General features: G+C 69.3%; 111 protein-coding genes (2 of these 111 only partly in view). 38 read left to right on the top strand and 73 right to left on the bottom strand.

All coding sequences use genetic code 11. From position 1 onward, the window contains the following. Positions 1-105 carry the beginning of a TetR/AcrR family transcriptional regulator gene (locus tag ACWIGI_RS17020; protein ID WP_454203333.1) on the bottom strand. Its footprint begins 585 nt before the window's first position, so only the first 105 of its 690 coding nucleotides appear in the window; its start codon is at positions 103-105; the stop codon falls past the left edge of the window. Positions 106-217: 112 nt separating this feature from the next. Between ACWIGI_RS17020 and ACWIGI_RS17015 the strand changes: the two genes are divergently transcribed. Further along, a complete protein-coding gene (locus tag ACWIGI_RS17015) occupies positions 218-922 on the top strand; it encodes an SDR family NAD(P)-dependent oxidoreductase (RefSeq protein ID WP_454203332.1) in 705 nt (234 codons plus the stop codon). A gap of 77 nt (positions 923-999) precedes the next feature. On the opposite strand, the gene ACWIGI_RS17010 is transcribed toward ACWIGI_RS17015, so the two are convergent. Beyond that, the gene (locus tag ACWIGI_RS17010; RefSeq protein ID WP_454203331.1) at positions 1000-2292 is read right to left on the bottom strand and encodes an NAD(P)/FAD-dependent oxidoreductase; all 1293 of its coding nucleotides are present in this window, start codon (positions 2290-2292) and stop codon (positions 1000-1002) included. Between the two features lie 113 nt (positions 2293-2405). Between ACWIGI_RS17010 and ACWIGI_RS17005 the strand changes: the two genes are divergently transcribed. Then, the gene (locus tag ACWIGI_RS17005; RefSeq protein WP_454203330.1) at positions 2406-3263 is read left to right on the top strand and encodes a LysR family transcriptional regulator; all 858 of its coding nucleotides are present in this window, start codon (positions 2406-2408) and stop codon (positions 3261-3263) included. 68 nt (positions 3264-3331) lie between these two features. Next, on the top strand, positions 3332-3751 hold the full coding sequence (locus ACWIGI_RS17000) for a DUF1707 SHOCT-like domain-containing protein (protein ID WP_454203329.1): 420 nt from the start codon (positions 3332-3334) through the stop codon (positions 3749-3751). A gap of 28 nt (positions 3752-3779) precedes the next feature. On the opposite strand, the gene ACWIGI_RS16995 is transcribed toward ACWIGI_RS17000, so the two are convergent. After that, positions 3780-4724 carry an aminoglycoside phosphotransferase family protein gene (locus ACWIGI_RS16995; RefSeq protein ID WP_454203328.1) on the bottom strand — a complete coding sequence of 315 codons (945 nt, stop codon included), beginning with the start codon at positions 4722-4724 and terminating at the stop codon, positions 3780-3782. Positions 4725-4840: 116 nt separating this feature from the next. Here ACWIGI_RS16995 and ACWIGI_RS16990 point away from each other — a divergent pair, with 116 nt between their 5' ends. Next, entirely contained in the window at positions 4841-5884 is a 1044-nt protein-coding gene (locus tag ACWIGI_RS16990; RefSeq protein ID WP_454203327.1) for a hypothetical protein, read from the top strand. Here the strand turns inward: ACWIGI_RS16990 and ACWIGI_RS16985 are convergent, their stop codons facing one another. From ACWIGI_RS16985 to ACWIGI_RS16970, 4 genes are all read right to left on the bottom strand, one after another. Further along, complete coding sequence (locus tag ACWIGI_RS16985) at positions 5885-6298, bottom strand: hypothetical protein (RefSeq protein WP_454203326.1); 414 nt, start codon at positions 6296-6298, stop codon at positions 5885-5887. Positions 6299-6520: 222 nt separating this feature from the next. Further along, the gene (locus tag ACWIGI_RS16980) at positions 6521-6754 is read right to left on the bottom strand and encodes a hypothetical protein (RefSeq protein WP_454203325.1); all 234 of its coding nucleotides are present in this window, start codon (positions 6752-6754) and stop codon (positions 6521-6523) included. 318 nt (positions 6755-7072) lie between these two features. Further along, positions 7073-8032: an electron transfer flavoprotein subunit alpha/FixB family protein gene (locus tag ACWIGI_RS16975; RefSeq protein WP_454203324.1), complete on the bottom strand. Its 960-nt coding sequence runs from the start codon at positions 8030-8032 to the stop codon at positions 7073-7075. Positions 8033-8069: 37 nt separating this feature from the next. Further along, positions 8070-8855, bottom strand: coding sequence for an electron transfer flavoprotein subunit beta/FixA family protein (locus ACWIGI_RS16970; protein WP_454203323.1), 786 nt, complete (start codon positions 8853-8855; stop codon positions 8070-8072). A 194-nt stretch (positions 8856-9049) separates the two neighbouring features. Here ACWIGI_RS16970 and ACWIGI_RS16965 point away from each other — a divergent pair, with 194 nt between their 5' ends. From ACWIGI_RS16965 to ACWIGI_RS16950, 4 genes are all read left to right on the top strand, one after another. Next, entirely contained in the window at positions 9050-9832 is a 783-nt protein-coding gene (locus tag ACWIGI_RS16965) for a class I SAM-dependent methyltransferase (RefSeq protein ID WP_454203322.1), read from the top strand. 47 nt (positions 9833-9879) lie between these two features. Next, complete coding sequence (locus ACWIGI_RS16960) at positions 9880-11427, top strand: 1,4-alpha-glucan branching protein domain-containing protein (RefSeq protein WP_454203321.1); 1548 nt, start codon at positions 9880-9882, stop codon at positions 11425-11427. Beyond that, on the top strand, positions 11424-12686 hold the full coding sequence (locus ACWIGI_RS16955; protein WP_454203320.1) for a glycosyltransferase family 4 protein: 1263 nt from the start codon (positions 11424-11426) through the stop codon (positions 12684-12686). The genes ACWIGI_RS16960 and ACWIGI_RS16955 overlap by 4 nt, the downstream gene beginning before the upstream one ends. Before the next feature lie 69 nt (positions 12687-12755). Beyond that, a complete protein-coding gene (locus ACWIGI_RS16950) occupies positions 12756-13907 on the top strand; it encodes a serine hydrolase domain-containing protein (protein WP_454203319.1) in 1152 nt (383 codons plus the stop codon). A gap of 150 nt (positions 13908-14057) precedes the next feature. Here ACWIGI_RS16950 and ACWIGI_RS16945 read toward each other — a convergent pair whose 3' ends face one another. The 4 genes from ACWIGI_RS16945 to ACWIGI_RS16930 all read right to left on the bottom strand — a co-directional run bounded on the left by ACWIGI_RS16945 (position 14058) and on the right by ACWIGI_RS16930 (position 19573). After that, a complete protein-coding gene (locus ACWIGI_RS16945; RefSeq protein ID WP_454203318.1) occupies positions 14058-16460 on the bottom strand; it encodes an NACHT domain-containing protein in 2403 nt (800 codons plus the stop codon). A gap of 95 nt (positions 16461-16555) precedes the next feature. Continuing rightward, positions 16556-17101 carry a DUF1697 domain-containing protein gene (locus ACWIGI_RS16940; protein ID WP_454203317.1) on the bottom strand — a complete coding sequence of 182 codons (546 nt, stop codon included), beginning with the start codon at positions 17099-17101 and terminating at the stop codon, positions 16556-16558. Positions 17102-17181: 80 nt separating this feature from the next. Beyond that, on the bottom strand, positions 17182-17928 hold the full coding sequence (locus ACWIGI_RS16935; protein ID WP_454203316.1) for an acyltransferase: 747 nt from the start codon (positions 17926-17928) through the stop codon (positions 17182-17184). 100 nt (positions 17929-18028) lie between these two features. Beyond that, positions 18029-19573, bottom strand: coding sequence for a multicopper oxidase domain-containing protein (locus ACWIGI_RS16930; protein WP_454203315.1), 1545 nt, complete (start codon positions 19571-19573; stop codon positions 18029-18031). A 229-nt stretch (positions 19574-19802) separates the two neighbouring features. Here ACWIGI_RS16930 and ACWIGI_RS16925 point away from each other — a divergent pair, with 229 nt between their 5' ends. The 3 genes from ACWIGI_RS16925 (at position 19803) to ACWIGI_RS16915 (ending at position 23392) form a co-directional block, all read left to right on the top strand. Further along, the gene (locus tag ACWIGI_RS16925; protein WP_454203412.1) at positions 19803-21158 is read left to right on the top strand and encodes a sensor histidine kinase; all 1356 of its coding nucleotides are present in this window, start codon (positions 19803-19805) and stop codon (positions 21156-21158) included. A gap of 91 nt (positions 21159-21249) precedes the next feature. Continuing rightward, positions 21250-21900: a response regulator gene (locus ACWIGI_RS16920; RefSeq protein ID WP_454203314.1), complete on the top strand. Its 651-nt coding sequence runs from the start codon at positions 21250-21252 to the stop codon at positions 21898-21900. A 115-nt stretch (positions 21901-22015) separates the two neighbouring features. Continuing rightward, positions 22016-23392, top strand: coding sequence for an outer membrane protein assembly factor BamB family protein (locus tag ACWIGI_RS16915; protein ID WP_454203313.1), 1377 nt, complete (start codon positions 22016-22018; stop codon positions 23390-23392). Positions 23393-23532: 140 nt separating this feature from the next. On the opposite strand, the gene ACWIGI_RS16910 is transcribed toward ACWIGI_RS16915, so the two are convergent. Further along, on the bottom strand, positions 23533-23967 hold the full coding sequence (locus ACWIGI_RS16910; protein ID WP_454203411.1) for a MarR family winged helix-turn-helix transcriptional regulator: 435 nt from the start codon (positions 23965-23967) through the stop codon (positions 23533-23535). Positions 23968-24082: 115 nt separating this feature from the next. On the opposite strand from ACWIGI_RS16910, the gene ACWIGI_RS16905 reads away from it, so the two are divergent. Then, positions 24083-25087, top strand: a complete 1005-nt coding sequence (locus ACWIGI_RS16905) for an SMP-30/gluconolactonase/LRE family protein (RefSeq protein WP_454203312.1) — start codon at positions 24083-24085, stop codon at positions 25085-25087. Positions 25088-25153: 66 nt separating this feature from the next. Here ACWIGI_RS16905 and ACWIGI_RS16900 read toward each other — a convergent pair whose 3' ends face one another. The 11 genes from ACWIGI_RS16900 to ctaD form a co-directional block, all read right to left on the bottom strand. Then, positions 25154-26458: a THUMP-like domain-containing protein gene (locus ACWIGI_RS16900; protein ID WP_454203311.1), complete on the bottom strand. Its 1305-nt coding sequence runs from the start codon at positions 26456-26458 to the stop codon at positions 25154-25156. Between the two features lie 13 nt (positions 26459-26471). Beyond that, the gene (locus ACWIGI_RS16895; RefSeq protein WP_454203310.1) at positions 26472-27449 is read right to left on the bottom strand and encodes a class I SAM-dependent methyltransferase; all 978 of its coding nucleotides are present in this window, start codon (positions 27447-27449) and stop codon (positions 26472-26474) included. Between the two features lie 36 nt (positions 27450-27485). Continuing rightward, on the bottom strand, positions 27486-28253 hold the full coding sequence (locus ACWIGI_RS16890) for an enoyl-CoA hydratase-related protein (protein ID WP_454203309.1): 768 nt from the start codon (positions 28251-28253) through the stop codon (positions 27486-27488). Between the two features lie 123 nt (positions 28254-28376). Beyond that, entirely contained in the window at positions 28377-29219 is an 843-nt protein-coding gene (locus tag ACWIGI_RS16885) for an NUDIX hydrolase (protein WP_454203410.1), read from the bottom strand. Positions 29220-29309: 90 nt separating this feature from the next. Beyond that, positions 29310-29741 carry a MoaF-related domain-containing protein gene (locus ACWIGI_RS16880; RefSeq protein WP_454203308.1) on the bottom strand — a complete coding sequence of 144 codons (432 nt, stop codon included), beginning with the start codon at positions 29739-29741 and terminating at the stop codon, positions 29310-29312. Between the two features lie 245 nt (positions 29742-29986). Continuing rightward, positions 29987-30820 carry an ABC transporter ATP-binding protein gene (locus tag ACWIGI_RS16875; RefSeq protein ID WP_454203307.1) on the bottom strand — a complete coding sequence of 278 codons (834 nt, stop codon included), beginning with the start codon at positions 30818-30820 and terminating at the stop codon, positions 29987-29989. 6 nt (positions 30821-30826) lie between these two features. Then, on the bottom strand, positions 30827-30979 hold the full coding sequence (locus ACWIGI_RS16870; protein WP_454203306.1) for a hypothetical protein: 153 nt from the start codon (positions 30977-30979) through the stop codon (positions 30827-30829). A gap of 118 nt (positions 30980-31097) precedes the next feature. After that, complete coding sequence (locus ACWIGI_RS16865; protein WP_454203305.1) at positions 31098-31850, bottom strand: peptidyl-tRNA hydrolase; 753 nt, start codon at positions 31848-31850, stop codon at positions 31098-31100. A gap of 66 nt (positions 31851-31916) precedes the next feature. Next, positions 31917-32435: a protease inhibitor I42 family protein gene (locus tag ACWIGI_RS16860; protein WP_454203304.1), complete on the bottom strand. Its 519-nt coding sequence runs from the start codon at positions 32433-32435 to the stop codon at positions 31917-31919. 163 nt (positions 32436-32598) lie between these two features. Then, the gene (serB, locus tag ACWIGI_RS16855) at positions 32599-33825 is read right to left on the bottom strand and encodes a phosphoserine phosphatase SerB (RefSeq protein ID WP_354985078.1); all 1227 of its coding nucleotides are present in this window, start codon (positions 33823-33825) and stop codon (positions 32599-32601) included. Positions 33826-34039: 214 nt separating this feature from the next. Continuing rightward, positions 34040-35776, bottom strand: a complete 1737-nt coding sequence (gene ctaD / locus ACWIGI_RS16850) for an aa3-type cytochrome oxidase subunit I (protein ID WP_454203303.1) — start codon at positions 35774-35776, stop codon at positions 34040-34042. A gap of 187 nt (positions 35777-35963) precedes the next feature. On the opposite strand from ctaD, the gene ACWIGI_RS16845 reads away from it, so the two are divergent. Then, positions 35964-37076, top strand: coding sequence for an ABC transporter substrate-binding protein (locus ACWIGI_RS16845; RefSeq protein WP_454203302.1), 1113 nt, complete (start codon positions 35964-35966; stop codon positions 37074-37076). A gap of 97 nt (positions 37077-37173) precedes the next feature. Here ACWIGI_RS16845 and nrdF read toward each other — a convergent pair whose 3' ends face one another. Further along, entirely contained in the window at positions 37174-38136 is a 963-nt protein-coding gene (gene nrdF / locus ACWIGI_RS16840; RefSeq protein ID WP_354985075.1) for a class 1b ribonucleoside-diphosphate reductase subunit beta, read from the bottom strand. Positions 38137-38371: 235 nt separating this feature from the next. After that, positions 38372-39895, bottom strand: coding sequence for a magnesium transporter (gene mgtE, locus ACWIGI_RS16835; RefSeq protein ID WP_454203301.1), 1524 nt, complete (start codon positions 39893-39895; stop codon positions 38372-38374). A 478-nt stretch (positions 39896-40373) separates the two neighbouring features. Between mgtE and ACWIGI_RS16830 the strand changes: the two genes are divergently transcribed. Both ACWIGI_RS16830 and ACWIGI_RS16825 read left to right on the top strand, forming a co-directional pair. Further along, on the top strand, positions 40374-41030 hold the full coding sequence (locus ACWIGI_RS16830; protein WP_454203300.1) for a histidine phosphatase family protein: 657 nt from the start codon (positions 40374-40376) through the stop codon (positions 41028-41030). 137 nt (positions 41031-41167) lie between these two features. Further along, the gene (locus ACWIGI_RS16825; protein ID WP_454203299.1) at positions 41168-42439 is read left to right on the top strand and encodes a PucR family transcriptional regulator; all 1272 of its coding nucleotides are present in this window, start codon (positions 41168-41170) and stop codon (positions 42437-42439) included. Between the two features lie 195 nt (positions 42440-42634). Here ACWIGI_RS16825 and ACWIGI_RS16820 read toward each other — a convergent pair whose 3' ends face one another. After that, complete coding sequence (locus ACWIGI_RS16820; protein ID WP_454203298.1) at positions 42635-43882, bottom strand: lipase family protein; 1248 nt, start codon at positions 43880-43882, stop codon at positions 42635-42637. Between the two features lie 324 nt (positions 43883-44206). Between ACWIGI_RS16820 and ACWIGI_RS16815 the strand changes: the two genes are divergently transcribed. Continuing rightward, entirely contained in the window at positions 44207-44449 is a 243-nt protein-coding gene (locus ACWIGI_RS16815; protein ID WP_454203297.1) for a hypothetical protein, read from the top strand. A gap of 20 nt (positions 44450-44469) precedes the next feature. On the opposite strand, the gene ACWIGI_RS16810 is transcribed toward ACWIGI_RS16815, so the two are convergent. From ACWIGI_RS16810 to ACWIGI_RS16785, 6 genes are all read right to left on the bottom strand, one after another. Beyond that, positions 44470-45474 (bottom strand): alpha/beta hydrolase, encoded by a 1005-nt coding sequence (locus ACWIGI_RS16810; protein WP_454203296.1) that lies wholly within the window; start codon positions 45472-45474, stop codon positions 44470-44472. 111 nt (positions 45475-45585) lie between these two features. Continuing rightward, the gene (locus ACWIGI_RS16805) at positions 45586-46545 is read right to left on the bottom strand and encodes a DUF2332 domain-containing protein (protein ID WP_454203295.1); all 960 of its coding nucleotides are present in this window, start codon (positions 46543-46545) and stop codon (positions 45586-45588) included. A gap of 148 nt (positions 46546-46693) precedes the next feature. After that, positions 46694-48799 carry a class 1b ribonucleoside-diphosphate reductase subunit alpha gene (gene nrdE, locus ACWIGI_RS16800; RefSeq protein WP_454203409.1) on the bottom strand — a complete coding sequence of 702 codons (2106 nt, stop codon included), beginning with the start codon at positions 48797-48799 and terminating at the stop codon, positions 46694-46696. A 32-nt stretch (positions 48800-48831) separates the two neighbouring features. Then, entirely contained in the window at positions 48832-49302 is a 471-nt protein-coding gene (gene nrdI, locus ACWIGI_RS16795) for a class Ib ribonucleoside-diphosphate reductase assembly flavoprotein NrdI (RefSeq protein ID WP_379001163.1), read from the bottom strand. Positions 49303-49360: 58 nt separating this feature from the next. Further along, positions 49361-49600, bottom strand: a complete 240-nt coding sequence (locus ACWIGI_RS16790) for a redoxin NrdH (protein WP_454203294.1) — start codon at positions 49598-49600, stop codon at positions 49361-49363. A gap of 771 nt (positions 49601-50371) precedes the next feature. Then, positions 50372-50938 (bottom strand): NAD(P)H-dependent oxidoreductase, encoded by a 567-nt coding sequence (locus tag ACWIGI_RS16785; RefSeq protein ID WP_454203293.1) that lies wholly within the window; start codon positions 50936-50938, stop codon positions 50372-50374. A gap of 283 nt (positions 50939-51221) precedes the next feature. Between ACWIGI_RS16785 and ACWIGI_RS16780 the strand changes: the two genes are divergently transcribed. Further along, positions 51222-51836, top strand: coding sequence for a TetR/AcrR family transcriptional regulator (locus tag ACWIGI_RS16780; RefSeq protein WP_454203292.1), 615 nt, complete (start codon positions 51222-51224; stop codon positions 51834-51836). A 10-nt stretch (positions 51837-51846) separates the two neighbouring features. Beyond that, the gene (gene nadE, locus ACWIGI_RS16775; protein WP_454203291.1) at positions 51847-52686 is read left to right on the top strand and encodes an ammonia-dependent NAD(+) synthetase; all 840 of its coding nucleotides are present in this window, start codon (positions 51847-51849) and stop codon (positions 52684-52686) included. Positions 52687-52886: 200 nt separating this feature from the next. Here the strand turns inward: nadE and ACWIGI_RS16770 are convergent, their stop codons facing one another. The 3 genes from ACWIGI_RS16770 to moaA form a co-directional block, all read right to left on the bottom strand. Continuing rightward, complete coding sequence (locus tag ACWIGI_RS16770) at positions 52887-53048, bottom strand: hypothetical protein (RefSeq protein ID WP_454203290.1); 162 nt, start codon at positions 53046-53048, stop codon at positions 52887-52889. 344 nt (positions 53049-53392) lie between these two features. Further along, positions 53393-53635 (bottom strand): MoaD/ThiS family protein, encoded by a 243-nt coding sequence (locus ACWIGI_RS16765; protein ID WP_454203289.1) that lies wholly within the window; start codon positions 53633-53635, stop codon positions 53393-53395. Then, complete coding sequence (moaA, locus tag ACWIGI_RS16760) at positions 53628-54686, bottom strand: GTP 3',8-cyclase MoaA (RefSeq protein ID WP_454203288.1); 1059 nt, start codon at positions 54684-54686, stop codon at positions 53628-53630. Before moaA ends, ACWIGI_RS16765 begins: the two co-directional genes overlap by 8 nt. A gap of 108 nt (positions 54687-54794) precedes the next feature. Here moaA and ACWIGI_RS16755 point away from each other — a divergent pair, with 108 nt between their 5' ends. The 4 genes from ACWIGI_RS16755 (at position 54795) to ACWIGI_RS16740 (ending at position 58198) form a co-directional block, all read left to right on the top strand. Continuing rightward, positions 54795-56000: a molybdopterin molybdotransferase MoeA gene (locus tag ACWIGI_RS16755; RefSeq protein WP_454203287.1), complete on the top strand. Its 1206-nt coding sequence runs from the start codon at positions 54795-54797 to the stop codon at positions 55998-56000. Positions 56001-56002: 2 nt separating this feature from the next. Beyond that, positions 56003-56389: a nuclear transport factor 2 family protein gene (locus ACWIGI_RS16750; RefSeq protein WP_454203286.1), complete on the top strand. Its 387-nt coding sequence runs from the start codon at positions 56003-56005 to the stop codon at positions 56387-56389. Between the two features lie 209 nt (positions 56390-56598). Beyond that, complete coding sequence (moaCB, locus tag ACWIGI_RS16745) at positions 56599-57777, top strand: bifunctional molybdenum cofactor biosynthesis protein MoaC/MoaB (RefSeq protein WP_454203285.1); 1179 nt, start codon at positions 56599-56601, stop codon at positions 57775-57777. Beyond that, entirely contained in the window at positions 57770-58198 is a 429-nt protein-coding gene (locus ACWIGI_RS16740) for a molybdenum cofactor biosynthesis protein MoaE (protein WP_454203284.1), read from the top strand. Before moaCB ends, ACWIGI_RS16740 begins: the two co-directional genes overlap by 8 nt. A 124-nt stretch (positions 58199-58322) precedes the next feature. Here the strand turns inward: ACWIGI_RS16740 and ACWIGI_RS16735 are convergent, their stop codons facing one another. Beyond that, on the bottom strand, positions 58323-59687 hold the full coding sequence (locus tag ACWIGI_RS16735; protein WP_454203283.1) for a uracil-xanthine permease family protein: 1365 nt from the start codon (positions 59685-59687) through the stop codon (positions 58323-58325). A 181-nt stretch (positions 59688-59868) separates the two neighbouring features. On the opposite strand from ACWIGI_RS16735, the gene pucL reads away from it, so the two are divergent. After that, complete coding sequence (pucL, locus tag ACWIGI_RS16730) at positions 59869-60789, top strand: factor-independent urate hydroxylase (protein ID WP_454203282.1); 921 nt, start codon at positions 59869-59871, stop codon at positions 60787-60789. A gap of 212 nt (positions 60790-61001) precedes the next feature. On the opposite strand, the gene ACWIGI_RS16725 is transcribed toward pucL, so the two are convergent. Further along, the gene (locus tag ACWIGI_RS16725; protein WP_454203281.1) at positions 61002-62705 is read right to left on the bottom strand and encodes a PucR family transcriptional regulator ligand-binding domain-containing protein; all 1704 of its coding nucleotides are present in this window, start codon (positions 62703-62705) and stop codon (positions 61002-61004) included. A 113-nt stretch (positions 62706-62818) separates the two neighbouring features. On the opposite strand from ACWIGI_RS16725, the gene ACWIGI_RS16720 reads away from it, so the two are divergent. Beyond that, positions 62819-63985: a CobW family GTP-binding protein gene (locus ACWIGI_RS16720; RefSeq protein ID WP_454203280.1), complete on the top strand. Its 1167-nt coding sequence runs from the start codon at positions 62819-62821 to the stop codon at positions 63983-63985. Between the two features lie 576 nt (positions 63986-64561). Here the strand turns inward: ACWIGI_RS16720 and ACWIGI_RS16715 are convergent. The 5 genes from ACWIGI_RS16715 to ACWIGI_RS16695 form a co-directional block, all read right to left on the bottom strand. Continuing rightward, positions 64562-65557 (bottom strand): sulfate/molybdate ABC transporter ATP-binding protein, encoded by a 996-nt coding sequence (locus ACWIGI_RS16715; RefSeq protein WP_354985049.1) that lies wholly within the window; start codon positions 65555-65557, stop codon positions 64562-64564. Next, positions 65554-66363 (bottom strand): sulfate ABC transporter permease subunit CysW, encoded by an 810-nt coding sequence (gene cysW, locus ACWIGI_RS16710; protein WP_354985048.1) that lies wholly within the window; start codon positions 66361-66363, stop codon positions 65554-65556. Before cysW ends, ACWIGI_RS16715 begins: the two co-directional genes overlap by 4 nt. Further along, positions 66360-67256 carry a sulfate ABC transporter permease subunit CysT gene (cysT, locus tag ACWIGI_RS16705; RefSeq protein ID WP_454203279.1) on the bottom strand — a complete coding sequence of 299 codons (897 nt, stop codon included), beginning with the start codon at positions 67254-67256 and terminating at the stop codon, positions 66360-66362. Before cysT ends, cysW begins: the two co-directional genes overlap by 4 nt. Positions 67257-67291: 35 nt before the next feature. Then, on the bottom strand, positions 67292-68332 hold the full coding sequence (locus tag ACWIGI_RS16700) for a sulfate ABC transporter substrate-binding protein (protein ID WP_454203278.1): 1041 nt from the start codon (positions 68330-68332) through the stop codon (positions 67292-67294). A gap of 194 nt (positions 68333-68526) precedes the next feature. Beyond that, positions 68527-68616 carry an Ms4533A family Cys-rich leader peptide gene (locus ACWIGI_RS16695; RefSeq protein ID WP_324192512.1) on the bottom strand — a complete coding sequence of 30 codons (90 nt, stop codon included), beginning with the start codon at positions 68614-68616 and terminating at the stop codon, positions 68527-68529. A 65-nt stretch (positions 68617-68681) separates the two neighbouring features. Between ACWIGI_RS16695 and ACWIGI_RS16690 the strand changes: the two genes are divergently transcribed. After that, positions 68682-69737 carry a M48 family metallopeptidase gene (locus ACWIGI_RS16690; RefSeq protein ID WP_454203408.1) on the top strand — a complete coding sequence of 352 codons (1056 nt, stop codon included), beginning with the start codon at positions 68682-68684 and terminating at the stop codon, positions 69735-69737. Positions 69738-69761: 24 nt separating this feature from the next. On the opposite strand, the gene ACWIGI_RS16685 is transcribed toward ACWIGI_RS16690, so the two are convergent. After that, on the bottom strand, positions 69762-70016 hold the full coding sequence (locus tag ACWIGI_RS16685; protein WP_454203277.1) for a hypothetical protein: 255 nt from the start codon (positions 70014-70016) through the stop codon (positions 69762-69764). 151 nt (positions 70017-70167) lie between these two features. Next, the gene (locus ACWIGI_RS16680; RefSeq protein ID WP_454203276.1) at positions 70168-70404 is read right to left on the bottom strand and encodes a hypothetical protein; all 237 of its coding nucleotides are present in this window, start codon (positions 70402-70404) and stop codon (positions 70168-70170) included. A 65-nt stretch (positions 70405-70469) separates the two neighbouring features. Here ACWIGI_RS16680 and ACWIGI_RS16675 point away from each other — a divergent pair, with 65 nt between their 5' ends. Further along, entirely contained in the window at positions 70470-72524 is a 2055-nt protein-coding gene (locus tag ACWIGI_RS16675) for a glycoside hydrolase family 15 protein (RefSeq protein ID WP_454203275.1), read from the top strand. Between the two features lie 65 nt (positions 72525-72589). Here ACWIGI_RS16675 and ACWIGI_RS16670 read toward each other — a convergent pair whose 3' ends face one another. From ACWIGI_RS16670 to lepA, 3 genes are all read right to left on the bottom strand, one after another. Beyond that, a complete protein-coding gene (locus tag ACWIGI_RS16670) occupies positions 72590-74374 on the bottom strand; it encodes a hypothetical protein (protein ID WP_454203274.1) in 1785 nt (594 codons plus the stop codon). A 23-nt stretch (positions 74375-74397) separates the two neighbouring features. After that, positions 74398-76563, bottom strand: coding sequence for a hypothetical protein (locus ACWIGI_RS16665; RefSeq protein WP_454203273.1), 2166 nt, complete (start codon positions 76561-76563; stop codon positions 74398-74400). 365 nt (positions 76564-76928) lie between these two features. Next, positions 76929-78920, bottom strand: a complete 1992-nt coding sequence (gene lepA / locus ACWIGI_RS16660) for a translation elongation factor 4 (RefSeq protein ID WP_454203272.1) — start codon at positions 78918-78920, stop codon at positions 76929-76931. 134 nt (positions 78921-79054) lie between these two features. Here lepA and ACWIGI_RS16655 point away from each other — a divergent pair, with 134 nt between their 5' ends. Then, complete coding sequence (locus ACWIGI_RS16655; RefSeq protein ID WP_454203271.1) at positions 79055-80092, top strand: alpha/beta hydrolase family esterase; 1038 nt, start codon at positions 79055-79057, stop codon at positions 80090-80092. Here the strand turns inward: ACWIGI_RS16655 and ACWIGI_RS16650 are convergent, their stop codons facing one another. Then, positions 80093-80944: a lysophospholipid acyltransferase family protein gene (locus ACWIGI_RS16650; protein ID WP_454203270.1), complete on the bottom strand. Its 852-nt coding sequence runs from the start codon at positions 80942-80944 to the stop codon at positions 80093-80095. Positions 80945-81009: 65 nt separating this feature from the next. Between ACWIGI_RS16650 and ACWIGI_RS16645 the strand changes: the two genes are divergently transcribed. Both ACWIGI_RS16645 and ACWIGI_RS16640 read left to right on the top strand, forming a co-directional pair. Beyond that, entirely contained in the window at positions 81010-81180 is a 171-nt protein-coding gene (locus ACWIGI_RS16645) for a hypothetical protein (RefSeq protein ID WP_454203269.1), read from the top strand. A gap of 173 nt (positions 81181-81353) precedes the next feature. After that, positions 81354-81929, top strand: coding sequence for a type II toxin-antitoxin system PemK/MazF family toxin (locus tag ACWIGI_RS16640; RefSeq protein ID WP_454203268.1), 576 nt, complete (start codon positions 81354-81356; stop codon positions 81927-81929). Between the two features lie 165 nt (positions 81930-82094). Here the strand turns inward: ACWIGI_RS16640 and ACWIGI_RS16635 are convergent, their stop codons facing one another. From ACWIGI_RS16635 to ACWIGI_RS16620, 4 genes are all read right to left on the bottom strand, one after another. After that, positions 82095-82874, bottom strand: coding sequence for an aquaporin (locus tag ACWIGI_RS16635; protein WP_454203267.1), 780 nt, complete (start codon positions 82872-82874; stop codon positions 82095-82097). 64 nt (positions 82875-82938) lie between these two features. Then, on the bottom strand, positions 82939-83781 hold the full coding sequence (locus ACWIGI_RS16630; RefSeq protein WP_454203266.1) for a transglutaminase family protein: 843 nt from the start codon (positions 83779-83781) through the stop codon (positions 82939-82941). Continuing rightward, on the bottom strand, positions 83778-84746 hold the full coding sequence (locus ACWIGI_RS16625; RefSeq protein ID WP_454203265.1) for an alpha-E domain-containing protein: 969 nt from the start codon (positions 84744-84746) through the stop codon (positions 83778-83780). Before ACWIGI_RS16625 ends, ACWIGI_RS16630 begins: the two co-directional genes overlap by 4 nt. Positions 84747-84800: 54 nt before the next feature. After that, on the bottom strand, positions 84801-86441 hold the full coding sequence (locus ACWIGI_RS16620; protein WP_454203264.1) for a circularly permuted type 2 ATP-grasp protein: 1641 nt from the start codon (positions 86439-86441) through the stop codon (positions 84801-84803). A 213-nt stretch (positions 86442-86654) separates the two neighbouring features. Here ACWIGI_RS16620 and rpsT point away from each other — a divergent pair, with 213 nt between their 5' ends. Further along, positions 86655-86918 (top strand): 30S ribosomal protein S20, encoded by a 264-nt coding sequence (rpsT, locus tag ACWIGI_RS16615; RefSeq protein WP_454203263.1) that lies wholly within the window; start codon positions 86655-86657, stop codon positions 86916-86918. Positions 86919-87092: 174 nt separating this feature from the next. Then, positions 87093-87836 (top strand): LGFP repeat-containing protein, encoded by a 744-nt coding sequence (locus ACWIGI_RS16610; protein ID WP_454203262.1) that lies wholly within the window; start codon positions 87093-87095, stop codon positions 87834-87836. 63 nt (positions 87837-87899) lie between these two features. On the opposite strand, the gene holA is transcribed toward ACWIGI_RS16610, so the two are convergent. The 9 genes from holA to ACWIGI_RS16565 all read right to left on the bottom strand — a co-directional run bounded on the left by holA (position 87900) and on the right by ACWIGI_RS16565 (position 96836). Continuing rightward, positions 87900-88871, bottom strand: a complete 972-nt coding sequence (gene holA / locus ACWIGI_RS16605) for a DNA polymerase III subunit delta (RefSeq protein WP_454203261.1) — start codon at positions 88869-88871, stop codon at positions 87900-87902. Positions 88872-88881: 10 nt separating this feature from the next. Continuing rightward, positions 88882-90201 (bottom strand): ComEC/Rec2 family competence protein, encoded by a 1320-nt coding sequence (locus ACWIGI_RS16600; protein ID WP_454203260.1) that lies wholly within the window; start codon positions 90199-90201, stop codon positions 88882-88884. Between the two features lie 1096 nt (positions 90202-91297). Further along, on the bottom strand, positions 91298-92137 hold the full coding sequence (locus ACWIGI_RS16595) for a ComEA family DNA-binding protein (protein WP_454203259.1): 840 nt from the start codon (positions 92135-92137) through the stop codon (positions 91298-91300). Positions 92138-92645: 508 nt separating this feature from the next. Further along, positions 92646-93488, bottom strand: a complete 843-nt coding sequence (locus tag ACWIGI_RS16590; protein WP_454203258.1) for a DegV family protein — start codon at positions 93486-93488, stop codon at positions 92646-92648. A 17-nt stretch (positions 93489-93505) separates the two neighbouring features. Next, positions 93506-94363 (bottom strand): diglucosylglycerate octanoyltransferase, encoded by an 858-nt coding sequence (octT, locus tag ACWIGI_RS16585; RefSeq protein WP_454203257.1) that lies wholly within the window; start codon positions 94361-94363, stop codon positions 93506-93508. Then, positions 94353-95015, bottom strand: coding sequence for a histidine phosphatase family protein (locus ACWIGI_RS16580; RefSeq protein ID WP_454203256.1), 663 nt, complete (start codon positions 95013-95015; stop codon positions 94353-94355). Before ACWIGI_RS16580 ends, octT begins: the two co-directional genes overlap by 11 nt. Further along, positions 95015-95428 (bottom strand): ribosome silencing factor, encoded by a 414-nt coding sequence (rsfS, locus tag ACWIGI_RS16575; RefSeq protein ID WP_454203255.1) that lies wholly within the window; start codon positions 95426-95428, stop codon positions 95015-95017. Before rsfS ends, ACWIGI_RS16580 begins: the two co-directional genes overlap by 1 nt. Then, the gene (gene nadD / locus ACWIGI_RS16570; RefSeq protein ID WP_454203254.1) at positions 95425-96069 is read right to left on the bottom strand and encodes a nicotinate-nucleotide adenylyltransferase; all 645 of its coding nucleotides are present in this window, start codon (positions 96067-96069) and stop codon (positions 95425-95427) included. The genes rsfS and nadD overlap by 4 nt, the downstream gene beginning before the upstream one ends. A gap of 71 nt (positions 96070-96140) precedes the next feature. Continuing rightward, a complete protein-coding gene (locus ACWIGI_RS16565; RefSeq protein ID WP_454203253.1) occupies positions 96141-96836 on the bottom strand; it encodes an RsiV family protein in 696 nt (231 codons plus the stop codon). A 208-nt stretch (positions 96837-97044) separates the two neighbouring features. Here ACWIGI_RS16565 and ACWIGI_RS16560 point away from each other — a divergent pair, with 208 nt between their 5' ends. Together ACWIGI_RS16560 and ACWIGI_RS16555 are read left to right on the top strand one after the other, a co-directional pair. Then, on the top strand, positions 97045-97695 hold the full coding sequence (locus tag ACWIGI_RS16560; RefSeq protein WP_454203252.1) for a Uma2 family endonuclease: 651 nt from the start codon (positions 97045-97047) through the stop codon (positions 97693-97695). A gap of 365 nt (positions 97696-98060) precedes the next feature. Further along, the gene (locus ACWIGI_RS16555; RefSeq protein ID WP_454203251.1) at positions 98061-98498 is read left to right on the top strand and encodes a hypothetical protein; all 438 of its coding nucleotides are present in this window, start codon (positions 98061-98063) and stop codon (positions 98496-98498) included. A gap of 62 nt (positions 98499-98560) precedes the next feature. On the opposite strand, the gene ACWIGI_RS16550 is transcribed toward ACWIGI_RS16555, so the two are convergent. After that, positions 98561-99124, bottom strand: coding sequence for a hypothetical protein (locus ACWIGI_RS16550; protein WP_454203250.1), 564 nt, complete (start codon positions 99122-99124; stop codon positions 98561-98563). Between the two features lie 100 nt (positions 99125-99224). Next, positions 99225-100007 (bottom strand): SDR family NAD(P)-dependent oxidoreductase, encoded by a 783-nt coding sequence (locus tag ACWIGI_RS16545; RefSeq protein ID WP_454203249.1) that lies wholly within the window; start codon positions 100005-100007, stop codon positions 99225-99227. 96 nt (positions 100008-100103) lie between these two features. On the opposite strand from ACWIGI_RS16545, the gene ACWIGI_RS16540 reads away from it, so the two are divergent. Next, the gene (locus ACWIGI_RS16540) at positions 100104-100739 is read left to right on the top strand and encodes a TetR family transcriptional regulator (RefSeq protein ID WP_454203248.1); all 636 of its coding nucleotides are present in this window, start codon (positions 100104-100106) and stop codon (positions 100737-100739) included. A gap of 19 nt (positions 100740-100758) precedes the next feature. Here ACWIGI_RS16540 and ACWIGI_RS16535 read toward each other — a convergent pair whose 3' ends face one another. From ACWIGI_RS16535 to ACWIGI_RS16525, 3 genes are all read right to left on the bottom strand, one after another. Further along, entirely contained in the window at positions 100759-101124 is a 366-nt protein-coding gene (locus ACWIGI_RS16535; protein WP_454203247.1) for a hypothetical protein, read from the bottom strand. A gap of 220 nt (positions 101125-101344) precedes the next feature. Continuing rightward, complete coding sequence (locus ACWIGI_RS16530) at positions 101345-101614, bottom strand: DUF6959 family protein (protein ID WP_454203246.1); 270 nt, start codon at positions 101612-101614, stop codon at positions 101345-101347. A 958-nt stretch (positions 101615-102572) separates the two neighbouring features. Further along, a complete protein-coding gene (locus ACWIGI_RS16525; RefSeq protein WP_454203245.1) occupies positions 102573-103259 on the bottom strand; it encodes a hypothetical protein in 687 nt (228 codons plus the stop codon). A gap of 125 nt (positions 103260-103384) precedes the next feature. On the opposite strand from ACWIGI_RS16525, the gene ACWIGI_RS16520 reads away from it, so the two are divergent. Then, positions 103385-104170, top strand: coding sequence for an RNA ligase family protein (locus ACWIGI_RS16520; RefSeq protein ID WP_454203244.1), 786 nt, complete (start codon positions 103385-103387; stop codon positions 104168-104170). A 57-nt stretch (positions 104171-104227) separates the two neighbouring features. Here the strand turns inward: ACWIGI_RS16520 and ACWIGI_RS16515 are convergent, their stop codons facing one another. The 5 genes from ACWIGI_RS16515 to ACWIGI_RS16495 all read right to left on the bottom strand — a co-directional run bounded on the left by ACWIGI_RS16515 (position 104228) and on the right by ACWIGI_RS16495 (position 109012). Continuing rightward, a complete protein-coding gene (locus tag ACWIGI_RS16515) occupies positions 104228-104560 on the bottom strand; it encodes an MmcQ/YjbR family DNA-binding protein (RefSeq protein ID WP_454203243.1) in 333 nt (110 codons plus the stop codon). Between the two features lie 15 nt (positions 104561-104575). Continuing rightward, positions 104576-106078 carry a vWA domain-containing protein gene (locus ACWIGI_RS16510; protein WP_454203242.1) on the bottom strand — a complete coding sequence of 501 codons (1503 nt, stop codon included), beginning with the start codon at positions 106076-106078 and terminating at the stop codon, positions 104576-104578. A 4-nt stretch (positions 106079-106082) separates the two neighbouring features. Further along, complete coding sequence (locus ACWIGI_RS16505) at positions 106083-106967, bottom strand: AAA family ATPase (RefSeq protein WP_454203241.1); 885 nt, start codon at positions 106965-106967, stop codon at positions 106083-106085. 26 nt (positions 106968-106993) lie between these two features. Then, a complete protein-coding gene (locus tag ACWIGI_RS16500; protein ID WP_454203240.1) occupies positions 106994-108262 on the bottom strand; it encodes a glutamate-5-semialdehyde dehydrogenase in 1269 nt (422 codons plus the stop codon). Positions 108263-108355: 93 nt separating this feature from the next. Beyond that, positions 108356-109012: a TetR/AcrR family transcriptional regulator gene (locus ACWIGI_RS16495; protein ID WP_454203239.1), complete on the bottom strand. Its 657-nt coding sequence runs from the start codon at positions 109010-109012 to the stop codon at positions 108356-108358. 137 nt (positions 109013-109149) lie between these two features. Between ACWIGI_RS16495 and ACWIGI_RS16490 the strand changes: the two genes are divergently transcribed. Together ACWIGI_RS16490 and ACWIGI_RS16485 are read left to right on the top strand one after the other, a co-directional pair. Further along, positions 109150-111189, top strand: a complete 2040-nt coding sequence (locus ACWIGI_RS16490) for a CocE/NonD family hydrolase (RefSeq protein ID WP_454203238.1) — start codon at positions 109150-109152, stop codon at positions 111187-111189. Positions 111190-111435: 246 nt separating this feature from the next. Beyond that, on the top strand, positions 111436-112971 hold the full coding sequence (locus ACWIGI_RS16485; RefSeq protein WP_454203237.1) for an MFS transporter: 1536 nt from the start codon (positions 111436-111438) through the stop codon (positions 112969-112971). 14 nt (positions 112972-112985) lie between these two features. Here ACWIGI_RS16485 and ACWIGI_RS16480 read toward each other — a convergent pair whose 3' ends face one another. Next, positions 112986-113396, bottom strand: a complete 411-nt coding sequence (locus tag ACWIGI_RS16480) for a hypothetical protein (RefSeq protein WP_454203236.1) — start codon at positions 113394-113396, stop codon at positions 112986-112988. Between the two features lie 54 nt (positions 113397-113450). After that, positions 113451-114167: a helix-turn-helix transcriptional regulator gene (locus ACWIGI_RS16475; RefSeq protein WP_454203235.1), complete on the bottom strand. Its 717-nt coding sequence runs from the start codon at positions 114165-114167 to the stop codon at positions 113451-113453. 326 nt (positions 114168-114493) lie between these two features. On the opposite strand from ACWIGI_RS16475, the gene ACWIGI_RS16470 reads away from it, so the two are divergent. Next, positions 114494-114640: the beginning of a ribokinase gene (locus ACWIGI_RS16470; RefSeq protein WP_454203234.1), read on the top strand. Its footprint extends 714 nt past the window's final position; 147 of the gene's 861 nt are visible here — the first part of the coding sequence; it begins with the start codon at positions 114494-114496; its stop codon lies off the right edge, out of view.

Raw genomic sequence — 114640 nt, 5'->3', positions numbered from 1 at the left:
TCCTTCGGCCGCGAAGTGCCGCCGGGCCGCGGTGAGCACGCGATCGCGATTGTCGCGGGCGTCGCGCCGCCGCTGCCGGTCCGCCACCGCCCGTACCTCGCTCATACGGCCGATCCTAACAACTCGAGCACCCCCTCGATTTATGCGCTAAGTTGAGAGGGCACTCAAATTTGAGTGCCCTCTCAACTTAGAGTCAATCGATTCCAAGGAGTCAGCAATGCCGCATCTGGCCCTCTTCGGCGCGGGTCCCGCGCTCGGACTCTCCACGGCGCAGCGCTTCGGCCGCGCCGGATACTCGGTCACCCTCATCGCGCGCAACACCGAGGTACTCGGGGAACTGGGTAAGCAACTCACCGCGGACGGCGTCGCCGCCGATCACCTGGTCGCGGACCTCACCGACATCGATGCCGTCACCACCGCCCTCGACCACCTCCGCGCCCGGCACGGCGTCCCCGACGTGGTCGTCTACAGCCCCGGCGACGTCACCCGCCTGCCCGTCGCCGCGTCCGACCTGGACCTGCCCACCCTGCGCACCTGGCTCCCCCTGCACCTGCTGACCCCCGTCCACCTGCTGCACACCTTGCTCCCCGCGATGACCGAACGCGGCTCCGGCGCCGCGCTGATCGCCCTGGGTTCCGGTGCGCGCCAACCCCAGTCGGCCCTCGCGAGCGTGAACGTCCCCCAGTCGGGCCTGCTCACCTACCTGCACACGGTGAGCGAGGAGGTCCGCCCCCGCGGCGTCCGCGTGGGCGGCCTCCTGATCGGCCGCCTGATCGAGCGCAGCGCCGCCGCCCGCCTGGTCGAGTCCGGTCACTTCGACGAGATCACCCGCGAACAGTTCCCCCGCGTGCACCCCGACGAACTGGCCGATGAGCTGTACCTGATGGCCACCACCGACACGGAGGTGGAACGAGCCGCCTGACCACGCCCGACCCGTGCACGACAGAGCCGCCCGGGGTAAACCCTGGGCGGCTCGTCCGATCTCTCACGCCGCGCGCGTCACGCGGCCCGCGGCGGCTCCAAACCCTTAGTGGCGGAAGTCTTCTCGACCTCGGCGAACCCGGGCCGCCCGGTGCCTATGAACGCCACGAGCCACGAGAACACCGCGGCGAACCGGTTCCGGAAGCCGACCAGGTAGAACAGGTGCACGGCCAACCAGGTGAACCAGGCGATCGTGCCGGTGAACTTGATCGAGTCGTTCAGCTTGGTGACCGCGCTGAAGCGGCTGATCACCGCCATGCTGCCCTTGTCCCAGTAGGTGAACTCGGTGGCCGTCTGCTTCTTGCCGCGAATGATGTCCGCGACGTGACGGCCCTCCTGCATCGCGACCGGCGACTGCCCCGGGTAGCCCTTGAGCGAGGTCATGTCGCCGATGGCGTAGATGTCGGCGTGCCCGCCCACCGTGCAGTCCGGGTTGATCAGCAGTCGCCCGGCGCGGTCGGTCTCGCAGCCCGTGGCCTCGGCCAGGATCTCGGCGAACCCGCCCGCCTGCACGCCCGCCGACCACACCACGGTCTCCGCGGCGATCCGGCGCTCGACCCCGTCCTTGCTCTTGACGGTCACCTTGCCCTCGTCGATATCGGTCACGAAGGTATCGGTCAGCACCTCGATACCGCTCTTGACCAGCGAGTCCTTCGCGTATTCGGAGAGCCCGCCGCCGAACGGCGGCAGCACCACGCCCGCGCCCTCGACCAGGGTCACCGAGTCCTCGGTGTTGTAGTACCGCTTGGCCAGTTCCTTGAGTTGGCCGGCCACCTCGACGCCGGTCGCGCCCGCGCCGACCACCACGAAGCTGAGCAGCCGGCGGCGGGTCTCGGGGTCGGCGTCCTTGGCCTCGGTGAACACGCGATCGATCTGCGCGCGCAGCGCCTTGGCGTCGTCGATCGTCTTGAGCGAGTAGGTCTTGTGCGCGAAATCGTCACGGCCGAAATAGGACTGGCTCGCGCCGGTGGCGGCGATCAGCGATCCGTAGCGGATCTTGCGCGGGCCCTCGGGGGTCTCGTAGGTCAGGATCGCGTTCGGGGCGTCCAGGGCGACGACCCTGCCGACCCGCGTCTCGCCGTTGCGGTGGTGCCGCAGGATGTTCTTGATGGGCGGGGCGATCTCATCGGAGGCCAGCACACCCGTCGCAACTTGATAGAGCAGGGGCTGGAAGAGGTGCTCGGGTGTGCTCGAGATCAGCACGTAGGGCACTCCCGACTTATTGAGCTGCTTGGCGGCACTGAGCCCGCCGAAGCCCGAACCAACGATGACAACCTCTACGGACTCGACACCCGCACCCGCGATCTGCATGACAGCCTCCTTCTCTCATGACTAACCGTGATTCGAAGTGCGAATGTTCCAGGGGTCAGGGCGCATAATCAATATGACTCTTATCTAGATTGATCATGAATTGGAGAAGTGCCGTGGAACTGCGACAGCTGGCCTACTTTGTCGCCGTTTGCGAAGAACTCAGCTTCAGCCGGGCGGCGACCCGGTGCTTCATTTCGCAATCGGCCATCAGCCACCAGATCGCACGGCTCGAACGGGACCTCGGGGTGCCGCTGTTCGAACGCTCGACAAGATCGGTCGTACCCACCGACGCGACCACTCGGCTACTTCCTCTTGCGAAGCAAATGCTGAGCCTGGAATCCGCCATTCGTGCAGCTGTAAGGGCATCCGGCCCGCGCATTCGCCTCGCGGCGAATATGAGCTTCGCAACAAGATCGCTCTCGGCCATTGCCGGAGCACGCGAAGCGCATCCCGGCGCCGAGATCGAATTCGTCATCAAACCGTTCCGCCAGCGCATCCAGGCGGTGGCCGACGGGGACTGCGATCTGGCCCTGATCCGGGGCAGCGTCGATCAGCCCGGACTGACCGTCGAGAAGCTCTGGGTCGAGGATCTGGTCATCGCCACCTCCACCGCGCACCCCCTGGCGGGCCGCCGCGACGTGACCCTCACCGAACTCGGGGCCTACCCGCTACTGCTGCCGCCGGAACTCGATCAGGTGCTGTTACACAACGTGGTGCGTGCGGCCTTCGCCGATCTGCCCACCGGTCCGGCCTACGGCCCGCCCATTCCGCCGGACCACACCGCCACCATGGAGCTCATCAATCGGCCCGACGCCTGGACGATCCTCTACGCGGACTCGCAGACCGAGGGCATCGCGACCCTGCGGCTCAACGGCCATCCGCTGCGGGTGCCGGTATCGGCGGTGGTGCGCAGCGATATTCGCCAATCGCCCATCCTGACCACGCTGCTCGCGGCCCTGCACTGCGCGTGATTCCCGCCCCGCTCGGCGGGTGCACCGATTCGTAGCGCGGGAGACCGCGACCGACCTAGTCTGTGGTCGTGACCCAGGAGAACATGCGGGCCTCCGACGCCGACCGCGAACAGATTGTCGACCGGCTCCAGGCAGCGATGGACGAAGGCCGGCTCACCATCTACGAATACGACGCCCGGCTCAAGGACGTGTACGCGGCCAAGACCTACGGTGAGCTGGAACCGATCCTGGCCGACCTGCCCGCCCAACGGAATTCGCGCGCGGGCAAGCTCGGCGGGGACGCGGTGCCGCAGTGGGTGGTGATCATGTGGATCCCGTGGGTCGCGGTCGGACTGCTGGTGATCGGGATCTGGCTGGCGACCGGACTCGGGTACTTCTGGCCGGGGTGGGTGATCGGGCCGTGGGGCGCGGCCTATCTGATTCCGACCTTCATCGGGATCCTCACCAACCGCGACAACGGGCAGGCCAAGGGTCCGCACAAGCGCTGAGCGCCCGCACATCCCGCGCCCGCGGGCGCTAGCGGCGCAGCGCGGTCGCCACCGCCAGATGCAGGCGCAGATCCTCGGGTTCCTCGTCCTCGTCCGCCCAGACGATCTCCTCCATCGCCCGCATGAACGCCCACCCCCGCGCCCGCTCCGCGTCGATCTCCAGCGCCGCCGCGGTCCGATCCACCACCGCGCGTGCGTGTTCCGGGGTCGGCGCGCTCTGCACCTGGATCATGACCAGGAATCCGGCATCGAACGCCGCCTCACCGACATAGGGCTTGGGGTCGATCATGAGCCACGGTTCCCGCTGCGCGGCAACGATATTGCCCAGATGGGTATCGCGATTGACGATGAGCAGCGGGCCGTCCGGTACCGAAAGTTTCTCGCACCATCCCGCGGCGTGCTCGAGCAGCGGGGCCGGAATCAATTGCGCGATATCGGGCTCGGGGTCCAGGAACAGTTCTTTCCACTCCGCCACCATGTCGGCCGCCGCCGGAATGGCCGGGTAATCGTCCGGAATCGCCACGGCGGGGCGGCGCAAACGCCGATACAGACCGCACGCCAGCTCCACCCTGCCGATGTTCTCCGGCAGGCCCTCGTTACTCGGAAATCCGGGCTGGAACACCAATTCCGTTCCGGGCCGGGCCCATTCGAGCAACATGGCCCCCGTGACGGGATCGAATTCGTACAGCCGCACCGCACCGTCGCCCGCGTACGCGAACAATCCCGCCGGCTCGCCCACATTCTCCTCGTCCACCACCGGGATCTTCAGCACCGCCTCGGAACCGTCCGCCCGTTTCACCGGGGCCACGAAGGAATGCGTGCCACCGCCGAAGGCCGCGCCCGTGATCTCCAGATCCCACGCCGCGCACCGCGCCGCGACCGCGTCCGGCAACTCCGCCAGCCACCGCCGCCCGCGCTCGTCGAAGACCTCGGCGATGTTCTCGGCGACATCGGGCGGCAGCGTGATCGGCATGGCGCCAGCCTCTCAGATCCCACCCTGCGCGGCCATCGGTTAACCGCCCGGCCCGCCGCGCGGGCGGGTGTGCCCGGGCCGGGAAACGGGACCGGTAGCGTCGCGGTGTGCAAGGGATGACTGAGGAACAGTTTCGCGCCGCGCTCACCGCGCTGGCCGGGGATTTCGGGAGCTGGAGCCGGGCGGAGGTGACCGCGGCGTGCGCCGGCGCGGGCTGGGTCGTGACGGCCGACGGCATCGACATCCCGGGGCTCGACCACCCCGGCTGGATCGCGGAGAACTCGATTCCGGGGCGCTCGGGCGCGCCCGAGATGGAGGCGATCGGGGTGCAGGTCACCAAGGCCGATCCCGAGGAGTTCCACGAATTCCTCGATACCGCGATCGACGTGTGGGGCGAGCCGTCCTGGTTCGGCGGCTGCCGGAACGTGTTCGCGCGCTGGCGCGACGCGCGGACCTTCCGCGAGCTGTCGCTGGACCGCGCCGGCAAGCTCGGCGTGCGCGCGGGCTCCACGCTCGCCTTCGAGCGGTGGTACGAGCGCGCCTGGGAGCTCGAGGACGACCTGAACGAAGTGCCGTTCACCTGGATGGCCGACATGGACGGCCCGGGCATGGACGATTTCACCTACGGCGAGAAGGTGCTCTCGCAGTGGGACGACGTCACCGACGCGCTGGCGGACACCCTGCAGGACGTGCACCTGGCCATGCTGGCCCTGGGCACCGAGGACGACGATTCGGTCGCCGGACCGGATCGCCTCGTGATCACCCTGCAGGGCAACCCGGACGCGTACCGGGGTCCGGACGATCAGGACGATCCCGACGACGAGGACTGGACCACGGTCGATCCGGAACTGAAGGTGCAGATCGCGCTGTACCCGGACTCGGTGACCCTCGCCGTCAGCGAACGCCCGGAATGGCGAGCCGAGCTCAAGGCCAAGGCGTTCAACCCCGGCCAGGACGGCGTCCAGGTGCGCCAGCTCCCCGACGACCGGGCCTCCCTGATCGAGGTCGCCGAGCTGACCGTGCACTTCCTGCGCCGCTTCGGCTTCACCTCGCCCGAGCACGTCGCGCACGACTCCTGGCGCTTCCCCAGCCCGTTCGACTTCTTCACCCTGACCTGCGTGGGCTTCTTCGAGGCCGAATCCGCCGAGGCGGAGGACTAGTCACTCGGTGACGGGCGTACTCGTCTCGTGGACCGACCTCCACAGATGCGTGCGCCCGTCGGTCACCAGAACCGCGGTCGCCACCCGCCGCGTCCGCACCTCGCCGATCCGGTTCGCCGCCGCGAACCGCACGATCACGAGATTGCCGCTGCGCGCGATCTCCCGCACGTCGGAAACCTCGATCGCCATGCCCGGCTGGGTGTTTCGCGCGGACCACACCCCCGCCAGCAGGGTTTCCCGGTCCACGGTCTGGCCGGTGGTCACCACGGAGGTGAACTGCTCGTCGAGCGCCGCCGCGATGCGGTCGAAAACCTTGGGCGCGCAATCGGTTCCGAGCACCTCGGCCAGATCCCAGTGCAGCGCGGCCACGACCCGCGTGAGTTCGTCCCCGTCGCCGCCGGCATGCTCTGGCACACCGGATGGCTCGGGCTCCCTCGATCGTCTCCCCATATCCTGATCCCCCCCGCCCGACTCGAAGACCTCCGATCCTCACACGGCTCCGCCTCGCGCACCATACGGGCTGCGACACATGACGGCCTCGCCCGCCTCGAAAGCCGATGGTTCCCGGCCGTTTCCGGCCGGGAACCATCGAATCCGCCCGCGCGCCGGCTCCTGCCCGCACCCGCGCGCGGCGGGTCAGTTGGTTCCGGGAATACCGCAGCCGCTGATCACGGCGCACGCGGTGACGGCGGACGAGCCCAGCAGGAACAGCACCGCGTAGGCGGTGCTCGCCGAGCCGGACAGCTCCGGCTGGTCCTGGGCGACCTGCGTCGTCGACGGTTCGGTCAGGGTCAGGGGCTCAGCCGCGGCCTGCCCCACCCCGGCGACGAGGAGACCGGACACACCGACGGCGGCAATGAGAGAACGCATGGCAGAACACCTTTCGAGCACGGAAACAACAGGGCCGCGAACCCGCGACAACTTACAAATGCAGCTATTTCAATATGCTGTAGCATTCTCCGCGCCTCGCGCCCCCAATTCCTGGGGCACCGCCGCCCCGGAAGCGCCTGGCGCGCAACGGCCTCCGCCGGCCGAGACACATCCCTCCCCCGCCGCCCAGTCGACGGCGGCTTCCACGCCCTTTGCCCGGGGCAGCCTCCCCTTCAACGACGATGACCCCCGACCGTTTCCGGCCGGGGGTCATCGAATCAGCTTGTGCCCGAAGGGGCATCAGCTACCGCGTCAGCGTCAGCCCTTGTGAGCCTTCACAGCCTCGGTGAGCTGCGGCGCCACGTTGAACAGGTCGCCGACGATGCCGTAGTCGCTGATCTCGAAGATCGGAGCTTCCTCGTCCTTGTTGACAGCGACGATGGTCTTCGAGGTCTGCATGCCCGCGCGGTGCTGGATCGCGCCGGAGATACCCAGGGCGATGTACAGCTGCGGGGAGACCGTCTTACCGGTCTGACCGACCTGGAACTGGCCCGGGTAGTAGCCGGAGTCGACCGCGGCGCGGGAAGCGCCGACGGCGGCACCGAGGGAATCGGCCAGCGGCTCGACGACCTTGCCGAAGTTGTCGGCCGAGCCGACGCCACGACCACCGGAGACCACGATCGCGGCCTCGGTCAGCTCGGGACGATCGCCACCGGCGACCGGCTCCCGCGAGACGACCTTGGTGACGCCCTCTTCCTGGGCGGGGATCTCGACGGCGACCTTCTCGCCGGCGCCGGCCTGCGGAGCGGCCTCGACGGCGCCCGGGCGGATCGAGATGACCGGGACGTCACCGGTGGCCTTGGCGGTCACGGTGAACGCGCCACCGAAGATCGAGTGCACGGCGGTGCCGTCGGCGTCGACCGAGATGACGTCCACGAGCAGGCCGGAGCCGATGCGCGCGGCCAGACGGCCCGAGATCTCCTTGCCGTCCGCGGTGGCGGCGACCAGGATCGCGGCCGGGGCGGCCGACTCGGACAGACCGGCGAGCACGTCGACCTTCGGGGTCACCAGGAAGCCGTCGGCATCCTCGGACTCGGCGACGTAGATCTTCTCGGCGCCCGCGGCAATCAGGGCGTCGGCCAGCTTGTCGGCGGTGCCGGGGGCGGCGACGACGACGGCGGCCGGGGTGCCCAGGGTGCGGGCGGCGGTGATGAGCTCGGAGGTGACCTTCTTGGGCGCACCTTCGGCGTGCTCCACGAGCACGAGTACTTCTGCCATTTGTCTTTCTCCTGAAGTTGGTTCGGCTCGGGGGGCTTTAGATGATCTTCTGACCAACGAGGTAGGTGGCGATCTGCTGGCCGCCCTCACCCTCGTCGACGATCTTCTCGCCCGCCGTGCGCGCCGGCTTCGGGGTCACACCGGTCACCTGGGTGCCGGCGTTCGCAACGCCCACGGTCTCCGGGTCAACGCCCAGATCGGCCAGGGTGAAGGTCTGAACTTCCTTCTTCTTCGCGGCCATGATGCCCTTGAAGGAGGGGAAGCGGGGCTCGTTGATCTTCTCGGTGACCGAGACGATGGCCGGGAGACCGGCCTCGAGCTTGAACACGCCCTCGTCGGTCTCGCGCTCGCCGGAGATGCGGTCGCCGTCGACGGTGAGCTTGCGCAGGTGGGTCAGCTGCGGCAGGCCGAGGTACTCGGCGATGATCGCGGGGACCGCACCGGCGCGGCCGTCGGTCGCCTCGTTGCCGGCGATGACCAGCTCGACGCCCTCGATCTGGCCGAGAGCGGCGGCCAGGACGTAGGAGGTCTGCACGGCGTCCGAGCCGTGGATGGCGTCATCCTGAATATGGATGGCCTTGTCGGCGCCCATGGACAGCGCCTTGCGGATGGCATCGGTGGCACGGGCCGGGCCCATGGCCAGCACGGTGACCTCGCCGCCCTGGGCCTCCTTGATCAGCAGCGCCTCTTCGACGGCGCGCTCGTTGATCTCATCGAGGATGGCGTCGGCGGCTTCGCGATCGAGGGTGTAGTCACCGTCGGTCAGCTTGCGCTCGGACCAGGTGTCAGGAACCTGCTTGATCAGTACGACGATGTTTGGCATGGGTCTTCGTCGACCTCCTGTTCTGGGTGGCACGGGTGTGGCGGTCGCACGATCTGGTTGTCCGTACGTCCACAGGTAGCTCGGCCAGGAGATTACCCTACGTTAAGTTACTCGCGGGTAACTTAGGCTGTGATGTTTCTCCACCACCGGATCCGGGTGCCGCTGTGATATGGACAACCGCTAACGTCGGACCCATGAGCGAGGCCGTGATACCCACCGAAAACCACACCGATCCCCTGCCTTTGACCGGTGAGCGGACGGTGCCCGGCATCGCCGAGGAAAACTACTGGTTCCGCCGCCACGAGATCGCCTACGTGCGTTTGCTCGAGCGTTGCGCGGGCAAGACCGTGCTCGAGGCCGGCTCGGGAGAAGGCTACGGCGCCAATATGATCGCCGGGGTTGCCGAGCGTGTGATCGGCCTCGACTACGACGACCAGGCGGTCGCGCACGTGCGCGCCAAGTACCCGGCGGTGGAGATGATCCAGGGCAACCTGGCCGACCTGCCGCTCGAGGACGAGTCGGTCGACATCGTGGTGAATTTTCAAGTCATCGAACATCTTTGGGATCAGTCACAATTCGTTCGCGAATGCCTGCGGGTGCTCAAGCCCGGCGGCAAGCTGCTGATCAGCACGCCCAACCGGATCACCTTCTCCCCCGGCCGCGACACCCCGCTCAACCCCTTCCACACCCGCGAACTCAACGCCGCCGAACTCACCGAACTCTGCGTCGAGGCCGGTTTCCGGCTCGAGCTGATGGCGGGCGTCTTCCACGGCGCGCCGCTGGTCGCCCTCGACGAGAAGTGGGGCGGGTCGATCATCGACGCGCAGATCGAGCGCGCCCTCGCCGGCGAGCCCTGGCCCGCCGACCTGACCGCGGATGTCGCGGCCGTGCGCACCGACGACTTCGACCTGCTCGCCGATACCGAAAGTGATATCGATGCCAGCCTCGACCTGGTCGCCATCGCGGTGAAGCCGTGAGTTCAACGGAAGGCCGGGCCGTGTCGAACGGGCACTCCGCAAGCTCCGTGCCAGGCCAGTTCACCCTGGTCCTGCACTCGCATCTGCCGTGGCTGGCGCACCACGGGCGCTGGCCCGTCGGCGAGGAGTGGCTGTACCAGTCCTGGGCGGCTTCCTACCTGCCCGTGGCCGAGGTGCTGGGAAAGCTTGCGGCCGAGGGCCGTTCGCATCTGCTGAGCCTGGGCATCACCCCGGTGCTCGCCGCGCAGCTCGACGACCCGCATTCGCTGCTGGGCATGCATCACTGGCTGGGCAACTGGCGGCTGCGTGCCGACGAGGCGTCCATGTCGGGCAACGTCGCGCTCGGCGCGCACGAACATCGCCTGGCCACCGCCGCGCTGGCCGACTTCGAAACCCGCTGGCGGCACGGCGCCTCGCCGGTGTGGCGCGAGCTGATCGACGCCGAGGCCATCGAGTTGCTGGGCGGACCGCTGGCCCACCCGTTCCAGCCGCTGCTGGACGAGCGGCTGCGGGCGTACCAGCTCTCCGAAGGGCTCGCCGACGCGCGACAGCGCTGGGGTCACACGCCCGCGGGCATCTGGGCGCCCGAGTGCGGATTCACCCCCGGCATGGAACGCGGATACGACCGCGCCGGTGTGACGCACTTCATGGTGGACGGGCCCGCGCTGCGCGGCGACACCACCCTCGGCCGCCCGGTGTGGGACTCGGACGTGGTCGCCTTCGGACGCGATCTGCACGTCAGCTATCGCGTCTGGTCGCCGAAATCCGGCTACCCGGGCCACGCCGCCTACCGTGATTTCCATCACTACGATCACGCCACCGGTCTCAAACCGTCCCGCGTCACCGGCAAGACGGTCGCGGGTGCGGACAAGGCTCCCTACGATCCCGAACTCGCCGCCGCGGCGGTCCGCGAACACGTCGCGGACTTCGTGGAAACGGTGCGTGAACGATTGATCTCCGAGTCCGCGCGCATCGGCCGCCCGGCGCTCGTGGTGGCCGCCTTCGACACCGAACTCTTCGGCCACTGGTGGCACGAGGGACCGCAGTGGCTCGAGCAGGTCCTGCGCGCGCTGCCCGAGGCCGGCATCGAGGTCGGCACCCTCGCCGACGCCCGGGCCAAGGGTTTCGTCGGAGAATCGGTGCAGCTCAGCGACTCCTCGTGGGGTTCGGGCAAGGACTGGCGGGTGTGGGCCGGGGATCAGGTCCAGGATCTGGTCGACCTCAACGCGGAGGTGGTGCAGCTGGCGCTGGACACCCTCGACAAGATGCGGGTGGAAACCGGCGCGAGCGCCCCGGAAACGGGCGAAACCGGCCTGCAGGGACTGCGGAACCCGGTCGCCGATCAACTCCTGCGGGAGGCGATCCTGGCGGTCTCGAGCGACTGGGCGTTCATGGTGTCCAAGGACTCCGCCGCGGGGTACGCGCGTGACCGAGCCCATGAACACGCACACGCGGTGCGCGAGATCGCGGCCGCAGTTTCCGGCGGGCAACTCGCCAAAGCGGAGCAATTGGCGGCAGGATGGTACGCGGCCGACGGATTCTTCCCAGCGCTGGACGCGCGCCGGCTCGGCCCCTCCTCAGAAGGACCCCAATGAAGATTTTGATGGTGTCGTGGGAGTACCCACCCGTCGTTGTCGGCGGGCTGGGCCGTCACGTCCATCACCTGGCCACCGAGCTGGCCGCCGCCGGGCACGAGGTCGTGGTGCTGGCTCGTCGCCCGATGGGCACCGACGCCTCCACCCACCCCACCCACACGTTCATCGAGGACGGCGTGCTGGTGGTGGCCGTGGCCGAGGACCCGCCCTGCTTCGACTTCGGCGACGACATGCTGGCCTGGACCCTGGCCATGGGACACGCCATGGTGCGGGCCGGGATCGCGCTCAACAAGCCCGGCATCGGCGAGGGCTGGACCCCCGATGTGGTGCACGCGCACGACTGGCTCGTCGCGCACCCGGGCATCACGCTGGCCGAACACTACGACGTGCCACTGGTTTCCACGATTCACGCCACCGAGGCGGGCCGGCACAGCGGCTGGGTCTCGGGCCGGGTCAACAAGCAGGTGCACTCGGTCGAGTGGTGGCTCGCGCACGACTCCGACGCGCTCATCACCTGTTCGGAATCGATGAAGGACGAGGTCGAGCGGCTGTACCGGCCCGAGCGCGCACCGGTCACGGTGATCCGCAACGGCATCGACGTGAGCTCCTGGACCTTCCGCGAACGCGCGCCGCGGTCGGGACCGCCGCGCCTGCTGTACGTGGGCCGGCTCGAATACGAGAAGGGCGTGCAGGACGCGATCGCGGCGCTGCCGCGCATCCGCAAGCAGTACCCGGGCACCACCCTGACCATCGCCGGCATCGGCACCCAGTTCGACTGGCTGCGTGAGCGCGCCCGCGCCGCGCGGGTCGCGCGCGCGGTGAACTTTGTCGGCCGCCTCGATCACGCGGATCTGCTGGGCTGGCTGCACGGGGCCGACGCCATCGTGCTGCCCAGCCGCTACGAGCCGTTCGGCATCGTGGCGCTCGAGGCCGCCGCCGCGGGCACCCCGCTGGTGACCTCGACCGCCGGTGGACTCGGCGATCTGGTGACCGACGGCGTCACCGGCGCGTCCTTCGAGCCCGCAGATGTCAACGGCGTCGTGGACGCGGTGTGCTCGGTGCTGGACGACCCTGCCGCCGCGCAGGATCGGGCCTGGGCCGCGCGCGAACGCCTCACCGCCGATTTCGCGTGGGACGTGGTCGCGCAGGAGACCGCGCTGGTGTACCAGTCGGCCAAGCGCGGCGTCCGCAACCCGCTCGGGCGGCCGGAGATCTCCGAACGGCCACTGCCGGAACGGGATCCGAACCAGCCGTACTGAGCGCGGCTGGTTCGTGCGGGTTCGCGGGAGACCCTTCTGCCGTGAACTAGAACGTGTTCTAATTCACTCATGGGTGGAAACGTCAGCGGCTTCGCGGATCCGAGATTCCGGGCCGTGCGCGAGATCTTCGAGGAGAGTTTCGCGGACGGGCAGAACCTGGGCGCGGGCCTCACGGTGTACGCGGACGCGCGGCTGGTGGTGGATCTTTGGGGCGGCGTCGCCGATTCGCGCACGGGACGCGCGTGGGAGCAGCACACCCCGTGCCCGACCTTCTCGTGCACGAAGGCCGTGACCGCGACCGCCGCACTGCAGGTCGCGGCGCAGCACGGGGTCGATCTGTACGCGCCGGTGACGAGCTGGTGGCCCGAATACGGCTGTGCCGGAAAGGAAGCCACCACCACGGCGGACCTGCTCTCGCACCGGGCGGGGCTGCCCGCGTTCGACCGCCCGATCTCGGCGGCGGAGGCGGCCGACCCCGTCCACATGGCGGGGTTGCTCGCCGCGCAGACCCCGGAGTGGGAGCCGGGCACCCGGCACGGTTACCACGCGCAGACCTTCGGCTGGCTCGCGGGCGAACTGGTTCGGCGGCATACGGGTTCGACGGTCGGCGACTACGCTCTGCGCCGTCTGAAGGCCGGGCTGTACATCGGCGCGGACGAAGCCGTCCGCACCGCGGCGGCCCGCACCGAGTTCCCGCCCGCCGACGAGATGGCCTGGAACGACCCCTATCCCATCGACGCGGGCACCGCGGCCCGCATGGCCGCCGCCTTCCGCGATCCCGCCTCGCTGACCGTGCGCGCCACCACCAATCCCCTCGGCCGCTTCAATGATCCCGAGGTCCTGGCGGGCGGATGGCCCGGTGCGGGCCTGGTGACCACCTCCGACACCCTGGCCAGGTTCTATCGAACCCTGGTGCAGGGCAGATATCTGAGCCCGTCCTACCGCCGCGAGGTGACCGCCGAGCAGGTGCGCGGCCCGGACGCGGTGCTGCTGTCGGAGAGCGCTTTCGCCCTGGGTTACATGCTCCCCTGCGAGAACCTCATCCTCCCGAACTCGGTGCCCGAGGGCATATTCGGCCATCCCGGGGCGGGTGGTGGGCTGGCCTTCGCCGATCCCGGCAACCGGCTGAGCTTCGCCTTCATCCCCAATCTCCGCCGCGACTGGATGGCGGGCGACCGCCGCGCGTACAACCTCGTCGAGGCGGTGTACGCGGCACTGTGACGGGCACACGCGGCCACCCGGGCGAGGTGTGCGCCGCCTCCCGAAGCTGTTGATACGCATGGCATCCCACCAGCTTCCGGGATAGGTCGGCGGGTTCCCGGCGCGTGGCAGGGCCGGAGATTCGACCGGCCTGCCGAATGGTCCCGGGCGTCATCCACGATCGGACGGCGGCGGGGCATCCAGGAGCCGGCGGCGAAAGGAATCCTGGCGAAACGTGAAGGTAGTGCCGGTGACTCGGAGCAGGCCCGTTCGGCGGCACCAATCCAGGAACGCGGCGGGATGGGCGGTGAACTCGGAGCCGCGGGCGAATATCAGCCGCGCGCAGCCGTAACGCAGCAGCGCCGCGGTCCAGGGACCGCCGCCGGTGACGACCCACGCGACGAGCAGGAACCAGCCCACCTCGAGGACGGCCAGCGCGCCGGGGTCGGTATGCGTCGGAACGGTTGCGACGAGCCACAATCCGACCGCGAGGAACGGGGTCCAGTACCGAATTCCCGAACGGCGCAGGCGCAGTTCGTCGGGCCGGTGACCGGGTGCCCACTTCCCCAGCGCGACCACCAGCAGGGTCAGGGCTGCGCACAGGAACGCTGTGGGACACCAGATTCGAGCACCTTGCAACGGAGCCCAGAGCAGAGCGCGGCGTTCGTTGACATCGACGATCTGCAGTATCGGCAGCAGCCGTTCGCAGAGCACGAACGCACCGAACACCAGCCCCGCTGCCGCCACCTGCGCCGATATTGTCTGCGCGGCGGAAGGTCCCGGTGCACGGCGCGCGACGGCCTGCCAGCAGGCGAGGACGCTGGCGATCACCAGCGTGAGCACGAACGGCAGCTCGAAACCCTGCGCCCCCGCGGCGGCCGACGGCGGAATCAAGGCCAGCAGACCGAGGGACACCGTCGCGCCCACCAGACCAGCCGCCAGGCCGATCTCGGCCCAGCGGGCCGGTAGCACGGTGCGGTAGCGCGGCTCGGCCGACCACGGCCGCACGGCCGCGATCATGCCGCCCACCGCGGCGATACCCCACCACGCTCCGATGGACCATGGTTCCTGCGCCCGCAGGAACATCGTGGTGGCGGCGTAGCTCTCCCCGCCCAGGACCACCCGCACCAGCGGGCCGGTGAGCAGCGAATAGCCCTGGAGCACAAGCACACCCAGCATCGCGAACACGATCGCGTGCAGCACCCGGCACCGTGCGCCCGCCATGCGCCAGATCTCCCCCAGCGCGATGGTCCCGGCGGCGTGTCCCGGTGTACCGTGCCGCGCGAGGGTGCGCAGCCAGGCGTGCACCTGCGCTGAGGAATACCTGGGCTTGCCCGCCCTGCGGGTCGGCGGCTCACCCGCCACCGCCGTGTCGATGAGCGACGCGAACAACAGCGCGTCCACCGCGTCGGCGTCCGCGCACCCGGCCAGCAGCTCGGCCGCGGCGCGCCCGCCCACGCGCAGCAGGTGCACCGCCGGCGTGAGCCGCCCGGGTGAACCCAGCGCCCCGGCGAGCACGCCGCGCGGCCGCCCCGCCAGCTGCTCGAAGACCGGATCCCACTGCGCCGGATCACCGTTGGTCAGCGCACAGCACCGCCGCAGTTGCGCCTCGATCTCGACGACTCGCAATTCCCGCAGCTCCGCCACCGGCATGGCGAACGCCGATCCGCCGCCGGCCCGATACTCCGCGCGCCGGCACAACACCACCAGTGGCCTTCCCCGCCACCGCGGTTCGTTGATCCGCTCCAGCGCCCGCGCCGGCCCGCCTCGGACCCGCCCCGGATCGTCCAAGCGCCCCGCACCGCCCGCGGCGTCGAGGGCACCCGCACCGCCCATATGGTCCGCCGCGCCTGGAGTTCCCGCCGCGTCCGACGCCCCCGTGGCGGCAACGGATTCCGGCCCGCCCGCCGCGCTCTCCGCGCTTACGGCGCCCGCACCTCCCTCGGCGTCGGGATCGGTGGCGATGGATCCGGCGGATTTCGGCGCGGCGAAAGGTGTTGGCGCGGCCGGGATCTCGTCCAACCCGTCGAGGACGGGCAGGATCAGGTCGGCGGCCAGCAGCTCGGCGGCGACCCGGCCGTGCAGCCGGTGATCGGCGACCAGGCGGCGGACCAGGAACCAGGTGAGCGACTCATGCTCGGGATCCCAGCTCGAGGCGTCCACCCGCACCGGCACGGGGGCGGTCCGGTCGGCGTCGGCGGTCCGCCGGGCCAGGAGCTGCAGGACCAGATGGGCCGCGGCGACCGTCTTTCCGGAACCGGGATCACCCAGGACCAGCAGCCGCCCCGCCGGCGACTCCGCGAGATATCCGCCCAGGTCGGTGATCCGGTCCGGGCCGGAGAGGTCGCCGTGCCGGGCGGTGATTCGCAGGGTGCGGGGAATCTCCTCGCCCGCTGTCACGCCCAGGTGGTCGAGGCGGGAACGTTCCCGGCGCCGCACCCCTTCGGCGAGTTCTTCCGCGTGCGCCCGCAGCGCCGGTAGCGAGACGTCGGGACGGATACGGAGGTACACGCCGCGGACGCCCGCGCCCAGAGCCGGTGCGGCGGCGCGGGCCAATGCTGTCTCGACTGTCACCGAACGAACCCCCTCGTGTCGGAATCGATCTCCCTACACGCATCGTCCGAGGTGAGTGCCGTGCAACGGGTCGCGGCGAACCCGGCGCGGCGCGCTCAGGATTCGAGTTTCTTCAGGGTGCGCTCGACCGTCAGGAAGGTGCGGGTGGTGATGTCCTTGCCGTAGGTCTTCTCCAGCCACGCCATGAAGGTGGTGGTGCGGGGGTCGCTGTTGTCGACGATCGTGAGGATCGCGGCGGCGGGCCTGTCGTAGCGGACCACGGTCACGGCCTCGGCCAGGGTGTCCGACGGCTGCGCGGGCGGGCCCGCCTCGGGGTCCTTGACGAAGGTGACCGTCAGATACGTTTCGCGGCAGTGGGTCAGGCCGGGGAAGGGATCGGTGTCCACCAGCTCGCGGAGTTGTTCGCGACTGCGGATCAGCGTGCCGCCGCCGATCCCGAGCTGGGCCTGCAGCGCGTGCTGGATGCGGTCCTCGAGGGCCGGAACATCGGTCTCGGGGCTGTCGAAGTACACGTTGCCGCTGGTCAGCAGCGAGCCCACCCGCTCGAAACCCAGGCCCTCGAATACGCCGCGCAGCCTCTCGTTCTTCATGTTCGGGTTGGTGGGCATGATCCCGCGCAGGAACGCGGCGTAGCGATTCATGGCCCGAACCTACCCACTGGATACGACAGTGGCCGGGCCACCGGGCCCGGCCACCGCCGCGTGTTCGTCGCGAGTCGCGGTCAGGACGCGGTGACGCCGTTCTTCTTGCGCTCGATGTCGGCCAGCGCGGCCATGTGCGCCGCGCGCGCCTCGGCGGCCGCGTCCCAGGCGTCCTTGCGGTTCTTCACGACCCGGGCGGGTGCGCCGACGGCGATGCCGAAGTCCGGGATGTCGCCTTTGACCACCGCGTGCGCGCCGAGCACACAGCCGCGGCCGACGCGCGTACTGCGCAGCACGGTCACCTTGGCGGCGATCCAGGTGTCGGGGCCGATGCGCACCGGGGACTTCACGATGCCCTGATCCTTGATCGGCATGTTGATGTCGTCGACGACATGGTCGAAGTCGCAGATGTAGCACCAGTCCGCGACGAGGGTGGATTCGCCGATCTCGATATCGAGGTAGGTGTTGACGACATTGTCCTTGCCGAACACCACCTTGTCGCCGATGCGCAGCGAACCCTCGTGGCAGCGAATGGCGTTGCCGTCACCGATGTGCACCCATTTGCCGATTTCCAGGCGGGCGAGTTCGGGGGTGGCGTGCACCTCGATATTGCGGCCCAGGAACACCATGCCGCGCAGGATGATGTGCGGGTTGGCGGCCTTGAACTTGAAGAGCCGGTAGTACCGCACCAGGTACCAGGGGGTGTAGGCGCGATTGGCGAGCATCCACTTGAACGAGGCCACCGTCAGGAATCGGGCCTGCTCGGGATCGCGCCGCCGCGACCCGGCCCAACGCGTGCGCAACGGTGCGCCCCACATGCTCGTCACGAACTGCTCCCTGTGTCTCTGGGCGGGTCCACGGCTTGGCCGGGCATTCTGACCTCACACCTTACAAGCCGCCGGACGGCTGTCTCGCGGGTCGTCCGGATCAGCCGTGACCGCCGTGGCCCGCGCCCGGCGCGCCCATGCCGGGCATATCCGCCATTCCAGGCATGTCGTCCATTACCAGGGGTGCGGGTCGCTGCCCCGGGGCCAGGACCAGGAATTGGCCCATCATGCCTTTGTCCTCGTGCATGAGCAGGTGGCAGTGGAACATGTACGGATAGACGGGGTCGCTGTGGCCGGTGAAGCGCATGGCCAGGGTGTAGGTGACGCCGGGGGTGGTGTAGACGGTGTCCTTCCAGCCGGACAGTTCCGGCGGCGGGGTGCGGCCGTCGATATCGGTGATCTGGAATTGCACGTCGTGGACGTGGAAATTGTGCGGCCAATTGTCATTGTTGACCACGGTCCAGACTTCGGTGGAGTCCACCGGGATGGTCATATCGATGCGGTTCATGTCCATCCGCTGGTTGTTGATCATGAACCATTTCAGTTCGAAATGGCGGGTGGCCGCGCTGCCCGCGGGAACGAGCGGCGCGATCACGGCCAGCGAATCGGGCAGCGCCGGTACGGACTTCGGCACACCGATCGGGCGCAGGCGCAGGATGTCGAAGGTGTCGTCGAAGCCGAAGGCGGCGGGACGGTCCACCCCGGCGCGCTGCTGGATCGGGAGCGAGCGCAGGGTGACCGGATCGCCGCCGGTGAACTCGACGAGCAACTCCACGCGTTCGCCCGGACTGATCTGCACCGAGCGCAGCGGCACCGGCGCGGCGAGCAGGCCGCCGTCGGTGGCGACGAGCCGGAACTCACGATCATCGGACAGGGCGAGGCGATAGATCCGCCCCGACGAACCGTTCAGCACGCGCAGGCGCAGGCGCCGGGTGGTCACGTCCAGGTGCGCTCCCGCGATGCCGTTGGTGACGATGACGTTCCCGAGCAGACCCGCGTCACCGGAATCGGATTCGTCCAGCGCGCCGTCGGCGGTGAAGCGACGATCCTGGATGACCAGCGGAATATCGTCCACCCCATAGTCTTTCGGCAGTCCGGGAATCTCGGCCGCGTCGTCGAGGAAGAAGAACCCGGACAACCCGCGATAGACGTGCTTCTCGGTGGAGCCGTGCGGATGCGGGTGGTACCAGAGCGTGGCGGCCGGCTGATCCACGGTCCAGCTCGGCTGCCAGGTACCGCCCGCGGCGATCGTCTGGTGCGGCCCGCCGTCGCAGCTCGCCGGGACGTGCATACCGTGCCAGTGCACGGTGGTCGGCTCCGGCAGCTCGTTGCGGATATCGAAGGCGACGGTCTCCCCGCGGCGCGCACGCAGCGTCGGCCCCAGCACCGAGCCGTTGTATCCCCAGGTGGGCGTGGACTTTCCGGGCAGCATCTCGGTCGTGCCCGGCGCGGCGCGCAGGGTGAAGCGGCGGACTCCGTCGGGGCCGACGGCCGAATCCGCCAGCGGCGGGACGGGCAGCGGGCGGGTCGAACCCGCCGGGCCCGCCGCACCGGACGATCCATCGCGACCGGCGCACCCGGCCGTCAGGGCCATCGAGGCCACGGCGAATCCGGTGAGAAAGCCTCGTCTCGAGACCACGACCAACTCCTACTCGTCCACCGGCGATCGACTGTCGCCGAGCTGCCTCCAGCATCGATTGCCCGGGGGTAACCGCGACTCCTGCGCGAGGCCGGATCCCTCCCGCGCACGCCTCCTCCCCACGACCCTTGTGGCGGTCGCGCAAACGTGCTAACCAGCGCTTTCGACGGCGTTTCCCCCGAGCCTCGGCCGCATGCCACCGCACCCGGTCCCCTACGGTGGGGGCGTGAGCGAGATGTGGTCCCGATGGCACCCGGAGACAGCCGTGCGCTGGCTGCCGGTGGTGCTGGTCCCACTGCTGCTGGCGGCGAGCACGTTCCCCGGGCAGTACCGGGTGCCGTGGGTTTACTGGGTGTTGTCCATGGCCGCGAGCGTGCTATTCGCGCTCGGCGCGCGGTGGCCCTTGGCGGTGTCGCTGCTGCTGGCGGCGCTGGCCGTGCCGATGTTCCGGATTCCGGCGTGGGGGCTGTCGGGACTGGTGCCGTTCCTGGGCGCGGTCGCGCTGGTCGACGTGATTCGCCGGACCCCGCGCAACGGCCCGGTGCTGCTCGCGATCGCGGGCTGGACGACGGCGGTGGTGATCGGGCGCGGCGCCACCCATGATCCGGGCGTCTCGCGCGCCACCCTCCTGCTCGAGGTCGGCACCTACGTCGGGCTGCCGGTGCTGCTCGGGCTTTATCTGCGCGGGCAACGAGAGTTGGCCGCCACCCTGCGATTACGCGCCGCCGAGGCCGAGATGCGCCGCGCCGACGCCGAGCAGCGCACGCGCTCGGCCGAACGCGAGGCCCTCGCCCGCGAACTGCACGACCTCGTCGCCCATCACATGGCCTCGATCGTGCTGCGCATCGGAGTCGCGCGGCACGTGCTCGCCGACGCGGGGGCGAACACGCCGGATTCGCGGACGCACCCGGACGGCTCCACGCAAGCCCATGGCGCGGCCGAGCTCGTGATGCCCGAATCCGAAGCGGTCGAACCGCATTCGAGCGCGGGGCCGAGCGCCTCCGACCGGAGTCGCCCCGGGTCCGGATTGCCCGCCGTGCTCGACGATGTGCACGGCACCGCCGCCGCCGCGCTCGCCGACATCCGCCGGCTGCTGACCGCCCTGCGCGATCCGGCGCTGGGCGAGGTCGCGCTGGTGGATGCCGAGGCGGTGCGGACCGAGGTCGAGGCCGCGGCCGAGCGGGTGCGAGCCGCCGGCTTCGACGTGCGCGCCGAGATCCGCGCGAACGTGGCGGGATTGGACGCCATCGGGCGGCTCACCCTGCTGCGGCTGGTCCAGGAATCTCTCACCAACGTCATGAAGCACGCCGATCCCGCTCGGCCGGTGCTGCTCACGGTCGACGACGCCGACGGGGGTATCGCGCTCACCGTGCGCAGCGGCCGTCCCGAGCGCCAGGTGAATACCGCCGCCGGGCACGGCATCATCGGCATGCGCGAACGGGTGGAACTCGCGGGCGGGCGGCTCGCCATCGACGACGTGGACTCGGCGAAGGCCGACCACGGTGGACGCGAGCACCGATTCCCCGTCGAGGCCGAATGGACAGTCCGCGCGTGGCTGCCGAACATTCCGACACAGGAGGCGGGCCGATGACGACCGTGCCGCAGCTGAACGACCCGCGAGGCCGGCCGATGATCACCGTGGCTCTCGCGAACGGCCGGCTCCCGGTGCGCGAGGCGAGCCGATGATCACCGTGCTGCTGGTGGACGACCAGCGCCTGGTGCGCGCCGGGCTGCGCATGCTCATCGAATCCACCGTAGATCTGCGCGTGGTCGGCGAGGCGGCCAACGGCGTGGAGGCGATTCGGCTCACGGCCGAGCTCTCCCCCGATCTCGTCCTCATGGATCTGCGCATGCCCGGACTCGACGGCGTGGCCGCCACCGAACGCATCACCGCGAGTGGCGCGCGGGCGAAGATCCTGGTGCTCACCACCTTCGACGACGACGAGCACCTGTACCCGGCGCTCGCCGCCGGGGCCACCGGATACCTGGTGAAGGACACCGAACCCGGCGACCTGCTGGCCGCCATCCGCCGCACCGCCGAGGGCGACATGCTGTTCTCCCCGCCGCTGCTGCGCCGCCTGGTCGAGCGGGTGGTCACCGCCCGCGAGCCCGCCGAACCCGTTCCCGCGCAGGCGGATCTGACCCCGCGCGAACGCGAGGTGCTGACCCTGGTCGGGGCGGGGCACAGCAATCAGGAGATAGCGGACGCGCTGCATCTGGGTGTGACCACCGTCAAGACCCATGTCGCCAATCTGATGGACAAGACCGGCTGCGACAATCGCGTGCGACTGGCGGTGTACGCCTTCCGAACCGCCCGCACACCACCGCGCTAGGCCCTCCGCAAGGGGTATCGATCCCGGCGGTCGGTACCGAAAGTAGGCTGTGCTCCGGTTGCATCAGCCCCACGAGAAACCAGAGACCCCGTACTGGCAGAAGGGACACCAGCAGGTGCGAAACGGCAGGCGGCAGACCGGGCGTGACGAGCGGCGATCGTATTCCGGACTTCGCGTCCCCGATCGCGGCACACCGACCTGGCGCCGGACGGGTCCGCTCGCGCTGGCGGCGGTGAGCGTGCTGACGCTCGGCGCCTGCGGCAGTACGACGGTCGACGACATCCGGGTCGGTCCGGGTGACGGCTGGCCGCTGGCGTTCCACGACGCGCGCAACAGCGCGGCGAGTCCGGTCACCGGTTCGCGGGCACTGACACTGAGCTGGGCGCGGCCCGTGGGCGGGCCGATCGGGGCGCCGGTGACGATCGGGCCGGAGGGGCAGATCTTCGTCACCACCCGCACCTCCTCCTGCAACATCTTCTCCTTCCTCATGCCGACCGGGCGCAAGCGGTTCTGCAATCCCATGGGCCCCAGCGCGATCTACGGCGGCACCGCCGTGGACGGCACCACCAACATCTACGTCGGCGACGACGGCGGGACCTACTCGTTCAACGCGCTGGGCCAGCCGCGCTGGCGCACACCGCAGGCCGGGGTGCCGATCTCGGTGCAGTTCACCGGGGACGGAAATGTGCTGTCGGTGACCCAGTCCGGGCAGATCGACGTGCTCAGCCGGCAGACCGGCGAGCGCCGGGTATCCACCACGCAGTTGCTCGGCGAGCCCGATTTCATGAAGTACCCCAACCTGAATCGGCCGCCGGACGGCGAAGGTCTCGAGGATTGCGCGACCGGCGGCCCGGCCTGCCCGGTCGCCAATGTGTCCGCGGTGGACGAGGAGTCGGGCCGGTTCTTCGTCACGGTGTGGCGGCCCGGCGCGGGTACCGCCGATCTGGTCGCGATGACCTACGACGGCAAGCAGATTCGCCAGGACTGGAGCGCGCAGATGCTGGCCGGCGGCAGCGCCACCAGCCCGACCCTGTCCGCCGACGGCTCCACGGTGTACGTGGGCGACAACAACAATCGCCTGCTCGCGGTGGACACCGCCGACGGTCGCACCAAATGGGCGCAGGATCTCGGCTTCCCGGCCCGCGGCGCCATCTCGGCCGCGGACGGCCTGCTCATCCCCGCCGGTGACGAAGGCCATCTGCTGGCCATTCGCGACAAGGGCGACAGCGCCGAGATCGCCTGGGAGCGTAAGGATCTGGCCCTACGCGGTCGGCCCGTCCAGACCGACGGCGGCACCGGCTACACCGTGGCCCCCATCGGCGACGGACTCACCCTGGTGACCTTCGACAGCCGCACCGGCGAGACCGTCGACTCCGACGATCTGCCCGGCGCGCAGGGCGGCACGTCCGGCACGTCGATCGGCGCGGAGGGCGAGGTCGTGGTGGCCACCCGGATCGGCGAGCTGTTCGTCTACAAGCCGGAAGAGAACTAGCGGATCCGCGGCGGACCCGGCGCCGATCCGGCGGACCGGGCCCCGCGACAAGCGCTGTCGATGAATCGATTCGGCCGCCCCCAAAAACTCGGGGCGGCCGACTTCGTTCCGTAGCGCAGGCGAAGCCCTTGCGGCGGTGACTATTCCGGGCGGATCGAATCCAGGCGAGCGGAGGCTCGGTCCAGCAGCGCCATCAGGGTTTCCCGTTCCTCGGCGGTGAATTCCGTTGCGAGGGTGCGTTCGACGTGGATGGCGCGGGCGTCGGCGTCCGCGAGGACTGCCGCACCGGCGGGGGTCAGGCTGGTTTCGAGGATGTTCCGGTGCCAGGCGTGCGGGGTGCGCTCGATCAGGCCGCGCTCGCGCAGGTTGGCCAGGACGGTGTTCATGGTCGGCGGGGTGACACCGCACTCGCGGGCCAGGGCCGCCGCGGAGATCCCCGGGTTGCCGTTCAGCACGAGCAGGGCCGCGTACTGGGGCACGGTCACCCCGGCGGGTTTCACTGCCGGGTTCTTCGCGCCCTGCAGGGCTTGTTCGGCGCGCTTGATGTACGAACCCAGGCGCTCCCCGGCAGGCATCGACGTCACGGGAGCCATCCTATTAGACCCTTCCGAGCATTCGTGTCTTGACGATCATTAGAACTCTAATCTAGGTTCGTCCACGAATAAGTGCGGCTCCACCGGAAGGTCTCCCATGTCCCGCTCGCATCATCTACGCCTTGCTCTTCCCGCCGCAGCGCTGTTGCTGACCCTGGCGGCCTGTTCGAATACCGCGGACTCCGCTTCGGACTCCGGGCCGAGCCCCGCGCCGGTGATCAGCACCGCCTACGAGCTGCCCGGCGAACGCGTGTACCCCGAGGGCATCGCGGTCGACGCCCGCACCGGGGACGTCTACGTCGGCTCCTTCACCACCGGCGCGGTCTACCGGGGAACGCCGGGCACTCCGCGGGCCGAGGTATTCCTGCCCGCCGGCGCCGACGGGCGGCAGACCGCCAACGGCCTGCGCGTGGACGCCGCCGGCCGGCTCTGGGTCACCGATCACACGACGGGCGTCACGGTCTACGACCTCGAAACCCGCGCGCCGATAGCACGTTTCGACGCCGCCACGAACGAGCCGTTCATCAACGATCTGACCGTCACGCCCGACGGCGCGGTCTACCTGACCGACAGCGTGCGGCCGGTGATCTACCGGGTGACCCCCGCCGAGCTCGAGGCCGCGGTCGCCGCGGGCGGGCGCGCCGCCCTCACGGTCTTCACCGACCTGAGCGCCGCCGCGGATCCCGCCACCACCCCGCTGCTCAACGGCATCGTCTCCGATCCGGCGGGCCGGTACCTGCTCACGGTCTGCATGGCCACCGGCAACCTGTACCGGGTCGCGCTGCAGGGCGAGCCCCGCGTCGGCAAGGTCGCGCTGCACGGGGGCGCCATGGTGAACGGCGACGGCCTCGAACTGCGCGGCGACACCCTGTGGGCCGTGCACAACAAGGACGATTCGGTGAGCCGCTGGCAGCTGTCGGCCGACGGCACGAGCGCCGACCTGCGGAATCGGTTCACCGACGAATCCCTGAGCATTCCCACCACGATCGCGCACGCCGGCGACCGCGCGCTGGTGGTCGTCTCCCAATTCGATCGCGGTGGCCCGATGGGCGAAGGCACCCCCGTGGGCCCGTTCCGCGTCGTCGCCGTCGACGGGCTCTGATCACCCGCCGGCATGGCGGGCGGCACGGGCCACCGTGCCGTTCGAAAGGTACTTGCGCGGTGCCGTTTACGACGTGGCGCAGAGGAATACCGTGGCGGTCTTACCGATACGGGTGACGACCAGCGTATGCGGCTGGGAGCCTTTGGGTTTGATGCGGGCACGCAGCTGATCCGGATCGATGTCCACCCCGCGGGTGAGGATCTCGAGCGGGCCGCAGTCCCGCCGGTGCAGTTCGGCGCGCAGCGGCTTCTCCCGGAAGTCCATGCGGTCCAGGATCCGGAACCCGCGCACGCCCTCGGGCACCTTGTCGCCGGTGAGATACGCGATGCGCGGATCCAGTTGCCACAGGCCGTGTTTGGCCGCGTAGTGCCGCACCAGCCCGGCGCGCACGATCGCCCCGTCGGGGTCGACGATCCACTCCCCCGGCGCCCGCTCGGGTATCTCGTCCGGGTCGGCGTCGGTGAGCACCTCGGGGTCCCGGGACGAGGACAGCACGGTCGCACGACGGGTCACCCCGGGCGCGGCCAGCCCCTGCGACCACAGGCACGCTTCGCGCACCGAGCCGTCCAGCGAGGCCACCTCGATCTCGCCCGCCCAGTCGAGTGCGTCGAAATCCAGTCCCGGAGCGCATTTCACGGCCAGATCGCGCCCGGCGTAGGCGGTGAGCAGATCCGGCAGCGGGGGTTGCAGCTTGGCGGGGTCGTGGGTGCGGCGGCCGTCGGCCCGGCGGGCGGGATCGGCGATCACCACCTCGGCGGTGCTACACGGTACGAGCGCATCGGCCTTGGCCAGCAACACATTCGTAAGCGCGGCCCCCGGCGCCCGGCCGTCCGCTCCGGTGCGCGCCGTATCGGAAGGTGTTCGCTCACCGCGGATCTCGGCGGCCGTGCCGGAATGGCGCCGGGCGAGGTCCGGGTGTGAACCGCCGACCACGCCCGGCACACCGAGATTGTGCGCGGCGATGGCCAGCCGGACCTCGTCCAGATCGCTGCCGATGACAGCGGGGCAGACGCGGGCGAGTTCGGCCAATTCCGCACCGATGGAACAGGTTACGTCGTGCACCGTGCGCCCCGCGAGCCGCTGCGCGCGGTGGCGGGCCACCGCGGTCGGCGTGGCCTGCTGCAGGGCGTCGTCGGTGAAGAGCCAGTCCCGCGCCCCGTCGAGTTTGGCGACGGCCCGGCGGCGCAGCCGGACCGTTTCCACCAGGGCCGCGGTGTGCTCGCCGTGCTCGCGCCGCAGCCGTTCGATGTCCCGCAGCAGGGTGGCGGGGGTGAGCGCGAAGGCCGCCACCTCGCTCAGCGCGGCCGTGGCGGCCGCGCTCGCGAGGTAGGCGACGTCGTCGCGCGTGAAAGCGAACCCGCTGGAGCCCACCGGTTCTCGGTGACTACTTGGCGGAGGCGCCGGGCTTCACGCCGGTGATCATGGCGTTGTAGAAGAACTGGCGCGGGACCACGTGCCGCAGCACCTTGTCGTCCAGCCAGCTGAAGCCGAGCCACGCCCGGTACTGGGCCATGCGGTAGCCGACGGTCAGCTTCTCCTCGGGCACGGCGGCTTCGAAGGTGCGCACCGGCCAGCCCCACAGGGCGGCGGCGAACTCTTCGGTCTCGGCCTTGACCTCGACCGCGCCGGCGCTGCGCGCCATGGCCTCGAGATCGGAGGGATCGAAGGTGTGCAGGTCCACGACGGCCTCGAGCGCGGCGGCGCGCGAGGACTCGTCCAGCTCGGACTGCGGGCGCCGCCAGCCGGACAGGAACGGCAGCTTGGTGATCTCGGTGGTCACCTTCCAGGTGACCTGGCCCAGGCGGCGCGCGTAGATGTTGCCGATGGTGGTCGGCTCACCCGCGAACACGAAGCGCCCACCGGGCTTGAGCACGCGCAGGCACTCCTTGAGCGCCAGCTCCACGTCCGGGATGTGGTGCAGCACCGCGTGGCCGACGACCAGGTCGAAGGTGTCGTCGTCGTACGGGATGGTCTCGGCGTCGGCGACGCGGCCGTCCACGTCCAGGCCCAGGTTCTGGCCGTTGCGGGTGGCGACCTTGACCATGCCGGGGGAAAGGTCGGTGACCGATCCCCGCTTGGCCACGCCGCCCTGCATCAGGTTCAGCAGGAAGAAGCCGGTGCCGCAGCCCAGTTCGAGGGCGTGGTCGTAGGGCAGGGGCGCATTCGGGACCACCGCGTCGAAACGCCCGCGCGCGTACTCGATACAACGCTCGTCGTAGGAGATGGACCACTTCTCGTCGTAGGTCTCGGCCTCCCAGTCGTGGTAGAGGACCTGCGCGAGCTTGTTGTCGGAATACGCGGCCTGGACCTCCGCCTCGGTGGCGTGCGGGTTCGGCGCGGGGTCTTCAGGACGAACGGTCATAACAGGGCAGCCTAATGAACGCCCCGGTGGGGGTGCCTATCGGCCCACGAATCCGGCCGCTCCCGGGCCGGATTCCGCATAAGAACGTGTTCCAACCTGCTGATCTTCGGTGCCGAACAGCGCGACCCACTCGGTGCGGGCGCGATCGTGGCCGTGCGTTCCGGCTTCGAAGACGCGCTTGGCCGCGGCGACGGCCAGGGCCGGGCCGCCGGTGTAGCGATCGGCCCAGCGCAGCGCGGCGGCGAACACGTCGTCGGGTGCGACGACCTCGTCGACCAGTCCCAGCGCGGCGGCTTCCTTCGCGTCGACGAACCGGCCGCTGTAGACCAGGTCCTTGGCGTGCGACGGCCCGATGAGCAGGCTCAAGCGGCGGATGCCCGCGAGCGGGATCAGGCCGGCCTTGATCTGCGGCAGGCCCAGCTTCACGTTGTCGCCGATGATGCGGTGATCCGCGCCCAGCGCGAGTTCGAGACCGGCGCCCAGCGCGTAGCCGCTGATGGCCGCCACGGTCGGCTGCGGCAGCCGGGCGAGGCTGTTCAGCCCCGCCTGGAAATCCTTGACCACGGCCTCGGCCTGCGCGGGCGTGAAGGCGGCCAGTTCGGCCATCTCGTCCCCGGCGGAGAACACCCGTTCGTCGCCGTAGACGACCACGGCCGAGATGCTCGCGTCGGCCGCGATCTCCTCGACCGCGCCCGCGACCTCCAGGGCCACCTGCAGATCGATCAGATTCATCGGCGGGCGGGCGATCCGGAGGACGGCAACGCCCTGCGCGACACCCCGGTCCACGGTCACAAATTCGGCCACAGCGCCTCACCCTACTGCCGCCGGGCCACGCACCCCGACACCGCCCGTGGCCCTTTCGTACGGGACGCCACGGGCCGCTGGTCCGGACTTCGCGCCCCGGCCATCGGGGGCGCCGCCGATCGCCTAGTCGGGGCGCTGCGAGCCGCGAATGCGAGCCGACTTCGGCATGGCCGCGAAGTACTGCTCGGCGCGCGGGAAGGCCAGCGCCGGGCTGGCATCGGGGTCGTAGACCGGCATGATCGCCTCGATGGTGCGGGCGGCGGCGAGAATGTCGGCGGTGGTGGCGAATTCGGCCAGATCCACCAGCTGCGTCCAGGTCGGCGGGAGCAGGACGTCCAGGCCCTGCTGCCAGCGCTCGATGGCCTCGGCCGGGGTGCACCAGGTGACCACGTCCGCCTCGGTGGTGGCGCCGTCGGCCAGCTGCCCCTCGGGCAGCACCGCGACGAAGAAGCGGGTGTCGTACCGGCGGGGCTCCACGACGGGGGTGATCCAGTTGTCCCAGGGGCGCAGCAGATCCGCGCGCAGCACCAGGTTCTCACCGGTGAGGAATTCGGCGAAGGACAGCTCGCGGCGTTCGAGTTTGCCGCGCGCCTCGGCGTAGATCGAGGTGTCGGAGACGACGGTGTCGGCGGTCGGTCCGGCCAGCAGCACGCCGCACTCTTCGAAGGTTTCGCGGACCGCGGCGCAGATCAGGGTCTGGGCGCGGGCGACGTCGGTGCCGAAACGAGCGGCCCACCACTGCGCGTCGGGCCCGGCCCAGTCCAGGGACAGCGCGGCGTCGGAGGGGTCGACACCACCGCCCGGGAAGACCGTCATACCGGCGGCGAAGGCCATCGCGGCCACTCGGCGCTGCAGGAACACCTCGGGCCCGCGCGCACCGTCGCGCACCAGCACCACCGTGGACGCGTCCTTCACGGGCGCGGTGGCGGGCTGGGATTCGGGCTGGGCAACTGTCTCACTCACAATTCGCACCCTAACCCCTGCCGGGTGACCGTGACAGAACCTGGTTCGGTCACGCCCGCGGCCGCGGGTTGCCGTTCGGTGAGGTGCGCCGGGTCAATCGGTGAGATGCACCGCCCCGCTGCGGATTTCGAAGGTGAAGGGGGCCGCCGGATCCGGGCGTCGCGCCCAGGTGGCCCGCACCTTGCCGGTGCGGTAGTCCTGCACCTGGCTGATCACGGCGCCGGTGCCGTCCTCGGCCCAGGTCACCAGGAAGATCCCGGAGTCGATGGGCGCGATGGCGACCGGCGCGGTGGTTCTGCGCCCGGTGTCGGCGGCGACGTAGGTGAGGGTGTCGCCCTCGTCGGAATAGGTGGCGGTGCCGCCCGAGCCGCTGTCGTAGGTGAGCTGCACGGTCTTGCCGCGCAGATTCGCGGGCAGGTCGGCCGGTGGTACGCCCTGGGCGGCTTCGGAGGCCGAAACCTTGTGCGGCGGCGCCGGATCGGCGGCACACCCCACGGCGGCGCATGCGATGGCTCCGAGCGCCACCGCACCGAGTCTGCGACCCAACCCCAGCTCCCTCCGTCAGCGGCGGCGGAATACGTCACCGCTCCATGCCGAATATTTGCCAGTAGTGACAAATCATCCACGAGTGCCTAGGTGTAACAGCTCAATTCACCGAACAACGCGTTGGCATATTGTTGCCGACAGTTTGCCCGTCGGCGACGGGAGATGCAATGGCAGCGCGCCGAAGTCGCGGGACCGGACCGCGATACGCCCGCGGCCCGCCGCGCTCACCGAGTTCTGTGCCGCCCGAAGCGCTGCGCGCGGCGCGCGAAATAGCGGCCGTCGATACGATCCAGCGCGATCGACTGACGGAAGGCCGCACTGAGATTCTCGGCGGTCAGCACGTCTTCGAGCAGACCCTGCGACACCACGCTGCCCTCGTTGAGCAGCATCGCGTGGGTGAAGCCCGGCGGGATCTCCTCCACGTGATGGGTGACGAGCACGGTGGCCGGGGCGTCCGGATCCGCGGCCAGGTCCCCCAGCCGCTCCACCAGTTCCTCGCGCCCGCCCAGATCCAGGCCGGCGGCGGGCTCGTCCAGCAGCAGCAGCTCCGGATCGGTCATGAGCGCGCGGGCGATGAGCACCCGCTTGCGCTCGCCCTCGGACAGCGTCCCGTAGGCGCGGTCGGAAAGATGTTCCGCCCCCAGACTTTCCAGAATGTCCACGGCCCGGTCGTTGTCGACCTCGTCGTAGCGTTCGCGCCAGCGGCCCATGACCGCGTAGCCGGCCGAGACCACGAGATCGCCGACCTTCTCATCGCGCGGCACCCGGCTGGCGACCGCGGCCGAGGACAGGCCGATACGGGGACGCAGCTCGTTGAGGTCCACCTTGCCGAGTGTCTCGCCGAGCAACACGGCGCTGCCGGAGGTCGGATACATCTCCGCGGCGGCCATACGCAGGAGCGATGTCTTGCCGGCGCCGTTGGGGCCGAGCACTACCCAGCGTTCATCGAGCTCCACCTGCCAGGTGACTGGCCCGACGAGCGTATGGCCCGAGCGGCGGACGGTGACATCGTTGAAATCGATGAGCAGATCGAGATCCGGTTGCGGCACGGGGTCCATCTTGGCTCACCCGTGCCGGTGATGCTCAACGCGGTGGGAAAACTCGATGCGTGTCACCTTCTTCCACGGCGATTCCGGATGCGAATTCACCGGCGGCGCGCTCGATTTCCGGGCGCCGCGATAGCTCGGCCCCGGAATCGTCGCGACGGCGCGCGTCATCGCGCGTGGATCGGAACATTCGTGCCAGGAGCAGTGCCACCGGAATCGAGAGCACAACCCATGCGGCGAGTATCACCAGCAGTGTCGTCATATCCGTGTTTCCTCCTGCGGAAACTCCTCATCGCCCGCCCGGCACCGCGATGACGGTCATCGAGCCCGGAGCCACCTCGGTGAAGCCGGCGTCGCGGACCGCCACCGCGGTCCCCTCGGTCACCCGTTGCCGCAGCTGCCTCCAGCGGACGGGATCGGCTTCGGCCACGCCGCAGCGGAATCCGCTGTCGGCCCAGTCCTTGGCCGCCCGCACCGGCAGAGCGCCCGCGAGCAGCATGCTCGCGTGCCCGACCTGCGCGGCGGCTTTACCCACTGACATACCCAATTCTGAATCCACCCATAGCCCTGGATACTCGGGAACGATCAATCCGGGTTCATCCGAAGGTAATTCGGTGCCGCCGATCTGCAGGCGCCGGATCCGCGGATCGATGTTCCCGACCGGGCCCGGGACCAGGGCCCGCGCCTGCGCGCCGTCGACTTCGACGGTCACCCCGTCGACCTCCTGCGCGGCGAGCCACTGCGCACCGCGCGCCCGCCGCGCCACCTTGCGAATACGCGACCGCTTCCAGGTGAGGTAGCGCTCCTCCCACTCCCCGCCGGGGCCCACCCGCTCGTCCAGGCACAGCGCCACCACCGCGGCGGCGGCCGCGGCCAGTAGCGCGTTGCGCGCGGGCGGCACGTCCTTGGGGATGTGCAGCACCATTTGCATGGCCTGCACCAGCGCCGGGTCCTGCGGGTCGCCACCGCCGCCGTAGCCGCGCGCGAGCTCCGCGTGCCTGGCCGCGAATCCGGCATCGATCGTGGATCCGACGCTCGACACCGGCATCACTCCTGTCCTGGACAACGACTTTCGGCCAGCTTAGCCACGCCGGGCGAACGAGCCCGCTCAAGCGACGGACAGGTCCAGGGTGAAGGTTTCCGCGGGCGGGACGCCCTGTTCCCAGGCGCGGCGGTACTGCAGTTGCAGCCGGGTCGCGCCGGGTGCGACGGCGGTGAACTTCCACAGCGCCTTGCCGCCGACCCCGACCATGCCGTCGGGGCTCGGGTCCTGTTCGTATTCCGCGCCGCCGTCCTGCTTCACGATGTTCTGGTCCAGCATGGCCAGGTCCCAGGCGTAGCCGGTGCTCGGATTGCTCGCGAGCCACACCGTGAGCGACTGCCCGATCGCCAGGCGGACCACCTGGCCGTTGGCGTCCGGGCCCAGCTTCAGCGTCTCCGGTACCGGCGCGGGGCCGGTGGTGACCGCCGCGGAGGTCGTCACATCGGCCTCGGAAGTGCTTGCGGCCGAAGTGGTTACCACACCGCCCGTGGTCGAGGGGATCACCTCGTTCGGATTGCGGTTGTCGGCGCAGCCCGCCACGGCCACCCCGATCAGCAACACCGCCGCCGTCGTCCGTACCCGCACAACCGTCTCCCATCGCCGAGGGGAGCTGACGGGGGCGGCCATCCGAACGCGGCCGCGGCCAGGTCCCGGTGAACCGTGAGCACTCCGGACCGTTGGTACGGGGCCACGCTACCCAGGGGATTCACTGCCGTGCGGCAGGTGAAACGGCCGTGTCGCGGAACCGTCAGCGGGTCAGCGGAACCCGGCGCACGCCGCCGTCTCTCGCGTCCGCGGCTTCCACTTCCTCGCGGGTGACGCCGAGGATGAACAGCACGGCGTCCAGGAACGGATGCGACAGCGCCGCGTCGGCCACCTCGCGCAGCGCGGGCTTGGCGTTGAAGGCGATGCCGAGGCCGGCGGCGTTGAGCATGTCGATGTCGTTGGCGCCGTCGCCGACCGCCACGGTCTGCTCCATGGACACCCCGGTCTCGGCGGCGAAGCGGCGCAGCGCCACGGCCTTGGCGGCCCGGTCGACGATCTCGCCGACCACGTGGCCGGTGAGTTTGCCGTCGATGACCTCGAGGGTGTTGGCCTGGACGAAGTCCAATTCCAGTTCGTGCGCCAGGGGTTCGATGACCTGGCGGAAGCCGCCGGAGACCACGCCGCAGCGGAAGCCGAGCCGGCGCAGGGTGCGAATGGTGGTGCGCGCGCCCGGGGTCAGCTCGATCTGATCGGCCACCTCGTCGATGACCTTGGAGTCGAGGCCGGCCAGGGTGGCCACGCGCTGGCGCAGCGACTCGGCGAAGTCGATCTCACCGCGCATGGCGGCCTCGGTGACCGCGCGGACCTCGTCCTCGACGCCCGCGTGTGCGGCCAGCATCTCGATGACCTCGCCCTGGATGAGGGTGGAGTCCACGTCGAACACGACGAGCCGCTTGGCCCGGCGCGCCAGGCCCGCGCGCTCGACCGCGATGTCGACCGACTGCTTGGCGGCGACCACGGCCAGCGCCGTGCGCAGCGCGGTCTCGGTCTCGGCCGTGTGGTTCGCGACGGTGACCATGAGTTCGAGGCCGGTCACCGGGTACTGGGCGATGCCGCGAATCGAGTCGATGTTCACGCCCTGCTCGGCGAGCTTGCGCGAGATGTTGGAGAAGGCCCGGGCGGTGACCGGGCTGCCGAGCACGACGACCGCGTGCGTGGACAGGCGCGCGCCCGCCGCGTTCTCACCGATGGAGACGTCGACCTGCATGCCGACGGTGGCCATGGCGTCCTCGAGCTGATCCTGCAGCGCTTCGGGATCGGTGGGACACGACACCAGCACGCCGAGGGTCAGCCGCCCGCGAATCACGACCTGCTCCACGTCCAGCAGGCTGACCGCGTTGTTGGCCAGGGCCGCGAGTAGCACCGATGTCACGCCCGGCTTGTCGGGTCCGGTAACCGTGACCAGAACCGTCGTATCAGACGTGCTCAATCGAAACTCCGTTCTCGCGCCATCCCCCGCGTGACGTGCGAGGCGCTGCTCATTCTGTCAGGTCGGCCCCGGCCCGCCCGCGCCGCCCGATCCCCCGGTGGCGGGGATCACCCCGGTGCGGTGAAAGACCAACGCAGGGGCGGTCTTACAACGGCAGCGGCGCCCGTCCTCTCGGGACGGGCGCCGCTGTCGATTCAGTGGTGGAGAACTCCGATTACTTGGAGACCTTCTCCAGCTCCTTCACGGTGTGGGACTTCGAGCCCCAGCCGACATGGGCTTCGGCGCGCATGCGCTCGACCATGTGCGGGTAGTGCAGCTCGAACGCGGGGCGCTCGGAGCGGATGCGCGGCAACTCGTAGAAGTTGTGGCGCGGCGGCGGGCACGAGGTGGCCCACTCGAGGGAGTTGCCGTAGCCCCACGGATCGTCCACGGTCACGACCTCGCCGTAGCGGTAGGACTTGAAGACGTTCCAGATGAACGGGAGCATCGACGAGCCCAGGATGAAGGCGCCGATCGTGGAGATGGTGTTCAGCGCGGTGAAGCCGTCGGTGGGCAGGTAGTCCGCGTAGCGACGCGGCATGCCCTCGTTGCCCAGCCAGTGCTGCACCAGGAACGTGGTGTGGAAGCCGACGAAGGTGGCCCAGAAGTGCCACTTGCCCAGGCGCTCGTCCATCATGCGGCCGGTCATCTTCGGGAACCAGAAGTAGATGCCGGCGAAGGTCGCGAACACGATGGTGCCGAAGAGCACGTAGTGGAAGTGCGCGACGACGAAGTAGGTGTCCGAGACGTGGAAGTCGATCGGCGGCGAGGCCAGGATGACGCCCGACAGACCACCGAAGAGGAAGGTCACCAGGAAGCCGATGGACCACAGCATCGGTGTCTCGAAGGTCAATTGACCTCGCCACATCGTGCCGATCCAGTTGAAGAACTTCACGCCCGTCGGAACGGCGATGAGGAACGTCATGAACGAGAAGTACGGCAGCAGCACGGCGCCGGTGGCGTACATGTGGTGCGCCCACACCGCGATGGACAGCGCGGCGATACCCAGCGTGGCATACACGAGCGTGGTGTAACCGAAGATCGGCTTACGCGAGAAGACCGGGTAGATCTCCGAGACGATGCCGAAGAACGGCAGCGCGATGATGTACACCTCGGGATGGCCGAAGTACCAGAACAAGTGCTGGTAGAGCAGTGCACCACCGTTGGCCGGGTCGTAGATGTGACCACCCAGATGACGGTCGTAGGCCAGGCCGAAGAGCGCGGCGGTCAGCAGCGGGAACGCGAGCAGCACGAGCACCGAGGTCACCAGGATGTTCCAGGTGAAGATCGGCATGCGGAACAGCGTCATACCCGGGCAGCGCAGGCAGACCACGGTGGTGATCATGTTGACGCCGCCGAGGATGGTGCCCAGGCCGGAGACGGCCAGGCCCAGGATCCACAGGTCCGCGCCGACGCCGGGCGAGTGCACGATGTCCGAGAGCGGGGTGTACGCGGTCCAGCCGAAGTCGGCCGCGCCGCCGGGGGTGATGAAACCCGCGGTCGCCATGGTGCCGCCGAACAGGTACAGCCAGTAGCTGAACGCGTTCAGACGCGGGAACGCCACGTCGGGCGCGCCGATCTGCAGCGGCAGGATGATGTTGGCGAAGCCGAACACGATCGCCGTCGCGTAGAACAGCAGCATGATCGTGCCGTGCATGGTGAACAGCTGGTTGAACTGCTCGGGCGAGAGGAACTGCATGCCCGGGCGGGCCAGCTCGGCGCGCATGAGCAGCGCCATCAGGCCGCCGATCATGAAGAAGGACAGCGCCGTCACCAGGTACATGACGCCGAGAACCTTCGGGTCCGTCGTGGTGACCATCTTGTAGATAAACGAACCCTTCGGACCCACACGTTGCGGGTATGGCCGAGCCGCTTCCACTTGACGGACTGGCTGTGGCTCTACGGCAGTCACTCTTCCTCCTGAACGTGTGCCTTCTGGTCGTTCGCACGCGGTGCTACCGGCATCCGGTTCGAGCATGACGAACGGCGGCGGGCGTAGCGCTCCAAGGATCGTAAACCGTGCTCCCACAGGGGTCGCGGGCTGGTCCTACTCTGTGTCGTAATTGGGCGTCGCGGTGCACGGCTGTACGCTGCCAGCCATGCCGGTGCGCGAGTCCGCTTCCACCCGAATCACGTTCGCCTCCACCCCCGCCCCCGCGCGACGTTTGCGCACCTGGGGCGCGGTGACGACCGCCGCGGCGCTGCTATCCGCGGGATTGCTGTCGGGCTGCTCCAAGGGGTCCGACGACGACGCCATGAGCTCGATCGTGCGCACCACCACCAATATCGCGGGGGCGGGTGTGGTCGGGGTCGAGCGCGACACCCGGACCGCGTGCGCGCTACCGAGTCCGGCCGACGCGGCCGCCGGCGCGACGCGCTCGATCACCCACACCGCGGGCGAGTCCGAGGTGCCCGCCGATCCCAAGCGGATCGTGGTGCTGTCCACCGCGGCCCTGGACGCGGCCTGCGCGCTCGGGCTGTGGGAGCGGGTGGTCGGCGCGGCAACGATTTCCGGCCCCACCCCGCAACCCGCCTACCTGGGCACGGGCATCTCCGAGATCCCGGCCGTCGGCGCGGTCGCCGATCCGGATCCGGCGAAAGTGGCTGGGCTGAAACCGGATCTGATCCTGGGGGCGGCGAGCGACAAGCCCGAGTACGACGCCCTGCGCGCCGTCGCGCCGACCGTGCTGGTCGGGACCGACCGGGGCTGGCAGGCCGAGTTCAGCGCACTGGCCGAGGCGATGGGCCGCGCGGGCGCGGCCGACAAGGCGCTCGAGGACTACCGCGTCGTGGCCCGCGAGAGCGGCGCCGCGGTGAACGCGACCCTGAGCCAGGCGTCGATACTGCGCTTCGACGCCAAGGGCATTCGCGTCCAGGGCAACGACAGTTTCGCCGGTCAGGTCCTCGGCGACGCCGGGGTGCAGCGGCCGGCGTCCCAGCGCGGCGCGTCCTTCGACCTGCCGGGCCTCGACACCGAGCAGGACCGCAACCGGGCCGAGGGCGACATCATCTACCTGATGTTCGACGGCGAGGACGGCCAGGAGTACGGCGAGTCGGTGATGCGCGGGGACGACTGGAAGTCGCTGAGCGCGGTGAGCGACAAGCGCGACTTCGCGGTGGCCGACACGATCTGGCACGGGTCCGGGGTGACCGCGGCCAAGGCGCTGCTCGAGGACATGCGCAACTCGCTCAACGGCTACGTCATCGACTGACCCGGCCGCGCCTGCGACGAGCTCGCCCGCGAAAAAGCCCGGCCTCGTGAATTCGAGAGCCGGGCTTGTGTTTTCCGCCGTGCGCGTCAGCGCGGACTCAGAACTCCCAGTCCTCGTCCTCGGTGTTGACGGCCTTGCCGATCACGTAGCTCGAGCCCGAGCCGGAGAAGAAGTCGTGGTTCTCGTCGGCGTTGGGCGAGAGCGCCGAGAGGATGGCCGGGTTGACCTCGCACTCGTCCTTGGGGAACAGGCCCTCGTAGCCCAGGTTCATCAGCGCCTTGTTGGCGTTGTAGCGCAGGAACTTCTTGACGTCCTCGGTCAGGCCGACCTCGTCGTACAGGTCCTGGGTGTACTCGACCTCGTTCTCGTACAGCTCGAACAGCAGCTCGAAGGTGTATGCCTTGAGCTCCTCGCGCTCGGCCTCGGAGACCAGCTCCAGACCCTTCTGGTACTTGTAGCCGATGTAGTAGCCGTGCACGGCCTCGTCGCGGATGATCAGGCGGATCATGTCGGCGGTGTTGGTGAGCTTGGCCCGCGAGGACCAGTGCATCGGCAGGTAGAAGCCGGAGTAGAACAGGAAGGACTCGAGCAGGGTGGAGGCCACCTTGCGCTTGAGCGGGTCCTCGCCGTTGTAGTAGCTCAGGACGATCTCGGCCTTGCGCTGCAGGTTCCGGTTCTCCTCGGACCAGCGGAAGGCTTCGTCGATCTCCTTGGTGGAGCACAGGGTCGAGAAGATCTGGCTGTAGCTCTTGGCGTGCACCGACTCCATGAAGGCGATGTTGGTGTACACCGCTTCCTCGTGCGGGGTCAGCGAGTCCGGGATGAGGCTGACGGCGCCGACCGTGCCCTGGATGGTGTCCAGCAGGGTGAGCCCGGTGAAGACCCGCATCGTGAGTTGCTTCTCGCTCGCGGTGAGCGTGGCCCACGAGGGAATGTCATTGGAGACCGGCACCTTTTCCGGCAGCCAGAAGTTGCCCGTGAGCCGATCCCAGACCTCCGCGTCCTTCTCGTCGATTACGCGGTTCCAGTTGATCGCGGATGCTCGATCGATCGTTTTCACGCTGGTTACTCACCCTTCCCTGCCCACCGGCCCGTTGCGGACGTTCTTAACCTGAACACTACTACTGGTGGGTGACATCAACACCCAACACAACCCCTTGTGTTGCGGACTATCCAGCATGACTGCAAGAGAGGGTGTGGAAACACACGCCAGCGATCGGAAATCTACAGCGGTGCAATCGGTCACAGCGGAGCGGGGCGGTCTGCGCGACCGCCCCGGGGCACCGGTTTGCGGGTCAGATGCCGAGCACCAGTTTCGCGGTCGTGAAGTAGATGATCAGACCGGTCGCGTCGACCAGCGTGGTCACCATGGGCGCCGAGATCACCGCCGGGTCGATCCGCAGCTTCTTGGCCAGCAGCGGCATGGTGCCGCCGATGGTGGCCGCCCAGCCGCAGATGAGCACCAGCGTAATGCCCACCACCGCACCGATTTTCGCACCGACGAAAAGTCCGCCGATCACGAGCCCGGCCGCAGCGAGCATAGCGCCGAGCACCAGCCCGACCCGGCATTCACGCCACACGACTTTCAGCAGGTCCGATACCCGGACCTCGCCGACGGCCAGCGCGCGCACGCAGGACGTGGCCGCCTGCGCGCCCGCGTTGCCGCCCGCGCCGATGATCAGGGGGATGAACAGGGCCAGGTGCGCGGCCTGTTCCAGGGTCGCGGCGAACATGTCCGTGACGCTGACCGTGAAGATCGCCGCCAGCAGCAGGAGCATGAGCCACAGCGCGCGATAGCGGGCGAGCTGGAAGACCGTGGCGGCCATGTAGTGGCCCTCCCACGGCGCGGTGCCGGCCTGGCGGGCCATGTCCTCGCTGTCCGCGGCCTCGATGACCTCGATCGCGTCGTCGATGGTGAGCAGGCCGACGAGGCGGTCCTCACTGTCGACCACGGGCAGGTTGATGAGGTTGGCGCCCTGCATGAGCCGGGCCGCCTTCTCCGCGGAATCCGTCGCGCGCACGAACGCGGGCTCGGACTCCACCAGATCGGCGATCATGGCGTCCGGCGAGCTGAGCACCAGCTCGCGCAGTTCCACGATGCCGATGAGACGGCGGCCGGCGTCGACCACCGGCAGGGTGTAGACGGTCTCGGCGTTGCCGCCCTCGGTCCGCACCATCTGCAGCGCCTGCGCGACGGGCAGATTACGCGGCAGCGCAACGACTTCCGGCGTCATGTAGAAACCGACCGAGCCCTCCGGATAGCCCAGCAGGATCGCGGTCATGCGGCGCTCGTGCGGGCTGAGTCCGGCGAGGACCTTCTTGGCGACCTTGGCCGGGGCCTCGCGCAGCATGCGGGCGCGATCGTCGGGGTCCATCTCCTCGACGAGTTCGCGGAAGCTCTGATCGCGCAGTCCGGTGAGGATCTGCTGCTGATCGACCGGCTCGAGCTCCTCGAAGACGTCGAGGGCGCGATCCTTGTCGAGCAGGCGGAACGCCATACCGGCCGAGAGCGCGTCCATGCGCGCGAGCTCGTCGGCGATGACGTGCGGCGGGTGGTTGTCCAGCCATTCCAGGGTGGCGCCCAGGTGATGGCGGTCGACGATGTCGCGGAGCGAATCGCCTTCCGCGCACAGGGTTTCACGCCCGGGGGCGAGCGAATCCCGGGCGCCGGGGAGCGGGTCCCGGGCGCCGGGGAGCGCATCGGCGGCGCGGGTGCGCGCGTGCGGCTCCCGGGGGCCGGTGAGTACGGCGGTGCCGGTCGCGGGCAGCGGACGGGCAGCGGGCAGCGTCGAAACGACGGGCAGATCGGTCTGCGTCATGGCGGAACCTCAGCCGAGTGGCGAGTCAGGGGTGAACGGTTGGCAGCACCGGGTCACACCGCGGGGCACCGAACCCGCCCGAACGCACGCCGCAGAGAACTACGGGCGAGAAGAAGAGGGGGTGGTGCCGCGCGGCCTTCGACTGGGGGGCTCGCTACGCATGCGACCCACCTCCTCGAAGCCGTCGTGCACCGATATCGTCAATCCCGAAGCTCACTCGGGGGAGGTCGTGCGGGGCGATCGATCGTCAACCCTCGTACGACACACAGAGCATCCTCGTGCAGGATACCGGCCGGCGGCAAATCGCGCCCGCGTGGTGTGCGACACCCCGGGCGTTGTTCCACGACACTCCGGGCATTCTTCGACGACACTCCAGAGCGGGGCCGGGCGGTTCCGAGCCGACTCGGGGCGGCGATCATCCGGCGTGGGCGGGTGATTCGGTAGCGCGGGGCGGCCCGGGTGTGCTGGGCTACGACGCGTGGCTTTGCAATCGTTGACGATGGTCCGGCACGGGGAGAGCACCGCGAACGCGGAGGCGGCGGCCGCGAGCCGCGCGGGCGCCGAGGAATACGACAAGGGTCCGCGCGACCCCGACATCGCGCTCACCGAACTCGGGCGCAAACAGGCGGCGGCGGTGGGTGATTGGCTGGCCGAGCAGGATCGGCCGCCCACCTCGGTGCTGTGCTCGCCGTACCTGCGGGCGCGGGAAACCGCCGATATCGCGTTGCGGTCCATCCGGACGCCGCCGGTGCGGTACGACGAGCGGCTGCGCGATCGCGATGTCGGGATCATGTGGGGGCTCACCGCGCTCGGCATCCGCCGCCGCTATCCGCTCGAGCATCGTGAGCGAGAACGTATGGGCCGCTTCTACTATCGCCCGCCGGGCGGCGAGGCGTGGACCGACGTGGCGCTGCGGCTGCGCTCGGTGCTGCGCGAAATGGACGGGGACGTCCTGGTTTTCGCCCACGACAACGTGGTGGTCCTCACCCGGTACATCCTGGAGCGGCTCGACGAGCCCGCGGTGCTGCGGATCGAGAGCACCCAGCTGCCCAACGCCTCGATTTCCCGCTGGGAGCGGGGCGACACGGAGTGGAAGCCGGTGCTCTACGGATCGATAGGTCATCTGTCCAGCTGACCACGCCGTATTTGTGACCACCCACAGCGTCTCATTGTGCGAATTGGGCTCCGTCACAAGGGTTACTGGAAGGTAATGTACGCCCGCCCCGCGTGCGTTACCTTTTCGTAATCACAAGGGGGTGGAAGGAGTCGCCTGTGTCCACCGACAGCACGATCAGCGCCGAACTCACCGTGTCCGGAATGCCGATGTCCTCACCACTGCGGGACGTACGGAACCTGGCCCGCCAGATGGTCGGCCATTTCGTGGAGACGGTCGCGCCCTGCGGAACGCTGCCCGGCGACGCCATTCACGGTGACGTCACCACCATCACGCGCATCTGCCTCGAACTCGCGGTCGCCATGCTCGACGGCCGGGACATCCCGGGCAAGACCCAGCGCCTGCAGGACGCTGCGGCGCAGTGGGCCCGCGAGGGCATTCCCATCGACACCATCCACCACGCCATCCACGAGGGCTTCAAGATCGGCCTCGATCTGGTGACGACCAACACCGTCGCCGAGCAGCGCCGGGCGGCGGAAGGACCGGACGCGGTCCTGGTGCTGAGCGTGCGCGACTACGACAGCATCACCGACGGCGTGCGCCGGGTGGTGGACATCCTGGACCGGATGACGGCCGCGGTCTCGATGGCCTACGTACGCGAGTTGCGCGCGGTGGTCAGCGAGCACCACACCGCGGTGCACACGCTCACCTCGGCGCTGCTGGGCGGGCACTCGACCTCGACCATGGCCCGCGAGTGCGGCATCGAGATCGCGGGCTCGTATCACGTACTGGCACTGGCGTTTCCGGCCCACTCCGACGAGCACGCGCCGGCGCTGAACTCGCAGGTGGTCGCGCGCCGCAAACTGCGGCGGGTACAGGCCGAACTCGCCACCCGCACCGCGAACAAGCCGCTGGCGCTGCTCAGCGTGGACGGCGGGACCGTGCTGGTGCCCACCACCGACATCCCCGAGGAGGAGCTCGGCGCCCTGATCGAACAGCTCTCGCAGGCCGCCCGCGTGCCGATCACCGCCACCGTGGTCTCGGCCGAGCCGCAACAGATTCCGCACGCCGCCGACCGCGCGCACGACCTGCTCGACATCGTGCAGCGGCTCACCCTCGAGGCCGGGCTGTACCGCTTCGACGAGCTCGCGCTGGAGTACCAGCTGACCCGCCCCGGCCCCGGCCGCGACCACCTCGGCTCGCTGCTGGACCCCCTGGACGGGCATCCCGAACTGCTGGAGACCCTGCGCACGCACATCAGCAACAACATGAATCGCCAGCGCACCGCCCGATTCCTGCACGTGCACACCAACACCATCGACTACCGGCTCAAACGCGTCGGCCAGCTGACGGGCTTCGACCCGACCCAGGCCGCGGGTCTGTGGCAGCTGCGGTCGGCGCTGGTGGCCCGGACCTATCCGGCGCGCTGACCCTCGGGGCGGCGCCTGCCGGGTGGTGGTTGCATGCCACCCGGCAGGCGCCTCTCCGCCGCCGCGGCGGGCCGACCTCAGCGAGGATTGGAGCCGATCGACTCGATTCCGTACGGCGGAGAATGCGGGGCCGGGCGACTCAGGGGCGTTGGAACCCGGCCACGCACGTTCTGGATGTTCCCTTCGCACCGATGGTCAGCAGTTGCTCGGCGCGGGTTCGCCGCGGAAGCGGGCGTCGAGCCAGCCCAGGGCGGACGGGATGCCGAGCACGGCGGCGGTCAGATGATCGGGCACCGGGACCTCCTCGGTCCGCACGCGGGCGCCCGCGGCGCAGTAGCGGCGCACGGTGTTTCGCACCGCGTCGATGGGAATGAGGCCGTCGATGGGTGAATGCCATTCGAAGACGGGCATGTTCGGCACGCCGTCGTACAGCTCGAGACTGTTCTCCTCCACCACCGCGCGCGCCACCGGATCCTCCGTCATCACCGTCGTCTCGGCGATATCGAGGGCGCCGCGGCCCGCGCCGGCGGCGATGATGTCGTTGGTACAGCTGTCCACCAGGCGATCCCGGATCTCGAGACCCTGGGAGTTGAGCTGACTGCTGATCGGGAAGCGATCGGGGTACTCGCGCTCGAGGCCGAGACCGGCGGCCAGCGCCAGGCCGAAGACCGGATGCCGGCCCAGGCCCAGGGTTTCCAGCATGGTCACCAGGTTCATGGGCACGCCGCCCATGGCCGCCCCGGCGAGTGTCAGCTCCGGGGCGTAGGTCGAGGCCAGGGCGGCGGCCCAGGCCGTGGCCATGCCGCCGCCGGAGTAGCCGATCAGGCCGACCGGGCTGTGCTGGACCCGCAGCTCCGGCACCTGCTGGACCGCGCGGATGCCGTCGAGGGTGATCTGCCCGCCGAGTTTGGCCGCACCGTAGGCGGATCGGGGGCCCAGGTGGTCCGGCAGCGCGATGCTCCAGCCGCGCTGCAGCAGCAGGTTCCAGGCCGGCGCCTCGCGCACCACCAGGTTCTGGTCGGTGGTGTAGAGCACCCGTGAGACCGAGCACTGCGAGCCCAGCGCGTTGATGATGTGCTGCAGCGACAGCAGCGGGGTGTCGGGCTGCCGGTTGCGAGGCGAGAGCACCGTCGTGGTCGCGAGGATGGGGTGTCCGGTGGAATCGGTGGAGCGGAACTTGACCAGGGTGATGTCGATGCCGGGGAACAGCGGCAGCGGCGGCATGGCCCGGGTGCCGAGGGTTTCGCCCGGTCGTTTGTCGGCGATATCGGCGGGCACCGCGAAGAACGGGTCGGGATCGGGGGTGGGATAGCGCGGTTCGGCGATCGCGACGGCGCAGGACAGGATCAGCGCGGCCACCGCGCCGAGCACCCCCGCGCTCGCTCGCCACCATCGGTGCCGGGCGCCCCCGCGCGGCCTGCTGATCGATTCCGGACGATGCATGAATATCGTTCCCTCCGAAGCGATTTCCGGCCGCAGTGCACACGGTCCGGAGCCTGCGAGAAGGGTATGGAGCCGCGCGCCGATTGCGAACGGGCGGAGCGGATTTCCCGACAAGTCACAACGGGCCGCGCGGGTGACTTGTGGAGTTGAACGATACCGTTTGACACAGTTACCAAGAGGATGCGGCGGCGCCCTGTGAATAGTACAGCGCGAAAGTGAAACACGTTCCGGGCCTTGGGATCCCACTAGCGTCGAGGGTGCGGGACGGAAGCTTCTCCGTACCGGACCGCATCCGCAGCAGTTTCTCGTGGAGGGGACCACGCAATGACAGATATCGTCGATCAACCCACTCGCCGGCAGGCCGCGGGCGATGCCCTCACCCACCGGGTCACGGTGTACGTCGGCACACCGGGCGCCGCCGCCGAACTCGTCATGGAGTACGCGGCGACCCGGGTCGAGGCCTACGAATACATAGTCACCGCTGTGCATTCCGGCATGCTCGTCACCGTGGACGGCAAGGTGCGGCCGGGTCTGCGCCGGCTACCGAGCCCCCGGCAGTGCTTCTGAGGCACGGGGTTCGGGCCGCCTCACTTGCCCGGCGGGAGGTCGAGGGCGGCGGCGATGCTGCGCCACGCGGGTTCCAGCTGCACCGCGAAGTCCAGCCAGGAGTGGATGCCGGTCGGCAGGTAGAGCGCGGTGACCGGAATATGTAACTCGTTCAGCCGCTGGGCGAATCGCACCGTGCAGTAGTGCGCGCCGGCTTCCAGGCTGACCCCGCCGCCCGCGACGCCCATGGCCTCGACGGCGTCGCGGGCGGTGAGGGCCTCGGCGATGTTGAGCACCCCGGGCACGCCGGTGGCGGCCGAGATGTGCACGGCGGTGCCGCGCAGGCCCTCCGCGTTCACCATGGAATCGTGCGCCCGCCATTCCGGCGAACCCCAGGGGCCCCAGAGGTTTTCGACGTTGCCGCCGCGCGAGCCGACGGTCATGGTGGTCACGGCGCGGCCGGGGGCGTCGGTGGTGGAGTAGCAGCCGCTGATCCCCGCGACCGCGCGATAGTGGCCGGGGTGGCGGTGCGCGAGCATCATGGCGGCCTGGGCGCCCATGGACACCCCGCCGATCGCGCGCCGCCCGTCACCGCCGAGGTACGGCTCGACCACCGCGGGCAGTTCCTCGGTCAGGAAGGTTTCCCACCGGTTCCAGCCGAGCACGCCGTCCGGGCGCAGCCAGTCGCTGTACATGCTGCCCGCGCCGCCCGCGGGCAGCACCACGTTGATCGCCTTGTCCGCGAAGAACTCCGCGGCCCGCCCCTTGGTCAGCCAGTCCGACACCAGCTTCCCGTCGACCCCGTCCAGCAGGTACAGCGTCGGTTTGGGTCCCGTGCCGGCCCCGTGCAGGACGTCGACCGCCATCACCCGTGTCATGGACTCGGACTCGATCCACACCCGTTCCCACCCCGGGCTGTGCACTTCGACCCGAATAGGCTCCCCCCGCACGGCGATTCGCACCTCCTCCGCCCCCGAACGGTCCGCCGGCGCACCCGCCACAGCCGCCAGCACCACGGCCAAGCCCACCGCCACCCGTCGAATCATGCGGCCAAACTAGGCCCTTGCTACCCGCCAGTACTTCACATTCCCCATTCCCTGGACCCTTGACCTACCGAACCCCCGTCCCCCTGTTCTCCATCACAACGAATCCCTGACCTAGGCAAACCACTCCACCCACTGCCCGTGCGGCCCCGCGTATCCCATCGCCCGGTCGTCCAGCGCCAGCACCATCGTCGCCCCCGCCCGCGCGACCGGCGGTGCGCCACCGCCGAATTCCAGCACCCCCGCGCCCTCGTTGGTGATCCAGTGACACGGCAGCGAACGCACGAGTTCCCGGAACTCCGCGCGCCGCCCGGGCTCCAGATAGGTCAGCACCGCGCTGCCGAACACCAGCACCGGAACATCCCGCGGCGCGGCGTCCACCAGTGCGGCGATCGACTCGACCAGATCCTCCGCCACCAGGTGTGGCGGGTCCCTCCGCACGATCTCCACCGCGCCGCGCAGGCGCTCGAGCCGATCCCGCTGTTCCGGCCAGATCAGCATCTCCAGCCACCGCGTGTCCGCCGGGTCGGCCACGTTCAGCGGATTGATGTCCACGCCCGCCCGATACACCACCTCGGGCAACCTCTCCGGAATCGGCGGCCGCCCCGACGTCGCGCACGACAGGACGACCCCGGATCGCCCGTCCACCGGATCCAGCACCGGCCCGTCGTCGTACCGGTAGCTGTACCTGTCCGGGTACAAACACAATCCGGCCGACGCTCCGTACTCGATCAGCGCGACCGGCTCCCCCGCGAACTTCCCGAGCACCGGCAACAACGCGGCCGCCCGCCCCGCCTCGTTGGTCTGCGTCCGATGCGTCATGACGATCTCCCGCACCGCGTCCCAGTTCCCCCGCAGGAACTCCCGGAATTCCGCGTACGAGGCCGTCTCCGCCCCCAGGTACCGCACCGCCCCGAACACCAACTGCGGCTGCCGTTTCGCCACCGGCAGCCCCTCGATCAGCTCGAGAACTCCCGCGTCCGAAGCCACCCCACTCGCCCACCGCGTGTAGCAGTCCGAATACCCCCGCACCTCGAGCTCCGCGAATCGCGAATACCGCTCCGAAGTCCGCATACCCACCCCCGATCTCCCCGATGCCCACCCACGGATCCACTGCCACGGTATCCGCTCCCGGATCAGCTCACCGCACGAAACGGCAAGGGCGCTCCCGGTGAATACCGGGAGCGCCCTTGGGGTTCCGAGACCTACAGCAGGTAGGTCACTACAGCATGCAGCTCACGCAGCCCTCGACCTCGGTGCCTTCCAGCGCCATCTGGCGGATGCGGATGTAGTACAGGGTCTTGATCCCCTTGCGCCAGGCGTAGATCTGGGCGCGGTTCACGTCGCGGGTCGTGGCGCTGTCCTTGAAGAACAGGGTCAGGGACAGGCCCTGGTCCACGTGCTGGGTCGCGGCGGCGTAGGTGTCGATCACCTTCTCGTAGCCGATGTCGTAGGCGTCCTGGAAGTAGTCGAGATTGTCGTTCGTCAGGTAGGGGGCCGGGTAGTAGACGCGGCCGATCTTGCCTTCCTTGCGGATCTCGATCTTCGAGGCGATCGGGTGGATCGAGCTCGTGGAGTGGTTGATGTACGAGATCGAACCGGTCGGCGGGACCGCCTGCAGGTTCTGGTTGTAGATGCCGTGCTCCATGACCGACGCCTTGAGCTCGCGCCAATCGTCCTGGGTCGGGATGTGCACGTTCGCGTCGGCGAAGATCTCGCGCACCCGCTCGGTCTGCGGCACCCACTCCTGCTCGGTGTACTTGTCGAAGTACTCGCCCGAGGCGTACTTGGACTCGGGGAACCCGCCGAAGTACTGCCCGCGCTCCTTGGCGATCAGGTTCGAGGCCCGGACCGCGTGGTACGCGATCGTGTAGAAGTAGATGTTCGTGAAATCGATGCCCTCGTCGGAGCCGTAGTGCACGCGCTCACGAGCCAGGTAGCCGTGCAGGTTCATCTGCCCCAGGCCGATGGCGTGGGACTCGTTGTTGCCCTGCTCGATCGAGGGCACCGAGTGGATGTGCGTCTGATCCGACACCGCGGTGAGCGCGCGAATCGAGGTCTCGACCGTCTTGGCCAGATCCACCGAATCCATGGTCTTGGCGATGTTCAGCGAACCCAGGTTGCACGAGATGTCCTTGCCCACATGGGAGTAGGACAGATCGTCGTTGTACAGCGACGGCGTGGAGACCTGCAGGATCTCCGAGCACAGGTTCGAGTGGGTGATCTTGCCCTTGATGGGGTTCGCCCGGTTCACGGTGTCCTCGTACATGATGTACGGGTAGCCGGACTCGAACTGCAGCTCGGCGATGGTCTGGAAGAACTCGCGAGCCTTGATCTTGGACTTGCGAATTCGCTTGTCGTCGACCATCTCGTAGTACTTCTCGGTCACGTTGATGTCCGCGAACGGCACGCCGTAGATGCGCTCCACGTCGTACGGCGAGAACAGGTACATGTCCTCGTTCTTCTTGGCCAGCTCGAACGTGATGTCCGGGATGACGACGCCGAGGGACAGCGTCTTGATGCGGATCTTCTCGTCCGCGTTCTCCCGCTTGGTGTCCAGGAACCGGTAGATGTCCGGGTGGTGGGCCTGCAGGTACACCGCGCCCGCACCCTGGCGCGCGCCCAGCTGGTTCGCGTAGGAGAACGAGTCCTCCAGCAGCTTCATGATCGGAATGACGCCCGAGGACTGGTTCTCGATCTTCTTGATCGGCGCGCCGGTCTCGCGAATGTTGCTCAGCAGCAACGCCACACCGCCGCCGCGCTTGGACAGCTGCAGCGCGGAGTTGATGGAGCGCCCGATGGACTCCATGTTGTCCTCGATGCGCAGCAGGAAGCACGACACCGGCTCGCCGCGCTGCTTCTTGCCCGAGTTCAGGAAGGTCGGGGTGGCCGGCTGGAAGCGGCCCTCCATGATCTCCTCGACCAGTTCCGAGGCCAGGGTCTCGTTACCGGCGGCCAGGGTCATGGCGACCATGCACACGCGGTCCTCGAAACGCTCCAGGTAGCGCTTACCGTCGAAGGTCTTGAGGGTGTACGAGGTGTAGTACTTGAACGCGCCGAGGAACGTCGGGAACCGGAACTTCTTGGCGTACGCCTGCTTGAACAGCTTCTTGGTGAAGTCGAAGCTGTACTGGTCGAGCACCTCGGTCTCGTAATAGTTTTCCTTGACCAGGTAGTCCAGCTTCTCCCGCAGATTGTGGAAGAAGACGGTGTTCTGGTTGACATGCTGCAGGAAGTACTGGTGCGCGGCCTCGCGATCCTTGTCGAACTGGATCTCACCGTTGGGGCCGTACAGGTTCAGCATGGCGTTGAGCGCGTGGTAGTCCATCCCGTCGGTGGACTCGCCGCTGACGGGGCGCTCTACGCGGGCAGTCTTTCCGACCGGTGCGGTTGTCGTTGCCAAAACAATCCCAATCCCTCTCGGACGCGCTCGACGTCCTCGGCTGTTCCCATGAGTTCGAAGCGATACAGATACTCGACTCCGCACTTGCGCGAAATGACTTCGCCCGCATAGCAGTACGTATCGCCGAAGTTCGTGTTGCCGGCCGCGATGACGCCGCGCAGCAGGGCGCGGTTGTGTGGATCGTTGAGGAACTTGGCCACCTGCCGCGGCACGAATTCCTTCTCCGATCGCTCACCACCCAGCACGTGCTTACCGCCCCCGTAGGTGGGGACGATGAGCACGTAGGGTTCGTCGACTCGCAGACTGTCGGCGGTATGAAGCGGTATGCGGACCGCGGGCACGCCCAGCCGCTCCACGAAGCGGTGCGTGTTCTCCGAAGCGCTGGAGAAGTAGACCAGATTCGGTGTCCGCGTGGACAACTCGGTCATTTTCGACTCCTTCCGCCTTCGGGATACCCGCTGACTCTCGATCAGCGGGTGCTGTCCGCTAGGCGACGGCGACGGCCTCGGCGAGCGCCTTGATGCGATCGGGACGGAACCCGGACCAGTGATCCTCACCGGCGACCACGACGGGAGCCTGCAGGTAGCCCAGCGCCATCACGTAATCGCGGGCCTCCGGGTTCTCCGAGATATCGATGACGTCATATGCGACGCCGGCCTTGTCGAGGGCGCGGTACGTGGCATTGCACTGGACACAAGCGGGCTTGGTGTAAACGGTGATGGTCATTGGTATCTCCCCTTCTCCTTGCCTTCGATCCGTATGCAGTGCACGGCTGAAACAAGAACCATGTAGTAAGTGCGCAAACCCCTGGATGCGAGACCGAAGTCCCTGGTCGCGCGGCTCCCTTCGAGGGTCTCGCCGCGTGCCCTTCCAGCTCCCAAGACACTACACCTAGTGGCCGACAGATACACACGACACGACATGTTGCGACTAACAAAGATGGGATTCGGATCGGCGAAGTGCCAGCACGCTCGATTCGCCACCCGGAGCAACTGAGGCGCAGGTCACAGTTTCGAGATTGAGCACATTCTCAGCAAACACATCGTTCCCGCTGATCAACACCCTTCACGCGAGTCACACGCGCACCTGCCGAGCGAGTTCCAACGGGTTCGAGAGTGCACCGACGCGCATCCGACATCCCTGTCCGCCTCGGCGTGTCGTGTGCGACGGGGTGCCGCCGCCGGTGTGTCGGTGTCAGCACATCGCGGTAGCCGGTGAGCGAACGCGCCCCTCGATCATGCGACCTCACCGGGCGATTCGACGAATCGCGCAGGTAGTCCGGCCGGCGTCCGTCGCGGGTCGCGGCGAAACCGTCTCGGCCGCCGCCGGTCCCGGATGACGCGCACCCTCGGCGGCGGCGGAGCCCGACCGGACACCCATGTGTAGCTAGGAGATTGCTTCATGCGGAGAAGCTAGCGCAACGACTCCGAAAACGGGCGATGCCACGACCGAAAGATCGTGGCATCGTGCCGGATTCAGCGGTTCGTCCGCCAATTACTAGATAGTTGCAGTCACATTCGCGGCCGCGGCGACCGAGCGCACGGTGGCGGCGAGCTGGGTGAGCGCCTCGGCATCCTCGGCCGGATGCGTCTCACCGAAGCGCTGGCCGATGCCGCCGAAGTTCAGCGACGCGTCCTCGAGCACTGCCGCACCGGCGACGCCGAGCGACTTCACCGCGTCCGCGTGCGACCACTTGGCGGCGTTGGCACTGATGGACGCGCTGATCACGCCGACCGGGCGGCCCTTGAGCGAGCCCGCGCCGTACGGGCGCGAGGCCCAGTCGATGGCGTTCTTGAGCACCGCGGGCAGCGTGCCGTTGTATTCGGGGGTGAGCACGAGCAGACCGTCGGCGGCGGCGACGGCCTCGCGCAGCGCCGCGGCGGCGGCCGGAACCTGACCCGCTACATCGAGATCCTCGTTGTAGAAGGGAATGTCGGCCAGGCCCTCGTACAGCACGACCTCGACGCCCTCGGGCGCGGCCTGCACGGCGGCCTCGGCGATGCGGCGGTTGATCGAGGCGGCGCGAAGGCTGCCGACCAGAGCGAGAAGACGGGTCTGCGACATGGTGACTACTCCTACGATGCTGATCCAGTGGCGGGATTCTGAAGACAGTAACCGGACCATGGTCCGATTACATTCCCGGGGGGTGGCTATCGCGTGCCGTGACCCGCGCCACAGCCAACAATGGCCGCCGCACCCCCGCTCGAGCACCGCTTTCACTCGAGCAGAATCCAATGGCGAGCCCGCGCGGACCGCGCCGAGCCGCAGCGGCGGGAGCGCCGAACCGTGCGCTAGACTGGAAACGGACCATGGTCCGATTGCAGATAACGACAAAGGGGTCGAAGCCGTGACTTGGGACATTCCGCTGGTGCTGCCGCTCGCGGACGGCGAACCCGTCGAGCGCGCCGACGCCGCGCGCAATCGCCGACTCCTGCTGGACGCCGCGGCCGAACTCGTCCAGCTGCACGGCGCGGACGCGCTCACGATGGACGCGCTCGCCAAACACGCCGGCGTCGGCAAGGGCACGGTCTTCCGCCGCTTCGGCAATCGCGCCGGGCTGATGTACGCCCTGCTCGACGAGTCGGATCGAAAGCTGCAGGCCGCCTACATGTTCGGCCCGCCCCCACTCGGCCCGGGCGCACCGCCGCTGGACCGGCTGATCGCCTACGGCCGGGCGCGGCTGTCGTTCACCGAGATCGAGGGCGACGTGCTGCGCGCCGCCACCGACCAGCCCCGCAAGTTCGAGGGCGCGCCCTACGCGGTCACCAAGACCCACGTCTCGATGCTGTTGCGCCAGGCCGGAACACGCGGGGAGATCTCGCTGCTGGCCGACAGCCTGCTCGCCCCGCTGGACGCCACGCTCGTCCTGCATCAGATGCGGGTGCTCGGCTTCACCCGCGAGCAGGTCGGCGACAACTGGGAGGCGCTCGTCCGGCGCGTCGTTCCGGACGCCGCGCAGTAGAGTGAGCGGCATGGGGAACCTGCGCGAAGAGATCATTGCCGAGCTGGGCGTGCTGCCCGTCATCGAGCCCAAAACCGAAGTGCGGCGGCGCATCGACTTCCTCAAGGACTACCTGCGCGCCACGCCCGCGAAGGGTTTCGTGCTCGGCATCAGCGGCGGCCAGGATTCCTCGCTGACCGGCAAGCTCTGCCAGCTCGCGGTCGAGGAACTGCGCGCCGAGGGCGCCGAGGCCGAGTTCGTGGCCGTGCGGCTGCCGTACGGCGTGCAGGCCGACGAGCACGACGCGCAGATCGCGCTGGAGTTCATCGCGCCCGATCGCTCGGTGTCGGTGAACGTCAAGCCCAGCGCCGACGCCGCGGGCGCCGAGGTGGCGGCCGGGGTGGCCGAGCTGCTGGGCGGCGAGACGCGCCTGCGCGACTTCGTGCGCGGCAACATCAAGGCCCGCGAGCGCATGGTGCTGCAGTACGCGATCGCCGGCCAGCTGAACCTGCTGGTGGTCGGCACCGATCACGCGGCCGAGGCGGTCACCGGCTTCTTCACCAAGTTCGGCGACGGCGGCGTGGACATCACGCCCCTCACCGGCCTCACCAAGCGCCAGGGCGCGGCGCTGCTGCAGGAGCTGGGCGCCCCGCCCAGCGTGTGGCAGAAGGTCCCCACCGCCGATCTCGAGGACGACCGCCCGGCCCTGCCGGACGAGGAGGCCCTCGGCCTGAAGTACGCCCAGATCGACGACTACCTCGAGGGCAAGCCCGTCAGCGACGAGGTGGCCGCCCGCGTGGAGTCGATCTTCCGGAACACCCGCCACAAGCGGACCGTCCCGGTCACCCCGCACGACACCTGGTGGAAGTAACCGCCACTCGGGTCTCGCGCCCGCCGCACCTCGGGTGCGGCGGGCGCTGTCGTAGTACGGAAGAGCCGTCGTGCCTTCAGGTTCGGCGAGCCCCACGCTCCTGCCTTCGCGACATGGGCGCTCCCGCACGGGTCTACGTCAGGGCCGCACCAAGCCCTGTCCACGAGACCGGGGGCGATGGGGAAAGCCTGCGGCAGGAATCAGATTCGGAGGGGATCGAGTCCGGGGGCGACCGTCTGGTATTCGACGGTCGTGGCCTGCTGACAGTGCAGGGATTTGAGAGATACGCCGTTCATGAGCGCTGAGACGGCGAAGGCGACCACAACGGCGCCGAGGAGTAGAGCGGGTACGAGTCGCGCCATGGCGCCACCTCCCGAATAGGCGGACCGGACAGTCCCATTATCGGCGTGGCGAACGTTCCGTTACCGATTAAATATCTGGTCGATCGACCAGATATTGCTGGTCAAGCGTTTGCATCCGATGGCGAGACGCCGCTCAGCGAGGTATTCGGCTACCTCGCGACGGGGGCCACGCGCGGTGGCGAAATACGGACCTCAGCCGAACCGTGATCGAACCCCGTCGCGAGGTCCCGAATCGCTTACGAGACGACCGCGACGACTCTCCGGCGATGACGCGAGCGCGGCGGGCCCTCGGACGAGCGCGCCACAACTCCTGAGCCCTGACTTTCCGGCCCGCTACGGCCGGTTCAGCCGCCCGCGAAAGGCGGCAGGACGTCCACGCGCGGCGTCAGCGCGGCACTCGCGTCCCGCGTCAGCTCGTCGCCGATCAGGTAGGCGCACACCGCCAGCATGGGGTCCAGCTTCGGGCCGTACGCGGTGGTCAGGGTCGTGCGCAGGTCGGCGACGGTCGAACCGGCGGGCAGGTCCAGCAGCTCGCCGGGCTTGCCGATCACGTCGGCGATCGCCGCGAAGTAGCGCACCTCAACCACCGATTGCTCCCATCGTTCGTTCGGGCGGGACGAAACCGGCGGCATCGATGCCGTGCCCGGCGGACTTGTTCCACATGGCCCCGCGCCACAGATCGGCGATCTCGGCATCGCCGGCGTGCGCGCGCAGGGCCGCGCGCACATCGTATTCCTGATCGCTGAACAGGCAGGAGCGGATGCGGCCGTCGGCGGTGAGCCGGGTCCGGTCGCAGTCACCGCAGAAGCTGCGGGTCACCGAGGCGATGATGCCGACGGTCGCGGGACCGGCGTCGACCTGCCACTGCTCGGCGGGCGCGGAGGGATCGTCGCGCCCGATCGGGGTGAGGGTGAACCGCTCCCCGAGCACCTCGAGCAATTCGGCGGCGGTGATCATGTTCGCCCGGGCCCACTCGTGATCGGCGTCCAGCGGCATCTCTTCGATGAAGCGCAGTTCGGCGCCCTCGGCGATGCACCAGGCCAGCAGATCGGCTGCGCCGCTCAGGGTTTGGCGCATGAGCACGGCGTTGACCTTGACCGGCGCGAGCCCCGCCGCGCGCGCGGCGCGAATTCCGGCCAGGACCGAATCCAGCCGATCGCGCCGGGTCAGGCGCGCGAAGCCCTCGCGATCGACGGTGTCGAGGGAGATGTTGATCCGATTCAGCCCGGCCTCGACGAGTTTGCGGGCGCGATGTTCGAGCCCGACCCCGTTGGAGGTCATGGACAGTGGCGTATCCGGGAGCTCGGCCCGGCACCCCGCGATGATCTGCTCGAGGTCGCGGCGCATGAGCGGTTCGCCGCCGGTGAAGCGCACCTCGTGCACGCCGAGTTCGCGCACCGCGAGCACCACCAGGCGCACCAGTTCGGCGGTGGAGAGCAGTTCGTCCGCCGGAATCGCGGGCAGGCCCTCCTCGGGCATGCAGTACGTACAGCGCAGCGAACACTTCTCGGTGATGGAAACCCGCAGATCACGCGCGGTACGGCCGAAACGGTCGACGAGATACGGGGTATCCGGGCGGCCGTCGACACTGGGCTGCCCGGCTCGTATGGCGGGCATGCCCATCGCGACCACGGTCATTCGACCATTATGTCGCTACCGATACCGCCCGGCGCCGTTCGAGCGCCGGGGATTGGTCACAGTGTCGCGCGGAAAGGCCGCAAATCAGCCGCGTATAGGCTCAGCCGCATGAGTTCCCGGCACGCCACGGTCCCGGCCCGCTCCGTCGAAGACCATCGGCAACGCATCGTAAATTTGTTCGCACCGCTCGCCGACCGCGGCGGTGAGGCGGTTCCGATGGCCCGCGCGCTGGGCCGGCGACTCACGACCGACGTGTTCTCCCCCCTGGATCTGCCGGTCTTCCGCAACTCGGCGATGGACGGCTACGCGGTGCGGGCGGACTCGATCGCTACCGTGCCCGTGACCCTGCCGCTCGCGGGCGTGGTGGCGGCCGGAAACACCGGTGCGCCAACGTTGCCCGAGGGCGCGGCGCTGAAAGTGATGACCGGCGCGCCCATTCCGGTCGGCGCGGACTGCGTGGTGCCGGTCGAGCACACCACCGGGACGGACGGCACTGTCACCATCGAGAAGAGCCGCTCGGCGGGGGATTTCATCCGCGAGGCCGGAACCGATGTGCGCACCGGGCAATTGCTGGTGGCCGCGGGCACGGTACTCAAACCGCGGCACATCGCCGCGCTGGCGGCGGTGGGACTGGTCGACCTGCCGGTGTGGCGGCGGGTGCGGGCGGCGATCATCACCACCGGTGACGAACTCGTGCAGGCCGGACTGAGCCTGCTGCCCGGGCAGATCTACAACTCCAACGGCATCGCGCTGGCGGCGGCGCTGGCGGACAACGGGGCCGAGGTGGTGTCGCTCGCGCACGCCACCGACGATCCGCGCGAGTTCACCCGGCGGCTCGGCGAGGCGACCGCGACCGCGGACGTGGTGTTCACCTCCGGCGGGGTCTCCATGGGGGACTTCGAGGTGGTGAAGGACGTACTCGCCCCGTTGGGCGGCGAATTCGGCGCCGTGGCGATCCAGCCCGGCGGGCCGCAGGGCCTGAGCGTGGTGGACGGGGTGCCCGTGCTGAGCTTCCCGGGCAATCCGGTCAGCACCATGGTGTCGTTCGAGGTCTTCGCCCGGCCGCTGCTGCGGGAGCTGGCCGGACTGCCCGCGATCCCCGGTGTCGAACTGCCCCTGCGGGATTCGGTGCGCTCCCCCGCCGGCAAGCGGCAGTTCCTGCGCGGGCTGCGCACCGGGGACGGCGTGCGATTGGTGGCGGGCCCCGGATCCCATCTGATCGCCACCATGGCCCAGGCCGATGTGCTCGTCGAGATTCCGGGCGACGTCACCGACGTGCCCGCCGGAACACCCGTCACCACCTGGGAGCTGTAGCCGTGACCACCGAGGACGCCACCACCGCCGAACTGCGCGGGATCGCCGACGACTGGGCGGCGGCCATCGTCGCCAACGACGCGGAACTGATCTCGGTCTTCATGGCCGAGGAATGGGTGATCGTCTCGGAGACGGGCGTGTCCACCAAACGCGAGTTCCTCGACGAGATCCTGTCCGGCCGGCTCACCCATTCGGCCATGGACCGGGTCGGCGAGCCGCACATCCGGGTGTACGGCGACACCGCGATCGTCACCGCCCGCGTCACCAACACCGCCCACTACGAGGGCAGGCGCTTCGACGCCGACGAGTGGACGACCGACGTCTTCCGGCGGCGCGACGACTGCTGGTTCTGCGTCCACAGCCACATCACCCCGGTCCGCCCGGCCTGACATCCCGCCCCGGCGAGCCCGGGGTTCCGGTGCGCCCTACGCGCTGCGCCCCGGCGAGTATCCCGACCGGCTGTGCAGACCCCGGTGCTGCGGCGCGGACTTCGGCGCCGACGGCATTCGCACTCACCAGCTCGATCCGCCCGCGGTGAGGCCGAACCCCGGGCCGCCCCGTGCGACCCGGGCGCGGGACAGTGCCTACGCTTGCGGGTATGAGTGAGTTGTCGCATGTCGACCAGGAAGGTCGCGCGCGCATGGTCGATGTGAGCGCGAAGGCCGACACCGCGCGCGTCGCGGTCGCGGCCGGCGAGCTGCACACCACCGCGGCGGTCGTCGCGCTGGTCCGCGCGGACGACATGCCCAAGGCCGACGTGCTGACCACCGCGCGCCTGGCCGGGATCAACGGGGCCAAGAAGACCTCCGAGCTGATCCCGCTGTGCCATCAGCTGGCGCTGTCCTCGGTGAACGTGAGCTTCGGATTCACCGCGGACACCATCACCATCGAGGCCGTGGCCAAGACCAAGGGCCCGACCGGCGTGGAGATGGAGGCGCTCACCGCGGTCGCGGTGGCCGGGCTCACCCTGCACGACATGATCAAGGCGGTGGATCCGGCCGCGACCCTCAACGGGGTGCGGCTGCTCACCAAAGACGGTGGCAAGCGCGGACATTGGGAAAGGTCGGCGGCGACGTCCGGCGCGCCGGACAGCGACGTCGCGCCGCTGTCCGACGCGAACACCCCGCCGCACGACGCCGGGGCGGACTCGGGCGGCACGCGAGACTCGGAAGCGCCTGCCGGGCGGGCGGGCGAGCACGCGCGGCGGCACGGCGATGTTTCCGGTGCCCGAACTGACGTGAAAAGTGCCGTGGCGCAGACTGATTCCGGCACGGCGCCGCTGGACGAGTCGGGCTTCGGCGCGGGACGTCCGGCCGTGGTGCTGGTCGCTTCGACCGGCACGGCGGCCGGTACGCGCGTGGACACCACCGGCCCTGTGCTCGCCGAATGGCTGGGCGGACTGGGCTTCTTGGTGCGCGGGCCCCTGGTCTACGCCGACGCCGACATCGCCTTCGGCCTGGCCGAGGCGCTGTCGGGCGAACCGGCGCTGGTGATCAGCACCGGCGGCACCGGCGCCTCCCCCACCGACGGCACCCCGGAAGCGACACTGGCCGTGCTGAATCGAGAGCTGCCGGGCGTGGCGGAGTCGATCCGGCAGCGCGGCACCGCGAAATTCCCGCTCGCGGCCCTGAGCCGGGGCGTCGCGGGCCTGGCCGGGAACACCGTGGTGGTGAACCTGCCCGGCTCACCGGGCGGGGTGAAGGACGGCATCGCGGTACTGGAACCGCTGCTCGATCATCTGCTGGCCCAGGTGGCCGGAGGAGGCAGTCATGAGTGAGGGCCACGCGCTGCTCGCGCGCATCAGCGATCAGCCGCTGAATCCGGACGAGGTGGAGAAGTCGGTGACCGGCCCCGAGCACGGGGCGGTCGTGGTGTTCACCGGCAAGGTTCGCAATCATGATGGCGGGCAGGCGGTTTCGGCGCTGGAGTACTCCGCGCACCCCGACGCCGAGAAGTTCCTGGCCCGGGTCTGCGCCGAGGTGGCGGCCGAGTCGGGCCTGCCCGTGGCCGCGCTGCACCGGATCGGCGCGCTCACCATCGGCGATATCGCGATCGCCGTGGCGGTCGCGGCCCCGCATCGCCGCGAGGCGTTCACCGTCTGCGCCGATCTGGTGGATCGCATCAAACACGAAGTGCCCATCTGGAAGCGGCAGCTCTTCGCCGACGGCATGTCCGAATGGGTGAACGCCTGCGGGTAGAGCGGCTGTCGGACGCACGGACCCTGCGGCAGAAGACAGCCGAGGCCGCGGGTTCCGGCGGCGCCGAGGTGAGAGCGCACGGCGCGGGAACCCGCGGCCTCGTCCCCGATGAGAAGGCGGGGCTTCAGGCGGCGACCGGGTCCGGCGGCACCGGATCTACCGGTTCCGGATCGGTTGTGCCGCGGGCAATCTCACCCAGCTTGGTGTGATTGAAGAGCAGGTTCAGGCCGAACACGGTGACGGCCGCGAGGGTGATGCCGCTGTTGAGCAGAATCTCCGCCGCGCTCGGGAACCGGTCGAACATGCCCTTGGTCAGGACCGGCACCAGCCCGACGCCTACGGCGACCGCGACGATGCCGAGGTTCACCCGATCGGTGAGATCGGCCCGGCGCAGGATGCCGATGCCGATGACCGCGATCGTGGCGAAGAGCATCAAACCCACCCCGCCCACCACGGGTTTCGGCACCGCCGCCACGACGGCGCCGATGCGCGGAACCGCCCCGAGCAGCACCAGGATCGCGCCGCTGACCGCCGTCACGTAGCGGCTGTACACGCGGGTGCCGGCGACCGCGCCGACGTTCTGGTTGAAGACGGTGTCGATGAAGGAGTTGAACACGCCCGCCAGGATCGCGGAGAGCCCGTCGCCGACCAGGCCGCGCGCGATATCCGCGTGCCGCAGGGGTTTTCCGGTGATCTCGCCGATCGCCAGCATGCTCGCGGTGGACTCGGCGAAGACCACGGCCACCACGATGCTCATGGCCACGACGGCGGTCAGCGGGAACTCCGGCGCACCGAAGTAGAACGGGTGCGGGACGCCCAGCCACGCCGCGTCCGAGACGCCGTCGAGCCGCACGAGTCCCATCGGAACGGCGATCAGCACACCGGCGACCAGCGCGATGAGCACCCCGAGCTGCGACCACACCCCGCGCCCGAGCGTGGTGCACGCGAGCGCGATGAGCAGCACCACCGCGGCCAGGGCGATGTTCGACGGCGCGCCGTAGGTCGCCGACTTCGGATCACTACCGACGATCAGCCCGCCCGCGACGCCGATGAGCGAGATCCCGACGACCGTGAGCACCGTGCCGCTGACCAGCGGCGGGAAGAACCGCACCACCTTGGCGAACGGCCAGGCCAGGGCGACGCCGAGCACTCCGCCGACGAGCATGGAGCCGTACACCGCCGGGAGTCCGTATTCCTTGGCGATGAGGATCATCGGGCTCATGGCGACGAAGGTCGCGCCGGTGACGATCGGCAGCCGCGCGCCCGCGAAACGTCCGAGCCCGAGGCTCTGCACCAGCGTGATGATGCCCGCGACCAGTAGATCCGCGCTGATCAGCATGGCGATCGTCGACTTGTCCAGGCCGACGGCGGCGCCGAACACCAGCGGGACCGTGACGCAGCCGGTGTACATGATCAGCACGTGCTGGATGCCGAAGGCCAGCAGCCGATGCCAGGGCAACCGGGTGTCGACGGGGTGGGGCGCGGTCATGGTGCCTCCTTGCGGCGCGTCGGTTCCGGTCAGGCTAGGCAGCGGCGACGGGACGGCGGTTTGTCGAAAAGCACTGATACCGGGCCCGGCGGACGCGGCGTTTTGTGCTCGGAACCAGCGTGTGCGGCGGCGGGGATGGGCCACAGTGGGGCAAGGTGATCATCGACCACGGGAGGCGACCATGTCCGAACTGTCCGGCAAGATCGTGCTCGGCCCGCACCAGTACGGCAAGGCCGAGAACCGGGTGGTGCGCATCTACCGCGACACCGCCCGGCATCGTATTCGCGACTTGAACGTATCGTCCTGCCTGCGTGGGGCTTTCGACGACGCGCACACGGTGGGCGATCAGGGCGCGGTGCTGCCGACCGACTCGCAGAAGCAGACCATCTTCACCTACGCCAAGACGCACGGTGACGGCAGCGTCGAGGAGTACGGGCGGGCGCTGGCCCGGCATTTCGTGAACGACGTCGAGCCGGTGGAGTCCGCGCGCATCGAGATCGAAGAGTTTGCGTGGCAACGGGTTCCGGTCGACGGTGTGGGCCACGACCACACCTGGACCCGGCTGGGCCCGGAGGTGCGCACCGCCGCGGTGACGGTGAGCGGTGCCGGAAGCGCGCAGCGGGAGTGGGTGATCGGCGGTTTCAAGGACCTGGTGATCCTGAAGTCGACCGGTTCGGAGTTCACCGGCTTCCTGACCGACGAGTTCACCGTGCTGCAGCCCGCCGCCGACCGCGTGCTCGCCACCTCCCTGACCGCCCGCTGGCGTTTCGCCGCCGACCCGGCCGACTGGGACGCCACCTACGCCGGCATCCGCTCGACGATGATCACCACGTTCGCCACCCGCCACTCGAAAGCCCTGCAGCAGACCCTGTTCGACATGGGCAGCGCGGCCCTCGAGTCCCACCCCTGCCTCGCCGAGATCCGCCTGTCGGCCCCCAACAAACACCACTGGTCCTTCGACATAGCCCGCTTCGGCGCGGAGAACAACGGCGAGGTCTTCTACGCCGACGACCGCCCCTACGGCCTGATCCACGCGAGCGTCCTGCGCGCCGACGCCCCCGACGCGGGCACCGCCTGGAACCCGTACACCGGCCTGGCCTGAATCCGCCCCGACGAACGCGACCCACGAGCCGGCGGCCGACGGCGGCAGGGCTCGCCCGCCGCCCGGGCAATCGCGCCCGATCGAACCGTAATTCATATGCGGTGCAGAGGCATTCGGTTGGCCGAGCCGCGAATGAGGTCCGCAGGTGACCGGCCACCGCGCCCGCACCGGCCGCATGCTTCGCTCTCTAGCGACCCGCCGAGTTGCGGACTTCACTTCTCGGCGAGGGCTGCCCGGCCCGAGAGGGTCCGGACGGCCAGGTAGAGGTCGAGGCGGTCGTCGAGGCGGTTCGGGTCGCGGCCGGTCAGGTCCGCTACGCGGCCGATCCGGTAGCGAACCGTGTTCAGGTGCAGGTGCATTCGGGCGGCGGACTCGCGCCAGGAGCCTTCGCAGGCCAGGAACACCTCGAGGGTGTCGAGCAGGCCGGCGTTGTTCTTGCGGTCGTAGTCGAGCACGGGGCCGAGCACGCGTTCGGCGAAGCGGCGGCGCAGGCCGCCGGGGACCGCGGTGAAGAGATCGGCGGCCGTGTCGAGGTCGGCCGCGCGGACGGTGATCGGGCGCTCGTCGTCGCGGACGGTGGCGGCGGCCGCCGCGGCGGCCACGGCGCCCGACATCGATTCGCCGGGCTGCCTGGCGCTGACACCGAGGGTCAGCCGAATCCCGTTGAGCGCGGGGGTCAATCGCCCGAGGCGGCGGCGCAGGTCCCGGACGACCTCGTCCTGCGCTCCGGCGCACACACCTACGAGGCGGCCCTCGTGGTCGACGCTCGTCGTGACCCCAGGGAGTGCATCGTGCAGCGCGGCGCGGACGACGGCTACCGCATCGGCGCGCTCGCATGCGCTGCCTCGGCCCGCCTCGACCATGTGGCCCGGATCATTGGAGTGGGGACCTCCTGAATCACCACCGGGCACGGTCCCTCCGCTACCGCGTGTGCGAACCGGAGCGTGGCCGAGCGAGATTTCCGCGCTGTCGGGCGCGCGACCCGGAGCATTCCTCGGATCACCATCGGAGAGGACCGAGGCGACCCCGAAGGGGAACGGATGGGCGGCGGCGGAATGGACGCCGGGCAGCTGGACCTCGCAGACCAGCGCGACCGTCGACGCGGCGGGTCGATCCGCATGCGGGGCGGGGAAGCGGTCGGTCAGTTCCCAGTCCAGGTGCAGGCGGTCGGCGGCGCGGCGGCGATAGAGCTCGGCGACGGCGGCCAGATCCGCGGCCACGGGAGCGGGGTCGGGGGTCGAGGGGCGAACCACCAGGTACCAGGCGGTCATTCGGTCGCCGGTGCCGACCTGGAGTACTCGCATCGCCCCGGCGGTGACGGCGGGGAGGCGGGGGGCGCCGAGGGCGGTGGCGACCACGGGGTCGAGTTCGTCGTCGGTCAGGGGCGCGGTGCCGGCGACGACGCGGCCGGTGGCCGTGACGAGCCAGGCCGAGATCCGCTGGGCGGCGGCGACATCCGCGAGGAGCTCACCGACCTCGCTGCCGCCCGCCACCGCGGCGAGCAGCCTGCGCTGCTGTTCGGCGTCCGATCGCACGCGCCCCCAGCGCGCCTCGGCGGCCTGCTCCGCCAGATGTTCGACGACCCGGCTGAAGGGCACGCTCTGCGGGGAAGCCAGCAGCGGCAGGCCGCGCCGCTCGCACGCGGCCACCACGTCCTCGGGCACGTGCCCGTGCAGCGCGCGGCCCGCGACCACCCCGGCCACGCCCGCCGCGTCGAGCATCGCGATGTAGCGGTCCGAGTCGCCCGGCGCGTGCCGCCACACCAGCCCGGTGCACACCAGCGCGCCCGGCGTCACGAACGGCCGCGGATCGGGCATGTCGGTCGTGCACACGCGGGCGACCGGCCGTTCGAGGGCGGCCTCGTCCCCGTGCAGCAGCCGCATGCCCAGCTGCGGCGCGTCGAGAATGTCCCGCACCCGCACGGCGCACCTCCGATTCGGTCGAATGTCCGACACGCTAGGACGCCCGTATTTCCGCCCCGTTTCCGCCATGCTGCGGGCGCCGCACAGCCCCTCGGTAGGGTGGCCGAGTGAGTCGGCGCATCCCTGTCCTGATCGTGGCCGGATTCCTCGGTGCCGGGAAGACCACCCTGCTCAACCGCCTGCTGCGCCGGCGCGACCTGCGAATAGGCGTGGTGGTCAACGACTTCGGCGCGGTGAACATCGACGCCATGCTGGTCGCGGGCCAGGTCGACGCCATGGTCTCGCTCGGCAACGGCTGCGTGTGCTGCGCGGTGGACGTCACCGAACTCGACGACCTGTTCACCAAGCTCTCGCATCCGAAACAGAAGATCGACGTCATCGTCGTGGAGGCGAGCGGCCTGGCCGAACCGCGCAACCTCATCCGCATGGTGATCAACAGCGAGAACCCGCGCATCCGCTACGGCGGGCTCGTCGAGGTCGTCGACGCCGAGCACTTCGCCGAGTCCCGCGCCCGCCATCCCGAACTCGCCACCCACCTGCGCATGGCCGATCTGGTGGTCCTCAACAAGTCCGATCGCGTCACCCCCGAGGCCCTGCACGCGCTGCGCACCGAGATCACCGACCTGGTCGGCCAGGTGCCCGTCTACGCCACCACTCGCGGCCACCTCGAGCCCGGCCTGCTCTTCGACATCCCCGCCCGCGACGCCCGCGAGCCCCGCGTCGGCGAGCAACTCAGCTTCGACGAACTGCTCTTCGCCGCCGACGGTGACACCGACCGCGACAGTCACGGCCACGATCAAGAATCCGCCCTCGATTCGGCCGACTGTCACGACACGGAATCCCATGGCGCCGAAGGCCACTCGTGCACCGGTACCCACTCCCACCCCGGACACCGCCACCTGCACGACGACTACACCAGCGTCTCGTTCACCTCCGCCACTCCCCTGAACCCCCGCTCCCTCGTCGCCTTCCTGGAAGACCCGCCCGCCGGCCTGTTCCGGGCGAAGGGCGTCCTGTCCTTCGCCGTCCCCGAGGACCCCCGAAAGTTCGTCCTGCACATGGTCGGCCGCCACATCACGATTACCCCGACCCCCCGCCCCCGCCACGAACCCCCGACCACCGACCTCGTCCTGATCGGCACGACCCTGAACTCCGCCGACGCGACCTCGCGCCTGGAGTCCACCGTCCACACCGACCCCACCCCCCTGGACGAGAACGCCCTCCTCCCCCTGTGGCGCTACGCCCCCACCGACCTGGAGTCAGCCGACAGCTGAGTCCCCGCCCTGCGGAACACATCTCGCCCGATTCCCGTGCCCCACCACGGGCGCTGACCTCCCGACCGGTCGAGACGCGGCCGACCGTTCGGCCGGGCGATAGGGGTACACCGTCTCGCCGAAGTGATCCAGGGCCTCGATGTCCGCGGGCGGCAGCGATGCGCACGGACGCGAACCGCGCGCTGCGGCCCAGCGTCCCGGCACCCGGATGACCGTCGTCGCGTCGACACAGGCAGCATGCTTGGCGACGTCGTGTGCGGCCCGAGACGTGCTCCGACCCTGCGGCAGCTACCCGCCGTGTGGGGTGGATTTCCGGCAAGACATGGGATCGGCTCTGCGGCAGAGCATCTGCGGACGGACCAGACAGCGGTCGAGTTCGGCGGGCATGCGCGTCCCGGTCCATGGACACCAACGAGCCGACCCGATGATTGCGCGAGAATCAGCACCGCCTCGGCCACGCCGGCGACCCACTTCATCCGCCGCGGCGGACCTGCCGCCTGCCCCGGCCGCAGTCGAACCGGTAGCGAAAGGCCCGGCCGCGACGGTTCAGTCACGGCCGGGCCTTCGGGACATGTCTCAGGAAACCGGGAGCTCCGGGATCCGGGTCGCGCGGGCGTACACCGTCTCACCGTCGGCCAGGTGCAGGGCCTCGGCGTCACCGCGGGTCACCTGGGCGGTGAACAGGTCACCGGTGGCGGCGTTGCGCAACTCCACGCGGACCTCGAAGCCCAGGTGCACCACGCGCTCCACCGTCGCGCGGGTGACGCCCGCCGACTGCGCGGTGCCCTCGTGCGCGGCCAGGGCCATGCTGGGGTCGCGGCCCACGCGAATGTCGTGCGGGCGGACCAGGTGGCCGTTGAGCTTGGCCACCGCGCCCAGGAACGACATGACGAAATCGTTGGCCGGACGGTCGTACACGTCCTCGGGCGTGCCGACCTGTTCTATGCGGCCCTTGTTCATGACCGCGATCCGGTCGGCCACGTCCAGCGCCTCTTCCTGGTCGTGCGTGACCAGCACCGTGGTGACGTGCACTTCCTCGTGCAGTCGGCGCAGCCACTGCCGCAGATCCGCGCGCACCTTCGCATCGAGCGCGCCGAACGGCTCGTCCAGCAGCAGCACCTGCGGGTCCACCGCGAGCGCGCGGGCCAGGGCCATGCGCTGACGCTGACCGCCGGACAGCTGCGCCGGGTACCGGTGCTGGAAACCGTCCAGGCCGACGATCTCGAGCAGGTCGTCGACCTTCTTCTTGATCTCCGGCTTGGGCCGCTTGCGGATCTTGAGGCCGAAGGCCACGTTGTCGCGCACGGTCATGTGCTTGAACGCCGCGTAGTGCTGGAACACGAACCCGATGTCGCGCTTCTGCGGCGACACCCGGGTCACGTCCTTGCCCGCGATCACCACCACGCCGCTGTCCAGCGATTCCAGGCCGGCGATCGAGCGCAGCAGCGTCGACTTGCCCGAACCGGACGGGCCCAGCAGCGCGGTCAGCTCACCGGAGGGGATCTCCAGGCTGACGTCGTCGAGAGCGGCGAAGGAACCGTAGTTCTTGTTCGCATTGGTCACGGTGATCATTTGGCAGTGCCCCGCTTGCGTTCGAGGAGGGTCATCAGGAGAAGGACAACGATGGCGATGGCCATGAGCAGGGTCGCCGCGCTATATGCGCCGAATGTGTTGTGGTCGTCGATGTAGCGGCCGTGCACCAGCAGCGTCAGGGTCTGCGACACACCGGGCAGGCCGGTGGACACCATGATGACCGCGCCGAATTCACCGAGCGAACGCGCCACGGTGAGCACCACGCCGTAGGTCAGGCCCCAGCGGATGGCGGGCAGGGTGATACGCCAGAAGGTCTGCCACCGCGACGCGCCCAGGGTGGCCGCGGCCTGTTCCTGGTCGTCGCCGATCTCGTGCAGCACCGGCTCGACCTCGCGCACCACGAACGGCAGCGTGACGAAGATGGTGGCCAGCACCATGCCCGGCAGACCGAAGATCACCTTGATGCCGTGGTTCTCGATACCGCCGAACCAGCCGTGCACACCCCACAGCAGGATCAGCGACACACCGACCACGACCGGCGACACCGCGAACGGCAGATCGACCAGACCCTGAACGAGGTTGCGGCCGGGGAACTTTCCACGCACCAGCGCGATGGCGGTGAGCACGCCGAAGATCACGTTCACCGGCACCACGATGGCCACGATGATCAGCGAGAGCTGGAACGCCGACTGCGCGGCGGGTGTGGTGATCGAGTCGAAGAACGCGCCGATCCCACGTTCGAAGGTGCGCCACAGGATGATCACCAGCGGCAGCACCAGCAGTACGGCCAGGTAGCTCAGCGCGACCGTGCGCAGCGAGATACGGGCCCAGGGAGCGAGTTTCATCGCGCCTCCTGCTCCTTTCGCGCCGTGCGATCGGCGAAGATGCGCAGCACCAGCAGGGTCAGGAAGGAAATCGCCAGCAGCACAACCGAGACCGCCGCGGCGTTGACCGGCCGGTCGACCTCGATCTGCTGCTGGATGTACTGCGAGGTCATCTGCGTCTCGCCCGGGATGTTGCCGCCGATGAGCACCACCGAGCCGTATTCGCCGATGGCGCGGGCGAAGGCGAGCCCGGTGCCGCTGATGATGGCCGGGGCCAGCGTCGGCAGCAGCACGGTGCGGAAAGTGGTCCAGTTGTCCGCGCCCAGCGACGCGGCCGCCTGCTCCACTTCCTTGTCGACCTCCATGAGCACCGGCTGCACCGAGCGCACCACGAAGGGCAGCGTCACGAAGGCCAGCGCCACGATGATGCCGGGCTGGGTGGCGTTGAGGTGGACGCCGACCGGGCTCTGCGGCCCGTACAGCGACAGCAGCACGATGCTGGCCACGATGGTGGGCAGCGCGAACGGCAGGTCGATGAGCGCGTTGACGATCCCCTTGCCGGGGAACTCGTCGCGGACCAGCACCCAGGCGATGAGGGTGCCCATGAAGACGTTGATCAGCGCCACGATGATCGAGACGAAGATCGTCACCTTCAGCGAGTCGATCGCCCGGGGGGCGGTGACCGCGTCCCAGAAGCCGGACCAGCCGTCCTCGAAGGAATTGACGGTGAGAGCCGCCAGCGGCAGCAGCACCATGATGCTGAGCCAGAGCACCGCCGTGGCAATGCCGAGCGGACCGACCGAGCCGGTCACCCGGAGCCACGACCGCGGATCGCGGCCGCTTTTCACGGGTTTCTTGGTTAGCGAAACGCCGGGACCGGACACGGTCCCGGCGTTCGTGCTGCTGTCACTCACGGTATCGAGTATCGCTTGTGCTTCAGGTCACTCGACTACTTGGTCGCCTTGTCGTAGATGATGGCGACGCTGCCGGTGCCCTGCGCGAAGAGTTCCTTGTCGACGGTCTTCCAGCCACCCAGGTCGGCGATGGTGTAGAGCTTGGCCGGGGCCGGGAAGTCCTTGGCGAACTCGGCGGCGACCTTCGGGTCGACCGGACGGAAGCCGGCCTCGGCCCAGGCGCGCTGTCCGGCCTCGGTGAACAGGAAGTCCTTGAACGCGGTGGCCTTGGCGGCGTTCTTGCCGTTCTTGATCACGGCGACCGGGTTCTCGATCTTGAAGGTGATCGGCGGGTTGATGTGCTCGATCGGGTCGCCGTTGCGCTCGGAGAAGATGGCCTCGTTCTCGTAGCTCAGCAGCACGTCACCGGTGCCCTGCAGGAAGGTCTCGGTGGCTTCGCGGCCCGACTTCGGCTGCACCTTCACGTGCTCCGGGGAGACCAGCTTGGACAGGTAGTCCAGACCGGCCTGCGGGTTCTTGCCGCCCTCGCTCTTGGCCGCGTACGGGGCCAGCAGGTTCCACTTGGCCGAGCCCGAGGAGAACGGGTTCGGGGTCACGACCTCGACGCCCGGCTTCAGCAGGTCGTCCCAGTCCTTGATGCCCTTGGGGTTGCCCTTGCGAACCACGATGGTCACGACCGAGCCGAAGGGAATTCCCTTGTTGGCGTCGGCATTCCAGCTCGCGTCGACCAGACCGGCATCCACCAGGCGGGTGATGTCGGGCTCGACGGAGAAGTTCACGATATCGGCCTCGGCGCCGTCCTTGACCTTGCGGGACTGATCGCCCGAGGCACCGTAGGACTGCTGGACCTGCACACCCTTGCCGGCGTCGGTCTTGTTGAAGGCCGGGACCACCTTGTCGTAGCCGGGCTTCGGCACCGCGTAGGCGTAGAGGTTGATGGTGCCGCCGCTGCCGTCGGCCACGCTCTCGTCGGTGGAGTCGCTCGCGCCGCCGCTGCACGCGGTCAGGACGGTGGCGGCGACCGCGGTGAGGGCGACAGCGAGGGAACGGCGCGAGAGCCGCGAGCTGGGGGACATCTGGGTGGACCTTTCCGGGGGCCCGTCGTGCGAAAGCTGCTCGACGGGAAGAAGATTCGTACTGCCGTAGACCCGTCCCCGGACAAAGGGACGGTGACGCGAAGACCCGGGAGGGTCCGCCGGGATTCGAACACAGGCCACAGAGGTGCGCGCGCCAGTCTACTCAGAGATGTGCGGCGGTGTTCGGTCAGCGATCAACGACAGTGAATGTCCGCGACCACGAGGCAGCCCACAGCGATCAACGCCAATTCATGGCGGACCTGGGGAACAACACTCGACGACACGCGGCAGACTGTAGCAGAGCAACGCGATACGTCGCGACTCACTGTGAACCTGCACACGGGGGAAGATCATGACCAGTCCCGCACGACTTCGCCGGGAATTTCCCGGAATATCCACGCGCGCTTGGGAACACCCGGCCGACCGGACAGCGCTGGTGATGCTGCGCTCGCTGTCGGGCTTCGACCTGGTGCTGCGCACGCTGTCCGGCCTGCTGGCCGAGCGACAGCACCGGCTGCTCTACCTGGCGACCGCGGTCCGGGTGGACGAACGCCAGTTCAAACAGGTGCATCACCTGCGCCAGGACGCCGTTCGCATCCTGGACGCGCGGACCACGCCGGAGATGTTCGTCCTGCAGGATCCGCACGCCAACGCCTTCACCATCGGCATGGACCGGCCGTTCATCGTGCTGACCACCGGCCTGCTGGATCTGCTCGATCCGGAGGAGCTGCGCTTCGTGGTCGGGCACGAACTCGGGCACGCGCTGTCCGGGCACGCGGTGTACCGGACCATGCTCATGCATCTCATGCGGCTGGCCTCGAACGTCGGCTGGATGCCGGTGGGCGGCTGGGCATTACGGGCCATCGTGGCCGCGCTCATGGAGTGGAGCCGCAAGTCCGAGCTGTCCGGCGATCGCGCCGGACTGCTCGTCGGGCAGGACGTGGAAGCCTCGGTGCGGGTGCACATGAAGCTGGCGGGCGGCTCGCGCGTGGACGAGATGAGCCACGCGGCGTTCCTGGCCCAGGCCGACGACTACGCGCGCTCGGGCGACCTGCGCGACGGCGTGCTCAAACTGCTGAATCTGGAACTGCAGACGCACCCGTTCTCGGTGCTGCGCGCGGCCGAGCTGCGGCGCTGGATCACGAGCGGGGACTACGACCGGATTCTGGACGGGCGCTACCCGCATCGTGATCAGGACAAGACCGCGAAGGTCAGCGATCAGATGCGCGAGGCGGCGCGGTCGTATCGGGCGAACTTCGATCAGTCGGAGGATCCGCTGATCCGCACCGTGCGCAACCTGGGCCGCGACGCGGCGGCCACGGTCGGCACGGTGGGTCAGGAGGTCGGCGAAACCGTCACCAAGATCGGCAAACGGTTCAGCGAATGGCGGGACGCTCAGGGGTGAGCTGACCGGGAACGTCGAGGGTGACTATTCGTCGCCCTCGACCACCGGCGGGGTCTCCAGGATGTCGAGAATCCACTCCTCGGTGGCGGTCTCGGCATCGTCGTCGTCGGGGCGGATGCGGTTGCCGAGCCGGACGCCCAGGCCCAGCAGCTGCGCCGCCTTGACCATTTCCAGGGCCTCGTCGGGGCCGCACAGGTGGGTGGCGATCAGGCGCGGCTCATCCTCGAAATCCTCTTCGGACAGCAGCGTCTCGAGTTCCAAGCCTTCATCGGTTGACATGGTGCAGCAGCGTACGCGCAGCATTCGCCCGACAGGGAGGGAAGTCCGATTCGCCCGATGAACAGCCGGCGAAATCAGCGCGTGAAGAACCAGGCCACCACGAGCAGGACGAGCAGCGCGATCAGGGCGAGCTGGACGCGTGAACGCGGCATCAGGCGGCTTCCTTCTTCAAACGACGCGGCGCGGCGGCGGGCGCCGCGGCCTCCTGAACAGCCACGCGATCCCGGCCCAGCACATGCAGCGCAAAACGCAGCACCCGGTCCAGCGCGTAGGCGATGACGAAACAGACCGGCACCACGGTGACGAGCACCACGGCGAACTGGGGGACGAAGGGCAGACCGGCGACCCACAACTCGACGCCGTCCCACCATCCTGCGATCCGATGCACGACATCAGCCTAGGCCGCGGACCTCATGGTGGACGATTCGGGCTGATCGGACAGAAGATGGGGGTATGGAGTCCTTCGACGAACCGGAGTACGACGACAAGCCCCGCCGCGGGGACAACCCCGCCCTCGACGCCGTCACGATCGGCCCGCCCAGGGACGCCGTGGAGCGGCCCGACACCCCGATCACCGACGACTACCTGCCCTCCGCCGTCGGCCCGACCTCGCACAAATCCCCGTTCCCGCCGATCGACGACTACGCGTTCCTGTCCGATTGCGAGACCAACTGCCTCATCGCGCGCAACGGTTCGGTCGAGTGGATGTGCGTGCCGCGCCCGGACTCCCCCAGCATCTTCGGGGCCGTGCTCGACCGCAGCGCCGGGCACTTCCGGCTCGGCCCGTACGGGCGCAATGTGCCCGCCGCACGGCGCTATCTGCCCGGCGGGCTGATCGTGGAGACCACGTGGCAGACCGAGACCGGCTGGCTCATCGTGCGCGACGCGCTGGTGCTGGGCCCCTGGCACAACAACACCCAGCGCAGCCGCACCCACCGCCGCACCCCTATGGACTGGGACGCCGAGCACATCCTGCTGCGCACGGTGAAATGCGTGAACGGCGTCGTCGAACTCGAGGTGAGCTGCGAACCCGCCTTCGACTACCACCAGGCTCCGGCCCGGTGGGAGTACAGCGGCGAGGTCTACGAACAGGCCCGGGCCACCTGCAACATCGAGGGCCTGGCCACCCTGACCCTCACCACCGACCTGCGCCTGGGCCTGGAGGGCCGCGAAGCCCGGGTACGCACGCGGATGAAGGAGGGCGACGAGGCGTTCGTGGCGCTGTCCTGGTCCGAGTTGCCGCCCCCGCGCACCTTCGCCGACGCCGCGCAGAAGATGTGGACGACCATCGAATCCTGGCGGCAGTGGATCACCCTGGGCCGGTTCCCGGATCATCCGTGGCGCGGGTACCTGCAGCGCAGCGCACTCACCCTCAAGGGCCTGACCTACGCGCCGACCGGCGCGCTGCTGGCCGCCGCCACCACGTCGCTGCCGGAAACCCCCGGCGGGGAACGCAATTGGGACTACCGCTACACCTGGGTGCGCGATTCGACGTTCGCGCTGTGGGGCCTGTACACCCTCGGGCTCGATCGCGACGCCGACGACTTCTTCGCCTTCCTGCACGATGTGACCACCGGCGGCAACGGCGAACCGCTGCCGCTGCAGGTGCTCTACGGCATCGGCGGGGAGCGCGAACTCACCGAGGTCGAACTGCCACACCTGACCGGCTACGACGGCGCGCAGCCGGTGCGGATCGGCAACGGCGCGTACAACCAGGATCAGCACGACATCTGGGGCACGCTGCTGGATTCGGTGTACCTGCACGTGAAGTCACGCCAGCAGGTCCCGGAAACGTTGTGGCCCATGCTGGAACGGCAGGTGCAGGCGGCGATCAGCAACTGGGACAAGCCCGATCGCGGCATCTGGGAGGTACGCGGGGAACCGCAGCACTTCACCTCGTCGAAGGTCATGTGCTGGGTGGCGCTCGATCGCGGCGCGAAACTGGCCGAGTGGCACGGGGAATACGACTACGCGAAGAAGTGGCACGACATCGCGGATCAGATCCACCAGGACATCCTCGATCACGGCGTCAACGCCGACGGCGTCTTCACCCAGACCTACGGCGGGGACACCCTGGACGCCTCGCTGCTGCTGGTGCCGCTGCTGCGCTTCCTGCCGCCCACCGACCACCGGGTGCGCGCGACCGTGCTCGCCATCGCGGACGAACTCACCGAGAACGGCCTGGTGCTGCGCTACCGGACCGCCACCACCGACGACGGCTTGCTCGGCGAGGAGGGCTCGTTCACGATCTGCTCGTTCTGGCTCGTCTCGGCCCTGGTGGAGATCGGCGAGCTCGACCGCGCCCGCCAGCTCTGCGAACGCCTGCTCGGCTACGCCAGCCCCCTGAAGCTGTACGCCGAGGAGATCGACACCCGCACCGGCAGGCACCTGGGCAACTTCCCCCAGGCCTTCACCCACCTGGCCCAGATCAACGCCGTCATGCACGTCATCCGCGCCGAGGAGTCACACAACGCGGGCCAGTTCAACCCGGCCCACCCGGGCCGGTGAGATCCGCTCGAAACGACGGAACCGGCCGCATCGCAGCCGGTTCCGTGGTTCGTCGAGCCCGTTGATCAGTACGGGCGGGCGTCGCCCTGGGCGTCGGCGCGCTCCCGGAGGTCGCGCAGGCGGACCAGGGACGACTCGATCTCGGTGAGGCGCTGTTCGCGGCGCTGGCCCGAATGCACGGCGGCGGCCTCCTCGGCGGCGCGCAGCGACGCGTCCACCGACCGCAGCGTCTCGTTGGCGATCTCGGTGAAATGGTCACGGAGACTGCGCTGTACCCCGCGCAGGCGGTACCGCGACTCCTTGCTCACCTGGAAGATCACGTCGTCCATGAGCCGCGCCACGGCCACCTTCGCCTCGGTCTGACGGCGCTGGCGGCGGGCCTTGCGGTCGTCCCAGAGCGCGTTGACGCCCAGCAGCACGCCCGCGCCCGCGGAGTACCAGTTGACCAGCGACATGCCCAGCAGGCTGGTGGCCAGGCCGACCATGAGGATGCCGCCGTAGGAGCCGCGCAGCGCGCTCAAAGCCTGTTGCGTGACACTGGGTTTCGCGCTGTCCAGGGAGTCGATGGGCGCGACCGGTTCCAGCACCGCCCCGACCTCACCCGGATTGTCCAGGCGCAGTTCGGGTGTCGGGATGCCCCGGTCCGGGAACTTCGCCGCCACCTGTTCGGCCAGTTCGACCGAGCGGTAGTGGGCGATGACGAAGTTCTCCTCCACCGCCTCGCAGATCTTCGCGTCCAGCTCGGCCCCGAACTCGGGCCAGCGCCGCGCCGGATCGCGCTGCATGATGTCGGCCTCGGCGTCGCGAATGAGACTGCGCAGGCGATGGCGCAGATCGTGTTCGGTGTCCGCCATCAGCTCACCCGCGCCATCGGCCAGGGTGACCTGCCAGTTGGCCGACCGCTGGCGCAGCTGCTCGGCCTCCTCGCGGGTGCGGCGCAGCTGTTCGGTGATGACGCTGTACCGGCGCGGGTCGCGCAGCGTCTCGGCCTCGGTGCGCAGCGAGAGCGCCAGATGATCGGTGATGAGCCCGATGTCGCGGACGGCGGCTTCCGCGGCCACCACGTCGGCGCGCCCGAGCACGTAGTCGCGCAGATGGTCGAGCAGTTGCGGCACACCGGATTCCAGATCCAGCTGCTGGTCGCCGGTGGCCACGGCCTGCTGGTGCAGGCGCGCCGAGGCCGGCGCCACCGCGAAGGCCAGTTCCGCGGCGTCGAGCAGGCGGCGATCGTGCTGCTGCACCTGCGGCCACTGCGGATACTGGTCGATCTTGTTGAGCACGCAGATCACCGTCGGGCACACCTGCTGAATGCGCTTGAGCTGGTTGATCTGATCCGCGGTGAAGGGTTTCACCGCGTCGGCGACGTAGAGCACGGCGTCGGCGACCGCGAGCAGCGACCAGGTGGCCGGGGTCTCCGCGGGCGAACCCGGCGCGTCCAGCACCACGAAGCCCTCGGCCAGCAGCGGGCTCGGCGCGGTGTACTCGGCCCGGATCACGCCCTCGGACAGCGCGTTCAGCGCGTACTCGGCGTCGACGACCTGTCGTTCGGCGCGTCCGCCCGCCGCGACCCGCACCAGCGTCGCGGTGGCCTGTTCACCGTATTCGGCGACCACGGGCACGCTGAGCTGGCCTTCGGTGGCGCTGACGGCGGTCCCGACCAGGCTGTTGACCAGCGTGCTCATCCCGCTCTTGGACTCACCGACCACGACCAGGCGCACGCGCGGATCGGCCAGCCTGGCCCGGGCGACGCCGAGCCGTCCGGCCAGATCGGCCCGGCCCGCGCTGTGCACCGGCTCGAGCAGTTCGTCGAGCAGGCCCAGCAGCGGACCCATCGCATCGGGGTTCTTCACGGCGATTCGATGTTCGGCGTCGCTCACAGCAGCGCGTGGTCGTATGCGCCGTGTACCTCGTAGTGCGATTCGGCGAAGGTTTCGGGCATGAGGTGGGTCGACAACCCGCCATCGTGCAGCAGGTAGGTGGACAGCGGTGCGGTGTCGGCCGCGACGGGCACCAGCCCGTGACCCGAATCCTGTACCTCGGCAACCGGTTTGACCGGCTTGGGCACGTCCGGCACCGGCTTGGGCTGGGTGGTCATGGGGTTCACCGTCGGCACCGTCGGCGCGGGCTGATCCAGCGAGACGCTCGGCTGATGGGTCGGCGCGTCCACGGTGGGCGCGACGGTCGGCACCGTCACGTCCGGGTCGGTCACCACCGGCGGCTTGGTCGGATTGCTGACCGAGGGCTGCTGCGACGGCCCGGTGTCCACGTCGTGCGGACGGGTGGTCGGCGGGGTGGTGTCGTCCTGGCTCGGCACGCTCGGGCGGGTGGTGACGCCGTCGTCCTCGGACAGATCGGGCTTGGTGGTCACCTCCGGCGCGGTGGTCGGCGGGACCAGCGTGACACCGGGCAGCTTGGTGGTGGACGGATCGCTGACCACCGGCGGCTTGGTGATCGTGGGCACCGACGGCGCGGTGGTGAGCACCGGGTCCTTGGTCGGCACGCTGATCGAGGGCACGGTGGAACCGGGAATGTCGGTGACCGGCAACGGTTTCGCGACCACGGTGCCCGCGTCGTCGTGCGACCCGGGCCCGGTCGTGGTCACCGGAGGCCGGCTCTGCTCGAACAGGGTCGGCGCGATCGCGGCGGGCGCGGTCAGCGGCGACTGGGCCGGCATGGTCAGCAGATTCGCGATCGGCTGGGTGGCGGCGTCGGGCTGGATGGTGGTCTGCAGCGGGGTGGTGACCACCGGCTGCGCCACGGCGACCGGGGCGACCGCCGCCGGAGCGACCACGGCGGGCACCACGGGAGCGACGGGCGCGATCTGCGCGGCGGGCGCGACCGGAGCCGGAGCGACGGGTGCGACCGGAGCGGGCGCGAGCGCGGGCGCCGGAGCCGCGGCGCCGGGCAGGCCGAAACCACCGGCGGGCGCGGCGCCCGGGGCGGGCGCGGCACCGCCCGCGGCGCCGGGCGAGACTCCGCCGGGAGCCGAACCCGGCGCACCGGCCTGCGCACCCGGGGCGGCGCCGGCGCCCATCGCGCCGTCCGCAGCGTGCTGACCGACGGCCGCGGGCGCGTCCGCCGCGCGCGCACCCGAGGCCAGGGGCTGCCCGGACTGCTCGAGACCGGGGGCGGGGGCGCCGCCGGGGATGTGCGAAATCCCCTGTCCGAGTTCCTGTCCGAACTGATCGAGCTGATCGCCGACGTTGCCGAAGCCGATGTCGACCTTCAGATCCGACTGGAATCGGATCCCGTCGAGTCCGACGTGCGCGTCAACGCTCCAGTCGGTGCGGATGTAGAGCCCGAGCTGATCGAGGTCGAGTCCCTCGGGGAGTGAGGGGTTGCCGAAGTCGCCGCCCAGCTCCGGCGGCCGGTAGCCGCTGCCGAGGCCCGGCATGTGCACGCCGCCGTCGGGTCCGGGCAGGTTCAGTCCGGGCAGCGAGAAGCCCGCGCCCGGTTCCATGCCGGGCAGGGTGAAGCCGTGACCGCCGCCCGGCAGCGAGAGTTCGGTGTCCCCGGCGCCCGCGCCGGGCAGGGCCATCTCGGCGTCGGAATCCACGCCGGGCAGGGTGAAGCCGGCGTTCGGGTTCGTGTTCGAGACCGGCAGGGTGAAGCCCGCGTCGGAATCGGGTAGGCCGAGTCCGCCGAAACCGGCCATGCCCGCGCTGCTCGCCGAGGACTCGCCCATGGACTGCGGGAAGAGCCCGGCGTCGGTGCCCTTGTAGCCGGGCAGCGCCACCGGCGAGACGGCGCCGTAGTCGGCCTGCGGCATGTCCGAGGGGGTGAGGTCGGGGAACGTGAGGGTCGGGCTGGGTACGTCGGGTTGCGGGTCGTTCACCTGCGACCAGCCGACGTTGCGGCTGTCGTGGTTGATCGGGGGCTGTTCGCCGCGGCTGCCCGCCGCGGCCACGAGCGCACCACCGGTGACATACGCGCCTGCCCTCGTCACGCGCGCGACACCGGTGGCAATGCGGTACGCGGTGTCGCCCGAGTACTCGTCGCCGGCCCCGGTTTCGTCGTCGAAGGGCAGCTCACGCGTCATACAGGCTCCGCTCTCGATGATCCGGCGGCCCACCGCGGCGGGCCGCCGTCCTCAAACTCGTTTCACACCCTATTTCCGGATAACCGGTCTGTCACATCCTCCTGGTAGGAGACGTAGTGCCCAGTGGTGCGAGACATAGCTTGTCATCCTGCATATCAGGACGGAAGCCCCTGATTTCCCCTGACTAGCGAACCGGCCGCTTCCCTGTCCAGCTGCTCAGCTCACTCCCGTACCAATCGGCTTGTTTTCTAACTTTTTCCTATCGATCCGACTACCCCCGCGCCCCAAAGGTGCGCATCGGCCCTGGATACGCAACGTGCCCCGCCATCCGGAGACGGCGGGGCACGCGGGGGATGCGAGCACCCCTACTTCTTGGGCTTCTCCGAATCGGTGGACAGCGCCGCCACGAAGGCTTCCTGCGGCACCTCGACCCGGCCGATGGTCTTCATGCGCTTCTTGCCCTCCTTCTGCTTCTCGAGCAGCTTGCGCTTACGGCTGATGTCACCGCCGTAGCACTTGGCGAGCACGTCCTTGCGAATCGCGCGAATGTTCTCGCGCGCGATCACCTTCGAGCCGATGGCCGCCTGGATCGGCACCTCGAACTGCTGACGCGGGATGAGCTCGCGCAGCTTGGTGGTCATCTTGTGCCCGTACGCCTGCGCGGCGTCCTTGTGCACGATCGCCGAGAACGCGTCGACGGCCTCGCCCTGCAGCAGGATGTCCACCTTCACCAGCTGGGCTTCCTGCTCGCCCGCCTCCTCGTAATCGAGTGAGGCGTAGCCGCGGGTGCGCGACTTCAGCGAGTCGAAGAAGTCGAAGATGATCTCCGCCATGGGCAGGGTGTAGCGCATCTCGACGCGGGTCTCGGACAGGTAGTCCATGCCGAGCAGCTCGCCACGCTTGGCCTGGCACAGCTCCATGATCGTGCCGATGAATTCGCTGGGCGCGATGATGGTGCACTTGGTGATCGGCTCGAAGATCTGCTTCAGCTTGCCCGGCGGCCAGTCCGAGGGGTTGGTGACGATCTTCTCGCTGTTGTCCTCCTGGATCACCCGGTACACCACGTTGGGTGCGGTCGAGATGAGATCCAGGTCGAACTCGCGCTGCAGGCGCTCGCGGGTGATCTCCATGTGCAGCAGGCCGAGGAAGCCGCAGCGGAAGCCGAAGCCCAGGGCCACCGAGGTTTCCGGGACGTAGGTCAGCGCGGCGTCGTTGAGCTGGAGCTTGTCCAGGGCGTCGCGCAGGTCCGGGTAGTCCGAGCCGTCGACCGGGTACAGGCCGGAGTAGACCATCGGCCGCGGATCCTGGTATCCCGCAAGCGCTTCGGTCGCGCCGTCGCGCGCGATGGTGACGGTGTCGCCGACCTTGGACTGGCGCACGTCCTTCACGCCGGTGATGAGGTAGCCGACCTCGCCGACGCCGAGACCCCGGGTGGGCTTGGGCTCGGGCGAGACGATGCCGATCTCCAGCAGTTCGTGCTGCGCGCCGGTGGACATCATCTTGATCTTGGTGCGCGGGGTCAGCTTGCCGTCGACCACACGCACGTAGGTGACGACGCCGCGGTAGGTGTCGTACACCGAGTCGAAGATCATGGCGCGGGGCGGGGCGTCCGACTCGCCGACCGGCGCGGGCACCTCGGCGACGACCTTGTTCAGCAGTTCGGCCACGCCGACGCCGGTCTTGCCCGACACGCGCAGCACGTCGTCGGGCTCGCAGCCGATGATGTGGGCGATCTCGGAGGCGTAGCGATCCGGGTCCGCGGCCGGGAGGTCGATCTTGTTCAGGACCGGGATGATGTGCAGGTCCTTGTCCAGGGCCAGGTACAGGTTCGCCAGGGTCTGCGCCTCGATGCCCTGCGCGGCGTCGACCAGCAGGATCGCGCCCTCACAGGCTTCGAGCGCGCGCGAGACCTCGTAGGTGAAGTCGACGTGCCCGGGGGTGTCGATCATGTGCAGGACGAAGTCCTCACCGTCGACCTGCCACGGCAGGCGCACGTTCTGTGCCTTGATGGTGATACCGCGCTCGCGCTCGATATCCATGCGGTCCAGGTACTGCGCGCGCATGGCCCGCTCCTCGACCACACCGGTGAGTTGCAGCATGCGATCGGCCAGCGTCGACTTCCCGTGGTCGATGTGGGCGATGATGCAGAAGTTCCGGATCCGCGACGGATCGGTGAACGTCGTGTCGGCAAAGCTGGGCACGGGGCTCCTGGTCGCAAAGGGGATTCGGCGGCCTCCATATTCCCACGCGACCGCACGGCCTCCGCTCCCAGGTCGGATCCCCTCCCGATTCGCCGCCGGCGCCGCGGGGCCCGGTCCGCGGAGCGTGTCGGCGCGCGCCGGCCACGGTCTGCGCATACCGGCACGGCTCCGGGTCCGCGCGAACCTCGCCCTGAAAGCCCCCATCACGAATATGGTTTATTTGCAAAAGCATTCGGTTACGGAGCGATTGTTCGACCACTCGCGAAGTGGGCCGGTGCAACCATTTTTCAATGATCGGCACAGACGATTCCCGGCCGGCGGACACCCGGCATTCGCGCGGCACGAACGGCAAGCGCTCGGCACGAACAGCGCTTCGGGCATCGCGGATGCTGGTCGTGATCGCCGCGGTGGTGACCAGCCTCATAGTGGGTACCGACAGCGCACACGCGGACAGCCCGGTGGCATCGCCGGGTTGCGCCCTGCCACGGCCGGCCGCCGGGCCCTCACTTGCGCGCTTCTCGGCCGAAGACACGACCGGCGGCTACATCCGGGACATACCCGCCGCGGCGAACACGCGGCCGATGCCGCTGGTTCTCGATCTGCACGGGAACTCGGAGTCGCCGGCCCTGGAGCGGCTGACCACCGGTCTCGCGGAACTCGGTGACACCCGGGGATTCGTCACCGTCACTCCGCAGATCGGCGAATCCTTGTTTCCGAGCTGGGATCTGGCCGAGGGGAGCACCTTCTTCGACTACATGGGCGAACTCATCACGCATATCGGCGCGACGGTGTGCATCGACGAACGCCGCGTGTATGCCACAGGCTTGTCGATGGGCGGATTCGCGGCAACGGCGCTGGCCTGCCGGCTCTCGGACCGCATCGCCGCCGTCGCGGCCGTGGCCGGAATGAGCCGGTTTCCGTGGTGTGATCCGAGCCGGCCCGTGCCGCTGCTCGCGTTCCACGGCACGGCGGATCCGCTGGTCGCCTACGAGGGCGGCCTGGGCTCCCTGATCCAGAACCGCGGCATCGAGCTCACCCAGGAGCTTCCGAGCATTCCCTCGATAGCGGCCGCCTGGGCCGGCGCCAACGGCTGTGGGACCGAACCGATCGACGAGCGGATACCGAGCGATATCGTCGCGCGCCGATTCCCGTGCGCGGGCGACGCCGATGTCGCCCTGTACACGGTGGTCGGCGGTGGCCATACCTGGCCGGGTTCGCGCACATCGCTCTACCCGTCGGCTCTGGTCGGTCCCACCACGAACTCGATCAGCGCGACACGAATCATGTGGGATTTCTTCGATGCGCATCCGCTGCCCGAGCGCCGTTGACTACCGGGCGATCGCCTCGCGCAGACGACCCCGGAGCGTACGGCCGCGATCCCGGTCCCGCACCGCGAACAGGTAATTCAACTCCTTCTCCAATGCCACCTGCACGACCTGCCGCAATTCCTCGGCGCGGTCCAGGTCCTCGGCTCGCCACGCCGAGGCGTCGATCGGGGTGCCGACCGAGAAGTAGAAGCGCTGCGGTTTGGGCAACAACGTCGGCCCCAGACCCCGGAACACCGGTGGCATGAGCGTCGGCCGTTGCCTTCTTCTGGCGATCCAGCGCATCGGCGCCATGATCGGGTGCTCGCCGTCGATCACGACGTCGTAGGCATCGTTGGCGCCGACCATCGCCACCGGAATGATCGGCACGCCGGCCTCGATGGCCGCGCGAGCGAAGCCGTTGCGGCCCTCCCATTTCAGGGTGTACCGCTCATGTTTGCGCCGAAACGCCTCGCGTGATCCGCCCGGAAGCACGAGGACGAGTTCGCCGAGTTCGAGTAGCGCCCTGAGGTTTTCGCGGCTGCCGCGCACGGACCCGACCCGCTGCGCGAGACCTCGCAGCCGTGCCGACTCCATCAGTCCGTGATCGCCGAGACCGCGAATGACGCGACCGTGCAGGCGGACGATCTCCTGGATCAGCAGCCCGCAGTCCAGCGCCACCAGCGAGTGGTTCGCGACCAGCAGCGCCGGCCCCGTCGCCGGAATGTTCTCCAGGCCGTGGAACCGTGGGCTGACCCAGGCTCGCATCGGTGTGGCGAACAGATTGATCGGCCCCAACCCCGCCGGGCCGATCGGTATGGAGGTCGGAGCCCCGTCGCTGAGCGACCATGCGAGCCCCTTGCCGGTGTCGGTCATTACATCCCCTGTCGTCACTGAATCCACCCATCAGTGTTGAACTACGTTGTGCAACAACGTGATTCATGAACGAACCCGGATCCGCGCACACCGCGCCAACCGCCGAACAGCCACCGAGCCGCGAATACGCCGACGCGCTACGAATCATCATGGCCGCCAACGAGTTCGACTGGAGTCGAGGGATGCTCACGCAGCGTTGCGGCATGGAAGAGAACCGAATTCTCTTTGGAGAGTAGAGTATTCTCACTTGCCCGACAACCGCCCGACGCCCCCGGCGAGTGTCGCGTACGCCACTGCGCACCGCCTCACTCCGGCGCGGACGGCGGCAGCCCGGGCGTGGCCGCGCCATCCGGGCCCGATGAGAAGGGAGCAGATGAGAACCTGGCTCGTCGCCGCTAGGCTGCCCGACATGGCCGGCAGGTGGAACGCTCTGGGGAAGCAGTTGGGGATCGTAGCCAAGGAGCAGGGTTCCCAGCTCGTCAGGCAGCAGGCGCCCAAGTTGATCGGGCGGGTACAGAAGTCATCGGTGTGGGACAAGGCGATGCGGGCGGTCGCGCCCAAACCGGCGCCGCCGCGGGTGCGGCCGCGGGCCTCAGCGGGTGTGCCGTCCGCGGAGCGCGCGCGGCTCATCGTCTACAGCCCGCAGCTGGACGGGCGCGCGGATCCCGGTGAGATCGTCTGGACCTGGGTGCCGTACGAGGAGGACCCGAGCAACGGCAAGGACCGCCCGGTGCTGGTGGTCGGCCGCGAGCGCGATCAGCTGCTCGGGCTGATGCTGTCCTCGAACGAGGACCACGAACACCACTCGAACTGGGTGGGCATCGGGTCGGGCCCGTGGGACAACCAGGGCCGTGACAGCTGGGTGCGCCTGGATCGGGTGCTCGACGTGCCCGAGGCGGGCATTCGCCGCGAGGGCGCGATCGTGCCGCGCAAGACCTTCGACCGGGTCGCGCACCGGCTCTGCGCCGAATACCACTGGCACTGAACCGAACCATCGAACTGCGGAACGGGACAACTGATTTCGTATGGTTCGGGGTAACTCCCCGGGTACGCCCGGCACCGGTTGCGCGCACGACCGCAGGCACGCGTTGCCTGCGGTCGACGGCTCTCTGCCGGGCGCTGAGTTCCCGGGGAGGCGGCCCAGCCCAGCTCAGCTCAGGGGATTGCGCGAGCGTCCGAAGAGCGCGCTGTACACCAGCGAGCCGAGCACGCCGCCGATCAGCGGGAACACCAGGAACACCCACAGCTGCCCGGCCGCGCCGTCCTGATAGAAGGCAACCGCCAGGCTGCGGGCGGGGTTCACCGAGGTGTAGTCCACCGGAATCGAGACCAGGTGGATGACGGCCAGGGTGAGGCCGATGCACAGCCCCGCCAGCGGCACATCCGACAACTGATCGGTGGAGGCCAGCACCACGAACACCAGCAGCGCGGTCAGTACGACCTCGACCGTGATGGCCGCGGCCAGCCCGTAGCCGTTGGTGGTCACCCCGCCCAGCTCGACCGCGGACGGCGAGTGCGCGCCCCAGCCGTTGGCGGCGAGCCCGTCCTGCGCCCGGTCGTACGAGGGCAGGTTCTTGGCGATGGCGTAGATGACGGTGCCACCGGCCAGACCGCCGAGGAGCTGCGCCACCCAGTACCCGCCCAGCGTGGCGACGCTGATGCGGCCCAACAGGAACTGGCCGACGGTGACCGCCGGATTCACATGGCAGCCGGAGATCGGCCCGATCGCGTACACCAGGAACAACAGTGTGAATCCGAAGGCCAGTGCGATGCCGAGCGGACCGACCCGGTCACCGGCCAGCACGGCGGTGCCGACACCGCCGAGCACCAGTACGAAGGTGCCCAGCCCCTCGGCGAACAGCTTCCGGCCCAGTGGGATCGGCCGCAGATCCGATAGTTCTTCGGCGAATTCCTGCGCTGTAGGGGACATGAGCCACCTTCCCGGATCGTCCCGCCCTGTGCGGAGAGCATCTTCAGGTCTGCCGTATCGCGCATCACGCGAGCCGAGTGATCTCCACAACCACGTCGAGATCGGTCGAGCCGCTGCCGCTGAAGATACCTTTCAAAGGGGGCACATCGGCGTAATCACGACCGACGCCAACTGAAACGTGTTGCTCCGTGACCGGGATGTTGTTGGTCGGGTCGTAACCCCACCACTGCCCGGTCCAGGCCTCCACCCAGGCGTGCATCTGACCGGCGACCGTGTGTCCCACTTCCCCGCCCGGATCCGGGTGCAGATATCCCGAGACATAGCGGCTGGGAATTCCCATGCTGCGCAACAGCAGTAGCGTCAGATGCGCGTAATCCTGGCAAACTCCCTGCCTTTCGGCGAACGCCTGCACCGCGGAGGTGTGCACCGAGGTCTTTCCCGCGAGATAGGTCATTTCCCGGTGCACCCATTCCGCGCCGCGCACAACGGCTTTGGCGGGCGGCACGCCGCGGGCGAGCTGGCGGGCCACCGGGGCCAGGCGGCGTTCGCGGGGGACGTAGTCGGTGGGGGTGAGCAGTTCGTCGAACCGATCCGCGATCGGGTCGGCGCGCAGTTCCTCCCAGGACAGTTCCTCCGCGGGCCCGGCGAACGGCTCGGTCTCCACCACCGAGGCGCTGGTGACCTCCAGTTCGGTGTGCGGGGCGTGCAGATCGAAGGCGGTGACGGTGGTGCCCCAGTAGTCGGTGTAGCGGTAGGACCTGGTCGAGGGCACGGTGTCGACCCGATTGAGGATGACGTTCTGGCGGCTGTCCGCGCGCGGGCTCAGCCGCGCCTCGTTGAACGACCGCGTGACCGGCCCGTCGTACACGTACCCGGTGGTGTGCACCACCCGCATGCGCCAGCTCATACCGATTCCCCGACCCGGAAGCCGTTGAGTCCGTGCAGCCCGGTCCAGGCCACCCAGGATTCGGCGTGGAAGTACTGCAGCGCGACCGCCTCGCCGATCTCGTGACAGGTCGCCTGCAGCCACAGCAGCCGGCTCGGCAGGTCCTCGAGCAGTTCGGCCGAAGGCAGGAACTCCAGCTCGCTGCGGGCGCGCCCGAGCAGCCGGTGCGCTTCCTGGCGGGCGGCGAACCGGCTGTTGGGGCGCTGATCCAATTCCTGCAGGCAACTCTCGGCCATGTGCAGCGAATGGAACACCGACCGCGGGAAGAGCCGGTCCAGCAGGATGAATTCGGCGATCTGATTGGCGTCCAGCACCCCGCGGTGCGTGCGCAGGTAGGGATCGTGCGCACCGGCCGAGCGCAGGACCGTCACCCACGCGGGCGAGGAGGTCCGATCGCCGGCCCGCGAGAGCAGCAGGCGCACCGTCATGTCGACGCGTTCGATGGAACGGCCGAGCAGCAGGAACCGGTAGCCGTCGTCGCGGCTGAGGGTGGAGTCCGAGAGTCCGGCGAACATCGCGGCGCGGTCGGTGATGTAGTGACAGAACTCGTGCGGGCCGAGCGCGCGGGCGGCGCGTTCGGCCGCGGCCAGTCCGTTATAGGTGGCGTTGAGACACTCCCACATTTCGGTGGAAGCGACTTCCCTTGCGCCCCGGGCATTTTCCCGGGCCCGGTGCACGGAATCGACGATCGAGCCGCCGTGTTCACGGCCGAAGGCGACCAGTTCGGTCACCGACCACACGTCGAGTTCGGTTTCGGGCGGTTCTATGCCGAGTACCCGCAACAGCACCCGGGAGGTTCGATCCGGGTCCACGGTGGCGTCCTCGAGCAATTGATGCACCGCGACGTCCAGAATGCGTGCCGTGTACTCGGCGCGTTCTACGTATCGGCCGATCCAGAATAGGGATTCGGCATTGCGCGCCAACATATTTACCGCCTTACGGGTCCTACTGCTACCTCCGCCACGCTGCGGTTCTTTTGCCTACTGCGATTGTTGTTGCTGACCGGCCCGGTGCGGGGTGGGTTCGCGGGATTGGTCCCGGTCCTGCGGAATATGCTGTTCGCCGACCAATTGCGTGCCGGCCAATTCCCGCTGTGCCACAGAGGTTCTGGGGGCCAGTACCCAGGTGTCCTTACTGCCGCCGCCCTGGCTGGAATTGACGACCAGGGAGTCCTCCGGCAGCGCCACCCGCGTCAAACCGCCGGGCAGCACCCAGATGTCGTCGCCGTCGTTCACCGCGAAGGGCCGCAGATCCACGTGCCGGGGCTGCAGTCCGCCGCCGATCTTGCTGGGCACCGTGGACAATTGGACGACGGGCTGCGCGATCCAGCCGCGCGGATCGGCCCGCACCTTGCGGCGGACGGCGTCGAGTTCCTTCTGCCCGGCGTCGGGCCCGATGACGATGCCGTATCCGCCCGAGCCCTCCACCGGTTTCACCACCAGTTCGGCCACCCGGTCGAGCACCTCGTCGCGCTCGTCGGGTTCCCAGCAGCGGTAGGAGTCCACGTTGGGCAGGATCGGCTTCTCGCCCAGGTAGTACTCGATGAAGGCGGGCACGTAGGTGTACACGAGTTTGTCGTCGCCGACGCCGTTGCCGACCGCGTTGGCCAGCACCACCGAACCCGCGCGGGCGGCGTTGAGCACCCCGGCGACGCCCAGCATGGAGTCGGGCCGGAACTGCATCGGGTCGAGGAAGGTGTCGTCGATGCGGCGGTAGATGACGTCGACCTGACGCTCGCCCGCGGTGGTGCGCATGTAGACGACGCTGTCGCGGCAGAACAGGTCCCGGCCCTCGACCAGTTCCACGCCCATCTGCCGGGCCAGCAGCGAATGCTCGAAGTAGGCGGAGTTGTAGACCCCGGGGGTGAGCACCACCACGGTCGGATCGGCCTCGTTGGGCGCGGCGGCCGCGCACAGCGCGCGCAGCAGATGGCTGGGGTAGTCGCCCACCGCGTGCACCCGGTGCGAGGCGAACAGGTCCGGGAACACCCGGGCCATGGTGCGGCGGTTCTCCATCACGTAGGAGACGCCCGAGGGTGAGCGCAGATTGTCCTCGAGCACCCGGAAGTCGCCGTGCTCGTCGCGGATCAGGTCGATGCCCGCGACGTGGATGCGAACACCGTTGGGCGGCACCAGCCCGGCGGCCTCGCGGTGGAAGTGCGCGCACGAGGTGACGAGCCGGCGCGGGATCACCTCGTCGCGCAGGATCGTCTGTTCGCCGTAGACGTCGGCGAGGAACGCCTCGAGCGCGCGCACGCGCTGTTTGATGCCGCGCTCGAGTTTGGTCCATTCCGCGGCGGCGATCACCCGGGGCACCAGGTCCAGCGGAAAGGGTCGTTCCTGGCCGGACAGCGAGAAGGTGATGCCCTGATCGACGAACGCGCGGGCCAGCGCCTCGGCCCGGGCTTCCAGGTCGGCCGCGTCGGCGGTGGCCAGCGCCGCGAAGATGCCCCGGTAGGGGGCGCGCGGGTGGCCTGCGGGATCGAACATCTCGTCATAGGCGTCGGCATAGCGGCCGGTCCGGTAGCCCGCGAAGACCCCGTCCGCCGCAGTGTGGATCTCGGCACGGCCGTTCGATGATGGAGCGGCCGCGGCCGATCGTGCGCCGGCTACGGGGGTCATGCAAAAATAGTCCATCACGCAGGGGCAACACGCAGTTGGACGGGGATAAATTTCTCGTATCGTCCATGTAGCGAAGAGGGCCGATTTCATACACCGGTGTGTTGCCTGGTAATCTCGACCGTCGGTGCTGCGCTACGGATACGTGAGTGTGCGCCCGAAGACTTTCAGTACTTACCTCATACACACCACACGAAGGAACACGAGGAAACAGGCGTGGCCAACATCAAGTCCCAGATGAAGCGGATCCGTACCAACGAGCTTGCGCGCCAGCGCAACCAGTCGGTGAAGTCCTCGCTGCGCACCTCGATCCGCAAGTTCCGCGAGGCCGCCGCCGCCGGTGAGAAGGACAAGGCCCTCACCCTGCTGCAGTCCGCCAGCAAGAGCCTGGACAAGGCCGCCTCGAAGGGCGTCATCCACATCAACCAGGCCGCGAACAAGAAGTCGGCGCTGTCGCTGGCTTTCAACAAGCTCGGCTGATTTCCGCCGGTATTCCATTCCGGTAAGCATGCTTCGAACAGCCGCCGTGGCCACGACGACCACGGCGGCTTTTGTCGTATCCTCGCTGCCGAGAACTTGCCGAGGCCGACGGTTCCCTGCAGGATGGCTGCGACCGCCAGGCTATTGGATCGACCACCCTCGTTGGGAGCACCCTTGACACCGCTTCGCCGTACTCGCCCGTCCTGGACCCGCGGTGCCGCGGCCGCCGGTATCGTCGCGGTCGCGCTCACGACCGGTGTCGGCACCGCCGCCGCCCGGCCGATCGGCCCGTTCGAGGTGGGCGGGGCGATCGAGGTCGAATACGACCGGGCGGGCGGCTTCGACGCCTTCGGTGACCCGGTCGGGCCCGAGGTGGACGCGGCGGCCGGCGGTCGCAAGCAGGATTTCGCTCGCAACGTGTCCATCTACTGGACCCCCGCGACCGACGCGCGCGCCATCGGCGGCGCGATCCGGGACAAGTGGTGGCAGCAGGGCGCGGAGGGCGGGGCACTGAAGTACCCCGTGGTCAACGAGGGCGCGACGGCCAAGCCGGGGCGTTTCCAGCACTTCCAGAACGGGTCGATCTACTGGTCGGTCGGCACCGCGGCGCACGTGCTCACCGGTGTGATCCTCGACAAGTACGGCAAAGCCGGCTGGGAGAACAGCCCGCTGGGCTTCCCCATCACCGATGAGGGCAAGGCCAGCAAGGAGAACGGCAAGTACACCCTGTTCGAGGGCGGCGCCATCTACTCCACCCAGAAGACCGGCACCCACACCATCTGGGGCGCGATTCGCGACGAGTGGGTGCGCAACGGCGCGGAGAACGGGCGCTACGGCTTCCCGACCAGTGACGAATACGACTACGAGGGCGGCAAGGCCCAGGACTTCCAGGGCGGCAAGCTCACCTGGGAGCCCTGATCCGGCTCGGCCCTCGAACCCGCTCGGCGCCCGCGTGGCACGGGCGGGTTCGCTCGTTGCGGCTCAGGCGGATTCGCGCAGGTCGAGGATGCGCGCGAGGGCGTGTTCGAGGGCGTAGTTGGTGTCGGCCGCGCCGCCTTTGACGTCGGCGTTGAGAGTGGCCACGACCTGCAGGGCCGCGCCGATGGTGGCTCCGGTCCAGCCGCGGGCCTGGCCCTGAGCTTTCTTGACCTTCCAGGGCGGCATGCCGAGATCGCCGGCGAGCTTGAACGGGTCGCCGCGACCGGCGGAGCCGACGCGGGCGATGGTGTGTACCGAATCGGCGAGGGCATCGGCCAGCAGGACGGCCGGGACACCGCGGTCGGTGGCCCAGCGCAGCGCTTCCATGGCGGCCGGGCGATCGCCGGACACGGCCAGGTCGGCCACGTCGAAGCCGGTGACCTCGGCCCGGCCGGAGTAGTAGCGGTGTACCGCGGCCACGTCGACCTTGCCGCCGGTGTCGGCGATCAACTGTGAAGTGGCTGCGGCCAATTCGCGCAGTTCCGAGCCGACGGACTCGATGATCGCCTGCACCACGTCGCCCGAGGCCCGCACGCCGGCGTTACGGAACTCGTTGCGCACGAATTCGATTCGCTCACCGGCCTTGGTGACCTTGGTGGCCGGGTGTACCACCGCGCCCATCTTCTGCAGGGCCGGGGCGAGCGCCTTGGCGCGGCCGCCGCCGGAGTGCAGGATCACCAGCACGACGCCTTCCGGCGGGTCGGTGGCCGCGTCCTGCACCACCGCGACGGCGTCCTTGCCCGCTTCGGCGGCGGCCTCGAGCACGATGACCCTGTCCTCGGCGAACAGCGAGGGGCTCAGCAGCTCGGCCAATTCCGCGGTGCTGGCGTCGCCCGCCCGCAGCCTGTCCACCGGCATGGCGGCGGCGTCCGGGCTGGCGGCGCGCGCCTGGGCGGTTATCGCCGCCACCGCCCGCTCCACCAGCAGTTCTTCATCACCGAGCACGAGATGCAGGGACGCGGGTCGTTGGCTCACGTCCCCGATCCTACGAGTCACGCCCGACACCGCCCCGACGCGGGCGCAGCGCGCCGAGCACGATCGCACAGAGCACCGCGGCGATCACCCCCGACCGCACCCCGCTGGGCAGCCGCACCGAGGCGTGCAGCGCCGCCGCCCGATCGGCCACGGTGAGCAGCCACCACAGCGGCGGCCCGGTACACCGCACGACGACTTCCGCCGCCGGCGACCAGAGGCAGGAGAGCACGGCCCCGAGCGCCCCCAGCACGGTGATCGGCGCGATCACCGGTTCCACCAGCACATTCACCGCGATCGCGATCAGACTCACGTGGCCGGTCATCGCGATGACGATCGGCGTGGTCACCACGAACGCGGCCGCCGAGACCGCCACCGCGTCGGCGGGCGCTCGCCACCAGCCCCGGTCCCGCAGCCACTCCGACCAGCCCGGGGCGAACACCACGAGCCCCGCGGTCGCCACCACCGACAGTGCGAATCCCCAGTCCACCGCCAGTCCCGGCGACCACCCCACCAGCCCGATCACCGCCGCGCACAACGCCGGAACGGCCTGCTTGCGCCGTCCGCCCACCATCGCCAGCAGCGCCACCGCCCCCATCACGGCGGCGCGCAGCACACTCGGCGAGGGCCGGGCCAGCACCACGAACATCACCAGCGCCGCCCCCGCGACCACCACCCCCACCCGCGGATCCACGGTGAGCGCCCGCATCGCCAGCAGCACCGCCCCCAGCAGGATGGTGACGTTGGCCCCCGACACGGCGGTCAGATGCGACAGATGCGTCTCCCGGAAGTCCTCCCGGACCTTCTCCGACACTCGCGAAACGTCCCCGATGACCAGCCCCGGCAGCAGCCCCGCCGCCTCCTCCCCCAGACTCCGCTCCGCCACCCCCGCGAATTCCGCCCGCACCCCACCGGCCACCCGCTGCCACCACGGCGCGTCCCCCACCCGCACCGGAACCCCCTCCGCCCGAACGACTCCCACGGTCACGCCCCGCCCCCACCCCACGTCCACCTCCCCCCGGAAAACGACCCGCTGCCCCGGCAACAACCCGGCCCACCCCGCCTCCCGGACGAAGGCGATCACCTCACCCCCGCCCCGAACGACTTCCGCACCACTCGCCCCGCGTTCACCCGCCCGCTCTCCCCCGCCGACATCACCCCGCCGAAATTCCACGAGCTCGAGCCGCACGATCCAGTCCCGCCCCCGAAACCCCGCCCCACTCAACTTCTTCGGGTCCTCGGCCACCACGGCCGTGACCCGAACCCGTTCCCCGTCCACCAGCGCCCCCATCGGATGCCCCTCGACCCGGTAGGCCACCCATCCCCCCGCCACCCCGTACCCCACCCCAACCACCAACCCCGCCAACACAACCCACACATACCCGCCGGCCCACCACCCCGAACCCCACCCCGCACGAGTCCCGCGGCCGAAGTCCCCCCGTTCCGAATCACCATCCCCCGCCCCCAGCCGCCTCACGCCACCCGCCCTCGAACGCCCGATAACCCAGCAGCACAAACAGATCGCCGCGATTCCACACACCCCGGCCAGCCCGAGCGCGGCCCGCCATCCCCCAACCAGCGCCACGATCATCGCCCCCCACGCACACCCCGCCGCAGGCACCAACCGCGCGTCCAGAACCTGCGGAGCCTCCGGTTCCCCCGTCTCCCCCGCCGCTCCGTGCCCACTCCTCCCGCCCGTCACGGCAAGACCGTCGGTTGACAGCGACCGGAGCCGTAGGGTCCCACCCCAGCCGGCGGATTCGACCCCCATTCCGCCGTGGAACCGACGCCGGTCCGCGGGCAGTCCGCGCCCCGATGGCACAGCGGCCCAGACGTTTCGGCCGGCGACGAACTCTCCGCCACGCACACGCGGTGACGTACCGGACAAGCCCGCGCAGGCACGGACGACTCCTGTGGGCCGAGGACCGCAGGACGAACAGTTACCGTATCCACCTCCCCGGTCGAACCCACCCCGTCACATCCTCTGATCCGCTTCCGGGCTCCCCATCGTGTGGGCCGAACATCGGCCTCACCGGGTGAGTCCGCTCGAACCTCCGGCATCACCGGCGACGGCCGGCAACAAAGGGCATCACCACCCGATCCGACGCCGCCTTCCGCGTGGAGGCAGCACATTTCACATGGGCCATCGCCGCACTCCCGGTCGCGGCATAGGGTCGGTCCCAACTTGGAAAGGCATGGGTCACCTGCCCGATACGATCCATCGGGCGCTTCATTCCCGGGGCCGGTAGGGCCCGGACGGAACGAAGCCGACGCGGCCGAGCGCACGCGAAGATCATCGCGGCTATCGAAGGTGTGGATCATGCGTCGGCCAGGAGGTGGTGTCGTGTTCTCCTCGTGGCGCCGGTAGCGGGGTGCCACAGCGCTTTTCGTGTCGAAGCGAATCGTCGGGTGCGTACCGCACGGCGGGTTCATATCGTCACCGAGGCGCGGAGGCGGGCCAGGCGGGCGGGGCCTATGCCGTCTATGTCGGCGAGTTGGTCGATCGAGGTGAAGCGGCCGTGGGTGGTTCGCCAGGTGACTATCGACTTGGCGGTGATGGGGCCTACGCCGGGAAGGGCGTCGAGTTCGGCCTCGGTGGCGGTGTTCAGGTTGATCTTGGCGGCGGGGGTCGCGGGGCGGGTGGATGTGGGAGCGGTCGCGGTGGACGGGGGTTTGGCGGAATTGAGGATGGTGGTGGCTATCTGCTGGGGGCGGGGAGCGGGTTTGCCCACCACTATCTGGTCGCCGTCGGTGAGGGGCTGGGCCAGGTTCAGGGCGGAGAGATCGGCGTCGGGGCGAGGGGACGCGGACTTCAGGGCGTCGGCCACCCGGGAGCCGGCGGGCAGGCGGCGGAGACCGCCGTACTCGACGAAGCCGATCACGCTCACGACCAGCTCGCCGGTGGACGCCGGGTGTCCGTTCACCTCGGACGGGCCGGGCGCGGCGGGATAGCGGGAGGAGGCCGGCTCGTCCGCGCCCGGCTGACCCTGCGGGCCGGGACCGGAACCACCGGGACCGTTCTCGGCTTTCGCGCCGACGCCACCCGCACCGCCCGAACCATCCGGCGCCGCACCGGATACCGGTCCGGCACTCGTCAGCGGTCCGATGGGCGGCACCGCGTACACCTCGGGTTCCTCCCGCAGCGCGACCATCCCCGCCAGCACCACGGCGAGCACCGCCACCACCGCCAGCACGACCACCCCGCGCGGCCCGGGATCCCACCGCGTGCCCCGGAACCGCTCGGGCACCACCCGCTCGTACCAGGGCACCGCACCCCCGCCGCCCCCGGAATACCAAGCGGGAGCACATAATCCGCCGGGCTCGCGCGCCTCCCGCTCCCCGCTGCTCCGCGCCGCCTCGTGATCGAGCCGCGCCGTGTGCCCGGAGTTCTCGCGCTCGTCCGACGTCTCGTACGCCCCACCCGGCGGTCGCGAACCACGCCGGCCGTCCGCCCGCCCGGGAGCGAATCCGTCCGCCCCGCAATCTCGGAACTCGCGCGCGGGTGGATCGACCGAATTCTCGTCCCAGCGAGATCCGCCGCGCGGCCCGGGATCAGGTGGGGTGGGCTCGGAGCCGGTCAGTGCGCCGAGCCTGCGGGTCGCGGGAGTGTGTTCGTCGATGCGTGGCATGCAGGCGACGGTAGGGCGCGAGCGGAGGCCGACATGTGCCGTGACCTGGCATTTCCGCGGGCCTGTGGATAACGAATTCCGTTGTGGAAAGCCGGATTTTACCGCGACCCGAGCACGAACACAGCGCTCTGATCAGCGACTACGCCGATCAGCCGCATCCGCCGGGCACGACGAGCGCGCCCACCGCACCCATACCGAGATGTACTCCCAGCGTCGGCCCGAATTCGTTCACGATCAGTTCCCGAATCCCCGGAACCAGGTCCCGCAGCTGCCCCGCGATGGTGTTCGCCGCCTCTTCCGCCCCGAGGTGCTGCACCGCCACCGCGGCGCCGTCCTCACCCGCCGCGTCCACCGCCGCCGCGACCAGTTTCGCGAACGCCTTGGACCGCGTCCGCGCCTTCTCACGCAGTTCGATGCGCCCGTCCACGATCTGCAGAATCGGCTTGGTCACCAGCTCGGTGCCGAAGAACGCCGCGGCACTGCTCAACCGCCCGCCCCGGCGCAGCTGCTCGGTCCGGTTCACCACGATGAACGTGCGCCCGCGGCTGGCCGCGGACACCGCCGAGTCGTACACCACGTCCAGCGGCGACCCGGTTCGCGCCCGGCGCGCGGCCGCCAGCACCGGCAATCCGGTCCCAAGCCCGGCACTGAGCGAATCCACCAGCCGCACCCGGTCGGCGGCGTCCATATCCCGCACGGCCGTGCGCCCGGCTTCCCAGGTGCCCGAGAGCTGCCGCGAAATGTGCACGGCGACAACGCCGTCACCGTCGCTCATGTCCAGCGCGCGCTCGTACGCCGCGCGCAGATCACCCGGCGAGGCGCCGGAGGTGGTCACTGCGGAGGAGCTGTAGTCGATCTCGCAATCGTCCACGCCCTCCCGGATCTCGCGATCGTCGACCAGCACGTGCAACGGAACCGTGAGCACGCCCAGGTCGGCGGCGAGGTCCGCGGGCAGGCTGGCCGACGAGTCCGTGACAACCACGACGGCCATCGGCTAGCGGACCTTCCTCATGCGGTCTTGCCCTCGCGCACCGCGACCTCGGACAGCACCTTCACCATGGCCCGGGCGACGGCGCTGTGCCCCTCCCAGCCCCAGTGGATGCCGTCGGGGTTGGCCTCGCCGTGGAAGACGTTGTCCCGCACGGCTTCGCCGAGGTCGACCAGCGGAATCGACCTGTCGCGCGCCCAGTCGCTCACGGCCCGCACCATGGGCTCGCGCCCGGTGTGCACGCGCGCGTACGCGTCGCACTTGTGCACCGACGGCAGCACCGCGATCATCGGCAGCTCCGGCCGCAGTCCGGCCAGCGCGTCGCGCGACTGCTCGAGGTAGTCGACGCTCACCGCGGGCGGCAGCGCCACCGGCCAGCCCAGCGGAGAAAGCTTGGGCTGCAACCAGTTGTACGCCTCGCGCACCCGGCGCCGGGCGGTGGCGGGCCGCACGTAGCGGATCAGCTCACGCAGGGCGGTCGGCAAAGGCGAAGGCAGCGAATCCATTCCGGCGGTCGCGAAGACCACCGCGCCGGCGCGCGGCACGCTCGCCCACACGCGCGGGTCGCCGATCAGCGCCCAGTACGCGTCGCGGCAGGTCCAGCCGATCCGCGCGACCAGCTCCACGTCCCAGCCGAGTTCGGCCGCAACGAGATTGGGCCAGATGCGGGGATGGTCCGCGGCCAGCCCGCCCTTGGGCCCGAAATAGGACAGCGAGTCGCCGATCACCAGGAGCACCGGCCGGGCCGCGGTGTCGGGTTCCGGGTCGGTCGCGCCGCCGAACAGCGCGTCCGGCGCCTGCCTGACGTTGGTCACCTCCGACGCCTGGCGCAGCAGTTCGTCGGAGACTTGCCGTTCACCGGCGGTATCAGAGGACATCGGGGGCTACCTTCGCGACCGCGTTCCACACATCGAGCCGCCAGCCGGGCCGGTCCATGCTCGGACCGTGGCTGGTCAACTGCACCCAGCTGGTGTTGGCCAGTCCACCCAGGGCGGGCCAGTTCACGGGCGGCAGGTCCAGGATCGCCGCGGTCAGTGCCGCGATCAGGCCGCCGTGCGCGACGAGCACGATCGTACGGCCGGGCCAGTCCTGGCGCTCGGTGAAGAACTCGTGCACCACCGGCAGCGCACGGGCGCCGACCTGGAGCTTGGATTCGCCGCCGGGCGGGGTGAAGGTCGGATCCATGCGCCATTCCTTGCGCGCACCGGGATACAGCGAGTCGACCTCGTGGTGGGTCATGCCCTCCCACTGCCCGAGATCGGTTTCGCGCAGCCGGGTGTCGGTCACCACCGGCAGGCCGGCGTGATCGGCGACGGCGAGCGCGGTGTCGTGCGCGCGCCGCAGATCCGAGGAGACGATGTGGATGACATCGCTGGTGGCCATGTCGGGGGCGCAGTCCTTGGCCTGACGGCGGCCCAGTTCACTGAGTTCGGTGTCGATCTGGCCCTGCATGCGGTCGGTGGCGTTCCATTCGGTCTGCCCGTGGCGCAACAGGATCAGCCGGCGGACGCCGGCGAGTTTACTGCTCACTACTCGTCTCCGGCCTCGTCGTTCGCGTCGGCCTCGACCTTGGCGCGCTGCGCTTCGATGCCCTCGATCGGAATCTGCGGGCAGTCCTTCCACAGCCGCTCCAGGCCGTAGAAGTCGCGTTCGTCGTTGTGCTGGATGTGGATCACGATGTCGACGTAATCCAGCAGCGCCCAACGACCTTCGCGGGTGCCCTCGCGGCGCACCGGCTTGTACCCGGCGTCGCGCAGCTTGTCCTCGACGTTGTCGACGATGGCGTTGACCTGGCGCTCGTTCGGCGCGGACGCGATCACGAAGCAGTCCGTGATCACGAGCTGCTCGGAGACGTCGAGCACGACGACTTCCGCGGCCAGCTTCTCATCGGCCGCCAATGCCGCCACCGTCGCCATCTTGACCGCTTCGACTGATGCGCTCACCCTGCCGCCACCTTCCCATTGCTGTGCGGCACGTAGAGGTGCCGCTTCGATATGTACTGCACGACGCCATCCGGGACGAGGTACCACACCGGCCGGCCCTCGCTCGCTCGCCGCCGGCATTCGCTCGAAGAGATGGCGAGGGCGGGGATCTCGATCATGGTTACGGCGTCGGCGGGGTGATCACGGAGATAGTCGGCCAGGTGGTCGATGTTCAATTCGTACCCCGGACGGCTGACCCCGACGAATTTCGCCAGTTCGAACAGTTCCGACCAATCCTGCCAGGTGAGGATGCTGGCCAGCGCGTCGGCTCCGGTGATGAAGTACAGATCCGCGTCCGGATACTGTTCGCGCAGCTCACGCAGGGTGTCGATGGTGTAGGTCTTCTTGCCGCGCTCGATGTCGGTCCGGCTGACGGAGAAGCTCGGGTTCGACGCGGTGGCGATGACGGTCATCAGATATCGGTCTTCGGCCGAGCTCACCAGCCGGTCCGCCTTCTGCCACGGCTGCCCGGTCGGGACGAAGATGACCTCGTCGAGTTCGAGGGTGTTGGCGACCTCGCTCGCGGCAACCAGATGCCCATGGTGGATGGGGTCGAAGGTGCCGCCCATCACCCCTAGCTTGCGGCGCCCTGTCGTATGCACGAATAGCGAGCTTACCGGGGGCAACCGCCGGAACGTCGTCCCGGCGGTTGTCATTTTCGGTTGTGGGTGGGTCAGGCGGTGAGGGCGGCCTTCATCTCGGGCTTCAGGACGTTGTTCAGGGCCTGCCACGGGATGGTGATCATGATGTTTCCGGCGGCGTGCGAGGCGATCTCGCCGAAGTAGATCCGCAGGCCGTCCTTGGCCACGGCCCAGTGCCGGTAGTTGTCTTCCTTGGGGAGCAGGGCGTCCTTGTAGTAGGGCTCGCCGTGGGTGGCCTGGGGCACCAGGGTCACGGCCTGGTCCTTCAGGACCGCGAGGCCGCTGTTCACGTCCTTGAACAGGTCCCGCAGCACGAGGGCCTTGCCGGTCTCGGTCCGGGTGTTGTGGGTGATGAAGTCCTCGTACGGGTGCGCCGCGCCCTCGGCGTAGATGCTCACCGAGAACTTGGTGCTGAGCACCTGCTGATTGGTGTAGACGTAGTTCGTCCCGGTCTTGACGTCCACGTGGTCCCCCGCCCGCGCGATGTAGATGTCGGCCGCGCGCCGCACCGAGCGGTTGAAGACGTCCCGGGCCTGCAGGTAGGACCCGTCGACCCCGTCGATGTCGAATCGCGGTACGTCGACCTTGTAGTGGTGTCCCTCGAGGGTGTAGGTGCTCGACCGAAATCCGACCACCGCCTCACCCCTGGCCACCACGCTGACCGCGCCCATGGTGAGCGCCGCCAGCACCATGGCGAGTAGAAGATGAACTGTCTTACGCTGCCCCATGTCGCTCTCCGAAGTCGCAGGCTGCCGGGCTGTTCCCGGCGTTGTGACAACTGTCGGGCCACCCGCCAACGGTTCCCTAACGAGCGGCCAATGGTCCGGGCTCGCGGGGTTTTCCGCAGCGGACGGCATCTTCCGTGACGCACGGCCGCGGGGTCGCGCGCGACCGGAAGCCGCTGGTGAACGGCCTGACCTCGGTACCATGACCCGTATGTCGATCCCGCACGCGGAGAAGCCGGATCTCCCGGAGTTCATGAGCTGGGAGCAACTCGAAGAGCTGCCGGACGAGATCGCCGGGCAGATCGAACTGTGGGCGGGTCGCGTGGTGTGGGTCCGTCGTGGGCCCGCGGAACATCAGGATTGCCTGGTCGAGTTCCGGAATGCCCTGCGCCGGTGCGCCCGTGCGGCGATGACCGAACGCCTCGACGACTGCTGGCGCGCATCCGTCGAAACCAACGTCTTCTTCGGCAAGACAGGCAAATCCGACTTCGTGACCCCGGACTTCCTCGTCTACCGCTGCCTCGACCAGGAGTACCAGGACATCCGCGCGTCCGATGTCCTGCTCGCCGGTGAGGTGCTGTCCCCCTCGAACACCGAACGCGATGTCGAGGCCAAGAAGGCCCGCTACGCGGCCGCCGGCATCCCCTGGTACTGGGAGGTGATCCTCGGCCGAAACCCCCGCCGCATCAAGGTGGTTCGCGTGTACGGCCTCGAAACCAGCCACGGGCTACTACCGGACGGCGTCGCACCCCTGCGCCCGGCCAACTACATCGTCGCGGGCGAATGGACCGATGCAGTCGACGGCATCGACTTCGATCACCCGTTCCCGATCCACATTCCCTGGACCGAACTGGAATTCTGAGTCCGGGGCCGTTGACTGAGGCCGCCCTGCCCGCTATTCGGCTCGCCGCCTCGCTACAAGAGCGCCGAGGCGCGGAAGGAAAACTTCCGGGGATTCGATGAGGAGCCGGATACTCGGTTGCGGCCGCGAGACGCTTGGCCGATGGTGGCGAGGTGTGGGTTTTCGTATGTGCCGGCTGTGACACGCCGCTGAGCATCCCGCTCCGCGAGGTCCGCTGGCGCGGGGACGATGAACTGCCATGCCTTCCGCACGGAATCTGGGAGCCGTTGCCCGCGCGGCTCATACCGGGTGCGTTCGCCGTCAACACCTATCCGCCGAGCACTGTCCGCCGATCGGACGGCCGGAGCTACCTGGGACCCGAAGGCGTGCACTATGTTCTGCATCCCGGGGATACCCGCGACACTGTTCTGATCATCGACACCGCCGATGATCAGGCCTGCTTGGGCATCGTCGGCTCCGGTGGAGCCAACGTCGCGTGCGCGCGCTGTCGCGGCCGCATCGGGTTCCGGATCGACGATTGCCGTACCTGGCAGCAGACCCTGTTGAGCGCCGCCGCCGTCGAGCGGCGCGAGAGCCCGGCTATCCGAGCGCCCGCCATCGTTCGCTACCCGAAGGTCGATCAGGGTCTCGTCGACCGAGCACGGTGGCGGCACGGGGATCGGGTTCACGACTTCCAGCGAACTGAGATCGCGGGCCCGGGAGGCGAGCGATGGTTCGGCGAGTCGGCATGGCGCGACGAGGTGGAACGAGCGCACCGGGACGAGCGACAGCGACTGGACGAACTACCGCCCGGATCGGGATAAACCCTGCGGAATCCCGAACCGGGGTGCGGATTGCGTGTGTGCGCTGCCGTGTGCCCGCATACTCACGATGGCTCCGGGTCGGCGAGCCCGCCCACACCCAGCATCGCCTGGTATCCGGTCAGCAGGATAGCGAGCACAGCTGCGGGCAGATAGAAGACATACGCGACGATCACTGGTGGCGGCTCGTTCGCCGGAACGGGAGCGACGAACGCGGCGGCAACGCAGCCGAGGATGGTCACAGCCGACAACGCTGATATCCAGCGGTGCGGGGCGATAGCCGAGAGCACGCACAGCAGCACCGGCAGCGCCAGGATGAATACTGCTTTGCCGCCGTAGAACTCGGCGATGCGCTGCTCGCACTCTGCCCCCGTGGCAATTCCTTCCGAGGGCAACAACCCCAGCTCACACGAGGTGATCTGCATCATCGAACTGCTCGCCGCGAGCACCCCGAGCGCAGCGGCGACCACCGCGACCACAACCCACGCGATCCGAACATGAACCACCGAATCCCCCTTTTTCACAGCCGGTTCGGCTGCCCGCATCCGACCCGTCGAGCTACTGTCGACGGTCTCGAAGGCGCGCCGCTCTGAACCACAGCTGTCTGACTTCCCCGACTGTGCCGTCATGACGGATGAGACCACGCGAGCAAGACGAGCCCCGACGGTCCAGAGGTCGAGTACACCATCGAGAACGTCGGGGAGCGAGTGACTTTCGCTACCTGAGCGACTACGTGTGCGCGCCGCCGTCGATGCGGATCTCCGTCCCGCTGATGAAGCGGCCGTCGTCCGAGACGAGCATCGCGATCACGCCCGCGACGTTCTCCGGGCTCGCCATCTCGGCGGGATTGTCCTGCGGGACAATCGCGATGAGGCGCTGGAAAAGGGACCAGTCCGAATCCTGGGGCAGGTAGCCGGGAGTCGCGTCGGTGATGCCGGACTTGATGCCGCCGGGGGCGACGCTCACCGCGCGCAGGCCGCGCTTGCCGTATTCGAGAGCCAGGACGTGGGTGAGGGTCTGGATCCCGCCCTTGCTGGCGGAGTAGGCGGCCATGTAGGGGTGCGCGAAGTTCGCAGAGGTGGAGCTGAAGTTCACGATCGTGGAGCTGGGGTTGGCCAGCAGGGCGGGCAGGGCTTCGCGGATCACCAGGAAGGTGCCGGTCAGGTTGACGGTGATGATCTGGTTCCACAGATCCAGGGAGGTCTCGTGGGTGTGGGCGGCGCGCAGGATGCCCGCGGCGTTGACCAGTGCGTCCAGGCCGCCGAGGGTGTCGACGGCGCTCTTGACGCCCGCGACGACGTTGGCCTCGTCGGCGATGTTCAGCTCCAGGGCGGTGAAACGCTCGCCGGTGCCGGCTTCGGTGGCGGTCTTGTGGGTCAGCTCCAGACCTTCCACGTTGACGTCCGCGCCGACGACGATTGCGCCCTCGGACAGCAGACGAAGTGCGGTGGCCTGGCCGATGCCGGAGCCCGCGCCGGTGACCAGGATGCGGCGCTGTTCGAGACGGTTCATGAGATCTCTTCCTCGACGGTGAGTGCTTTAGTGACACGATATGCCATAAATGGCACACCGCGCCACTAAATCTTTCCCGCTCTGTAGAGTGCGCCTGTGACCAGCGACCGAACCACGGCCACGCCCGGCCCCGGGCGTCCCGCCCTCAGCGAAACCCGCCGCGCGGCCACCCGCCGCCAGGTCGCCCTGGTCGCCGCCCGACTCTTCGCCGAAAACGGCTACGCCGCAACCACCGTCGAGGAGATCGCCGCCGCCGCGGGCATGGGACTGCGCACGTTCTACCGCTATTTCCCCGCCAAGGAGGACGTGGTCGCACCCCTGCTGGCAGCGGGAACGACGGCCTGGGCCGATGAACTCGCTGCCTGTCCCCCGGATCTGCCGCTGCGCGACGCGCTCGCCAGGTCCTATCGCTCCGCGACCGCCCACGCGCTCACCGAGGCGGGCATCCCCGACACCCTCCTGCACCCCGTGCTGCGCGCGGTCACCGAGCTTCCCGCCCTGCGGTCCACGTGGCTGCGAGTCCAGCAGGACGCGGAAACCCGGCTGATCCCCATCATCGCGACGCGCACGAACCGCTCGGCCACCGACATCTCCGTGGCGCTCACCGCGGCGATGGCGAACACCGCAGTCCGCCTGGCCACCGAGCACTGGGCCGCGACGACGGGTGAGACCTCCCCCGCCGACGTGGTGGACACCTACCTGGCCCATCTGGCCGAGGGGACGCTGCTGTAAGCCTTGCGGCCCCAAGCCATTACGTTCCGAGGGTCTCCGCCTGCCACGCCTCGGGCAGTTCGAGCGTCAACGGTTCGACCGTCTCGGCTCCGCAGATGTAGAGCGCCCACCACAGCTCCTCACACGGAATGTGCTCGTCCCCAGCGATATCCACCCACACCGCGACCGTTCCGTTCGCACGAACCGTCATGTCCCACCAGGACCAGCGGCGCAGTCCGGGCGCGAAACAGGAAATCCACTCCCGGATCGTCCAGGGCTCCTCGGCGCGCGCCTCCGAGTACCTGCGGTCGGCGATGAAAGCGATCTCGTCCCGCTCCACGAACCACGGCGGCAACCCCTCGAAAGACGCTGACTCGCCCGCGAAATCGAGTTCCGCGATCGTCAACGCCCCCGAAATCAGCTGTCGCAGCCGGTCTACATACAACCTGGGCTCGATGGCGGGCCACACGACAAACGTCGCGAGCGACCCCCTCGGCCCACCACTCGGCCGGGCCAGTACCCGCCCACGCTCCGAATCGAACTCTCCCACCACAACTTCCGCCCCCTTGGAATGTCTCGCGCAGCGATCGGCACCCACTATGCCGGAACGACATGGACCCCGGTCGTCACCGCTGGTAAGGCAAATCCTTCCCCACCGAGGCCATCATCGCCTCGTACGCCCGCTGCATGTCGGTCAGCGCCTCCCGCACCTCCGCCAGCGCGAACCCCGCGTCCTCCGTGTTCCCCCGCGCGAGTTCCGCCTCGGCTTCCTCGGCGGCGTCGACCAGAATGCTCAGCGAATCCCCCTGAATGGTGACGCCGGGAAACCGCCGACCCTCCCATTGCACCAGCGTGTGCTGTCCGGCGGTGGCCAGGATCGTCGCCTCGTACGTCATCCCCGCCCCACCCGCTGCCCGAATCGCGACCGCCCGTCGACGCCCGCCGGATCTGCCAGCGCGAGTGCGACCCCGATCGGCATCCCGGTGCGCTCGGCGAGGTTCACGCGCTCCCGAACCTCCGCCAACGTCCGCGGCCGATATCCCGGCCCCGTCCCGCAGCAGCCCGCGCGGAACGTCAGTCCCGCCCCGAGCACGATGGCGAGCACACGCCACCCGGCCGTATACGACTTACGCGGAACCGCGAGCTGCTCACCGGCATTGATCAACCCCGCCCGGCACTGCGGACACACCGCGGGCTCTCGATACCCCGGCATCTTGTACGAGACCCGGCACCCCAAACACACCCAATGCGACTTACACGGATGAAACCCCATACCCGCAGGCTACGCAGCCGGCCGCACCGAATCGACCGTTTATTGGTCCGAGCAAGGCCACCGCGTCAACGCCCGCCCACACCCGGCCGCCGGTCGAATGTCGTCGGATCGAACAACGCCAGCGCCTCCCCGACCGAAATACCCTCCCGCCGTGCGAGGTACACGCGCTCACGGACCTCACGCGACGTCCGCGGCCGATACCCGGGACCGGTGCCGCAGCACCCGCCGTGAAATGTCAGCCCCGACTCGAGCACCGTCGCGAGGACTCGCCACCCGGCCCGGTCGGCCTTGCGCGGCACCTCGAGATGCGGTCCGGCGTTGGTCATCCCGCCCCGGCACTCCGGGCACCGCGCCCACAGCCGCCCCGTCGGATGTTTGAACGACACGCGGCATCCCAGGCACACCCAGTGCGACGTGTTCGGGTAGAAGCACATGGGGACACGGTAGGGATATCGCGCCCGCCCCGTCGATCCGTTTTCGACGCTCGTCGGCCGGTCGGCCGTCGCCGGACGGTCGAACTCGAGATTCCCTGGCTACAGGCTACTTTCGGGGTCCGACAGGGTCGGACCACTTGGGGTCGCTCAGGGCTCGCGGGTCCAGAGGGTGGCGGTCAGTTCGCGGAGGTGGGTGTCGTCGGGGACGTCGGCGGTCACGCGGAAGTAGACGACGGCGTTCTTGCTCGTGATCGCGCAGTACTCGGCGCCGGCGGGCAGGAGGTCGGTCGTCTTCGGCATCGGCTGTTCGAGGGCGTCGGTGCGGCAGCCCTCGGGGGTGGGGCCGGAGACCGACAGGCCCAGGGCCTGGCCGGCGCCGGTCGTCAGAGCGCCGCCGCAGCCGATCTTCACGGACAGGTCGGTGTCGCGGGTCGTCGTGGGCTGGCCGGCGGGGAGGTCGAAATCGACGCCGGACTGGGCGCACGCGGTCGTCGCGGCGGGGATGCTCAGGGCCCGATCCGTGTAGACCTCGCTCCAACCGGGGAACGTGACCGCCTCGGTGGTGGTCGGCACCGTGGGAATCACCGGGATCGGCGCGCTCGCCACCGTCGTGGTCGTGGTGGGGATCGCGACCGTGGCGTCGTCGTCGGCTTCCAGGGCGGAGATGCCGAGCAGAATGCCGAGCAGGCTCACGAACGCCAAGGTCGCGGCGGCGAGCGCCATGCGCAGTTTGGAGCTCGACGAGGGGGGCGTCGGCTGTCCGGTGCCCAATCCGTTCGGCAGCAGCGCACTGCGCGGGCTCGGCGGAGCGGGCGGGGACGGGTGTGGGCTCATGCGGTGGGATCTTTCCGTCGAAAAGTCAACGGGGTCAACACTCTCATGACAAATGCCGTGATGGCCCGATTCGGCGAGTCCGAAATGAGTGGACAGCGGTCGCGGGTGGCGCGCACGATACCGCGATGACGTTCGATCTGCGCACGGCCGACCTAGAGGTGATCAACAGTGCGACCAAGTACCCCTCGATCGCGACCTATCACCGCCTCGGTGAACGCGGCGCGCTGACCGACGCCGTCACCGAGTTCGACGGACCCGTCATCGGCACGGAGAAGGTCGACGGATCCAACTCCCGCGTCATCTGCCTGCCCGACGGCACCTGGCTGCTCGGTAGCCGCGAGGAACTGCTGTGTGCCAAGGGCGATCTGATCGGAAACCCCGCGCAGGGCATCGTGGCCGCGCTGCGCGACGTCGCCGGCGCCCTCGACGCCCCGGGCGACGCGGTGCGGGTGTACTTCCTGGAAACCTACGGCGGCAAGGTGACCGCGGCGAGCAAGCAGTACACCGGCACCCTGACGGTCGGCTACCGGCTGTTCGACGTGGCGGTGCTGCACGACTACGCCGAGCTGTTCACGCGCCCGGTCAAGGAGATCTCCGCCTGGCGCGAGGCGGGCGGTCAGTCGTTCGTGGACGAGACCGAACTGACCGCCGCCGCGGCGCGCGCCGGGGTCGAGCCGACCCCGCGCCTGTTCACCCTCGATGCCGCGGACCTGCCCCGGGATCTCGACGCGACGCGCGACTTCCTCGCCGCGCAATTGCCCGAAACCCGATGCGGGCTGGACGATAAGGCGGGCGGACGCCCGGAGGGCATCGTGCTGCGCACCCCGGACCGCTCCGTCATCGCCAAGGCTCGCTTCGAGGATTACGAGCGGACGCTGCGCCGGCGGCGCTCGGCCGCCGCGTCGAAGTAACGCCCCGAACCGATCGAGGCCCGTACCGTGCGGAACACCCGTGCGGTACGGGCCCGCTCATACCTTGGGCCGCTTGGCTTTCGGCAATTTGGCGACGATGGTCTCGTACGACGCGTCGATCAGTTCCCGCAGTTCGTCCTCGGGGATCTTCCCGCCGAGCGCGATGCTGTTCCAGCCGTACCGCCCGATGTAGGCCGACACCGACACATCCTCGGGGTACACCGCGATCAACTCGTCCGCCTCGGCCCGGGTTCCGCACTGGAGCCCGATCGAGTCACCGTTGCCGAGGAAGGCGAAGATCTTGTCGCCGACCTTCGCGACGATGTCTCCCTCCCACGGTTCGTCCTGCCACGCACCGGGTTTGGCCAGGCAGTAGGCGAGTACATCCATGGCGCGCTCCTCGAATCAGATGGGCAGTAGGCGGCCGACCACGGCGGTGAGCTGGCGGGCCGAACGGCACTCGTGCATCTCGATGATGTCGGCGTACTTCTTGGCGGCCGAATCGCCGGTACCCCACATCTTCTCGGCCTCGGGGTTGAGCCAGTAGGCGTGCTTGGCGACGCCGACCAGTTGGCGCAGGGTGTCCAGCGCCGGATCGCGATAGTTGGTGCGGGCGTCGCCGAGGATGAGCAGCGAGGTGCGGCTGGTGACCGCGTCGGGGAACTGCTCCGCGAAACCCTCCAGGGCCGAACCGTAATCGGAGTGGCCCTCGATGCCGACCACGTGCGCCTCGGTGAAGATGCGCCGGGTGATCTGATCCAGCGGGGTGGTGGCGTCGAACAGCTGGGTGACCTCGTCCACCCGATCCACGAAGGCGAAGATCCGTACGCGGGAGAACTGTTCGCGCAGCGCGTTCACCAGCACCATGGTGAAGCTGGAGAATCCCGCCACCGAACCCGAGATATCGCACACCAGCACGAGATCCGGGCGGCCCGGGCGCGGCTTGCGGGTCACCAGGTTGACCGGAACGCCACCGGTCGACATGGACTTGCGCAGCGTCTTGCGCAGGTCGATCTCCCCGCGTCGTGCCTTGCGCCGCCGGGAAGCCAAGCGCGAGGCCAGGATCCGCGCCAGCCGCTGACTGCTGCGCCGCAGATCGTCGAGCTCGTTCTGGGAGATGCGCAGGAAGTCCGCGTCCTCGGCCTGGCGGGCCACACCGTAATTGGCGACCCGCTCGCGCCCGATGCGCTCGGCGACGCGACGCCGGGTCTCGGCCTCCACGGTGCCCCGGAACGACTTGATGCGCTGGCGCGCGGTGCGCCGGGCGACCTCGGTGTCGAAGTCGGAGCTGTCCATTCCCGCCGCGAGCCCGGCCAGCAGTTTGGCCACCAGCAGTTCGGGCTGCAGATCCTTGAGCGTCTGATAGCTGGAGAACGACGGCCCGCCGGCGGCCTGGTACTGCCCCATCTGCTCGACCATCTGCGCGGCCAGCGCCTGGAGCTGCTGCTCCTGCTCCGGCGAGGGCTCCTGCATCAGCAGCTCGGCCAGCATCTGCCGCAGCTCGATGATGTTCACCGAACCATCGGGCTTGTAGGGGATCTCGACCTCGGCCGCCCCGATGCGTTCGCCCAGCGCCGCCGGGAACCACAGGTCGAAGAGCCCGTCGTAGGTGGCGCGCTGGGTGGTCCGGCGCAGCAGCGCACAGGCGAGCCCCTCGCGCACCGCCTCCCGGTCCATCAGGTCCAGCACGGTGAGCACCTGTGCGGCATCGACCGTTTCGGACGGCCCGACCGGAATTCCCCTGGCGCGCAGCGCTTCCACGAAACCCACCAGGTGCCCGGAGAACCCGTGCTCGGCGGTCGGGCCCGGCACCGTGGTGGCCGGGCGCGGCGCGGGCGCTCCCCCGCCGGTGACCGCGCGCACGGCCGCGGAGACGAAGCCGCGGGACGAGCTGGAACCGCCGCTCATGGCCTCAGGCCAGCTTCAGCTCGGACTGGGCGCGCAGGTGATCGGCCTGATGCTTGAGCACCACGCCGAGCGTGGCGCGCACGGTCTTGTCGTCGAGATCCTTGGCGCCCAGCGCGATCAGCGTGCGCGCCCAGTCGATGGTCTCCGCCACCGAGGGCAGCTTCTTGAGCTGCATGCCGCGCAGCACGTGCACCACCCGCACCAGCTGGGCGGCGACCGCGGGCTTGAGCTCGGGCACTCGGCTGGCCAGGATGCGGCGCTCGAGATCCTCGTCCGGGAAGTCGATGTGCAGGTACAGGCAGCGGCGCTTCAACGCCTCGGACAGCTCGCGGGTGGCGTTGGAGGTGAGCACCACGAACGGCTTGCGGGTCGCGGTGATCGTCCCCAATTCCGGCACGGTGACCGAGAAGTCGCTCAGGATCTCCAGCAGCAGGCCCTCGATCTCGACGTCGGCCTTGTCGGTCTCGTCGATGAGCAGCACGGTCGGATCACTGCGCCGGATGGCGGTCAGCAGCGGGCGCGAGAGCAGGAATTCCTCGGTGAAGACGTCGGATTTCGTTTCCGCCCAGTCGTTCTCCGAGGACGCCTGGATCCGCAGGATCTGCTTGGCGTGATTCCACTCGTAGAGCGCGCGCGCCTCGTCCACGCCCTCGTAGCACTGCAGGCGCACCAGTTCCGCGCCCGCGACCTGGGCCACGGCCTTGGACAGCTCGGTCTTGCCGACGCCGGCCGGACCCTCGATGAGCAGAGGCTTGCCGAGCCGATCCGCGAGGAAAACCGACGTGGCGGTGGCCTTGTCGGCGAGATAGCCGGTGCCGGCCAGGCGCTCGATCACATCGTCGACCGACGAGAAGATCGGCTCCTGAATCGGTGCTGCTGTAGGAGCCACGGGAGCTGCCCTTTCTTCGAAAGTGTTCAGACGGGCCGGATCTGGCCGTCGCCCCACACGATCCATTTGGTGGAGGTCAGTTCCGGCAGGCCCATGGGGCCGCGGGCGTGCAGCTTCTGGGTGGAGATGCCGATCTCCGCGCCGAAGCCGAACTGCTCGCCGTCGGTGAAGGCGGTGGATGCGTTGACCATGACCGCGGCGGCGTCGACCTGGGTGGTGAACTCGCGCGCGGCTTTCAGATCACCGGTGACGATGGCCTCGGTGTGGCCGGTGCCCCAGTGGTTGATGTGCTCGACGGCCGCGTCCAGGTCGTCGACGACCTTCAAAGCGATGTCCAGGGACAGGTATTCGTCGGCCCAGTCGGTCTCGGTGGCGGGCACCAGCCCGGGCAGGTCGCCGTGAACGGTGACGCCCGCGCCGTCCAGGGCCGCGAGCAGCCGGGGGACGGCGGTCTCGGCGATGGCCGCGTCGACGAGCACGGTCTCGGCGGTATTACACACGCTCGGGCGACGGGTCTTGGCGTTGAGCAGAATGCTCTCGGCCATATCGAGATCCGCGTTCCGGTGCACGAAGACGTGGCAGTTGCCGGTGCCGGTCTCGATGGTGGGCACCAGCGCGTCGCGCACGACGGCGTTGATGAGCCCGGCGCCGCCGCGCGGGATGACCACGTCCACCAGCCCGCGGGCCTGGATCAGGTGGGTCACGCTGGAGCGGTCGTCGGCGGGCAGCAGCTGCACCGAATCGGCCGGAAGGCCCTGCGCGGCAAGCGCTTCGCGCAGCACCTCGACCAGCGCGGCGTTCGAGCGCACCGCGGAGGACGAACCGCGCAGCAGCGCCGCGTTGCCGGACTTGAGCGTGAGCCCGAAGGCGTCGACGGTGACGTTCGGCCGCGCCTCGTAGACCATGCCGACCACCCCGAGCGGGACCCGCACCTGGCGAATCTCCAGGCCGTTGGGCAGCGTCGAACCGCGCACCACGTCACCGACCGGATCCGGCAGCCCGGCCACCTGCCGCAGCCCCGAGGCGATGCCGTCGACGCGGGCCGCGGTCAGGCGCAGGCGATCGAGCTGCGCTTCCGGGGTGCCCCCGGCCGCGGCGAGCTCGATGTCCTCGCCGTTGGCGATGAGCAGTCGATCCTTGGCGGCCAGCAGGGCGTCGGCGGCGGCGTGCAGCGCGGCGTCCTTCTGCGCGGTGGTGAGCTGGGCGAGCGCGCGCGAGGCCACCCGGGCCCGGCGTGCGGCGGCGTGCACCACCTCGCGAACGTTGTCCAGTTCGGTGGCGGTCGAAGCTGTCATGGGTACAGCGTACTGACCGGGCCGGGGCGGGCTTTCGCCGACTTGGGGCAGACCGCCGCAGTCCCCGGATCCCCGGTGCGGCGGGTGGGCGGATTACTCGGCGGGAGCCCGCAGCAGCGCGATCGCCGCGATGCTCAGGTCCGGGGCCAGGGCCGGGAGGCGGGCGGGGCCCGCGGTCTCCAGGCAGTCCCGGATGCGGTCCTCGATGCCGCCGATGAGCAGGTCCACCACGCCCGGCGACGGCGTGCCGGTGAGTTCGCCGCGTTCCACGCCCAGGGCGTGCGCGCGAATCATGCGGTCGGCGAACACCTTCTTCATGCGATGGCGACGCTCGGCGAAGGCGGGCCCGGCGGCCAGGGCCTCGATGTGCAGGGCGCGGGCGGCGGCCGGTTCGGCGGCGAGGATGGCCAGGTAGGACTCGAGGGAGCGGCGGATCAGGTGCTGCCAGTCGGCCTGCGCGTGCGCTTCCAGGGCCGTGCCGAGCTGGTTCTGCAGCAGTTCCATGGCGATGTCGAAGGCGTACGCGAAGCACTCCTCCTTGCCGGCGAACAGCTCGTAGAAGGTGCGGCGCGAGACCTGCGCGTGCTTGGTGATGTCGGCGACCGTGGTGGCCGGGTAGCCCGATTCGGCCACCGCGTGCAGTACGGCCAGGGCGAGACGGCCCTGCTGGGAGGCGAGCACCTGCTCGCGGGTCAAGGCACTCGGACCGGGCCGCAGTCGATCTCGCGACACCTGCGCTGCGATTGCCATGTCTGCACTGTAGCGGCCTTGTCCGCGGAAGTGAGCCCGGTTACAGTGAGCCCCGACAGTTGGGTACGCAACAGTTTCTATCCGGGCCGGCAGGGGCACGACGGTCTCGGAAAGCCATGAAGGGGCGGATCGACGCCATGAGGAGAATCAGCGGCGCCGCGATGCGGTTGGCCGTGGCGGCAGTGGCCGCGACCGTGGTGGGCGCGCTCGCCACACCCATATCGACGGCGGAGGGCATCGATCCCGTCGCGGGCGCTCCGGACTGGAACGCCACCTACGACCAGGCTCCGCTCTACCCCGGCGTGCACATCGACTGGGATGTGCCGCTGACCATGAGCGACGGCACCGTGCTGAAGGCGAACGTGTACCGGCCGATGGACGGGGCCGGGCGGATCGTCGAGACCCCCACCCCGACAATCGTCAACCTCACGCCGTACACGAAACTCGCGTCCATGCTGGCGGATTCGGCCCAGTCGGTGCCGCTGCTGTTCGACGCTTTCGTCTCGGTCATGAACCGCTTCGACCTGTTCGATCTGAACGGCACCCCGGCCTCGGGCGTCGGCGATCTGGTGCGGACGCTGTCCGGTGGGATCACCCGCAACTTCGCCGTGGACCGGAAGCTGCTGCAGAGCGGGTACACCCAGGTCGTGGTGGATGTGCGCGGAACCGGTTTCTCCCAAGGGATTTGGGAGGCGTTCGGGGCGCGGGAACAGCAGGACACCCTCGAGGTGCTGGAGTGGACCGCGAGTCAGCCGTGGTCGAACGGATCCATCGGCATGTCCGGGGTGTCGTACTCGGCGATCAATCAGGTGCAGGCCGCGGACAAACAGCCGTCGGCGCTGAAGGCGATCTTCCCGGTGGTGCCGGGCGCGGATCTGTTGCGCGACACCGCGGCTCCCGGTGGCGGCGTCGGGGTCGGCTTCCTGCCGCTGTGGGTGTCGGCCATCGATTTCTCGAAGCTGATTCCGGATCTGACCGCGGCCGCGACCGGTCGACTCGACTGGAAGTGGCTGGCCGATCGGGTGGCGAGCCCGTTCACGTACCTGGACTTGATGATTCAGGCGCTGTTCGTGCCGTCGGTGGACGCGATCCCGCCGCATCTGCGCACCTTCCTCGATGCCGAGGGGCCGTTCCGCAGCGGACTGTTCGGCCGGCCCGAGAACATCCGGGTGCCCACGTTCGTGGTCGGCGGCTGGCACGACATCTTCGCCTACACCGAACCGCAGATCTACAACGAGATTCCGCTGCCGCCGGGGCAGAAGCAGTTGCTCATGGGCGACTGGTACCACGTCACCGCGGGATCGGGACTGGGTACGCCGGGTGCGCCGCCGCGCCTGGACGTGTTGCAGCGCGCGTGGTTCGACAGGTGGCTCAAGGGAATCGACAACGGCATCGACGGCTTCGGGCCGGTCACACTGGCGCAGCAGGGCGCGGGCTGGGTGAGCGACAGCTCGTTCCCGACGGCCACGGCCGAACACCGCCGGATGTACCTGTCGGCGGATCCCAGCGGTACGACCGGGCAGGTGGTGCACGACGGGTCGCTGCGCGCCGACGTACCCGGACCGGCACGGTTGACCGTCGCCCCGGGGCTGTCCACCCTGTGCTCCCGCGACTCCGCGCAGATCACCGCCGGGGCGCTGTCGGTGATCGACGCCTGCGCCAAGGACTCGCGGATCGCCGAGACGGCCGCGCTGACCTTCACCGGCGCCCCGGTGGCCGAGGCCACCCGGATCTCCGGACCGATTGCGCTGCACCTGAACACGGTGCACGACGCCACGGACGGGTACTGGACCGCGACCGTGAACGACGTCGCGCCCGACGGCACCTCCACCGTGCTGACCTCGGGTCAGCTCACCTCGTCGCTGCGCGCGATCGACGAGAGCAGGAGCGAACGCTCGGCCAACGGCGACTACACCGATCCCTATCACTTCCTGACCCTGGAAACCCGGCAGCCGACGGTCCCCGGGGAGGCCGCGACCCTCGACATCGCCCTGGCCGCAACCGATGCCGTCCTGCGGCCCGGTCATCGCCTGCGCGTCGACGTCTACGCCTCGAATTTCCCCAAGGGCATGCTGATCCCGGCCCTGCTCATCGAATCCGAGCTGCGCCCACAGCATCTGGTGCTGGACCCGGCCGCGCCCAGCTGGATCAACATCCCCACCGACCGGCCGCTGTAAGGCGCCGGCGGCGAACCCCGCGAACCCCCGGGACACTCACGTCGAGTGCGCCGGGGGTCCGCGGGCTCGAGCCTGGATCCGCTCGACCACAGCGGGAATCCGCCCCCGCACTCGGCAGGGATGGCTCCGTGTCGCTCACCGACGGCCTCCGACCGAGTTGCGCCCCGGGGGCGGCCATCGCGTCTCGCGGCTCGCCCGGGATTTCTCCCGGCGGGAGGGAACCGGCTCGCCGGTTACCGTGACCTCATGACCGCGAGCATCCGGTTGTCGTCCGCCGCCGGCCGTTGGGTTCTGCTGGCCACCGTCCTGGGGTCGGGCATGGCGATGCTCGACGCCACGGTGGTGAACGTGGCGCTGCCCCGGATCGGGGCCGAGTTCGGGGCCTCGATGGCCGGATTGCAGTGGACGGTCAACGCGTATTCGCTGACACTGGCCGGATTGATCCTGCTGGGCGGGGCGCTCGGGGACCGGTTCGGCCGGCGGCGGGTGTTCGTGATCGGGGTGGTGTGGTTCGCGGTGGCGTCCGCGCTGTGCGGAGCCGCGCAGAACGTCGAGATGCTGATCGCGGCCCGGGCGCTGCAGGGGGTGGGCGGGGCGCTGCTGACGCCGGGATCGCTGGCGATCATTCAGGCGTCGTTCGCGCCGCGGGATCGGGCCCCCGCGGTCGGCGCGTGGTCGGGGCTGGGCGGGGTAGCCGGGGCCATCGGGCCGTTCGTGGGCGGGTGGCTCGTGGAGTACGCGGGGTGGCGGTGGGTGTTCCTGCTGAACGTGCCGCTGGCGATCGTGGTGGTGCTGGTGGCGGTGCGGCATGTGCCCGAGACGCGGGATACGGGGTCGCACGGGAAGTTCGACGTGCTGGGGGCGGTGGCCGCCGCGCTGTGCCTGACGGGCATCACCTACGCGCTGACCACCGCGCCGGAGGCGGGTTCGAATCGGGCGCTGGTGTTCGGGAGCGCGGTGCTCGGCGTCGTGGCGGGCGTGGTGTTCGTGATCGTCGAGCGGCGGCGGTCGGCCCGCGCGAACAGGCCCGCGCCGACCGGTCCGCAGCCGATGGTGCCGGTGGACGTCTTCGCCTCGCGGCAGTTCACGGCGATCAACGCGGTCACCTTCGTCATGTACGGGGCGATGGGGGTGGTGTTCTTCCTGCTGGTGCTGACGCTGCAGGTGGTGGCCGGGTTCAGCCCGATCGCCGCGGGAACGGCGTTGCTGCCCAGCACCGTGCTGATGCTGCTGTTCTCCGCGCGGGCGGGGGCGCTCGCGCAGAAGGTCGGACCCCGATGGCCTATCACCATCGGCGTGCTGCTGGCCGCGGCGGGCATGCTGCTCATGACGCGCGTCAGCGAGCACACCTCTTACGTGGGCACCGTGCTGCCCGCCGCGATCGTCTTCGGCCTGGGGCTCACCCTCGCGGTGGCGCCGCTCACCGCCACGGTGCTGGCCAGCGCCGACGAACGGCACGCCGGGGTGGCGAGCGGGGTCAACAACGCGGTCGCGCGGGCCGCCGGACTGCTCGCGGTGGCGGCCATTCCCCCGCTGGCCGGGCTCACCGGCGACGCGTACAACAACCCCGCCGACTTCGAACACGGCTTCCGGATCGCGTTGTTCGTGTGCGTGGCGCTCATGCTGCTCGCGGCCGTGCTGACGGTGCTGACCGTCGAGGACGACGCCTTGGCCGCCGCGCCCCCGGAAGCCGAGCCGGAATGCCGCACCTTCTGTGCGATCTCCGCGCCGCCGCTGGAACCGGCGCGCAGCGGCCGATCCACCGGGGGCGGCGCAGAATAGCGAATCCATGACCGTCAGAAGGGGAAACGGCGTTCGGCGGTCACCGACCACACGCGGACGAGTCTGCCGTCGACGGTCTCGAAGAAGTCGATTCCGCTGCGGCCGTTGCCATCCTGAAGTTCGGCGTACCAGCGGCAGGAGAAGGCTGCGGGGCCGTTCCGGGTGAAGGTCCCCACCGCGTGGCCGTCGAGGACGAAGCGGATGCCGGTGCGGGTGCGCCGGTAGGCGTGCAGGAATTCGGCGAATGCCGCCGGGCCGCGCACGTCGTCGGCGGGATGCTTGCCCGCACCCTCGCCGCTGCCGAACGCGATGCGGAAGTCGCTGCCGCACAGGTCGTTCGCCAGCTCCGGCGCGCTGTTCCACATCTCGGTCCAGGCGGCGGCGAAGTCGTCGGCGGTGGTGATCTCGGTCGATACGGCGGTCATGACTGCTCCCGGTGTCGTTCGATCGCCCCGGTATCGGGGCACAACACTCAGCGTTCAGTCCGTGCGCGACAACGGTATGTCCGTGATCGCCGCCACATCGATGAGCTTGCCGTCGCCGGTCGAGATGAGCGACAGGTCGATTCCCCTGTCGGGCACCCGATCCGGCAGCACCTCGGCGGACAGCACGCGGTCGAGCCGGAAGCCGCGGATCGCGCCGCGCAGCAGGCACCACGCCGAGAGGTACCAGTGCTCGCCGACGATGAGCCCGAGCGGCTCCACCAGGCGCGAACTCGCGACACCCGCCCGGTCGGTGTACGAGAGCCGCAGCACCCGGCGGCCGATCAGCGCCTCCAGCACCTGCGGCGGTGCGGTCGGCGACTCCCCCGGCAGCAGCCGGATGCGGTCGCTGAGCTCGGCCGCGCCCGCCCGATCCCCCTCGGTCAGCACCCCCAGCACCTTGTGCACGGCCGACCGCGCCGCGGGCGCGAAGGGGGTTCCGGCCAAGCGCGGCAACGCGACCAGCAGCGCGGTCGCCTCGGTCGCGGTCAGCGACACCGGCGCCAGCGTGCGCCCCCGGTCCAGCGCGTAGCCCCCGTTGCGCCCCGGCATCGTCCGCACCGGCACCCCCGACTGCTGCAGCGCCGCGATGTCCCGCACGATCGTCCGCGGCGTCACCTCCAGTCGCGCCGCCAACTGCCGCGCCGACCGCGGCCGCGGGCTGTAGGCTCGCAGCTCCTCGGCGAGCGCGTAGAGCCGCTCGGTCTTGGTCACCCTCGCATTCTGGCGCGGGGGTACGACAGGTGTGGGTGAGCGTTGCCGCTCCCACCACGGCCCACTCGGGGAGTTGTTCGCGCACCCGGTCTCTCGGCAGCGAGACCTCGATGAATCGGCGCGACACCGGAGGAGTTCGCTCCGGCAGCGAGACGTCATGCGTCGCTCGAGCCTCGGAGGACAGCCGCGGGGCCAGTGGTGCGCACTCCGGATCCGGCCGGCGCGGTTCGGTACGCCGCGTGGGGGTTCTTCGATCCTGTCGCGGGACGAGCCGAATCCGCGCGAGTCGGGCGATGGGTCGGTCGGTGCTCGTTTATCGTGCGGGTATGGCACGGATCGTGGTGGTGGGCAGCATCAATATGGATCTGGTGACTACCGTCGGGCGGCGGCCGGAGCCCGGGGAAACCGTCAGCGGAGAGTCGTTCGCGCTCGTGCCGGGCGGGAAGGGCTCGAACCAGGCGATCGCGGCGCGG

The organism is Nocardia sp. NPDC055321, from assembly GCF_053645575.1.
Note: the sequence above shows the minus strand (reverse complement) of the source record. Positions and strands in the feature narration are given on the sequence as shown.

What these genes read in the sequence shown, in the direction of transcription:
- ACWIGI_RS16910 (WP_454203411.1), bottom strand. Translation starts at nt 23,967, where the DNA reads ATGCCTGCCGGGGAGCGCCTGGGTTCGTACATCAAGCGCGCCGAACAA.
- ACWIGI_RS16485 (WP_454203237.1), top strand. Translation starts at nt 111,436, where the DNA reads ATGACCGCGAGCATCCGGTTGTCGTCCGCCGCCGGCCGTTGGGTTCTG.
- ACWIGI_RS16815 (WP_454203297.1), top strand. Translation starts at nt 44,207, where the DNA reads ATGACAGATATCGTCGATCAACCCACTCGCCGGCAGGCCGCGGGCGAT.
- ACWIGI_RS16955 (WP_454203320.1), top strand. Translation starts at nt 11,424, where the DNA reads ATGAAGATTTTGATGGTGTCGTGGGAGTACCCACCCGTCGTTGTCGGC.
- lepA (WP_454203272.1), bottom strand. Translation starts at nt 78,920, where the DNA reads ATGCGCAGACCGTGGCCGGCGCGCGCCGACACGCTCCGCGGACCGGGC.
- ACWIGI_RS16980 (WP_454203325.1), bottom strand. Translation starts at nt 6,754, where the DNA reads ATGCGTTCTCTCATTGCCGCCGTCGGTGTGTCCGGTCTCCTCGTCGCC.
- ACWIGI_RS16740 (WP_454203284.1), top strand. Translation starts at nt 57,770, where the DNA reads ATGAGTGAGGGCCACGCGCTGCTCGCGCGCATCAGCGATCAGCCGCTG.
- ACWIGI_RS16500 (WP_454203240.1), bottom strand. Translation starts at nt 108,262, where the DNA reads ATGACAGCTTCGACCGCCACCGAACTGGACAACGTTCGCGAGGTGGTG.
- ACWIGI_RS16770 (WP_454203290.1), bottom strand. Translation starts at nt 53,048, where the DNA reads ATGGCGCGACTCGTACCCGCTCTACTCCTCGGCGCCGTTGTGGTCGCC.
- mgtE (WP_454203301.1), bottom strand. Translation starts at nt 39,895, where the DNA reads ATGACGCAGACCGATCTGCCCGTCGTTTCGACGCTGCCCGCTGCCCGT.
- ACWIGI_RS16675 (WP_454203275.1), top strand. Translation starts at nt 70,470, where the DNA reads ATGGAGTCCTTCGACGAACCGGAGTACGACGACAAGCCCCGCCGCGGG.
- ACWIGI_RS16685 (WP_454203277.1), bottom strand. Translation starts at nt 70,016, where the DNA reads ATGTCAACCGATGAAGGCTTGGAACTCGAGACGCTGCTGTCCGAAGAG.
- ACWIGI_RS16735 (WP_454203283.1), bottom strand. Translation starts at nt 59,687, where the DNA reads ATGACCGCGCCCCACCCCGTCGACACCCGGTTGCCCTGGCATCGGCTG.
- ACWIGI_RS16635 (WP_454203267.1), bottom strand. Translation starts at nt 82,874, where the DNA reads ATGTCCCCTACAGCGCAGGAATTCGCCGAAGAACTATCGGATCTGCGG.
- ACWIGI_RS16480 (WP_454203236.1), bottom strand. Translation starts at nt 113,396, where the DNA reads ATGACCGCCGTATCGACCGAGATCACCACCGCCGACGACTTCGCCGCC.
- ACWIGI_RS16905 (WP_454203312.1), top strand. Translation starts at nt 24,083, where the DNA reads ATGTCCCGCTCGCATCATCTACGCCTTGCTCTTCCCGCCGCAGCGCTG.
- ACWIGI_RS16970 (WP_454203323.1), bottom strand. Translation starts at nt 8,855, where the DNA reads ATGCCAAACATCGTCGTACTGATCAAGCAGGTTCCTGACACCTGGTCC.
- ACWIGI_RS16665 (WP_454203273.1), bottom strand. Translation starts at nt 76,563, where the DNA reads ATGACGCGTGAGCTGCCCTTCGACGACGAAACCGGGGCCGGCGACGAG.
- ACWIGI_RS16515 (WP_454203243.1), bottom strand. Translation starts at nt 104,560, where the DNA reads ATGGATGTACTCGCCTACTGCCTGGCCAAACCCGGTGCGTGGCAGGAC.
- ACWIGI_RS16645 (WP_454203269.1), top strand. Translation starts at nt 81,010, where the DNA reads ATGAACGAACCCGGATCCGCGCACACCGCGCCAACCGCCGAACAGCCA.
- ACWIGI_RS16940 (WP_454203317.1), bottom strand. Translation starts at nt 17,101, where the DNA reads ATGAATCGCTACGCCGCGTTCCTGCGCGGGATCATGCCCACCAACCCG.
- moaCB (WP_454203285.1), top strand. Translation starts at nt 56,599, where the DNA reads ATGAGTGAGTTGTCGCATGTCGACCAGGAAGGTCGCGCGCGCATGGTC.
- ACWIGI_RS16510 (WP_454203242.1), bottom strand. Translation starts at nt 106,078, where the DNA reads ATGAGCGGCGGTTCCAGCTCGTCCCGCGGCTTCGTCTCCGCGGCCGTG.
- ACWIGI_RS16560 (WP_454203252.1), top strand. Translation starts at nt 97,045, where the DNA reads ATGTCGATCCCGCACGCGGAGAAGCCGGATCTCCCGGAGTTCATGAGC.
- ACWIGI_RS16640 (WP_454203268.1), top strand. Translation starts at nt 81,354, where the DNA reads ATGGCCGGCAGGTGGAACGCTCTGGGGAAGCAGTTGGGGATCGTAGCC.
- ACWIGI_RS16870 (WP_454203306.1), bottom strand. Translation starts at nt 30,979, where the DNA reads ATGACGCGCGCCGTCGCGACGATTCCGGGGCCGAGCTATCGCGGCGCC.
- pucL (WP_454203282.1), top strand. Translation starts at nt 59,869, where the DNA reads ATGTCCGAACTGTCCGGCAAGATCGTGCTCGGCCCGCACCAGTACGGC.
- moaA (WP_454203288.1), bottom strand. Translation starts at nt 54,686, where the DNA reads ATGACCGTGGTCGCGATGGGCATGCCCGCCATACGAGCCGGGCAGCCC.
- ACWIGI_RS16520 (WP_454203244.1), top strand. Translation starts at nt 103,385, where the DNA reads ATGACGTTCGATCTGCGCACGGCCGACCTAGAGGTGATCAACAGTGCG.
- ACWIGI_RS16655 (WP_454203271.1), top strand. Translation starts at nt 79,055, where the DNA reads ATGATCGGCACAGACGATTCCCGGCCGGCGGACACCCGGCATTCGCGC.
- ACWIGI_RS17010 (WP_454203331.1), bottom strand. Translation starts at nt 2,292, where the DNA reads ATGCAGATCGCGGGTGCGGGTGTCGAGTCCGTAGAGGTTGTCATCGTT.
- ACWIGI_RS16845 (WP_454203302.1), top strand. Translation starts at nt 35,964, where the DNA reads ATGCCGGTGCGCGAGTCCGCTTCCACCCGAATCACGTTCGCCTCCACC.
- ACWIGI_RS16700 (WP_454203278.1), bottom strand. Translation starts at nt 68,332, where the DNA reads ATGTCCCCCAGCTCGCGGCTCTCGCGCCGTTCCCTCGCTGTCGCCCTC.
- ACWIGI_RS16810 (WP_454203296.1), bottom strand. Translation starts at nt 45,474, where the DNA reads ATGATTCGACGGGTGGCGGTGGGCTTGGCCGTGGTGCTGGCGGCTGTG.
- ACWIGI_RS16565 (WP_454203253.1), bottom strand. Translation starts at nt 96,836, where the DNA reads ATGGGGCAGCGTAAGACAGTTCATCTTCTACTCGCCATGGTGCTGGCG.
- ACWIGI_RS16625 (WP_454203265.1), bottom strand. Translation starts at nt 84,746, where the DNA reads ATGTTGGCGCGCAATGCCGAATCCCTATTCTGGATCGGCCGATACGTA.
- ACWIGI_RS16545 (WP_454203249.1), bottom strand. Translation starts at nt 100,007, where the DNA reads ATGAACCGTCTCGAACAGCGCCGCATCCTGGTCACCGGCGCGGGCTCC.
- ACWIGI_RS16950 (WP_454203319.1), top strand. Translation starts at nt 12,756, where the DNA reads ATGGGTGGAAACGTCAGCGGCTTCGCGGATCCGAGATTCCGGGCCGTG.
- ACWIGI_RS16990 (WP_454203327.1), top strand. Translation starts at nt 4,841, where the DNA reads ATGACTGAGGAACAGTTTCGCGCCGCGCTCACCGCGCTGGCCGGGGAT.
- ACWIGI_RS16875 (WP_454203307.1), bottom strand. Translation starts at nt 30,820, where the DNA reads ATGGACCCCGTGCCGCAACCGGATCTCGATCTGCTCATCGATTTCAAC.
- ACWIGI_RS16590 (WP_454203258.1), bottom strand. Translation starts at nt 93,488, where the DNA reads ATGGCCGTCGTGGTTGTCACGGACTCGTCGGCCAGCCTGCCCGCGGAC.
- nrdE (WP_454203409.1), bottom strand. Translation starts at nt 48,799, where the DNA reads ATGGACTACCACGCGCTCAACGCCATGCTGAACCTGTACGGCCCCAAC.
- ACWIGI_RS16920 (WP_454203314.1), top strand. Translation starts at nt 21,250, where the DNA reads ATGATCACCGTGCTGCTGGTGGACGACCAGCGCCTGGTGCGCGCCGGG.
- ACWIGI_RS16525 (WP_454203245.1), bottom strand. Translation starts at nt 103,259, where the DNA reads ATGAGCCCACACCCGTCCCCGCCCGCTCCGCCGAGCCCGCGCAGTGCG.
- ACWIGI_RS16785 (WP_454203293.1), bottom strand. Translation starts at nt 50,938, where the DNA reads ATGTCGCAGACCCGTCTTCTCGCTCTGGTCGGCAGCCTTCGCGCCGCC.
- nrdI (WP_379001163.1), bottom strand. Translation starts at nt 49,302, where the DNA reads ATGACCGAGTTGTCCACGCGGACACCGAATCTGGTCTACTTCTCCAGC.
- ACWIGI_RS16495 (WP_454203239.1), bottom strand. Translation starts at nt 109,012, where the DNA reads ATGGCAATCGCAGCGCAGGTGTCGCGAGATCGACTGCGGCCCGGTCCG.
- cysW (WP_354985048.1), bottom strand. Translation starts at nt 66,363, where the DNA reads ATGAAACTCGCTCCCTGGGCCCGTATCTCGCTGCGCACGGTCGCGCTG.
- ACWIGI_RS16790 (WP_454203294.1), bottom strand. Translation starts at nt 49,600, where the DNA reads ATGACCATCACCGTTTACACCAAGCCCGCTTGTGTCCAGTGCAATGCC.
- ACWIGI_RS17015 (WP_454203332.1), top strand. Translation starts at nt 218, where the DNA reads ATGCCGCATCTGGCCCTCTTCGGCGCGGGTCCCGCGCTCGGACTCTCC.
- ACWIGI_RS16965 (WP_454203322.1), top strand. Translation starts at nt 9,050, where the DNA reads ATGAGCGAGGCCGTGATACCCACCGAAAACCACACCGATCCCCTGCCT.
- ACWIGI_RS16650 (WP_454203270.1), bottom strand. Translation starts at nt 80,944, where the DNA reads ATGACCGACACCGGCAAGGGGCTCGCATGGTCGCTCAGCGACGGGGCT.
- ACWIGI_RS16620 (WP_454203264.1), bottom strand. Translation starts at nt 86,441, where the DNA reads ATGACCCCCGTAGCCGGCGCACGATCGGCCGCGGCCGCTCCATCATCG.
- ACWIGI_RS16490 (WP_454203238.1), top strand. Translation starts at nt 109,150, where the DNA reads ATGAGGAGAATCAGCGGCGCCGCGATGCGGTTGGCCGTGGCGGCAGTG.
- ACWIGI_RS16925 (WP_454203412.1), top strand. Translation starts at nt 19,803, where the DNA reads ATGTGGTCCCGATGGCACCCGGAGACAGCCGTGCGCTGGCTGCCGGTG.
- ACWIGI_RS16895 (WP_454203310.1), bottom strand. Translation starts at nt 27,449, where the DNA reads ATGACCGTTCGTCCTGAAGACCCCGCGCCGAACCCGCACGCCACCGAG.
- nadE (WP_454203291.1), top strand. Translation starts at nt 51,847, where the DNA reads ATGGGGAACCTGCGCGAAGAGATCATTGCCGAGCTGGGCGTGCTGCCC.
- ACWIGI_RS16805 (WP_454203295.1), bottom strand. Translation starts at nt 46,545, where the DNA reads ATGCGGACTTCGGAGCGGTATTCGCGATTCGCGGAGCTCGAGGTGCGG.
- ACWIGI_RS16995 (WP_454203328.1), bottom strand. Translation starts at nt 4,724, where the DNA reads ATGCCGATCACGCTGCCGCCCGATGTCGCCGAGAACATCGCCGAGGTC.
- ACWIGI_RS16550 (WP_454203250.1), bottom strand. Translation starts at nt 99,124, where the DNA reads ATGACGGCACAGTCGGGGAAGTCAGACAGCTGTGGTTCAGAGCGGCGC.
- ACWIGI_RS16630 (WP_454203266.1), bottom strand. Translation starts at nt 83,781, where the DNA reads ATGAGCTGGCGCATGCGGGTGGTGCACACCACCGGGTACGTGTACGAC.
- octT (WP_454203257.1), bottom strand. Translation starts at nt 94,363, where the DNA reads ATGTCCTCTGATACCGCCGGTGAACGGCAAGTCTCCGACGAACTGCTG.
- ACWIGI_RS16715 (WP_354985049.1), bottom strand. Translation starts at nt 65,557, where the DNA reads ATGATCACCGTGACCAATGCGAACAAGAACTACGGTTCCTTCGCCGCT.
- ACWIGI_RS16530 (WP_454203246.1), bottom strand. Translation starts at nt 101,614, where the DNA reads ATGACGTACGAGGCGACGATCCTGGCCACCGCCGGACAGCACACGCTG.
- ACWIGI_RS16755 (WP_454203287.1), top strand. Translation starts at nt 54,795, where the DNA reads ATGAGTTCCCGGCACGCCACGGTCCCGGCCCGCTCCGTCGAAGACCAT.
- ACWIGI_RS16820 (WP_454203298.1), bottom strand. Translation starts at nt 43,882, where the DNA reads ATGCATCGTCCGGAATCGATCAGCAGGCCGCGCGGGGGCGCCCGGCAC.
- ACWIGI_RS16975 (WP_454203324.1), bottom strand. Translation starts at nt 8,032, where the DNA reads ATGGCAGAAGTACTCGTGCTCGTGGAGCACGCCGAAGGTGCGCCCAAG.